General features: G+C 44.9%; 83 protein-coding genes and 3 tRNA genes (2 of these 86 cut by a window edge). 53 read left to right on the top strand and 33 right to left on the bottom strand.

Features of this window, described 5'->3' with window-relative positions; all coding sequences use genetic code 11:
• The 4 genes from ABIO93_RS25175 to ABIO93_RS25160 all read left to right on the top strand — a co-directional run.
• Window positions 1-964, top strand: the 3' portion of a protein-coding gene (locus ABIO93_RS25175; RefSeq protein WP_348072763.1) for a hypothetical protein. 377 nt of this gene lie to the left of the window's left edge; 964 of the gene's 1,341 nt are visible here — the last part of the coding sequence; its start codon lies beyond the left edge, outside the window; the stop codon is at window positions 962-964.
• Window positions 965-1,073: 109 nt separating this feature from the next.
• The gene (locus tag ABIO93_RS25170; protein WP_348072762.1) at window positions 1,074-1,493 is read left to right on the top strand and encodes an XRE family transcriptional regulator; all 420 of its coding nucleotides are present in this window, start codon (window positions 1,074-1,076) and stop codon (window positions 1,491-1,493) included.
• A 227-nt stretch (window positions 1,494-1,720) separates the two neighbouring features.
• Complete coding sequence (locus tag ABIO93_RS25165) at window positions 1,721-1,879, top strand: hypothetical protein (protein WP_348072761.1); 159 nt, start codon at window positions 1,721-1,723, stop codon at window positions 1,877-1,879.
• A 116-nt stretch (window positions 1,880-1,995) separates the two neighbouring features.
• Window positions 1,996-3,105 (top strand): OmpA family protein, encoded by a 1,110-nt coding sequence (locus ABIO93_RS25160; protein ID WP_348072760.1) that lies wholly within the window; start codon window positions 1,996-1,998, stop codon window positions 3,103-3,105.
• Between the two features lie 43 nt (window positions 3,106-3,148).
• On the opposite strand, the gene ABIO93_RS25155 is transcribed toward ABIO93_RS25160, so the two are convergent.
• From ABIO93_RS25155 to ABIO93_RS25130, 6 genes are read right to left on the bottom strand one after another with little or no spacing between them, the layout of a single operon-like run.
• Window positions 3,149-3,391, bottom strand: coding sequence for a hypothetical protein (locus tag ABIO93_RS25155; RefSeq protein WP_348072759.1), 243 nt, complete (start codon window positions 3,389-3,391; stop codon window positions 3,149-3,151).
• Window position 3,392: 1 nt separating this feature from the next.
• Entirely contained in the window at window positions 3,393-3,830 is a 438-nt protein-coding gene (locus ABIO93_RS25150; RefSeq protein ID WP_348072758.1) for a hypothetical protein, read from the bottom strand.
• A 10-nt stretch (window positions 3,831-3,840) separates the two neighbouring features.
• The gene (locus ABIO93_RS25145; RefSeq protein WP_348072757.1) at window positions 3,841-6,435 is read right to left on the bottom strand and encodes a fibronectin type III domain-containing protein; all 2,595 of its coding nucleotides are present in this window, start codon (window positions 6,433-6,435) and stop codon (window positions 3,841-3,843) included.
• 28 nt (window positions 6,436-6,463) lie between these two features.
• Window positions 6,464-8,473, bottom strand: coding sequence for a hypothetical protein (locus ABIO93_RS25140; RefSeq protein ID WP_348072756.1), 2,010 nt, complete (start codon window positions 8,471-8,473; stop codon window positions 6,464-6,466).
• Window positions 8,474-8,487: 14 nt separating this feature from the next.
• On the bottom strand, window positions 8,488-16,269 hold the full coding sequence (locus ABIO93_RS25135) for a hypothetical protein (RefSeq protein WP_348072755.1): 7,782 nt from the start codon (window positions 16,267-16,269) through the stop codon (window positions 8,488-8,490).
• Window positions 16,253-17,944, bottom strand: coding sequence for a hypothetical protein (locus ABIO93_RS25130; protein WP_348072754.1), 1,692 nt, complete (start codon window positions 17,942-17,944; stop codon window positions 16,253-16,255). Before ABIO93_RS25130 ends, ABIO93_RS25135 begins: the two co-directional genes overlap by 17 nt.
• A 294-nt stretch (window positions 17,945-18,238) precedes the next feature.
• On the opposite strand from ABIO93_RS25130, the gene ABIO93_RS25125 reads away from it, so the two are divergent.
• Window positions 18,239-18,634, top strand: a complete 396-nt coding sequence (locus tag ABIO93_RS25125; protein WP_348072753.1) for a hypothetical protein — start codon at window positions 18,239-18,241, stop codon at window positions 18,632-18,634.
• 62 nt (window positions 18,635-18,696) lie between these two features.
• On the opposite strand, the gene ABIO93_RS25120 is transcribed toward ABIO93_RS25125, so the two are convergent.
• Complete coding sequence (locus ABIO93_RS25120; RefSeq protein WP_348072752.1) at window positions 18,697-19,086, bottom strand: helix-turn-helix domain-containing protein; 390 nt, start codon at window positions 19,084-19,086, stop codon at window positions 18,697-18,699.
• Window positions 19,087-19,214: 128 nt separating this feature from the next.
• Here ABIO93_RS25120 and ABIO93_RS25115 point away from each other — a divergent pair, with 128 nt between their 5' ends.
• The 6 genes from ABIO93_RS25115 to ABIO93_RS25090 all read left to right on the top strand — a co-directional run bounded on the left by ABIO93_RS25115 (window position 19,215) and on the right by ABIO93_RS25090 (window position 23,871).
• Complete coding sequence (locus ABIO93_RS25115; protein WP_348072751.1) at window positions 19,215-20,003, top strand: SDR family oxidoreductase; 789 nt, start codon at window positions 19,215-19,217, stop codon at window positions 20,001-20,003.
• Between the two features lie 66 nt (window positions 20,004-20,069).
• Complete coding sequence (locus ABIO93_RS25110) at window positions 20,070-20,393, top strand: nuclear transport factor 2 family protein (RefSeq protein ID WP_348072750.1); 324 nt, start codon at window positions 20,070-20,072, stop codon at window positions 20,391-20,393.
• A 33-nt stretch (window positions 20,394-20,426) separates the two neighbouring features.
• On the top strand, window positions 20,427-21,356 hold the full coding sequence (locus ABIO93_RS25105) for a hypothetical protein (protein ID WP_348072749.1): 930 nt from the start codon (window positions 20,427-20,429) through the stop codon (window positions 21,354-21,356).
• A 148-nt stretch (window positions 21,357-21,504) separates the two neighbouring features.
• Window positions 21,505-22,410, top strand: a complete 906-nt coding sequence (locus tag ABIO93_RS25100; protein WP_348072748.1) for an alpha/beta hydrolase — start codon at window positions 21,505-21,507, stop codon at window positions 22,408-22,410.
• Between the two features lie 94 nt (window positions 22,411-22,504).
• Window positions 22,505-23,353 carry a helix-turn-helix domain-containing protein gene (locus ABIO93_RS25095; RefSeq protein WP_348072747.1) on the top strand — a complete coding sequence of 283 codons (849 nt, stop codon included), beginning with the start codon at window positions 22,505-22,507 and terminating at the stop codon, window positions 23,351-23,353.
• A 95-nt stretch (window positions 23,354-23,448) separates the two neighbouring features.
• Window positions 23,449-23,871: a helix-turn-helix transcriptional regulator gene (locus ABIO93_RS25090; RefSeq protein ID WP_348072746.1), complete on the top strand. Its 423-nt coding sequence runs from the start codon at window positions 23,449-23,451 to the stop codon at window positions 23,869-23,871.
• Between the two features lie 71 nt (window positions 23,872-23,942).
• On the opposite strand, the gene ABIO93_RS25085 is transcribed toward ABIO93_RS25090, so the two are convergent.
• The 5 genes from ABIO93_RS25085 to ABIO93_RS25065 form a co-directional block, all read right to left on the bottom strand.
• Complete coding sequence (locus ABIO93_RS25085; RefSeq protein ID WP_348072745.1) at window positions 23,943-26,105, bottom strand: M48 family metalloprotease; 2,163 nt, start codon at window positions 26,103-26,105, stop codon at window positions 23,943-23,945.
• 348 nt (window positions 26,106-26,453) lie between these two features.
• Window positions 26,454-27,560 (bottom strand): site-specific integrase, encoded by a 1,107-nt coding sequence (locus tag ABIO93_RS25080; protein WP_348072744.1) that lies wholly within the window; start codon window positions 27,558-27,560, stop codon window positions 26,454-26,456.
• Window positions 27,561-27,834: 274 nt separating this feature from the next.
• Window positions 27,835-27,908, bottom strand: a tRNA-Arg gene (locus ABIO93_RS25075).
• A gap of 106 nt (window positions 27,909-28,014) precedes the next feature.
• Window positions 28,015-28,794, bottom strand: coding sequence for an enoyl-CoA hydratase (locus ABIO93_RS25070; RefSeq protein ID WP_348072743.1), 780 nt, complete (start codon window positions 28,792-28,794; stop codon window positions 28,015-28,017).
• A gap of 18 nt (window positions 28,795-28,812) precedes the next feature.
• Window positions 28,813-29,451: a hypothetical protein gene (locus tag ABIO93_RS25065; protein ID WP_348072742.1), complete on the bottom strand. Its 639-nt coding sequence runs from the start codon at window positions 29,449-29,451 to the stop codon at window positions 28,813-28,815.
• Window positions 29,452-29,646: 195 nt separating this feature from the next.
• Between ABIO93_RS25065 and asnS the strand changes: the two genes are divergently transcribed.
• Window positions 29,647-31,083, top strand: coding sequence for an asparagine--tRNA ligase (gene asnS / locus ABIO93_RS25060; RefSeq protein ID WP_348072741.1), 1,437 nt, complete (start codon window positions 29,647-29,649; stop codon window positions 31,081-31,083).
• Between the two features lie 129 nt (window positions 31,084-31,212).
• On the opposite strand, the gene ABIO93_RS25055 is transcribed toward asnS, so the two are convergent.
• Window positions 31,213-32,190: a class I SAM-dependent methyltransferase gene (locus ABIO93_RS25055; protein WP_348072740.1), complete on the bottom strand. Its 978-nt coding sequence runs from the start codon at window positions 32,188-32,190 to the stop codon at window positions 31,213-31,215.
• A gap of 1,558 nt (window positions 32,191-33,748) precedes the next feature.
• On the opposite strand from ABIO93_RS25055, the gene ABIO93_RS25050 reads away from it, so the two are divergent.
• The 5 genes from ABIO93_RS25050 to ABIO93_RS25030 all read left to right on the top strand — a co-directional run bounded on the left by ABIO93_RS25050 (window position 33,749) and on the right by ABIO93_RS25030 (window position 41,185).
• Window positions 33,749-34,414 (top strand): hypothetical protein, encoded by a 666-nt coding sequence (locus ABIO93_RS25050; protein ID WP_348072739.1) that lies wholly within the window; start codon window positions 33,749-33,751, stop codon window positions 34,412-34,414.
• A 601-nt stretch (window positions 34,415-35,015) separates the two neighbouring features.
• Window positions 35,016-36,152, top strand: a complete 1,137-nt coding sequence (locus tag ABIO93_RS25045) for a T9SS type A sorting domain-containing protein (RefSeq protein ID WP_348072738.1) — start codon at window positions 35,016-35,018, stop codon at window positions 36,150-36,152.
• A gap of 98 nt (window positions 36,153-36,250) precedes the next feature.
• Window positions 36,251-37,462, top strand: coding sequence for a serine hydrolase domain-containing protein (locus tag ABIO93_RS25040; protein WP_348072737.1), 1,212 nt, complete (start codon window positions 36,251-36,253; stop codon window positions 37,460-37,462).
• A 62-nt stretch (window positions 37,463-37,524) separates the two neighbouring features.
• A complete protein-coding gene (gene nuoL / locus ABIO93_RS25035) occupies window positions 37,525-39,480 on the top strand; it encodes an NADH-quinone oxidoreductase subunit L (protein WP_348072736.1) in 1,956 nt (651 codons plus the stop codon).
• A 37-nt stretch (window positions 39,481-39,517) separates the two neighbouring features.
• Window positions 39,518-41,185, top strand: a complete 1,668-nt coding sequence (locus ABIO93_RS25030; RefSeq protein WP_348072735.1) for an NADH-quinone oxidoreductase subunit M — start codon at window positions 39,518-39,520, stop codon at window positions 41,183-41,185.
• A 6-nt stretch (window positions 41,186-41,191) separates the two neighbouring features.
• Here ABIO93_RS25030 and ABIO93_RS25025 read toward each other — a convergent pair whose 3' ends face one another.
• Complete coding sequence (locus ABIO93_RS25025; protein ID WP_348072734.1) at window positions 41,192-42,319, bottom strand: ATP-binding protein; 1,128 nt, start codon at window positions 42,317-42,319, stop codon at window positions 41,192-41,194.
• Window positions 42,320-42,429: 110 nt separating this feature from the next.
• A complete protein-coding gene (locus ABIO93_RS25020) occupies window positions 42,430-42,840 on the bottom strand; it encodes a hypothetical protein (protein ID WP_348072733.1) in 411 nt (136 codons plus the stop codon).
• A 229-nt stretch (window positions 42,841-43,069) separates the two neighbouring features.
• Between ABIO93_RS25020 and ABIO93_RS25015 the strand changes: the two genes are divergently transcribed.
• From ABIO93_RS25015 to ABIO93_RS24980, 8 genes are all read left to right on the top strand, one after another.
• Window positions 43,070-44,185 carry a DUF5009 domain-containing protein gene (locus ABIO93_RS25015; protein WP_348072732.1) on the top strand — a complete coding sequence of 372 codons (1,116 nt, stop codon included), beginning with the start codon at window positions 43,070-43,072 and terminating at the stop codon, window positions 44,183-44,185.
• 87 nt (window positions 44,186-44,272) lie between these two features.
• Complete coding sequence (locus ABIO93_RS25010; protein ID WP_348072731.1) at window positions 44,273-44,980, top strand: ATP-binding cassette domain-containing protein; 708 nt, start codon at window positions 44,273-44,275, stop codon at window positions 44,978-44,980.
• A gap of 188 nt (window positions 44,981-45,168) precedes the next feature.
• Window positions 45,169-48,228, top strand: coding sequence for a glycoside hydrolase family 3 N-terminal domain-containing protein (locus ABIO93_RS25005; protein ID WP_348072730.1), 3,060 nt, complete (start codon window positions 45,169-45,171; stop codon window positions 48,226-48,228).
• Window positions 48,229-48,307: 79 nt separating this feature from the next.
• On the top strand, window positions 48,308-53,149 hold the full coding sequence (locus ABIO93_RS25000; protein ID WP_348072729.1) for a T9SS type A sorting domain-containing protein: 4,842 nt from the start codon (window positions 48,308-48,310) through the stop codon (window positions 53,147-53,149).
• Between the two features lie 81 nt (window positions 53,150-53,230).
• Window positions 53,231-53,683: a nucleoside deaminase gene (locus ABIO93_RS24995; RefSeq protein WP_348072728.1), complete on the top strand. Its 453-nt coding sequence runs from the start codon at window positions 53,231-53,233 to the stop codon at window positions 53,681-53,683.
• 64 nt (window positions 53,684-53,747) lie between these two features.
• Entirely contained in the window at window positions 53,748-54,356 is a 609-nt protein-coding gene (locus ABIO93_RS24990) for a superoxide dismutase (protein WP_348072727.1), read from the top strand.
• Between the two features lie 95 nt (window positions 54,357-54,451).
• Window positions 54,452-54,527 (top strand) — tRNA-His (locus tag ABIO93_RS24985).
• Window positions 54,528-54,574: 47 nt separating this feature from the next.
• Window positions 54,575-54,656: transfer RNA gene (locus ABIO93_RS24980), tRNA-His, on the top strand.
• Between the two features lie 109 nt (window positions 54,657-54,765).
• Here the strand turns inward: ABIO93_RS24980 and ABIO93_RS24975 are convergent.
• Complete coding sequence (locus tag ABIO93_RS24975) at window positions 54,766-55,005, bottom strand: hypothetical protein (RefSeq protein ID WP_348072726.1); 240 nt, start codon at window positions 55,003-55,005, stop codon at window positions 54,766-54,768.
• Window positions 55,006-55,230: 225 nt separating this feature from the next.
• On the opposite strand from ABIO93_RS24975, the gene ABIO93_RS24970 reads away from it, so the two are divergent.
• From ABIO93_RS24970 to ABIO93_RS24925, 10 genes are all read left to right on the top strand, one after another.
• Window positions 55,231-55,800 carry a restriction endonuclease subunit S gene (locus ABIO93_RS24970; protein ID WP_348072725.1) on the top strand — a complete coding sequence of 190 codons (570 nt, stop codon included), beginning with the start codon at window positions 55,231-55,233 and terminating at the stop codon, window positions 55,798-55,800.
• A gap of 3 nt (window positions 55,801-55,803) precedes the next feature.
• Window positions 55,804-57,387, top strand: a complete 1,584-nt coding sequence (locus ABIO93_RS24965) for a type I restriction-modification system subunit M (RefSeq protein ID WP_348072724.1) — start codon at window positions 55,804-55,806, stop codon at window positions 57,385-57,387.
• A 328-nt stretch (window positions 57,388-57,715) separates the two neighbouring features.
• Complete coding sequence (locus ABIO93_RS24960) at window positions 57,716-58,984, top strand: restriction endonuclease subunit S (protein ID WP_348072723.1); 1,269 nt, start codon at window positions 57,716-57,718, stop codon at window positions 58,982-58,984.
• Between the two features lie 3 nt (window positions 58,985-58,987).
• Window positions 58,988-59,761 (top strand): DUF1883 domain-containing protein, encoded by a 774-nt coding sequence (locus ABIO93_RS24955; protein WP_348072722.1) that lies wholly within the window; start codon window positions 58,988-58,990, stop codon window positions 59,759-59,761.
• Between the two features lie 14 nt (window positions 59,762-59,775).
• Window positions 59,776-60,471, top strand: a complete 696-nt coding sequence (locus tag ABIO93_RS24950; protein ID WP_348072721.1) for a DUF3800 domain-containing protein — start codon at window positions 59,776-59,778, stop codon at window positions 60,469-60,471.
• Between the two features lies 1 nt (window position 60,472).
• Window positions 60,473-60,952, top strand: a complete 480-nt coding sequence (locus ABIO93_RS24945; RefSeq protein ID WP_348072720.1) for a hypothetical protein — start codon at window positions 60,473-60,475, stop codon at window positions 60,950-60,952.
• Between the two features lie 147 nt (window positions 60,953-61,099).
• On the top strand, window positions 61,100-64,327 hold the full coding sequence (locus ABIO93_RS24940; protein ID WP_348072719.1) for an HsdR family type I site-specific deoxyribonuclease: 3,228 nt from the start codon (window positions 61,100-61,102) through the stop codon (window positions 64,325-64,327).
• Window positions 64,324-65,019, top strand: coding sequence for a SprT family zinc-dependent metalloprotease (locus ABIO93_RS24935; protein WP_348072718.1), 696 nt, complete (start codon window positions 64,324-64,326; stop codon window positions 65,017-65,019). The genes ABIO93_RS24940 and ABIO93_RS24935 overlap by 4 nt, the downstream gene beginning before the upstream one ends.
• 224 nt (window positions 65,020-65,243) lie before the next feature.
• Complete coding sequence (locus tag ABIO93_RS24930; protein WP_348072717.1) at window positions 65,244-66,002, top strand: hypothetical protein; 759 nt, start codon at window positions 65,244-65,246, stop codon at window positions 66,000-66,002.
• 352 nt (window positions 66,003-66,354) lie between these two features.
• Complete coding sequence (locus ABIO93_RS24925) at window positions 66,355-66,972, top strand: class I SAM-dependent methyltransferase (protein ID WP_348072716.1); 618 nt, start codon at window positions 66,355-66,357, stop codon at window positions 66,970-66,972.
• Between the two features lie 169 nt (window positions 66,973-67,141).
• On the opposite strand, the gene ABIO93_RS24920 is transcribed toward ABIO93_RS24925, so the two are convergent.
• From ABIO93_RS24920 to ABIO93_RS24910, 3 genes are read right to left on the bottom strand one after another with little or no spacing between them, the layout of a single operon-like run.
• Entirely contained in the window at window positions 67,142-67,900 is a 759-nt protein-coding gene (locus ABIO93_RS24920) for a glucose 1-dehydrogenase (protein WP_348072715.1), read from the bottom strand.
• A gap of 23 nt (window positions 67,901-67,923) precedes the next feature.
• Window positions 67,924-68,547: an NADPH-dependent F420 reductase gene (locus ABIO93_RS24915; RefSeq protein WP_348072714.1), complete on the bottom strand. Its 624-nt coding sequence runs from the start codon at window positions 68,545-68,547 to the stop codon at window positions 67,924-67,926.
• Window positions 68,548-68,598: 51 nt separating this feature from the next.
• Window positions 68,599-69,363 carry an SDR family oxidoreductase gene (locus tag ABIO93_RS24910; protein WP_348072713.1) on the bottom strand — a complete coding sequence of 255 codons (765 nt, stop codon included), beginning with the start codon at window positions 69,361-69,363 and terminating at the stop codon, window positions 68,599-68,601.
• A gap of 108 nt (window positions 69,364-69,471) precedes the next feature.
• On the opposite strand from ABIO93_RS24910, the gene ABIO93_RS24905 reads away from it, so the two are divergent.
• Window positions 69,472-69,831: a helix-turn-helix domain-containing protein gene (locus ABIO93_RS24905; RefSeq protein WP_348072712.1), complete on the top strand. Its 360-nt coding sequence runs from the start codon at window positions 69,472-69,474 to the stop codon at window positions 69,829-69,831.
• Between the two features lie 262 nt (window positions 69,832-70,093).
• Here the strand turns inward: ABIO93_RS24905 and ABIO93_RS24900 are convergent, their stop codons facing one another.
• Window positions 70,094-70,381: a hypothetical protein gene (locus ABIO93_RS24900; RefSeq protein WP_348072711.1), complete on the bottom strand. Its 288-nt coding sequence runs from the start codon at window positions 70,379-70,381 to the stop codon at window positions 70,094-70,096.
• Between the two features lie 356 nt (window positions 70,382-70,737).
• Here ABIO93_RS24900 and ABIO93_RS24895 point away from each other — a divergent pair, with 356 nt between their 5' ends.
• A complete protein-coding gene (locus ABIO93_RS24895; RefSeq protein WP_348072710.1) occupies window positions 70,738-72,012 on the top strand; it encodes a hypothetical protein in 1,275 nt (424 codons plus the stop codon).
• 339 nt (window positions 72,013-72,351) lie between these two features.
• Here ABIO93_RS24895 and ABIO93_RS24890 read toward each other — a convergent pair whose 3' ends face one another.
• The gene (locus tag ABIO93_RS24890; RefSeq protein ID WP_348072709.1) at window positions 72,352-73,122 is read right to left on the bottom strand and encodes a hypothetical protein; all 771 of its coding nucleotides are present in this window, start codon (window positions 73,120-73,122) and stop codon (window positions 72,352-72,354) included.
• 131 nt (window positions 73,123-73,253) lie between these two features.
• Here ABIO93_RS24890 and ABIO93_RS24885 point away from each other — a divergent pair, with 131 nt between their 5' ends.
• On the top strand, window positions 73,254-73,811 hold the full coding sequence (locus tag ABIO93_RS24885) for a hypothetical protein (RefSeq protein WP_348072708.1): 558 nt from the start codon (window positions 73,254-73,256) through the stop codon (window positions 73,809-73,811).
• Window positions 73,812-73,916: 105 nt separating this feature from the next.
• Here the strand turns inward: ABIO93_RS24885 and ABIO93_RS24880 are convergent, their stop codons facing one another.
• On the bottom strand, window positions 73,917-74,417 hold the full coding sequence (locus ABIO93_RS24880; protein ID WP_348072707.1) for a hypothetical protein: 501 nt from the start codon (window positions 74,415-74,417) through the stop codon (window positions 73,917-73,919).
• 216 nt (window positions 74,418-74,633) lie between these two features.
• Entirely contained in the window at window positions 74,634-76,271 is a 1,638-nt protein-coding gene (locus ABIO93_RS24875) for an ABC-F family ATP-binding cassette domain-containing protein (RefSeq protein WP_348072706.1), read from the bottom strand.
• 145 nt (window positions 76,272-76,416) lie between these two features.
• Here ABIO93_RS24875 and ABIO93_RS24870 point away from each other — a divergent pair, with 145 nt between their 5' ends.
• Window positions 76,417-76,665 (top strand): hypothetical protein, encoded by a 249-nt coding sequence (locus tag ABIO93_RS24870; protein WP_348072705.1) that lies wholly within the window; start codon window positions 76,417-76,419, stop codon window positions 76,663-76,665.
• A 142-nt stretch (window positions 76,666-76,807) separates the two neighbouring features.
• Here ABIO93_RS24870 and ABIO93_RS24865 read toward each other — a convergent pair whose 3' ends face one another.
• The gene (locus ABIO93_RS24865) at window positions 76,808-77,245 is read right to left on the bottom strand and encodes a hypothetical protein (protein WP_348072704.1); all 438 of its coding nucleotides are present in this window, start codon (window positions 77,243-77,245) and stop codon (window positions 76,808-76,810) included.
• 98 nt (window positions 77,246-77,343) lie between these two features.
• Here ABIO93_RS24865 and ABIO93_RS24860 point away from each other — a divergent pair, with 98 nt between their 5' ends.
• Window positions 77,344-78,798, top strand: a complete 1,455-nt coding sequence (locus ABIO93_RS24860) for an RtcB family protein (protein WP_348072703.1) — start codon at window positions 77,344-77,346, stop codon at window positions 78,796-78,798.
• A gap of 99 nt (window positions 78,799-78,897) precedes the next feature.
• Here the strand turns inward: ABIO93_RS24860 and ABIO93_RS24855 are convergent, their stop codons facing one another.
• Window positions 78,898-79,392 (bottom strand): SRPBCC domain-containing protein, encoded by a 495-nt coding sequence (locus ABIO93_RS24855; RefSeq protein WP_348072702.1) that lies wholly within the window; start codon window positions 79,390-79,392, stop codon window positions 78,898-78,900.
• Between the two features lie 11 nt (window positions 79,393-79,403).
• Window positions 79,404-79,709 carry a metalloregulator ArsR/SmtB family transcription factor gene (locus ABIO93_RS24850; RefSeq protein ID WP_348072701.1) on the bottom strand — a complete coding sequence of 102 codons (306 nt, stop codon included), beginning with the start codon at window positions 79,707-79,709 and terminating at the stop codon, window positions 79,404-79,406.
• A gap of 351 nt (window positions 79,710-80,060) precedes the next feature.
• On the opposite strand from ABIO93_RS24850, the gene ABIO93_RS24845 reads away from it, so the two are divergent.
• Window positions 80,061-82,433: a BspA family leucine-rich repeat surface protein gene (locus ABIO93_RS24845; protein WP_348072700.1), complete on the top strand. Its 2,373-nt coding sequence runs from the start codon at window positions 80,061-80,063 to the stop codon at window positions 82,431-82,433.
• A 51-nt stretch (window positions 82,434-82,484) separates the two neighbouring features.
• Here the strand turns inward: ABIO93_RS24845 and ABIO93_RS24840 are convergent, their stop codons facing one another.
• On the bottom strand, window positions 82,485-84,137 hold the full coding sequence (locus ABIO93_RS24840; protein ID WP_348072699.1) for a hypothetical protein: 1,653 nt from the start codon (window positions 84,135-84,137) through the stop codon (window positions 82,485-82,487).
• A 177-nt stretch (window positions 84,138-84,314) separates the two neighbouring features.
• Here ABIO93_RS24840 and ABIO93_RS24835 point away from each other — a divergent pair, with 177 nt between their 5' ends.
• Together ABIO93_RS24835 and ABIO93_RS24830 are read left to right on the top strand one after the other, a co-directional pair.
• Complete coding sequence (locus tag ABIO93_RS24835; protein ID WP_348072698.1) at window positions 84,315-88,544, top strand: T9SS type A sorting domain-containing protein; 4,230 nt, start codon at window positions 84,315-84,317, stop codon at window positions 88,542-88,544.
• Window positions 88,545-88,729: 185 nt separating this feature from the next.
• Complete coding sequence (locus tag ABIO93_RS24830; RefSeq protein ID WP_348072697.1) at window positions 88,730-89,137, top strand: Dabb family protein; 408 nt, start codon at window positions 88,730-88,732, stop codon at window positions 89,135-89,137.
• 75 nt (window positions 89,138-89,212) lie between these two features.
• Here ABIO93_RS24830 and dgoD read toward each other — a convergent pair whose 3' ends face one another.
• The 3 genes from dgoD to ABIO93_RS24815 all read right to left on the bottom strand — a co-directional run bounded on the left by dgoD (window position 89,213) and on the right by ABIO93_RS24815 (window position 95,374).
• Window positions 89,213-90,361, bottom strand: a complete 1,149-nt coding sequence (gene dgoD / locus ABIO93_RS24825) for a galactonate dehydratase (protein ID WP_348072696.1) — start codon at window positions 90,359-90,361, stop codon at window positions 89,213-89,215.
• Window positions 90,362-90,423: 62 nt separating this feature from the next.
• Complete coding sequence (locus tag ABIO93_RS24820; RefSeq protein ID WP_348072695.1) at window positions 90,424-92,907, bottom strand: DUF4965 domain-containing protein; 2,484 nt, start codon at window positions 92,905-92,907, stop codon at window positions 90,424-90,426.
• A 364-nt stretch (window positions 92,908-93,271) separates the two neighbouring features.
• Entirely contained in the window at window positions 93,272-95,374 is a 2,103-nt protein-coding gene (locus ABIO93_RS24815; protein ID WP_348072694.1) for a cytochrome c biogenesis protein CcdA, read from the bottom strand.
• Between the two features lie 202 nt (window positions 95,375-95,576).
• Between ABIO93_RS24815 and argB the strand changes: the two genes are divergently transcribed.
• The 7 genes from argB (at window position 95,577) to ABIO93_RS24780 (ending at window position 108,970) form a co-directional block, all read left to right on the top strand.
• Window positions 95,577-96,362 (top strand): acetylglutamate kinase, encoded by a 786-nt coding sequence (argB, locus tag ABIO93_RS24810; RefSeq protein ID WP_348072693.1) that lies wholly within the window; start codon window positions 95,577-95,579, stop codon window positions 96,360-96,362.
• A gap of 77 nt (window positions 96,363-96,439) precedes the next feature.
• Window positions 96,440-97,591, top strand: coding sequence for an ATP-binding protein (locus tag ABIO93_RS24805; RefSeq protein WP_348072692.1), 1,152 nt, complete (start codon window positions 96,440-96,442; stop codon window positions 97,589-97,591).
• Window positions 97,592-97,668: 77 nt separating this feature from the next.
• Window positions 97,669-98,997 carry a cytochrome c gene (locus ABIO93_RS24800; protein WP_348072691.1) on the top strand — a complete coding sequence of 443 codons (1,329 nt, stop codon included), beginning with the start codon at window positions 97,669-97,671 and terminating at the stop codon, window positions 98,995-98,997.
• A gap of 27 nt (window positions 98,998-99,024) precedes the next feature.
• Complete coding sequence (locus ABIO93_RS24795) at window positions 99,025-102,372, top strand: VCBS repeat-containing protein (protein ID WP_348072690.1); 3,348 nt, start codon at window positions 99,025-99,027, stop codon at window positions 102,370-102,372.
• Window positions 102,369-103,682, top strand: coding sequence for a vanadium-dependent haloperoxidase (locus tag ABIO93_RS24790; protein ID WP_348072689.1), 1,314 nt, complete (start codon window positions 102,369-102,371; stop codon window positions 103,680-103,682). The genes ABIO93_RS24795 and ABIO93_RS24790 overlap by 4 nt, the downstream gene beginning before the upstream one ends.
• 217 nt (window positions 103,683-103,899) lie before the next feature.
• A complete protein-coding gene (locus ABIO93_RS24785; protein WP_348072688.1) occupies window positions 103,900-107,238 on the top strand; it encodes a SusC/RagA family TonB-linked outer membrane protein in 3,339 nt (1,112 codons plus the stop codon).
• Window positions 107,239-107,275: 37 nt separating this feature from the next.
• Window positions 107,276-108,970, top strand: a complete 1,695-nt coding sequence (locus ABIO93_RS24780) for a SusD/RagB family nutrient-binding outer membrane lipoprotein (RefSeq protein WP_348072687.1) — start codon at window positions 107,276-107,278, stop codon at window positions 108,968-108,970.
• Between the two features lie 323 nt (window positions 108,971-109,293).
• Here ABIO93_RS24780 and ABIO93_RS24775 read toward each other — a convergent pair whose 3' ends face one another.
• The 3 genes from ABIO93_RS24775 to ABIO93_RS24765 form a co-directional block, all read right to left on the bottom strand.
• Window positions 109,294-109,815 carry a redoxin family protein gene (locus ABIO93_RS24775; protein WP_348072686.1) on the bottom strand — a complete coding sequence of 174 codons (522 nt, stop codon included), beginning with the start codon at window positions 109,813-109,815 and terminating at the stop codon, window positions 109,294-109,296.
• 5 nt (window positions 109,816-109,820) lie between these two features.
• Complete coding sequence (gene argH / locus ABIO93_RS24770) at window positions 109,821-111,158, bottom strand: argininosuccinate lyase (protein ID WP_348072685.1); 1,338 nt, start codon at window positions 111,156-111,158, stop codon at window positions 109,821-109,823.
• Window positions 111,159-111,290: 132 nt separating this feature from the next.
• Entirely contained in the window at window positions 111,291-111,794 is a 504-nt protein-coding gene (locus ABIO93_RS24765) for a C40 family peptidase (RefSeq protein ID WP_348072684.1), read from the bottom strand.
• Between the two features lie 258 nt (window positions 111,795-112,052).
• On the opposite strand from ABIO93_RS24765, the gene ABIO93_RS24760 reads away from it, so the two are divergent.
• From ABIO93_RS24760 to ABIO93_RS24750, 3 genes are all read left to right on the top strand, one after another.
• Window positions 112,053-113,222, top strand: a complete 1,170-nt coding sequence (locus tag ABIO93_RS24760; RefSeq protein WP_348072683.1) for an AIR synthase-related protein — start codon at window positions 112,053-112,055, stop codon at window positions 113,220-113,222.
• Between the two features lie 165 nt (window positions 113,223-113,387).
• Complete coding sequence (locus tag ABIO93_RS24755; protein WP_348072682.1) at window positions 113,388-115,094, top strand: PQQ-dependent sugar dehydrogenase; 1,707 nt, start codon at window positions 113,388-113,390, stop codon at window positions 115,092-115,094.
• Window positions 115,095-115,177: 83 nt separating this feature from the next.
• On the top strand, window positions 115,178-115,343 hold the beginning of the coding sequence (locus ABIO93_RS24750) for a T9SS type A sorting domain-containing protein (RefSeq protein WP_348072681.1). Its footprint extends 1,505 nt past the window's final position; 166 of the gene's 1,671 nt are visible here — the first part of the coding sequence; it begins with the start codon at window positions 115,178-115,180; its stop codon lies off the right edge, out of view.

Here is a 115,343-nt window from a genome sequence, read left to right as displayed (position 1 = left end):
AGCGCAATATGAGGTAACCATTACGCGCGATACTCGTGTCCAGATACCTATGGAGAATATTGGTAGTGTTCCCTTTGTAGACGAGCTGGGCAATTTCCACTATTTCCCGACTGTGAGCATGAAAAGCAAGCGTTCAGGTGAAGTGTTTGAAATAGTGTCTGCTATGTTCACGAGCGATGGATCAGCAAGTGACAAGATTTGGATCGACATTCCCAAAACAACTCCTGCGGATGTTTTTGATGTAACAATCAAATGGGCAGGTAAGGTACTGGATCGGCCCGGACTAATTAAAGTCAAGCATGGAAAACCTGAAATTGACCAGGTTGGCGGACTTTTCGTGGCCGGGAGTCCTTTGTATACGATATCAGGATTTAATCTGGACCCGGACCATACGTATGAGTTGCAACTTGAAAATGACTTCGTAAGTGCCGTTAAAATAGCACTGGTCAGAAAGGATTTCAATACCCTGGTTTTAAACATGCCTGACAACATTAAACCCGGTAACTATAACGCGAAGATTTTTATAGATTCGAAAGAATACCAGCCGCTATCCTATCCGTATCCGCCCTACGCGAATTTCAATTTCATGACAGCTGAAAAGCAACCGTTTCTGAGGATCCTATCCCGGCCGTCGCTGCTGAAAACAGGTGTGTGTTATTTTTATGAATCGACCAATGTGCTTCACAAAAGCGAGAATATCGTTGCTGATATTCCTTATGGATATGCTAATGAAACTACCACGGTATCACTCCGCATCAGGAACTTGGGGACAGGGCAGGAATACATTTTGCCAAGTACCGGTTCGCGGGAGACCGTACTTTGTTGGGGACCCACATTCAGCCAATTCCCAATTCCGGCATCAGTTCCCAAGGGTAGCTACGAAGTCTACGCGATTGTCGGTAATGATCTCAAAGATCCAAAGCAAACCAGCGAGAAGTTAGGCCAGATCGTCACCATCCAATAAAGGCAGATACGGACAAATGCCCGGTAACTTACCTAGCAACGCCTGTAAATTATCCGAAAACTTCCCGACGGATTTACATAAATTGCCTTTTCAAAAAATCGCAATCTGTATGGCACATACTACCTCCAATCCGAAGATCCACGAAGGCCGTAATCTTAAAAGATTCAGGGACATGCTCGGAATTAAACAAGATTTCTTGGCCTTCGAGCTCGGCGAAGACTGGAACCAACAAAAAATCTCCCTACTCGAACAAAAAGAAAAGATTGACGCTGACCTTTTGGAACAGGTTTCGGCTATACTTAAAATCCCGGCTGATGCAATTCGGAATTTTGATGAGGAACAGGCGATTAACAACATATCCTGTAACTTTTCAGGCAATGCTGTCAACAATAATGGGATAAACATTCAGCACATCAATCCAATTGACAAACTCATTCAGCTTCACGAGGAGAAGATTGCATTGTATGAGCGGATGCTGAAGGAGAAGGATGAGATGTTGGGTCGGTTGGAGCGGTTGATTGGGGGGTAGGTTGTCGACAAAGAAATGTTAGAAAACTTGGAACACCAGATTCATGATAAGAATGGTGAGCCGGACAAAGATCAATTCAGAAATTCCTTGGGAACAGGTAGTTAAGGGGAAATAGCAGGTTGCCTGCTTTTGCTATCTATAACCCTAATATGTTATTGTACTGCATGCCTGGTTAAGGGAAATTTGTAAAGTAATAGCAATTACAATACTCTTAACTAAAGATCCATATGAAACCCCGAATCAGTCAAATTGTGATTGTCCTTACGGTAGTTCCGTCGTTTATCAATCGCAAAAGCAAGAATGACGACGTTGTGAATCCTGCCGACGATTACGGTTCCATTTCAGTAATTACAGATAGAATTGCGTGTAATGTTGCTGATTACTAAGTCATTGCATGGAGCAACACTTCACCGGCAATGATGATGATCAATGGAAATCCGTTTGAATATCATGAAAACGCCAGTCATTTCCTTTCTCTAAAACCTCAATCAAATACTATAAAATGACCTCTAAAATATGCTTACTACTGATGATCGTTGTCAGTATATGCAATGCACAACCCAACGCAGATATAGCCCGGAATTTTGATTTCGTACAAGGTGAAAAAGTGTTGATACTAGAACATTTCGGCAACGATAATGTTGGTGATTTTCCAGCAAAATGGAGCACCAACAGTGGCGGTGAAATTGTAACAATTGCCGGTAAAAACTGGCTCCACCTTGGTAAGAGTGGTGTATTCATGCCTCAATATATCAGCAACCTGCCCGATAATTTTACTTTTGAATTTGACGCAACTTGCAGTGAAAAATTTAGTAATTACAGCAATGCACTCAGTTTTTCAATTGCCGAGCTGGCCAATCCCGCCAAAGACTATGACAAATGGAAACAGTTTAACCGCCTTGGCCGAAACGGAATTGAAATAAGTATTCATCCTAAAAGGGTATCGACCTCAAATTCTGACGGCACTACCAGCTATCAAAGTTACATCAACGGCAATTATGGCGACAAAAATAAGGCCAATCAAAGCCAATTTATCAGTGATGCAAAGCCAACAGTGCATGTGAGTATATGGCGACAAGAGCGCCGTTTACGGGTTTACCTGAATCAGGAAAAAGTTTGGGACTTGCCAAATGCGTTTGCAGTCGGTTCAAAGTACAACAGCATTTTGTTCCAAACCGGGAATTTTAAGAAGGAGGAAGATAAATATTACATCAGCCATTTGCGCCTGGCAGTTGGAAATCCGGATGTTCGCAACAAACTTATCAACGAAGGCAAGTTTGTATCATCGGGTATTTTGTTTGATGTAAATTCGACACACATCAAACCAGAATCGCTTGGGCTGATCAAATCTATTGCTGCCATTTTACAAGAAAACGAAACGGTAAACATCAAAATAATTGGCCATTCCGACAGCGATGGTGATGAGGCTGAAAATCTGAGACTATCAAAACAGCGTGCAGAAGCAGTGAAACAGATGCTCAGCAACGATTTTGGTATTAGCAGCAACAAATTAGAAACTGATGGCAAAGGCGAAAGCCAGCCAGCAATGCCCAATTCATCTTCGGAAAACAAAGCAAACAACAGAAGGGTGGAGTTTATAAAAATTAAATAGCCCTACAATATCCGACAGTCAGTTAATTTAGCGCATTGCTAATTCAGTCAAGGTATATTTGCCTGACTATCACATCGTTCCCGGCTTCAACCCGAATGGTGTATTGCCCCGGTTCGAATCCATTGATCGATAATTCGTTTGTTCCCTGTGTGAGCGGGAATGTTCTCAGTTGCTCCCCCGACTTGCCCAGCAGTGTCGCCCGCGAACCATTTTTAAGGATTTTGGCCAGAAGCTTCACGTTAATAATGTGCCGGGCTGGTTGAGGATAGATTAGGACTTTTAGCATCTCATTCGGGTATCAAAATGTACTCATTGACCGTATTACCCGTTTTTCTACTTTCATTCGTACGTTTCAGGTCAAGCTTGCTGTCGGTGGGCGTAGTGTTGATATAAAACTCAATATTACCGTTTGACTGACTAGGCGGAGGCGACAATTCATTCAAGATCAATCGATTGTTATCCGTTGAAAGCGCCCACTTTCCAATCAATTTACGACCATCCAAATCCATGAACGTAACCTGGGCAGCCAATGTCAGATCGAGCCTGAATTTGGAATATCCTGGCCTCGTGTTGTTCCCATTTCCCTCGGTGTAAACCAGGGTACCATTTTCCTTCACCGTTTGGGCTTTCCAGACCTTCCCCACATTGGCAGGCTCTACTTTTTTAGGTTCACACGCAATGCTTGTAAATGCAACCAGGGCCCAGATTAGTAATTTCGTTTTCATATTTCAATGATTAATAAACCAGTATCTTTTGTTTAATGAGCTGTTTTTCCGTTTCAATGACTACGATGTAAATCCCAGGAGTGAGATTTTCAAGACTGGTCTCCGAAAATTGGCTAGTCTCAAACTGTTTGTATTTCCTGCCACTTTTTTCATAAAGCGTGAGCAACGCATTCGTGGGTTTAGCGAGCTTGACGTACAATGTTCTTCCATTTGAATAAACCTGATTTTCAGAAACGACTGGTTCCGTACCGGTAATAATGTCAGACGCCAGAACTTTGGCAACATTACTGTAACCCGAACTACCCGCCGAATTTTTGGCCTTGATCCGATAGTAATAGTCATTGACATCCAGTATCTCCCGGTCGGCAAATTCGAGTATGGAGGCAGCCTGAATTCCAATTTGAACAAAGTTGGTATCCGGTTGCCGGGAACGCTCAATCACTACGTCGGTTGCATTGGCAGAAAGTGCCGGCCAGTTCAGTCTGATCAAATCAAAATCCACGGGCGTAGCAACCAGATCCCGCGGCGCATCGGGAATCGGCGCTTTGGGTGTACTGGCTTCCGCGACATTACTGTAAGGCGACGAGCCAATTGGGTTGATCGCTTTGACGCGAAAATAATACTTGGTAAGCTGCTTCAGTCCGGTTGCCTTATACGTCGTGATATTGGTTGCAACCTCTCCTATTTTCGCAAAAGTTTTGCCGTCAATAGAGCGCTCTATCTCAAAACTGGATTCATTTTTTGATCCGTCCGTCCAGGAAAGGTTGATTTGCTGATAATTGACCGCGGAAGCAATCAGGTTTTCCGGTGCAAGAGGTGCAATGTCAATTGTGGTTGCACTTGCAACATTAGAAAATTCGGAAGGGTTGGCCGTATTCACTGCCCTTACCCTATACCAATATTTCGTTGCCGGGGTTAGTCCGGTGTTTTGGTAGGCAGTGATATTGGAACCAAGATCTGCGATTTTATTGAAATTGGTACCATCCGTTGACCGTTCCAGTTGAAATCCGGTTTCATTCGTAGAACGATCGTTCCAGGTTAGGTTGATCTGGCTGCTTGAAATCGTCGTAGCAGTTAATGACTCGGGTTTTGCGGGCGGAACGTCAAATGTAGTTGCTTCGGCAACATTGGAATATTCTGAATTTCCGATACTATTCTTTGCCCGGACCCGGTACCAGTATTTGGTAAGCGTTGTCAATCCGGTGTTTTGATACGTCGCGGCATTGGCCGGCAAGTCGGCGAGTTTAGTGAAATTGGTACCGTTTGTTGACCGTTCCAGTTCAAACCCGGTCTCATTCCCGGAATTATCGACCCAATTGAGGTCAATCTGCGTATTAGAAATGGGCGATGCATTCAGATTCTGAGGAGTATTTGGCGCAATGTCCGGTGTAGTAGCCTCAGCCACATTGGAATAACCCGAATAACCACCTGAGTTTTTTGCCCGGACCCGGTACCAGTATTTTGTCCGTGGATTTAGTCCTGTGTTTTCAAATGTGCTAGTATTGGACCCAATATCAGCCACTTTCGAGAAATTAGTGCCGTCTGTCGATCTTTCTAATTCAAAATTTTCTTCATTGTCTGATACGTCTCTCCAAGTCAGGTTGATTTGACCTGCATTGACTACGCTCGCCGTAAGCGCTTGCGGCGTTGATGGCGGGCTCTGGTTTGTAATGTCATTAGCGACATTAGTATAACCCGAAACACCTGCTGCATTAATGGCCCTCACACGGTAGTAGTAACGGGTTCCCTGGGTTAGCGGGCCGTCGAGAAACTGCGTTACATTGGCCCCGACGGTGGCTATTTTGGAAAAGCTGTTATTATCATTACTTCTTTCAATTTCAAAACCGGTTTCATTGTCAGAACCGTCGATCCAGTTCAGCTGGATTTGAAAAACCTGATTGGCTTTGGCAATCAGCGCGGATGGCGCATTGGGAGCACCGGCATTTGTGACACCGCAAACTGCATTGGAATAGCCGGAATCGACGTTTTGCCAGCGCGCTTTTACACGGTAGCAATAGTTGGTACCCGGCTTTAATCCGCCATTGGTATACTTAAAATTATTTTCAAGATAACCGGAAGTGTAAACCGCGGAGTAAGATCCGCCACCATCGTCGGAACGCTCGACGACAAAAATAGCTGCTGCATCCTTCCCACCATTCCACGACCAGCTCAATGCTATGTCCGTTGTCGATTTACCGGAAATAGTCAGGTTCGTAGGAGCAGGCGGCGGAGCGACCGGCGTAGTAACGGTGACTTCGTCAGAGTACCGGACCACCGGAACTGTGTTATTGGGAGGTGCTACATAATATTTCAGACGATATGCAATCTGCACGCCGCCGCTAACTGATTTATCTTGATAAGTCTGAATGCCCGAAGCACTTTCTGTGAATGTCGCCAACGCATTGAATGAGCTGTGTATTCCGACCCATTTGTATTCAATTTCAACGAGATTATTGGTATGAGCGAATTTTTGCCACGATAGATTTACCTGTTGATAGGAAACCACCGTTGCATTCAGCGTCTGTGCCTGACTGTTTTTTGATAACATCAACCCAATCAAAAGGATCAGTGTAGTCAGAATACCTCTGTTTTTAATATTTTTCATGAGATAAATAAGTCCATGTTTTGATAACTCAGCGCCACTCTACACGTACCGGGTCAGTCGGCGCACTCTCCCTTTTATCGGCTTCAACTGTTACCAGGCTGTAATAATATCCAATGCCCGGAGTAGCGTATTTGTCAATGAATTCAGCAGTTTGGCCGGTGACACTACCGATCACTTTGGAGGCTACTGTTTTCTCAGTATACCGATATATAACCACTTTTTCAGGAATTTTAAGTGGAGCATCCCATGCGATTCTTACACCTTTATTTGTCGCTATAACGTTCAGGCCCCTTGCCGGCAGCACTGGTGGAAGTTCTTTATAGTAGGTGGTTTCGGGACTAAAAGCGCTTGCTTTTCCATCCATTCCGAATGCTTTTATGCGGTAGCTGTATGTCTCACCGTCCTTTACCAAAAAGTCCTCGAAACCATTGCGCGATTTGTCGTCAATGGTTTGCTTGTAAATTTCTTTGAATGCCTTTTCGTCGCCTGTCCTGCGCTCCACTGTATATCCAATGATGTACGGATCAATGTCCTTCATATTTTCCCAAACAAGGAAAGCGTGGCCTTCATGGTACAGCATTTCAGGGTTTAAAGGCGTTGCAAGGCGGTCGGGGTAGCGGGGTTGGGAATAAACCGGGTCGCTAGTAGGGCCGATATTGTAGCTGGTGTTAATAGCAGCGACTGCCCAACGATAACCCGTTCCCATGGCTAGTTTATTGAGCGGAACCTGAAAGCTCAATGAAGAACCCGATGCCAAAATGACGTCCGAATATTGTTGAAGTGAATCCGATTCGCTGCTGGCATTATAGATATAGTAGCCGTGTGTATCGTAGTCAGCTGGTTGCCAACGGAAGTATAGCGTATCATTTATTTCTGTTAAAGTAAGATTGGAAGGTTTCAACAATGCCTGGCGGTTGGCTTTCAACATTCCCGAAACACGGACCGATTCGAACGACCTGTCGTATACGCCATTGAGTTTAATTTGATAATAATACCCTTTCACCGGCTCCACCGATTGATCGTAATAAACGCTATCGGTCGCAGCGGCAGTAGCAATCAGTTTATAACCGGAATCGTAATCTTCACTTCGCCAGATTTCAACAGCCCTGAGGTTATTGGTTGAAGCCAATTTCCAGGAAACGCCGATTGCATCATAGTTTTCTTCTGACTTTGTGTGGATATCTGTGACAGTAGGAAGCTCTTCCTGAGGGCTAAGGTTGGCGAGCGTAACCGTATCCGACGCAGCGCTTTCATTACCCAAAAAATCCTTTAAAAATACCACATAACTGTACAGCATTTTCCGACGGGCATTATTGTCAGTTATTTCTAAAAACAATGAATCCTTGCTCCCCTTTCTGAAACTCCATTCAGCAGGACAGTCGGAAAAGTCCGTCTGCGCGTATACTGAACGCATTACCCGTACCCCTGAAATGTCGGGTCTGGCTTTTTTGATATGATATTTGATCCTGACCACTTTCCCATTGGCTGTGTGGCTCACCGACTTTAACGTAGTGGCCATCGTGGAGCCAGGCACACTCACCGTTGCCGGGTTATGATACACTGCATTGCCGCCTGCCGTTTTCAATTGGCGGATGCGATAGTCGTAACGCTTTCCCTGTTGTACATCGGTATCCAGATATCCAAGGCCGAGTGCTTCCAGATATTGTGGATTAGAGCCGTAAGTTCCCAGCGAGTCCACGGAGGACAATATACGATAGCTTGCATATAGCAATGTCGTCAACGAATCGTTGGGGATTTCGTACAATGGATTTTTACGCGATAAAATGGTCAGACGTGCTATCAAATCCGCGGCACTCCGTGGAGGTTTTTCTGTCGTGCATACCGGTTTCCAATCTGGCGTTCCGGCGTTGTTTGTGCCGATAAGGAGCCGTTCAATTACGTATTGAGGACCGTGCAACAACTTTTCAAACTGGATAAAAACGCCGTAGGGACCGGCCGTGGCCTGCGCTTGCTGTGCCTTTGCCTGAGCGGTGAGCAGGATGAAAAAGGCTGCGATGATATAGGTCGATATTTTCATTTCTATCAAGAATTTTATTCGTTGGTACTACATCCTGGTTGAGGGCATACAGAAAAGCTAGGTGAGAAACTCGGTGAAATGTCCAAGCTACCACCAATGGTATAAGAGCCTGCGGCTCCGACCCCTATGCAAAAATCGGCGCTCCCAGAATGCTTTATGCCAGTTATATTTTCTTCCAAGGTTACTGAAACTCCTGCGCCAACGTGTGCGCCCAAACTGAGCCCAATTGTTTTTGTACTCAGATTGACATCCAAAGCAGTATCTATTCCTCCGTTGACATGCACCTCACCACCCGCTGAGAAGGATAAGATTGTTCCATACGCATAGGCATGTGCACCAATGCCCATGCCAGTACCAAAGCCGAAAGCGCCATTTCCTTTATAGGTAGCGTATGCATAGGCGTCAATATATGCGTCCAGACCTATGTTATAGCCGCCTATTCCCGGGATTGACAGCTCGCTTTTGAACTCAGCAAATGGAACCGGGATCTCTCCGGTAGCATACACACCCTTGAAGCCGGTATTGAATGAACATGGCAAGCTTTTTCTATGGCTGCTGCCGAATAATACGCTTGTTGCATCAGCAAGATCATTGCTATTGTAATATCCCAGCATCAATCCTGCCTTCATGGTAACGGGCACAAGAAGCGGTACATATTTCAATGTTCCGGATGCTACGATGTAAAATCCATTACCATCAACCCTGACCTGAGCCATCCCATTTTCAAAAATCATACAGGGGGGAACAGGGAGTGCCGTCAATTGAACGGAACCTGTAAACCGGCTATTCTTCATGTCATATACCAGACTCAACCCTCCCAAAGGCGTGTCTATTCCGTCCAAACCTATTTTTTGCTTGTCCGCTATGATTTCACCGTGGGCAGTAAAGGCAAGCCTATTTTCCAATACTTTGCCTGTTTCTTTCCCATTGATATCTTTTTCCTTAAATGTTTCATCCAACATCTTAAAACCACCGGGCAAACCGGAAAACGTCATCAAACCCCATTGATTACCATTCACTTTTTGGTGGCAAAACAGTTGTGTCAATTTGGAGTTACCTTCCAGAGCCATGCTCAGTTTGTTCTTGGTGTAATCTGTGTTATTGCTGACGTCGTCATCGGTCCTGTAAATGCTCAACCTTTTGTTTTTCAAATCCGACAGACTTGCCGACGTGGTGATATCAAGGTCGCGATTGTGTGTGATATACGTTGTTTCTTTGGTGTGAACCAGCAACACGTTATTAATCAAAAGCTTGTCCGGTTCTTCCACCTTTCCACGCATCGCGATGATTCCATCTCCAAAGTATATGGCCTTGTTCTGACTCTTGTCGGCTGCAACATCATTCAATACTTCAAAATTGAGATAGCCACTGGTTTCAAGTTTGTAGGTTCCCGGAACCATGGTTTTGAGTTTTACCTCATTTGTCCCTTTGGGTTTTGAATAGATAAACCGCATTGAAACGTCCTTGGGAGCATTGGGGATTTTGGTCGATAATCCCGAGTCGAAGGCAAACCAGTCAGGGCCCGTTTCAATGGTGGTAGGGCGAATGTCGACGATATTGAAAAACCTGAACGACTTATTCCCTGAGCCAAAAGTTACAACATCCTCGCCGTTGTCCAGTAGCGACACGGTTTGAAATTCCAGCGCGTCGGTTAAACCCGGCAGTGAGCCAGCGGGAAGCGTAGCGGCAGCAGAATTCCCATCCGGCACTACCACATAGGACCAATGTCCTGCCATATCCGAACCCGTTTGGGCATTATATCCAAAGTATGATTTTCCTCCCAATTGCATTTTGGCTACCCCTGCCAGCTCCAATGGCAAATTTTTCTTGTCGGGTTCGAGTTTAAAAAAGTCATTTCTCAGGTTGAATTCACCAATAGGAATATCTACTTTTCCCGTTTTTACTATGCCGGAAGTAGCATAAAACCCACCCTTTTTATAATCCAGTTCCCAGTTGCGAATTTCAACACCCCATTTTCCTGCTAGTGGGAAAGTGAGCGGTGTTTCGCCTGATTTTTTGTCAATGGTATTATTCTTGATAACCAGATCACCAATGCTCACTTCCAGTTTCGAAGGGTTGGCATTCTTTACATCACAGATCACGACCGGATTGAGGTGAATCTCATCGCCCGATAAACGTGACCCTTCCAATTTACTGGTCGCATCAAACGCCAGCAATTTTATTTTCACGGGTTTTCCGTCGCTTTGTGAAATACCAAAATCAGTCCATTTGATATTGCTTTTTTCGGAGTCAAAAGCCACCACTGCTGTTTTGCCTTGCAGCACTTTGGGGTCACTTAGGAAAAGTTGGTTTTTGTCATAATATTTAAACAGATTGGCCGAGAAATTGAATGAATTGTCAATTACCTGGGCTTGTGCTATGATCTTGCCTTTGGTGGTGCCGGAAGTTCTTGTGATTTTTAATTTTCCTGCTTTATTCGGGTCGTCCAACGATGTGAGTTTAATATTATACCTGATATTTTTAACGTCCATATTGGGCGTGGTATGGTAAACCAGGTTGTTCATAATACCCTGTTCCAATTCCACTGTTTCACTTGCCGGAATGCCTTCCTGTGGCTTATCCGGGCTAGCTTTGAACACTACGTTTTCGAAACGTGCTTTTAGTTGCTTGCTATCCAGGGAACCGAAAGGCCCAAATCCTGGGTCCGACAGGTCCACAACACCTGTTACTTTCATCGTTTTGGGATCCATCTTTTCAATCGTGACCGGAAAGCCCCATATCGACGTGATGCTGAATTTATCAAAGGTGGATATAGTCAGTTTGAGTGACTGGCCTTTTGCCTGCGGCATGATCTGGTCGCTTTTTGTTCCGACATAAGTTGTCGCCGATGATTGGCCGGATGTTTGGGATTCGCTTGGGTTATAAGTTGCTTCAATGGTGCAATTGGAGAGATGCTTGTCAACATCGAGAGAAAACGAACCGTCTTTTCGGGATACCGTGCTGTATTTGACGACGGCGTTTGTGCCAGAGGAAACAAATACCTTGGCGCCCTCAACCGGTACGTCTGTGCCCTGTGGCGATTTCATCACGACCATTCCATTGACAGTTGCAGCGGGTTCGAGCAAGACAATTTTTGGCTTTGGTGTTTTGCTTTCTTCGTTCATTACTGACAATGTCTGGGTAATAAAGCCAGGTGCTGTTATGTCAACATAAAGGTTCTCAACCGATATATTTTTGAACTTGGCGTCGACTATACCATTTAAATCGCTGGGGCCAAAAATAAAACCGGCCTCACTTTTCCCAAAGAGTTTGACATGTGCACCCGGTACCGGTTTTCCTGACAGACCTTTTTCAAAAATCTTGAATGTAATCCGGTGATCGCGCTGGTATATACTGATATCGTCGGCATCGATATTAAACCTGCCGTTCGGCGCGGAGATTGGCTTTGGCAACTCTGTTTTTATATTCCTTTCTTCGTTGAAATAACTAATATTCACAGGCATTACTTTCAACATTTTGGCAGTCGAAGGCGCATCGATGTCAAATCTCCACATACCGTTATTGAACAACGTTTTGAAGATATATCCGTCGTCGGCCTGTACATAGGCCTCCATCGTTTGGCCCGCACCCAGCTCTGGTGCCGCCTCAGTCTGGTTTGCATTGCTTGGATCAATAGTTGTCAGGTCGGTCAATGGTTTTGTTGTCTTGCCGCTGTTTATTTTACCATTTACCAAACCAGCAGGTTTTATTGCACTTTGAGCTGAAACAGTTTTTGGCTTCAAGTCTTTTTCCAATTTCTCGTCATAGTCAATCGCCCTGCCCGTAATATGTGTATTGGGCTCCATCAGAACGGCGGGGTAATAACTGTTTTGGCCAAGCATAAGCTCTCCTATGCATATACAATTCTCACATCCCGAGCAGCTCGGCGGTGTGTCATTTTTGTTGCGAATAGTGAGTTTGGGCGTATCATCCACATAGAAGTTATAGCCGCCTTTAACGATTTTCACTTTGGCATTTTTGCCAGGTTTTAATACAAAAGGCGTGGTGATCCAGCCGTTTTCGTCGGTCATCTTATTGCTGTTGCTGGTCGAGCCATCGCCGGGTTCATAGGTAAGGGATACCAGGGCGTTTTTAATCCCTTTTGTTGGGTCCGATTTGTCAACGACCCGTATGTTGACAGTTGGCTGGCCTGGTTGCAAATAGCGTTGGACCACATCTGACTTGAACCATTCGTATTGATCCGCAAAGATGATATTAGTTGCATTTTCGGAAGCAGTACCTATGGAAATGCCGGTTCCATTGTTAGCACCTGATAGCAAATCCGTGTTCAACAACACAATCTTGTTGATAGGTGAATCTTGTATTTCATCTCTGATCCAATACTTGTCGGCTTTTTGACAGTCTTGTCCTGCGATTCGGAACCAATCCTTGTACTTGGAATATTCTGCAATCTTAATGGCATCTTCCGGCACGTCCAGATAGAGTAATTTGGTTAGATCTGTTCCTCCGCCGTCTGCCGGGAATCTAAATTGATAGGTCGTCCGGCAATTAATGGCTGCGCCCCCTGTAATGGTTTTCTTTTTCCCATCAGGGCCAATTTTGTCTGAGGTCTTGATCTGATCATCACTTAGTTTGCTCACATCAGTTTCATATTTTCCCAACCACGACTCATTGGTAGTAATCCTTTTCAGGGAAACCAATTTGTAATTATTCAGTCCGTCAACTGCCTGCTCGGTTGCAATAAAATATAAGTCGTTCGCCACTTTGGCCATGACCATTCTCGGAAAACTAATCATCCCATTTACATCTGATTTGCCCGAAGCAATCTCTCTGAATGATTGACCATTCATATTCTTAATCGTTTGAACCCCGGAACCTTCGTCCGCAGGTGGACGCATATTTGCTCCTGGTGCAGGAATTTTCTGGTTTAGAGATCGTAACACGGAAATCCTTATTCCGAACAAATTCTGTTTGTACCCAGCCTTTTGAATGGCTGTTGTGTCCGACTTCATTTGTACCAACAGGCTGTAACTCTTCACTTTGGCTATAACGGTTAGAAAGTCAAAAGAGCCCTGAGGCGTCATTTCACCGTCGAAATCCGCTACCGGGCTGGCATAATATTCATTTTCTACCACTACCCGGATGGTGCGTTTGAACACGGTCGGTTTAAAACCAAACTCTCCTGGTGTTCCTATGGATTTGGTAAGTTGCCCCATTTCCATTGGTTTTGTCATCTTCACCTTGAATTCAAATGAACCGTCCGAACCCGTCGTTTTTGTATCGAGAATCGCATCATATCCTTCGTGAAATTTACTTATCTCGTTGCTCAGGCTATGATTGAAAGTACTCACCTCTCCCGTTTCTTCATTGCGATAAACCACCTGTAATGTAACCTTGGTATTGGCAAGTGGCCTCGCTGTCGCCCCATCTTTGCCCAAATCTGCAAATTGATATGCCAACTTACCCTTAAAAGTCATCGTCGGCGGCTCGGTGGTTTCTATATTGAAAGTGGCTTTTTCAATTTTAGCGGGAGTGGGCAGTAATGTTTCTTTCTTATTTAAAAAGATAATAGCCTGACCGTCATCAGGTGTTTGCCCACAGCCCGGACAGTAAACGCGGTAGTTATCGTATGATTTATCAGCATATACCAGTCTTTCAAAAGTGGCGGAGTAAGCATCCGCATTGGCTTTTAACTGGGCCATGCCAATGAAATCATAGCCAGCAGATTTGAGCTCGCTTTTGATTTTGTCAATGGGATTAGTGCTGGCGTTTTCTCCGGTATTGGAAGGATTTGAAGCCAAAGAATTGGCTTGAATTTTACCATCCCATACAGCGGTTAGCGATGTCTTCTTCTTTTCCACCTGTCCTTCGACCGGAAGCCTGAATTTTTCATAATCACCGCCCTTTTTACGATATATCACTACATGTTGGCCGCTCAGTTTTGCATCTGGCGCACCAGGCCAGTTTTTATAAGTTTGTTTGGCTGTCAAGTCCAGCGTATAGCCGGAGGCGAGCCAGGTGATACCTTCTACTTTATAAGTTCCCTGCTCATTGCGGGATAATTGAAAAGTATTTTCAGTGCTGCTCTGATAGGTTACCGAGCTCGCGATGGGTTGAATAAACGGGTTGACCGGATCTATCACGCAACGTGTAAACGTTTGCAAAGCGTCGGAATTGAACAGTGCCGATTTTAGTACCTTAATGGTATATCGTCCCATTCCATCCGACACTCCGTACTCCACAATAGAAGTCGAAAATGTAGTTTTTTGCGCATTTGCTGATTTAGAAAGGGATTTGGACTGATCGGAGGTGTTACCCATATTTCCGGGCAGTGTAAAAGCCGCAGCTTCTACCACTTTTGATAACTGTACTTTTGTATTTGGCAAAATATGAGCCTCTCCGGCCTCGCCTGGGTATTTGAATGCTAAAATACCAGTGATCGTTAATGTGTCTTTCGCGCTGCCCAAGTCCTTTGCAAATAATGAAAATGCAACTGACTTTGAAGCAAAAGCCTCATCAGGCAACTGTGCTTGTTTACGTATCAGGTCCGATACGCCCAGTAGTTCAACGGACACTTCATATTTTTTGTCCATCGTCATACTGGCGGGCAGGTCTTCCTTCTCGATTTGGAAGTATGGCGTTCTAACCTGGCGTTCAAGAATGGGTTGATCCGTGGCCTTGGCGGATATTGTTTTGATTTTGATTTTATAATTAAGCGCATTTACATAATCCAGAATAGATTTTTGATTACGAGGAACCGAATTATAAGCTTTGCGTAGCTTTGCCTCAAACTCCTTATCCAGCTCCCAGGTAAATGTCAGAGGATTGTTGTTCCCTACCTGCATACTTTTTGTTCGCAAAGCACCACTTTGATTTGGGGAAGTCATGGCGATATATTCAAGCCCCGGAAGCACTTGTGTTGTGCCATAAGTAAATGCCTGCACAGGGCTTTTACCGTCATTCAGGAAGTTCAGTTTCTGACCGGTAGGTTTCGCCTGGACGCGCCATGCGTAACGTTTGCCTTGTTGCAGCGGAGGATATTGAGGCCCGTAAAGTAATGTCGTTGTTTTCAGGTTATTAACTTCAACGCCCGATCTTGGCAAAACCATAGCATCAATGTAAACATTCGGGTCTGTATTGGTTTCGGGCAGCTCAACGATGCGGATGCTATATTCTACCTGATTAGGCAAAACCCCGACGGGCGCTGACCATGTAAATAACTGCGTTTGCGGTGTCCGCATGGCTATTTCTTCATTGCTGAAAGGTGAAATCAGGATGGGTGGTTCTATAATGCGGACAGGGATCAGGCCGCTGCATCCCATTGGAAATTCTGCCGACAACGGACGCAAGGTAGCGTTTTCAAAAGCCTGTACACAAAGCTGGTAATTGCCTTCCGGCAAAGGAAGTCCTCTGTAAAGCAGATCTTTACTCATACCCTGAACTTCAATCTGATTCAAATCAAACAATTGTTCCAGTTCAGATCTTGTGATCAGCCTGTTAACATCTGTGGCGCGCAATGTCAGGGGCATTAACGGACGATAATTCGGCGAAGTTTGTATGATCACACCATTATCGCCTTCCAGTTTGCCCAGTAGCCTGATATTCAACTCTTTGCCAGAAAGATTAGAAATAAAAACCTGAACACGGTTGCCCGTTCCAGGATAATCCTGAATGTAGGGACTATATGGCGGCAAAACGTTCGTCGTTATACGTACGGACAAATTTTGGGCAGCCGCATTAAACGTTACCATTAAAACCAGCAATATTGATCCTAAAACGAACGGACGAAATAGCCTGTTGATAATGGCGCTGTATATGTTAGAAAGAAATTCCATATCCTATATTTCCTCTGAGTTCGTTGAATTTTTCTGTTTGAATGCCCGTGTTGGAATTCAGGTAACCGAGCGACAGGCTCAATGATTGCTTCTTGGCGATCTGGTACCCGGCATTGGCTGAAACGGTCATTACTTTTCCCGTCACACCAAATTGCTGGTTGACGAGATAGGATACATTGGCCGAAGTGTTCATTTTCTTTTTAAAGAATGTATAGTTCGTACCGAGCGTCGGGCCGTAGAATTTTACTTTGGAATTTTCCAATGGTGGAACGGCTGCCGGCAGACTGGTCTGGGTGTATGATAGCATTAAATTGAGCCCGAAACCGCTCTGGTTTTGCTGCAAGAAATAACCGAAATTGAAATTTTGGTTGTTGTTTTCAGTTTGGGAAGCTGTCCTTTCATTCAGGTCGGACAGCTGCTGATGTGTGGCAGTGAGTGTAAATATGTGCGACAGGCTGGTGTTAAAAATAGAATAGCGGGTATTGACGGTAGCAGACAAATTGTTTTGCGCAATCCGCAATGTGTCGATCAGCGGCCTTATTCCTGCTTTTTGGCTTAAACCGTAGTTGGAAAGCGAAATATCAAAACCAAAAACCGGATCAGGGTTGACCGATATCATCAGTGAACCAATGGACCGACCTGTCCCCGCATTTTTATTGTTGGCCAAATTGTCAAACTGTCGCCCATAACTTCCTGACATCCGGGCTTTTCCTTTTAAGAAATTCAATGACGTGGCAACGGTATAACTTTCAATGTCGCTCTGGAAATAATAAGCGCCCATTGTCTGAAAATTCGGATCAATGCGTTTGTACTGCACTTTCACCGAGCCCCATTTGGCCTGATACCCCACTGCGGCCTGCGTTGCCTGGGTAAGCTGTGTTGAAAGGCGCGGCGTGATCAGATTTCCGAACAATTTAACTAAAGGATTTTTGCCCTGCGCACTTACCTCTGACGCCTGCAAGTCGCGCGTGTAAGAACTGGCGGCGGCGTCCAGCTCCACCAAAAAATGCTTCACCAAAAGCAATCGCGAAGTAACGCCCACAACCAGATTTTCAGCGGCAGTAACACTTTGCTCGGGTGTAGAAGGTATTCCAGCAATGGAACTCGTGTCATCTTTTGCGCGCAGCATGACCATATCCACATAGTTATTCGGTTTGCCATAACCCAGTTTTACGGCATAGCCCGTGCGCTTGAATGACGGGATAATATTGGGATCGGCGATGGTGGAAGAGCTGGCGCGATTGAACCTTCCATACACCGCACCAATGCGAAGCAACCCCGGATTGAGCTCCATTCCGCCGCCTAAAAATGTATGTCCGGCGAGCGTGAACGGTGAGAATGATACGTTACGATATCCCGCATGGACGGTGGCCCATTTATACGACGGACTAACACCGAATTGATTAAACGGCTGACGAAAACCCGATCCTTGATTCCCCAGAACAGCAGAAAACGGCAAACTGATGCCGCCAGGGAGATTAAGTGTGACCGCTCCGCTAAGTCCAAACGGTGTCCGTTGATTGCGCGGCGCAATGCCATTTGATGTATAAAACCCCGCGTAAGCATTAAGTCCTCCCGAAACCGTCAAAATCTTGGTCGATTGTTTCTCCTGAGCCCGTGCAATCGGAATGGCTAGAAGAAAGGCGAACAAAATCAAAAAGTAAAGATTGCGCATAACGTGATCTGTTAACTGACAATGCAAGGTAATTAGCGCAAAAATTCTTTTTTCAAGGTGTGAGTAGCCGGTAGGGTAATCTTAGAATCTGGTGTGGTTTTGTAGATAAGTGGTCATAGAGATGAGTTTACTCATTCCATTAAAATCGGCATTTAGAAAGATGATCATTGAAAAGGCTAAGTCACCGCTTTTAACTGAGGCCGGACATTAGACTGTTTCTGCTGCAAAAAAGGAAGTAATCAGTTCAAAGTTAAATATCAAAGCAGGAAGCACACCATAGATAACGAAACGTGCATGACTGCTCGACTTTTGTCCTATTTATCGTCTTTCAGGGACATTGTCTTTGGTCATAATGATATGCAACTGATGATTGATGCATTGAAACAAGCATTCAACCATCATATTATGGTTACTAATCTGGGCAAAGTCACATATAAAACCGATTTTGGAATATTAAAACTAGGATCGCTGTATGGGCCAATGGTTCGATCAGGGAAAGAAATGGAACAGACGATCGGCGCATTGACGACCAATGGTTCGCTTGGATTAACCAACACCAGTGATAATCCGATTCCCGGTCTGGTTGTGGAAATGAAGAAAATCCTGATGGAAGCTTGTCAGGGATGTGCTGATTCCAGCAATATCCCCGATGTCGAAGGCCGAACTGCCCAATCGTGCTTTCTTGCTTAACTTAATAAATCTGAAACTGTCGTGGGGAAACTCACGGCAGTTTTTGTTTATATCAAAAATTACTACTCGTCAATGATAATATTCGAGTCAGCTTGCCTGGCAAATGTTCTTTCAATGAGCGTCCGCAAACGCTGGTCATGCTGGTCGCCCCATTCGCCGATTGCGCCGATCACGGGAATCAATGATTTTCCAAAATCGGTGAGATAGTATTCGACTTTTGGCGGAACAACCGGGTAGATCACTTTGCCAATCAGCTCGTGGTTTTCCAATTCTTTCAATTGCACATTCAGCACACGTCGGGAGGCACCGGGGATTTTTCTTTGCAGCTCGCTGGGTCGTTGGAAGCCTTGGTTGATGAACCACAAAAGCCTCATTTTCCATTTGCCGTAAAGCACTTCTCCGACCAGGTCGAGCCCGCAGTTGAGGTCGGGCAATGTCTTTCTTTCATACATGATGCAAATATAACCATATGCGTTTAGCAGTTCAATAGGGATAAATTTATCCCTATCTGAATCGTAAATCCCTACTTGTCAGGAAGTAGCATAGTGCTGAAATTTGTCCTAAACAAATCAAAAAGGTCATGGATTTTAATTTTGAAAACGAAATAGCAGGTAAAGTTGCACTGGTAACCGGGGGCACTAAGGGAGCTGGCAAGGCCATCACAGACCGCCTTTTGAAAGCCGGCGCAACAGTGATCATTACAGCCAGAAACAAGCCGGAAGAAGAAAATAACGGCACTCATTTCATAGCGGCAGATTTAAGCAAACCTGACGGAACACAGAAAGTGGTTGAAGAAATCACAAACAAATTCGGCCGTCTGGACATTCTGATCAATAATATGGGTGGCTCGGAAACGCCCGGCGGCGGTTTTGCGGTGCTGTCGGACGATGATTGGGAATCCTCATTTCAGACCAATCTGCTCGCACCCGTGAGACTCGATCGTGGTTTCCTGCCGGGAATGATCGAGCGACACGAAGGCGTTATTATTCATATCGGATCTATCCAGGCAAAGTTGCCTTTGTATGACTCCACCCTCCCCTACGCGGCGGCTAAGGCAGCATTGGTTAATTACAGCAAAAGTCTATCCAATGAAGTTGCACCGAAAGGCGTGCGCGTGCTCACCGTTTCACCCGGCTGGATCATGACCTCCGCATCTGGCAGAATGATGGATCGCATTGCAGAAAGCTCAGGCGGCACAAAAGAAGAAGCTGAGAACAGCGTCATGAATGCGCTGGGGGGGATTCCGTTCGGCAGAGCGGCCTGGCCGGAAGAAGTGGCCGAGCTGGTTGGCTTCCTGGTTTCACCCAGAGCTGCTTACCTTACGGGCACCGAATTCGTGATCGACGGCGGTACAATTCCGACGATATAAGCAGGCATTAACCAAAACAATTATTGAAACAAAAACCATTTTAATCAACATAAAACTTACATTATCATGAAACTTCCAAACACCATCGAAGGCCTCATTCAGGCGCAAAACAACCAAGACAGCACAACATTTGCTGAATATTTCACTGCTGACGCAACCGTGGCCGACGAAGGCTCGTCCTATTCTGGAAGAGACGAAATTAAGGCTTGGAATCAGCAGACGACTGAAAAGTATCAAATGCAATTAAAACCAATTGATTTCAATCAAACAGGCTCAAAGGGCGAGCTCACCGTCGAAGTAACTGGCACATTTCCCGGCAGTCCTTCCGTGATGCAGTATCACCTGGAATTGGAGGACACATTGATCAGTTCCTTAAAGATTACCGGGTGAAAAGTGAGTTGTAATTTAATATCCAAAGTAAATATGATCATAAAATCAGGGCTGACATTCACACTCTTAATAGTATTAATGTGGTCTTTCCCAACATTAATCTTCGCACAAAAGCAGAACTTAAATAGCAATTCTGACCCGTCTAAACGGATCAGAATTGCACCTGAAAGTGTTTTCAAAAGTTTTCGCGAAGCGGGCATGAAGCCCGTTAATCATAAATTGACGCCAGCTGAAAATAAAAAAGTAAGCAATGCTTTTGCCCTTTTGCCACCATTACATCAGCGAATTTTAAAACAGCATTTGCAGAGCATCAGCTTCATGGATAACATGCCGAACACGGCATTGACTTCACCGGTTGATACGGGCGGCGCGACAAAAATGTTCAACATTACTTTTCGGGCAAGCTTGCTGGACGAAAACATTTCCCAATGGGCGACCTGGAAAGAAAAAACCTGTTACAAGCAAGAAGCTGATTCTAATTACAACGTGCGCGTGGAAGGCGGCGAGATGAATGCCATGATTTACGTGCTCATGCACGAGGCTACGCACATTGTCGACTTAGTGACAGAAATTACCCCGCATACCGCCGAAGCAAATGCGGTCGTGGGACCGACGACATTTACAAAAGACATTTGGCGCCTAAGCAATATACCTGCCGACCCATACATTGACTCGCTGCTCGAACAAACCCGCTTTCGAAGTGGGAAGCAGGTACCGATCAGCCTGGCGCCGGAAATTTATGCAAAGCTCGCGAAGACACCTTTTCCATCTTTATATGGAATGGCAGCCTGGTCTGAGGATATCGCCGAGCTTGCAACGATCTATCATCTTACTTCCAAATTAAGCCAGCCGTTTTATATTGTTGTCACCAAAGACCATGTTGAGCTGGCCAGGTTCGAGCCGATGAAAAATGTGCTGGTTAAACCGAGATTGGAGCAACTTTCGACCTTCTACGCGAAATAAATTCTCAGGTCGGGAAAAATGTACAAGCCGCATTGACTTTTATCCATTCTTCCGCGCTGCTTTCCGGGCCAACTTTGCAATGTCAAAACACAACGACAATCAGCTAACGGTTAGTTGATTAACTCAAAAATCCAAACTTACTACTCTAATGAAAACCATTGCATTGACCATCGGATTGATCTTCACACTTATCCAAAGCCAACTCCTATTTGCGCAAACCCGCAAGCCAGCATCCGCAGGAAGAGAAGAATACATTGAAGTTGAAAAAAATGTTAAGCTGCACGTCATTGACCTTGGCGAAGGACAACCCGTGGTACTCATTCACGGATGGCCGTTGAACAATGAAATGTATGAATATCAATACCAGTATCTGGTTGAAAAAGGGTTCAGGGTAATCGGTATTTCCCTTCGCGGTTTTGGAAAATCAGACAGACCTTTCGGAAAATATGATTTCGACACATTCTCAGACGACATTAAAGTGGTTTTGGAAAAACTGAAAATTGAGAATGCGACGCTTGGTGGCTTTTCAATGGGCAGTGCCGTGGTGCTTCACTACGTGACTAAATACAATGGGGCGCATATCAGTAAACTGGCCGTCTTCGGTGCAACCGGCCCATCATGGAAACAACGCGAAGGCTATCCTTACGGCATCACCGACCAGGGCGCAGCCGATTTGATCAAACAGACTAAGACCAATCGGGAGCAACTGGTGGCAGGTTTCGGGAAAGCATTTCAGGGACAAGAAGGCGGACTTTCACCAGAATCTATGAAATGGCTGGAAAACATTAACCTGAATGCATCACCATACGCTACTACACAGGCCATTTCAGCATTGCGGGATCTGGATCTGCGTCCTGAGCTGGTGAAAATCAAAATGCCCGTCGCGATATTCCATGGTGTAAATGACAAGTTATGTGATTTCTCACAGGCTGAACAGTTGAACAAAGCGATCAAGGGTTCATATATCGTGAAATTTGAGAAAGGCGGACACGGGTTATTCATTGAAGAAATGGATAAATTTAACTCCGAACTCGAAAAATTTGCAAGGAAGTAATTACCCTAGGGTCCCTGTGCAGCTGCCGACGCTTCACAGGGACTTTCTCCGATTTTAAACCAAAAGACATTACCAACATTCAGCGTATATAGCCATGAGTACGACGGTTTTCAACAATAATTTAAAGACATTGGGATTACTGCATGTAAGTCAGGCGCAGACAGACGCCATCAACGGACCCGATTACAAACAATACATTAAGATCCTTTATTTACCGGCCGGCTACAAACTTAGGGTAGATTTTGCCTGCTACGACACGCAGCAGCCAACCCTTTTCTTTATCAGCCCTAATCAATATCTGGAACTGGAAGAAGCTGGCGAAGAAAGCGGCTATTTCATTTTCTATAATCGTGATTTTTACTGCATTCAAATTCATGATCAGGAAGTTGCTTGCGATGGGCTGCTTTTCAACAACATTCGAAACATGCCCAAAGTCGAGCTTTCGGAAAAAGAGATCGCTTTTTTGGGAGGCTTATTTAAAGAAATGATCCAGGAGTTTCAACTCAAAGATAGCTCGCTGGAAGAAATGGTACGGACCTATCTCAAACAACTACTAATCCGCGCAACCCGCTCCTGGAAAAGGCAGCATTTGGACAATGCAGTGACCGAACAGCAAAGCGATCTGGAATTTTTCCGCAAGTTTACCCGACTGGTGGAAGAGCATTATAAATCCAAGCACACCGTCGCCGATTATGCAGATTTCCTATGCATGGCGCCGAAAACGATCACTCACAAATTCAACCGTCTGCGGCTGCCACAGCCCAACGAGGTGATTAAAAACCGGATCATACTGGAAGCAAAACGGTTGCTGGTACATACTTCCCTCACTGCAAAGGAAATCGCCTACGACCTTGGTTATAACGACCCGGCTTATTTCAGCAGGCTGTTTCAAACTAAAACGGGTGAGTCACCGTCGGGCTTCCGAGCGAGCTTTTTGGGTTAGGGGATTTTGTAACTTACATCGCAATGCCTGTAAATTATCCGGAAACTTCCCGGCGGATTTATATAAATTGCCTTTTCAACGAAATAGCACTTTGTATGACACCCACTACCTCCAACCCCAAGATCCACGAAGGCCGTAATTTGAAACGTTTCCGCGAAATGCTCGGAATTAAGCAAGACCACCTTGCGTTTGAGCTCGGCGAAGACTGGAACCAGCAGAAGATATCTTTACTTGAACAGAGGGAGAAGATCGATTCTAACCTATTGGAGCAGGTTTCGGCTATTCTTAAAATCCCTGCGGAGGCGATTCGGAATTTTGATGAGGAAAAGGCTATGAACATTATCTCAAATACATTTCACAGCGGTTCATTTGTCGCAAATTCAGTCGAAACTTATCATAATAATCCCATTGATAAACTCATTCAGTTGCACGAGGAGAAAATTGCATTGTATGAGCGGATGTTGAAGGAGAAGGATGAGATGATGGGGCGGTTGGAGAGGTTGGTTGGGGATCGGTAGGTCGGTTTGCGACAGTGACGCAGAGAACGATTAATGCGATAGCTCTCATGGTCTAGAATGTAAATCCAATATTACTTTTTATCCGTTCGATTTAGGTTTTCGAGATATTCATAAACTTCCAAACAATCATCCTTATTTGGTGAAAGTATCTGTTTTACATCTCCACTTTCGATTAGTCCTTTTACTGACTTTAATAATTCAGTGTCACAAACCTGAAAACCTGCGGCTACCTCTATCATAAATCTGTTGAACTCTTTTTCAGTACAATAATTCAGGGCAAACATTATGTTTTTTTTGTTTGGCGCAACATTTCCTGCTTTAAAATCTGAAACGAAGCTCATAAATTGGACATTGTTTGCCTCATAAAGCTCGCCTAGGAGCGGTTTCAGCCCAGATACTTCACATTTTGATTTTGGAAGGATGTCCGTCAGTTTCAAATAAGGATTCACTTTAAAATCTTTGAAATTCAGTATAGCAACCTGTTTGGCTCTCACCTCAGCAGTGAGCTTTTTATGAGCAAGATTGTATGCCTTATTGAGATCAGCCAGGCGCTTATTTTCACGCATAATTTTTTCTTCCAGCAGCTTTTCAGCAAGCGCCATTTCTTGATTTGCAGTTTGTAAAACGTCCCGGAATTCTTTTTCTTTGGTTACAGACCTGGAAATAATGGCAGGATCAGAATAATATAGATTCAAGCTCCTGTTCTGGTTCTCAAAACGTTTGATATCGTCTGGATGGCTTTTTATTGATCCGTTGCGACCAACAGATTGTTTGTACAAATCCATTGTTTGCCTGTTAAATTTATTTTTGAAGAAATAGATACCAATGTCTGATGGAGTCGGGACTTTCCTGTACCGCGCAAAGGCATTTGAAAATGAGCTCACTTCGGAAGCAGCCTGACCGTTTGGATTGACTAATGCCGGGTTACCTTCTGAATCGTTGAAGCTGTTTTTCCAAACCTTCATGGCCTCTCTCGGATCGTATCCATTCTTTACCAATAAATAAAGCCCTACCCTGTCGCTCTGTGATTCATTTTCAATTGAATATTTGGATTCGTTACTTTTACTTTTGACATAAGTGTATGTTGCAAAACTCTTGGATAGCGAGTCAATGTTCATTTTCAACTTTCGTTTCGTAGCAGGTGCAAGCTTCATATTGGCAACTTTGGCATTGGGAACTGTAACCCAGTCAGCAAATAGTTTCGAAAGGTTAGCTGCTCCTTTGATCATTTGCGTGTTGGAACTCGTCCTGCTGGCAATCTTCTGCGTTTCCACTGTTTTGTTAGCGCTATGCTCGTAGATTGCATGTGTGATTTCGTGTCCAATGATCGCCGCGAGCTGAGCCTCGTTCTCCATTTTTTCCAATAGGCCGGTATAGACCACTACAAGCCCATCAGGTCTGGCGAAGGCGTTCCATTCTGGGTCAACCAGCACCATAAACATGAATTGAATTTTATCCTTGACAAAATCAGGTACCATTTTTGATCCCAGGTCCTGTATATAGGTCTGCAGACCGGTGCTGTTGGCAATTTTTCGTCCACCATATTCTCCTCCCAAAAAAGCCTTTCTTTTGACCGGATCTATCCAGTCGTTGTAGTTGACGTTGTGGTAAGAACGCTGCCCAATCTGTCGTTTTTCTTTATCAAGCTCAGTGTCCAGGTCCGGAGAAACCCGCACCTCAGTTGCTGATATGAATCCTTTGGGATCGTAGCTTCCATCTACATCCACAAAATCTCCTAACATCAGTTCTCTAAAACTGCCAAAAGACTTGCCTTTATAGAGTGTCTTTTTATCACCAATAATCTTGGCTCCTGCTTTCATTTTGACTTTATTTCCATCAATGACCGCATAATCGTCAGCAATGTCATCGATCCTGCCCTTTTCCACATTCAATTTTTTAGGTAGATCCTTGATCAAAATAACATTAGCAACAATTAGATTGCGTTTCGGCAGTTTATCGCCGATAATCTTAACTTCCATTCCCGAACGAAGAACGTTTACATTTGTAATGCCCTTACAAAGTGCGTTTGTCTTGGGATCCGTTAATAATACTGTTTCTTCAAAGATTCCCTGGGGTGTTGGAAAGTTTACAATCAACTCTTTCCGTTCATAATCAATGTCTTGTATAAATCCTGTCGATTCGAAATAATGACCGATTTCGTTCACCTGAGATTTACAAATAGTAGAAAGAGATAAAATACTTAAAGTCAGGAATAGGGAAAGGAAGTTTCTCATGATACAATAATGACTGGTCGCACGGGTTTTTGCGACCGCAGGAAAAAATTGAGATGAATAGGGTAATAATATGGTCAATAAAGGGATATAATTTAGAAAACACCTTATGTAGGCCCCGAAATTTTTGCTTGTGTAACAATTTTACTAAGCCACGGCCAGTGCCATATAAGGTAATGTGGCTAATTGCATCCCTTAATCGCTTTGATTCGAAGGAAATTCAATTCAGCTTGCGCAGTTATAAATTACCTTACTAACTGTATGAAACAATTTTCCTTGCATGTGCCCTTGCCTCTATTCTTCTATCACAAATTTCCTGCAAAAATTCTCGCTATATAACCGAACAGTATATCAAGAACAACATTGAAGAACATCAACCAGGAAACACATCTCGTTTGAGAGCGTAACCGTCGTGGCGAATGTATGTCTGGCAATGTGGAACGAAATATTTCGATCAATCCCACAAACGGCAGCAATCTCTTTCAAATAAGCATTCATTTTCTGATTGCTGGAAACCGGGAGGAGTTTGCCCGTAACCTCGCATTGCGGCTCGTGTTCGTATTTAGCGATTCTCTGCAAAGGCACGGGCAAGAGTAATACTCTGGATTGAGAATCAGTTTTCTGCCGGTTGATAATCAGCCATTGCTCGCCATCCTGGCCAATCGTAATTTCCGAACGGGTGAGTTTCTGCACATCTACATAGGATAGCCCGGTGTAGCAGCTGAAAAGGAAAATGTCCCGCACCTGAGACAGCCGGGCTGATGGAAATTTTTTATTGGCTATCACTTTAAGTTCCTTTTCTGTAAGCGCTGCGCGGTTCGTTTCTTTCTTGTGCACCTTGTATCCAAAGAATGGATCTCTGGGCAATAATCCCATTTTAATCAGACCGAGGACAATTTTCTTGCAGTAGCCCAAATAACGCATCGTGGTGTTATGCCCACACTTCTTTTGGGTTTTAAGCCAAAACTCAAAGTCAGTAATAAATTCGTAATTCAGTTTTTCAATATCAATGTCCTCTGATTTGAATTTCCATTTGATGAAGTCCTTCGCGTGCTGGTAAGAAGTATTATACCGCAAAATGGTGCCATGCGCATAGTCGGTTCCTTTCAATTCGATAAGCCGTGCATTGTGCTTGGCGAACTGTTCAAGAAACATGATCTTCTTCTCAGCAACTCCCGTCACCAAGGCTTTTAAGGCCTCAATGGTAATTTCGTTACCTGTGGCCATTAGTTGCCGGTGCGCCTCATACACTTTTGCTTGGAAGGTGTCAAGGTAAGCATTGAGCAATCGGGTGTCCTCACGCGTGCCGCTCTTCCTGCCCGAGCCTGCATTCCACTTTTCCGGCTCACACTCCCGCTTGGTAGCCAACTCAAACCTCTCACTTCCAATCGAAACCCGGATGTAAATCGGCAGCGGGCCGGATACGTAATTGCTTCTTTTCTTAAGATAAAAAAGCATCGAAAACCTGTTTGTCAACATAGCAATCTGTTTTAATGGTTGATGAAACTACGATTGCAACCGCCCAAAAATCAAGATGTTTACGCCGTAAACAGGTATAAGACAGCCATTTACAGCGATTCCGGTGAGCACTTTTTTTGCCCCTTTTGCATGCTCACCAAATGCTCACCAAAACACTGCGAAAACCTGTATTTTTTGGTGTTTTTTGACAAACAAAAAGGCCCGTAAATCATTGATTTACAGGCCTTTTAATACTTTTTAATATTGAACTAAGTGGTCACGTAGGGATTCGAACCCCAAACCTCCTGATCCGTAGTCAGGTGCTCTATCCAATTGAGCTACGCAACCTTTTATTTTCCCAATCCATTTCTGAATTGGACTGCAAAGATAGTGAATGAGGCTATTTAGAGCAAACTATGCGTTATAAAAATATCGGAAAAAGTTTCCCCAACGTTCATTTACCCTGAAAATCAGGCGTTTTCTTTTGAAGAAATGCTGAAATTCCTTCGCTGGCATCGTGGCTTTGGAAGAGTTTTTCCTGGTTTTGCAGTTCTAATTCCTGCATTTCTTCGAGATTACTATAAAAGGATTGGTTAAAAACCTGCTTCATTGCTCCAATCGCCATCGTCGGCGCGGAACGGTAATAGGCTACTACCTGATTCACTTCTCTGTCCAGCTCAATCGGTGGAACTGCTTTGCTGATCAGTCCTATTCTCGCGGCTTCTAATGCGTACACTTTGCGACCTGTCGACGACAGCTCAAATGCTTTGGCCATACCGATCAGTCTGGGTAGAAAAAATGTGGCGCCAGCATCGGGCATTAAGCCGATTTGAACGAATAGTAAACTTAAATAAGCATCTTCACTGGCAATGACCATATCACAAGCCAGCACCAGCGAGCATCCCGCACCTACCGCCAACCCATTCAAACGGCAAATCACCGGTTTGGGAATATTGCGGATAGCCTGTATCATGGGATTATAATATTCTCTCAAAATCTCTCCGGCCGTTTTGCCTGACGCAGCCACATCTTTGAGGTCGGCACCGGAACAAAACGCCTTGGCACCTTCGCCCGTGATCACAACTACCCGCACAGCATCGTCATTTGCAGCTTCCTGAACAGCCAGGGTTATCTCCAGGATCAGCGCAGGGTTCAATGCGTGATACACCTGAGGGCGATTTAATGTAATGGTTGCCACGCCGTCGGTCACCCCGAAAATGATATGCTGATACATGATTATGAAGCGTTTGTATCAAAAGAAAAAATAAACCGTCATACTACTCACCAGTATCCCGCAAACAAATCCGCCCAAAATCTGCGGTGGCGTATGTGCATTCAGTTGTAGCCGCGCACTCAGCAGCCAGCCGCCCAGCAGAATCGTAATAACCAGCGGAATGAACAAAACGGCTTCATCAAACCGCATCATTAGCCCAGAAAGCATTCCGATCGTACCGCCAATAGAAGTTGCATGGGCACTTATTTTCCAAAAAAGGCTGATACCCATCACCAGGATCAGGGAAACTGTGACACTTCCGAGGATGATTGAAATTTGCGGAGCAAGCTCACCAATGGGCTTTAACTGCCAGCCAAATAAATAGGTTGCCAATGCATAAATGATCACACAAGCCAGGTACGGCAGCTTCCGCTCCGCCAAATCGTCTACATGCAAGGAACTGATCACACCCATTTTTTGAAAATAATAAATGATCAGAGTAGGCGCAATAAATGTGTTCAGGAACAGTAAAAGCAATAAACTTCCTAACGCCGGCAACTCAAATGCACTGACGCCAACCAAATCGGGAGAGAGCAAAAACAAGAGGGCAAAAAGATAAGTAGTAATGATCAGTGGATGAAAAACTACAGATAAAGCGATTGCGAGTCTATTGTTCAAAACGGAAAGTCGTTGATCAGGATTAGAATGCAAAATTAAGCTGAAAACCAGACTGTACAACCTGTATGCCGCACAGAAAAGTAAGTTCCGCTTTCAGAATAGGTTTTCGTAGGGTAATTTGTAATTTTGCGCCTCATTCGTAAAACCGGATCGGAGAAGCTTTCAGAAAAATTTAAAGATTGAATTGACAAGAAAATGGGACCGTTGCAAATCAAAGAAATACTACAAACCGCTCCTGAGCAACAATCTGTTGTCATCAAAGGCTGGGTGAGGACGAAAAGAGAAAGCAAAAACGCAATTTTTATCGCGTTGAATGACGGTTCCACCATCCATAATATACAGGCAGTTGCTGAGCCAGGTCAGTTTTCTGCGGAGCTGCTGCAAACTGTTACTACCGGATCATGTCTCAAAATCACTGGAAAGCTTGTTGAATCATTGGGTTCCGGGCAGTCAGTGGAGGTCAAAATAGAGGATATTCTGGTTTACGGTACCGCTGATCCCGATGCGTATCCGTTGCAGCCTAAAAAGCATTCACTGGAATTTCTTCGTGAAATCGCACATTTGCGTCCGCGTACCAACACTTTCAGTGCGATTCTGCGCATTCGTCACACACTGGCTTTTGCGGTTCATCAATATTTTAACGATAAGGGTTTTTTCTACCTGCATACGCCGATCATTACCGCTTCGGATGCGGAGGGTGCGGGTGAAATGTTCCGGGTTACGACATTGGATCTCAATAAATTACCGAGAACTGATGAAGGAGCGATCAATTTTAAAGAAGACTTTTTTGGACGTGAGGCTAATCTAACGGTTTCAGGACAGCTGGAAGGTGAACTGGGTGCCATGGCCCTTTCCAAGATATATACATTCGGCCCGACTTTCCGTGCCGAGAATTCCAATACGACCCGTCACCTTGCAGAGTTCTGGATGATAGAGCCGGAAATGGCTTTTTTCGAGCTGGAAGACAATATGGACCTGGCTGAGGATTTTGTAAAAACAGTGATCGGCTATGCGCTGGAAAACTGCAAGGATGACTTAAATTTCCTCCAAAACAGGCTGGCCGAAGAAGACAAAAACAAACCTCAAAATGAGCGTTCGATTCCATTATTGGAAAAACTGAGTTTTGTGGTAGACAATCCTTTCGAACGTCTGACTTATACAGAGGCCATTGATATTTTATTGAAATCAAAACCACATAAGGAGAAGAAATTCCAGTATCCTGTTGGCTGGGGAATCGACCTTTCCAGCGAGCATGAGCGTTATTTGGTAGAAAAACATTTCAAAAAACCGGTTATCCTGACCAACTATCCGAGAGAGATCAAGTCATTCTACATGAAATTGGACGAAGACGGAAAAACGGTTCGCGCCATGGATGTACTTTTCCCCGGCATCGGCGAGATCATCGGAGGAAGCCAGCGTGAAGATAACTACGACAAATTGCTTGAAAGGGTCCACGAAGTAGGCATTGATCCTCAGACGATCTGGTGGTACCTCGAAACCCGCAAGTTCGGTACATCGCCCCATTCCGGCTTTGGTCTTGGTTTTGAACGTTTGGTGTTATTCGTCACAGGCATGGGTAACATTAGGGACGTGATTCCATTCCCGAGATATCCGAAGAGTGCAGAGTTTTAAAAAACAATAATGGCTCATAAAAATACCCCCAGAAAGTCAGTTGCTTACTGGGGGTATTTTTATGGATGCGAATTGAAAACTGTCCTTCGTGCGTGCATTGCTATAAATTGACGCTTTGTGTCAATGTGTTCAATTGATCTTTTCTATATAGAAAGACCCTGGTTCCGAATCTTTCGTCAGTCGCGGGCACTTGGCTTTTAGCTTGTCGTAATGATTATGCCGGAGAAAATTTACTGACCCTATGATTTTCCAATCACTATTGGAAGTCAGGAATGCCTCTAGTAAATATTGCTCATTCCAAAGCCTTATCTCGCCGGTAACCCAGCTTTCGAGGTAATCCCTCGGTGAGAATATGTCATGGATATGCACAATTACGCCTTTTTTCAAAGTTGGAAGTAATTCCAGAAATTCATAAAGGACATCTCCTTGCGGCCTGATCATGTGGCTGGAGTCAATAAAAAGCAGGTCTCCGGCTTCGAGCTTATCGAATATGTGTTGATTATTATCTTCTACCTTCTTTCTAATAATCTCAATGCCCAGCTTTTCAAGCCATTGCATTTCATATGGTTCTATACACAAATGCTCGCAATGGTATAATGCAGATTCTCTTTTATTTGCAAGAACGGCAAGTCTCGCAATTTTGGTGGAGTTACCGCTGCCTATCTCGACAATCCGTTTCGGTTTTCTGAGCCGGATGATATTATATAAATACTCGGCATCACCCGCTATAAAGGACCCATTGTCGAAGTTAAAGATCAGATCATCCTGATACTCATCCGGTATGGGCGTGAATTCATCAGCATAGTTGAATGAGTCCAGTATCTGTAACTGCTCTTCGGTATTCCACACGATTCCTGGCAAATCGCGCTCATCTGACAACGGTTTGCTTAAATTTTTAGCATCGAAAAGCGGCTCATAGTAATGGTTCCTGATCGGAATAACCCCAACTTTCAACAATACACGCTTGGTCATCTTCAAATGCTTGAAACCAATTCTTCGGACCATCCAAAACAAGAGCGCCGCGATAAATACAAAAGGAGTCAAGAAAAGATCAAACAGTGTAGAACTATAAATAAACTTAATAACCTTTTTTAGAATTTTCTTCATGGACGCAAAATTTGGATGATTTGTTCTAGTACTATGAAAAAAGAGTCGCTAACCCTCGCTGAATTAATTGGCAAGAGATAAAAAATCACTATTTGTAAAGATATACAGGAACTGTTCCCCAAAACAATGCTTGATACCAACGGTAATATCTTTTTATCAAAAGGTATTTTCAAATAAACCTACCCCGTTGTTACCTTTTTCAGAAGCTATGTCTAAATGGAAACAAATGGGGAGATATTCTGTAACATCCTCTGACAGGGCTTGAACTAGCCTTCATTTCAACACACATCAAACGGCCATTACCTTCAAAAACCGCTAGCGCGATCCATATAGCGGTTAGCTGTATGAATCGCGCCAGCGGTTAAAACACATAGACTAGTTCAATGTATCCGAAGCAGCTATCTCTTGTGCTGCGCATTGCTCTTGGGATTTGGGCGACCATGAAAAAACTGCACAATCGCAAAGATTTCAACCATAACCCCAAGTACCATCAAAATTTTCCCGAAAGCTGGGCTCAGATTATTGATTAATATGTAACAACCAGTAACTACGAGCAGTATGCCAGCCAATATGACTATGAATGTTGATCTCATAATTCAAATGTCTATTGGTGAATCATTTGTTTGGATTAGGCATTAGCTGAACCACACTCCGTGCATGCGGCCACGGCTGATGCCATATAAGCCAAGGCGCAAGGATTGAAAGAACAAGCGAAATCACATTGCGCATTGGATACACATTCGTTTTTGTAGTAAGAATAAGTCGCATTGAATTGCGCTTCGGTACATGCCCAGCCACAAGGCGTTAGAAGGTAGCAGCCAACCAAAAGACAGGCAATCGCAAAAAAATAGATCAGTTCGTAAAATAAGTGTTATGTGATGAAAATTGGACAACTTACCCCCCGGAAAGTCCCAAGGGAGTTTTCAAATATGCACCTATTCTGAAACATTTTGTAAATAATATTATGTTTTTTATTGACTAATTTAAACTTTATTTTTCAAAGAGGTCTTTATCAATACTTTACAAAATAACTTATTTGAAACAATGAAATCGAAAAGTTTTTGTGTCTAGTGATTTGCTATTTTGATCGTATGTCTTTCACTATGTTGCTGATTTTACACATTGTTCAACATGGAAAGATCTGTTACTTTAACCGTTAAATAATTGATATCCACCGAATAATAAAAGCGTGGTAACCTTTTTCAAAAGCTACGTCTAAATGAGTGTTAGAAATATTTTTTCATTTAGCTTTTTCTATGAGGTTATTTTATGGAGAAAAAAACTGCATTTACCCCTTCCTTGACCAGTTGGTCTTCGTATAGTTTCAGTTGGAGTAATGTAATAAGTGTTGCGATGATCGCGAAAACATGATCGGCACACCCGCCTCAGTTTGCAATTTGACCGGTATCCCCGTCAATAATACATCATAATTGGAGTTGGCCTCAGGTTCGGAGTCAACTCTAGTACTCTTTTTTTTCCTGGATTTTTATCAGCAAAGTTGCCTAAGGCAGGGAGTGAAGCTAAGGTCCGATATCACTTAAAAAACCACGTGCTAGATATGAAACTTTATTTAATATTCTTCCTTTCAGTCCTTCTGGCAGCCTGCAAAAACAAGGACATAATTTCAGCATCAAAATTTCCAGCAGAGCTCAACATTGTTAAAGTAAATAAGATTTCTATCCGTCTATTTATTAATAAAATGGAAGTTAAGGACAAGGATGTTATAGATAGTTTTATTGCGGGAGATAAAGAATTTGGAGTAAGTCCACATGCTGTTTCAGGCAGCGATAAGCTTCGTTTTTTCTCAGCTGATACCGCCTCGATTAATGACGGAAACGAAAAAGTTGCAGTGACAAGAACCCAACACCAATTTCTTTTTACTTCTGTCAAACCAAGTTACCAATCGTTAGAATACTTTCGTTTGATTGGTAATATGAATAAGTACCGTAGTGAATTGGGAGGGCCCCGTTATGACGGTAAATATGCAGTTCAAAATATGATGGTTGGATATGGAAATTATTCAGAAATCGAAATACGTGTTTTCAATTATAAGTTGGTGAAGGCCCATAAGGGTTTTGACTATTATTTTGGAATTGAGCGTCTATACCGATCAGTTAATGCGGGTAAAGTGTTCAATGAATTTGATGAAAAATATGTCAATTCTCTCACCCAAACAGACACATTGGCGATCGAGGAATATTCGTATACGTTCCGAGCGAAGTAACCCAAAAAACAGGGAAGCTTCCCAAATCCAGGAAGCTTCTTCGACAACCCCACTACACTAAAATATCAATGTGGACAACTAGTGTGCCGCGGAGGAGGAATTGCAGAAAAATGGGTTTGACGTTAATTACGACCTGACATATGAAGGTAAAATATTGCAGGACTTAGTAGATGCACTATATGAAGAGTAGTAAAGCCATAATCGAGTAGGAATTAGATCGTAAGTATCCCAAAATATTCTTCCAGTAACCATTGATCTCCGCGAACATCTTGGATACAAATAGAAACGGCTCCGGAGCGGAGCCATTTCTATTATACCCTATATCGGTGTTTGGCCCCAAAATCCCTTATAAAGGCATTCAGAAGGCCAAAACGATTTTTGCAATTCCATCGTTGTTCAATATTTGCAGCCATTGAGCAATCTCACTTGTTTGTATCACAGCATCGACTAGTCGACGTTCCGATTTCCACCGTCACCAATAGTTCGAATAGCAATCCGGGTGTTAAGAATGGCACAACCATCAAACATCCGCCCCATCCCCCGTTACCTTTTCAACACATTACCGTATTACATAAAGTAAATACTGTAAACCACTATTCGTATGAAAAGGAACCCCATCTACCCCCAGAAAAGCATCACAATGACTATCATCATGCTGCTGTTTTTTGTTTCCCAGGCTACCGCCCAGGAAGATTTCCAAATTAAATGGAGCATGGATAATACACAAGCCGGTGTATCCAGTCACATTAATTTTTCACCGTACGACGCGACATTGGCGGGTGGTATAAATTCAAATGCTTTGAATGGAGGCTACGGTTTTACCAACGCCATTATCGCAGCATACGTTGTCCGACCTTGGCCAATACCCTTTTCAAATGCAAGATATATGGAGTTCAAATTTTCTGCTAATTCATTTAAATACAACATAAGCTCCCTGTCTTTTAGACTAAAACGTTCGCCCACAGGTTCCAAAAACTTCAAGGTTCGTAGTAGTGTGGATAATTTCATTTCTGATCTGACTTCGTCAACTTTGCCAGCTATAAATACTTTTTACTCTTTTTCATTGCCGGTTGGCTATAACAATCTTTCGGACGGGACATTTTCGTTCAGGATTTATGGATACAACACGAGTGACAATTCTGGTACTACATGGTTCGACGAGATCATCATCAACGGCCAGGTCCTAGCCATCGTCCTGCCCATTGACCTCACCTATTTCAAAGCTGAAAAATCCGAAGAGAATGTAATGCTTTCCTGGGAAACCGCCTGGGAGAAGAATAGTAAGGAATTCATTGTGGAGCGCAGTGCGGATCTCAAAGAATTTGAGGCAATTGGAACATTAAAAGCAGCAGGTGAAGCAACAGGAAGAATGCAGTATGAATTCATTGATGATAATCCGCTGACCGGGGCGAACTACTACCGGCTGCGCATGAAGGATCGGGATGATAGCTTTTCGTTTTCTAAGACTTTGGATGTAATCACTGATGCCCCGGAGAGTCCGATACTGGTAGTTCCCAATCCCGCTTCTCCTGAAAAAATTACAATTTCCGGACAAAATATTGACCCGAATTTACTCTCGCTCACCAACCTATCCGGTAACACCATTTCCTTCCGTTTTGAGCCAATTCAGGGAAATTCAATCGATTTATATCCGGAAAATCCGCTTGTTTCCGGTCTATATTTCTTAACTTATCAAAAAAATGGCCGGAAAGAACATGTTAAAATACTAGTTCCGTAAATCATTCTGGGTTTAATTTGTAGAGAGTAAGTATAAAAAGTGGCGACTTTCCGTCGTTAATATAGCAACGTTCTGAAAAAATTAATGGCCAAAAGCCTATGTTGAAAAAAGTGCAGCCGAAAGTGTGGTGGGCGGCATTAGCTGTCCTGGTAGTCCTTGTTGTGTCGTGGGGATTGGTAAGAAAAAGTAAGTCTAACCCCGAGGAGGTAATCGTTGGCGGAAGGGTCATGGCGAAGCTTGATCCAGTCCCGGTGAAAGATCCCGACGCGGAAACTGCCCTCAAAATCTCTAAGATCGAGGATATTTTCAGGAGGAAGAAAAAGGCGGGCTTCAATGGTAATGTGCTGATCGTTCAAAAAGGTCAGGTGCTTTATCAGAACTCCTTCGGTTTTGCCCATATCAAACAAAAAGATACGCTTACCAGCGATTCCAGGTTTCAGTTGGCATCGTTGTCCAAGCCATTTACCGCCATTGCTGTGCTGAAATTGATTCAGGAAGGAAGGGTTAATCTCGACGATTCTGTTCAGCGGTTTTTTCCCGAATTTCCTTATCATGGTGTCAAAATCGATATGCTTCTGAGCCATCGTAGCGGCCTTCCCAATTACATTTACTCATTCACCGATAGCATTCGTCACGGCAAAAAGTACCCTGATAACATGGATATTATGGATTGGTATGCCAAAGTGGTGCCTACTCCTACCCCCTACAATCGCCCGGGCCGTTCGTTCAACTATTGTAATACCAATTACTGCGTGCTCGCTGCAATCGTTGAAAAAGTATCCGGCACAGGCTTCGGGCAATATTTATCCGACCAGATTTTCGCGCCGCTGGGCATGCTGAATACATTTTTAGTCACCGATACGTCCAGCGCGGCAGTCAAATACAGGACCGACGGACATCAATTCGGTCGCAGGCTCGAAAAGGATTATTATGACGACGTCGTCGGGGACAAGGGCGTATACTCTACAACAGGCGACATTTACCGTTTTTATAATGGGCTGACCAAAGGCTTATTACTAGACAAAAAGTTGCTGGATGAGGCATTCAAACCGCGCAGCTTTGAAAGAAACGGTATCAGAAATTACGGCTACGGCTTCCGTATGCACATTAAGGAAGACAATACGCCACGTTTTATCTACCACGGAGGATGGTGGAAAGGCTACAATACCATGCTTTGGGTCTGCCCCGAGGATGAAGCCGTCATCATTGTTCTTGGAAATTCCTACAACCGGTCTACTTACGACCTCCGCGAACTGCTCGAGGTGATTCACGGCGGGGCCAAAATTGAGGATATTGAGAAAGACATCTAGCATTGTTTGAATTCGGCCACGAATTCAGGATATTTGCCGAAACAAACGAATTCCCGCACCTTATGCCCGATTCTGCATTCCTGTTACCTGCTTATCTGCTGCTGGGATTGCCGTTTTTAGGGTTTTTATTACTTTGGCTTGGTGGGAAAAGTCTGAACAAAATCGCAGGCTGGGCCGGAGCGCTTGTTACTGCCGCAGGACTGGTTATCTCTCTTCTTTACTCAGATCCAGGTGTTTTACATACGGTTAGCTTTCATTGGCTAACGATCGGCGACACATCCATTGACATTTCATTTCGTTTCGATACCCTTACTTGCGTCATGCTGGCGGTTGTGCATTTTGTCGCGCTGCTGGTTCAGCTGTATTCGACGGCCTACATGCACGATGACAAAAATCTGTATCGTTACTTCTCATTTATCCAGCTCTTTCTGTTCTCAATGATCGGCATTGTAATCTCCGGGAGCCTGCTGGTGATGTATATTTTCTGGGAACTGGTGGGTCTTTCCTCCTATTTACTCATCGGTTTCTGGTATTTCAAACCGCGAGCTGTATGGGCTGCGCAAAAGGCATTTGTACTGAACCGCATTGGTGATGCCGCCTTCCTGACGGGCATTCTTATGCTGTTTTACTATATTGGTTCTACCGACTTTGAGGTACTTACTCTTAAAACAGATACCATCAATCCGGGTGCGCTTACGGCTATCGGGCTTTGCCTGTTTGGCGGCTGTATGGGTAAATCGGCGCAATTTCCCCTTTCTGGCTGGCTACCCGATGCTATGGAAGGCCCTACCCCTGTTTCAGCATTAATCCACGCGGCGACAATGGTGGCGGCCGGTATATTTTTATTGGCGAGAATATCCTTCCTGCTCACATTCGACGCCAGACTGGTCATTACTATTATAGGTACCATCACCATGCTGATCGGTGCATTCAAAGCGATGAAAGTCTGGGATATCAAGCGGGTCCTGGCCTATTCCACCATGTCACAACTCGGCCTGATGGTCATTGCGGTTGGATTTGGCAGCTGGCAAACGGCCCTTTTTCATTTAGCGACACATGCATTTTTCAAGGCAGGTTTGTTTCTTTCCGCAGGCTCGGTAATCCATGCTGTATCACCAGCAGATTCTGATCAATCATTTGATCCTCAGGATATGCGGACAATGGGCGGCTTACGGAAAGCGTTGCCGGTCACATTCATTTGTTTCTCGGTTTGTGCCGCTGCATTGGCGGGCTTACCGTTTTTTTCAGGCTTTTTATCCAAAGACGCTATCATCACAGAAGGATTTCTATGGGCGGCTGAGTATGGACCGGCCGCATATATCTTCCCGGTTATCGTTCTTTTCTCAGCTGGTTTGACAGCTTATTATATGTTCCGGCAGATATGGCTGGTATTTTTTGGCGAAATCAGGTTTTATGTTAACTCATCAGTCCACCCGCATGAATCCCCGGTAGCAATGTGGCTGCCAATGGCTCTTTTAGCAGTGTTATCCTTGTTTTTCTGGTTTTCATGGAACCCCTTTGACGCGGCGGGCTGGTTCCTGACATTCATTGGGTCTCACGAAGGCACGCACCTGGCGTGGGTTCCGGGAGTAGCAAGCGTCGTTACTTTTATAGCGATTGGTCTGGCATATAGAGAAATGAGAACTGAAAATCCATTTAATGTAAAAACGCCCGCAATTCAAACAGCGACATCGACCCAGTTATCATGGCTGCGGGACTTTTCAAATGACCATTACTTCATTATACCTTTTAGTTGGATCACCAGGTATCTGAAAATATTTGAAAAACATGTTATTGACGCATTCATTGATCTTATTGCAAAAGGAAGCGTCGTACTCGGGCATCTCATCGGCTGGTTCGATAAGGTCTTTGTAGATGGCGGTGTGAATCTGACTGTTTTTTCAATACGTTCCGCCGGACAGGCTGTCCGCAGTTTGCAAAACGGGAAAATACAGTCGTATTACATTGTGACTGCGATGGGTGTGTTTTTATTGATATTATGGCTCGTCGTGATGTGAGATTTCACGTGTTCGACCTCCTTTTAAATAATTTTAGATGATTGATCATATACTTTCTTTACTCATTGCAATTCCTCTGCTCGGTGCCGCGGCAGTAGCCATCTGGCCTGCGCATCGTCCCGAAAATTTCAGGCTCATTGCGCTCATTGCCCTTGTTTTGGAATTGTTGACTTGTGTTCTGCTGTACTTTTCGTTTGATAACGCGACACCCGGGCATCAACTCAGCGAAGTAGTAGACTGGATCACACTCCCCATCGGCACATTGGGCATTGTCTCCATTGATTATGCCGTAGCTGTCGACGGTATCAGCTTTCCATTAGTCTTACTGGCGGTTATCGTGCTGTTTGCCGGCGTGATCAGTTCGTGGAACATTACACAAAAAGCCCGCGCCTATTTTGCATTGTACCTGCTTCTGACGGGGAGTGTCATTGGCTGTTTTCTAGCGCAGGACTTCTTCCTATTCTACCTTTTCTTCGAATTCATGCTGCTTCCCATGTATTTCCTGATTGGTTTGTGGGGTGGCCCGAGGCGGGAGTATGCAGCATTGAAATTCTTCATTTACACTTTTTTAGGCTCTCTTCTGATCCTGATCGTCATGATCGGCCTTTATTTGTCGGTGATCGATCCTTTGGAAACGGCCCGGATTGTGGGTATTCTGGGAATGGAGGACGCCGTTCATCCTGACCTTATCTCTCAGATTCAACAATGGCTGATTGACGGAAAAATCGCGCCCGAACAAATCGTCCATACCTTCCGTTTCGCATACCTGGCCGATCCCGGCAACTACATTCCCGGATCACTTTTGAATACAACTTCTGAATATTTCGTAGCCAATACGCATTTACGCTTGCTTGCTTTTTGGTTCCTGTTCATCGGGTTTGCCGTTAAACTTCCGGTCGCGCCGTTCCATACCTGGCTGCCGGATGCTCACGTGGAAGCCCCTACGCCCATTTCTGTTGTTTTGGCCGGTATTCTTTTAAAAATAGGAGGTTATGGTTTTATCAGGATTGTGGATGGTTTTTTCCCTGCGGAAGCGCTGTATAGCGCAATGCCGCTGGCTGTCCTGGGAATGATCTCAATCATTTATGGCGGTTTCAATGCATTGGGTCAAAGCGACTTAAAGAAAATGATAGCCTACTCGTCCGTCTCCCACATGGGCTTCGTGCTCCTGGGCATCGCGGCATTCACAGCAGAAGGTATTAATGGCGCTATTTACCAAATGGTAAGCCACGGCATACTTTCGGCAATGCTGTTTTTACTCACCGGCGTCATTTACGACCGTACCCACGACCGCCGCATCGATCATTACCGTGGCCTCATCGGCGCGATGCCAAAGTACACGATCCTGACGGGAATCGCCTTTTTCGCTTCATTAGGCTTGCCCGGTTTCTCAGGTTTCATTGGAGAACTTTTCACATTAATGGGCGCATTTCAGTCCGAAGCATTACCTGTCTGGATTCCCGCATTATCAACGCTGGGGATTGTTCTGGCTGCCGCCTATTTCCTTTGGACCTACCAGCGTATGTTTTTCGGAACATTTTGGTATAAAAACGGCGACTCCCACGTTCTCACCGACCTCACGAAACGTGAAGTTGCTATGCTCATTCCCCTGGCTTTTTTGGCTGTGTTGTTGGGTATCCTTCCGGGTATTTTGTTCAATATGACCGGGCCGACTGTGGAGGCTTGGCTGGAAGGTTTGAAATGAGGAAGATTACTTTGCTAGAAAGTCATCTATATTTTCAGGAGAAATCATCGCTGTGCTTGCATTGGGGTATGCACTGATAAAAGTGGAGGGAAATTTCTTTCGTGCAGTATTACTCCATTTGAACTCAAAGGCGTCCATTTTATCCCCTCTTATTTCTAAATAATCAATCTCCTGCTGTTGTGTGGTGCGCCAAAAATATATCTTCGCCTCGATCTCATTTTCATTCAAAAATTTCTTACGCTCACTAATCACATAGTTTTCCCACAAAGCGCCGACATCATTTCTGTTTCCCAGCAAATTGAAGTTATTGGTGACAGCATTGACAATCCCATTGTCATAAAAATATATCTTCCTGCCTTTCTTTATTTCATTCCTGAGATTCCCCGAAAGTGCTGTAACGCTGAATACAACAAAAGCCTTTTCCAGCAGATCAATGTACTTTTCTACCGTTTTGTTATCAGCTTGAACCAACCTGCCGATCTCTGTAATGTTAACCTCACTACCGATCTGCATGGCGATGGCCTTCACTATTTTTTCAAGAAGTACAGGCTTTTTGATTTGCTCCAAAATCAACAGGTCTTTGTAGAGATAGCTGTTTGCAATGAGTTTTAAATGCTTTTCCGCATTGTTAGGATCAACAATGATTTCAGGGTAAGAACCATAGATCAGGCGTTGTTCTAAGAGCCTTTTCTCAGTCAAAAAATCAGTGTACTTCACTAATTCCTGATATGACAGTGGTAACAGCTGCATTTCGTAACGCCTACCGGTCAGTGGTTCGTTAATGCTGCCCGCCAGTTCAAATGAGGATGAACCGGTTGCTATCACCTGAACTTGCTTAAATTGATCAACAATGATTTTGAGCACAATGCCTATCTCCGCAATGCGTTGAGCTTCATCAATGAAAATGACCTCATTGTCTCCGATTAGCCTTCCAAGTAATGTAGAATTAGGCTTGCCCAGTAGCTCACGTATATCTGCATCATCTCCGTTGAAGCGGAGTGTTTTTTTGGAAATGATGCTTAGTAACTGTTCAGAAAAAGTGGTTTTCCCGGCTTGCCTTGGTCCGTATATGATAAATGCCTTTCCTTTAAACAAATGATCTAAAGCATACTGTAACTGATTTCTAGCTATCATAGTTTTGGGCATTATTTACCAAAACTATGATATTTTGGGATTCAAATCCAAAATAACCATAATAATTATGGATTTGAATCCCAAATGACTATGTCTTTGATGCCATAAACTTATTTCCCGAAGATCTGGTCCCAGCTGAATCTTCCCTTTTTCGCCAATGCCTGCAAGGTTTGTTCCTGCTCAGCGGTTAGGACGTCGATAATTTCAAGTCGTTTTTCTTCTGACAGTCTCTTCTTATCACTGCGTTTGGTATCGTCACGTTTAGACAGTTTTCTTTCCAACCTCGCATATCGTTTGTCAATCTTTTTCAATTGCTTTTGCTGGCGCTTGCTCAGGTCTAGCTCCTTTGCGAAGCGATCCATGTTCTTTTCCAGGCGACGATTATTGAGCTTGCTGTTGGCTAGCTGCTCTTCGGTACGGTAGGTTTCATTATCATCGCGAGAATTCGCTGTATTAGAAGTCGCACATCCGAAAAACCACAAGCCAGCGACCACAAAACACAACATTAACAATTTTTTCATGGGGTGAAATTTTACGGGTTAAAAGTTGATGCTTATAACGCAAACCAATGGTTTTGAAATATATATTCTTTCATTATCCTGCCTACTAATATGTTTATTCAAATAAATGTCCTCTTGCCGGAAAGTATAAATAGTATTTTTTGCAATCTTTACAGTAAACACATTAGGCTTTTATTTTAATGTATTGCCTTTTTCCCAAATTATATTTCCCTTCACCCTTATTTATCAGATGAAAGATAGTCCTCCTTCGCAAAGGTTATTGTCGCTGGATACGCTTCGTGGTTTTGACATGTTTTGGATTTCAGGAGGCGAAGAAATTTTCGCAGTACTGGCAAAAGTTACTGGTTGGTCGTGGGCTATCTTTATGGCGCACCAGTTTACGCACCCCGATTGGAACGGTTTCCGCGCCTACGATCTCATTTTCCCAACCTTTCTTTTTATGGCCGGAGTTTCCACGCCATTTTCACTGGGAAGCCGATTGGAGAAGGGAGTACCCGCCTCGGAACTGATCAAAAAAGTGATTCAGCGAGGCCTCATTCTCGTCTTCCTGGGCATCATTTACAACAATGGTATATTTCAAACCGAGTGGCACAACATGCGCTATCCAAGTGTGCTCGCGCGCATTGGTTTGGCCGGTATGTTCGCGCAGATCATTTATTTATACACAGGAAAAAAAGCACGCTGGATCTGGTTTGCTGGCTTGCTGATCGGGTACTATCTGTTTATGACGTTTTATCCGGTACCGGGTTGCGGCGCAGGATTACTGACGATGGAATGTAATCCTGCCAGCTATATTGATAAAATGATCATCCCTGGCCGTCTGCACCTTACCATTCATGATCCTGAGGGTTTGGTTTCGACCCTTCCTGCTATTGCTACCGGGTTAATGGGCATTTTTGCGGGGGAACTTTTGAGAACCAGCGAAGAAGTGATTTCAAAAAATAACAAAGTTGTGTACTTGCTTTTTGCAGGCATTGTCAGCCTTTTGGTATGCCTGGTTTGGGATTACTTTTTCCCGATCAACAAGAATTTATGGACCAGCTCGTTTGTGCTTTGTGCGGGCGGTTTCAGCACATTGTTGCTAGCATTGTTCTATTGGATCGTGGACGTGCTCAATTACCGCAAATGGACATTGTTCTTCGTAGTAATCGGCATGAATTCCATTGTAATATATATGATAGGACGTTTCATCGACTTCCCTTACACAGCCGACGCACTGTTTGGCGGGATACTAAGCTACCTCCCACATCCGGTCGAAGCGATGGGAGAAGTAATCGCATTCATCATGGTCCAATGGGCATTTATGTATCTGCTATTCAGAAATAAGCTGTTTTTGAAAGTGTAGTAAATAGTTATTGAGCTGTTAGCTATTAGCTTTTAGCTGTTAGGCTGACAGGAATCGGTCACATTCAGTCATTCAGTCATTGAAAATATGTCCATCGAAGTTACCAATCTTACCAAAGTTTACGGCGCGCAGCGGGCGATAGATGGAATTTCTTTTGCATTGAAAAAAGGGGAAATTGTCGGTTTTCTCGGACCTAATGGCGCAGGAAAATCCACAACCATGAAGATCCTGACGGGTTACCTGAAACCAAGTGAAGGCGTCGCAAAAGTGTCAGATTTCGATGTGGTAAACCAACCTATGCCGGCCAGACGATCCATTGGATATTTGCCCGAGCACAATCCTTTGTACTTAGATATGTACGTCACAGAGTTCCTGCAATTTTCAGGAAAGCTGTACGGAATGAGCGGATCGTCACTCCATGCGCGAGTGGATGAAGTGATTGTAATGTGTGGGCTGGAAGCGGAAAAGCGGAAAAAAATCGCCCAGCTTTCGAAAGGGTACCGCCAGCGCGTAGGCCTTGCCCAATCGTTTTTACACAACCCTGATGTACTGATCCTCGACGAACCCACCACGGGACTCGATCCTAACCAGATTCAGGAGATCAGGGAAGTGATCAGGACGGCAGGCAAGGACAAGACGGTGCTCTTCTCAACCCACATTATGCAGGAGGTGGAAGCACTTTGCGATCGCGTCATTATCATCAACAAAGGTAAAGTGGTGAGCGATAGCAGCTTGGAGGCATTGAGAGAAACAGGTAACTCGCTGGAAGAGATATTCAGGGAGCTGACAAACTAGTTTTGGTACATACTTTAATTGTTTAAACCACAATCGTTGAAGCAATTATTAGAATTGCCTTAAAACTGAAATTTAATAGATTTAAAGCGATCGTAATTTGTTATAATTGTAAGTTTTGATAACACTGTATTAGCATTGTTGAACTCAGAAAACCTAACATTTCCTCGTTAAAGTCAGTGATTCCAGGTATGAAAATTTGGTTCTTTAGCCGGTTTCGTGTTGTTGTAAGTGTGGTCGTGCTGGTCATTCTAAGCTCAATGGTTTCCGTTGCCTGGAAGCTCATTACCGTTAAAATCCCTCCCGTAAAAACTGAAACTGCCATTGCTACTAAAAAGGCAGTTCATGCTCCGAAAAAGCGCAGAGATCCCGTGCTGGTATTGCCCGAAAATGAGTGGGTTGACAGTACATTAAAATCCATTTCTATCGAACAAAAGATCGGTCAGCTTTTCATGGTCGCCACTTTCTCCAACCGCGACGATGCACATTATAGATACATCGATCGACTGATCAGCGACTTCCATATTGGTGGCCTGATATTTTTTCAGGGTGGGCCGGTAGGACAGGCATTACTTACCAACCGGTACCAATCACATTCCAATATTCCTCTTTTTGTGGGCATCGATGGCGAATGGGGACTGGGCATGCGGCTCGATAGTACCATGTCATTTCCCAAACAAATGGTACTCGGTTCTATCCAGAATGATGAACTTGTTTACCGTATGGGCAGCGACATTGCCAGACAATGCAACCGACTGGGAATCCAAATTAATTTTGCGCCCGTTTCGGACATTAACAGCAATGCGGGCAATCCGGTGATCGGTATACGTTCGTTCGGGGAAGACAAAGAGAATGTCACCCGGAAGGCGGTCGCGTACATGAGAGGGTTGCAGCATCACAAAGTAATTGCCACCGCCAAGCATTTCCCCGGCCACGGCGACACAGATGCCGATTCGCATTTTACATTACCGGTACTCGGCCATTCCGCCGAGCAACTGAGTGAAACTGACCTGTATCCTTACCGTCAAATGATCGCCGACAGCCTCATGGGCGTGCTCAGCGGGCATTTATACATTCCAGCGCTCGACAACACACCTAACCAGGCCAGCTCACTTTCCGAAAAAGTAATTACCGGCCTCTTGCGCAAAGACCTGGGTTTCCGCGGATTGGTCTTCACGGACGCTATGAATATGAAAGGTGTCTTGAAAACAGGTAAGGCTGCCGAAGTGAATCTAAAAGCATTGATAGCCGGAAATGATGTACTGCTTTATCCTGAAAGCATTGCCGAAACAGTTGCCAAGATCAAAGATGCGATCAATCAAAAAATCATTAGTGAAAAGATCATTGATGACAAAGTAAAACGGATTCTTCAGGCCAAATACTGGGCCGGATTGAGCAAGTATCAGCCTATTGACATTACAAATCTTTACGCTGACCTTAACCCTGAAAAAAGTAAAGAACTCTATCGTGAGCTTTCCGAGGCGGCGGTTACCGTTGTCAAAAATGACAATAACCTGATCCCTATCGGTTCAGTCCTTGATAACAATATGGCTTCGGTGAGCCTGGGCGAGGGAAGTAGCGCTGCTTTTCAGAAAATGCTTTCGACTTATAAACCGATGCGTTCGTATACATTTTACGACGGTCCTTCGTCCCAGGAAGAGATTTCCGAAATGCTGACTTATTTGCAGCCTTATACTACGGTAATTGTTGACATTCATGGCATTGCGTCCAATCCGAAGAGAAATTACGGCGTAACCAGCGGTATGGTGGATTTTGTCAACCAATTGAAACAACAGAATAAAAAGGTGATCCTTTGCTTGTTTGGAACACCATACAGCATTCAATTTTTCCCGGAAACCGATGTATTAATTTGTGCCAGCCAGGATGGGAAAGATCAGCAGGAAATTGTACCGCAGATTATTTTCGGGGCAATGAGCGCGGAGGGGCGTCTTCCGATATCGGTTTCTTCTTATAAATCGGGAAGCGGAGTGAGCACTACCTCCATTAACAGGATCGCTTTTGGAACACCTGAAAGTGTGGGAATGGATGCAGGTTCATTGAAAAAAATCGATGAGATCGCTAATGCTGCTGTGAGTGACCATGTGTTCCCGGGCTGCGAGATATTAGTAGCCAGAAAAGGCAAGATCATTTATGAAAAACAGTTCGGCGGGCTTAATTACAAGACACCGGAGCGGGTAACATCCGAAACCATTTACGACCTGGCCTCTCTCACCAAAGTGTCGGCCACATTGCAGGCGATCATGCTTTTGTACGACCGCAAACAGATTACCCTGGACGACAAAGCCTCCGCATACCTGCCCGAATTGACGGGAACCAACAAAGCGAATTTCACGATACGCGACCTGCTAATGCACCGCTCGGGACTGGTCTCATTTTATCCTCCACTATGGGACAGGACCAAAACAAGTGCTGGTGGTTTGCTACCTGAATATTACAGTTCCAAAACAGATACAGCTTACTATCTGCAGGTGGCTCCAAAGCTTTTTGCAAAAGGTTCATTGAGGGATTCGGTATGGAAATGGGTGGTGGAATCGCCTATGAACAACAGAAAAGACCGGTCGGGAAGCTACGGTTATCTATATAGCGACCTTGGTTTTTTGACATTACAAAAAATCGTTGAGAAAGTAACCGGCCAGCCGCTGGACATTTTTGTTGCCTCCAATATTTACGAACCGCTGGGCCTTTCGTACCTCGGTTTTAACCCATTACGCCGTTTTCCAGAAAAACAAATTGCCCCTACTGAAAACGATTACCGTTTCAGAGGGCAGCTCCTCCAAGGCACCGTTCACGATCAAATGGCGGCCATTGTAGGCGGAATTGCTGGCCATGCCGGGCTGTTTGGAACAGCAAGAGACCTTGCGATTTTATTTCAAATGAATCTTTGGAAAGGGAATTATGCAGGCAAAAGATTCTACGAACAAACCACCGTTCCTACCTTCGCACGGGGCTACGACGAGTCGCATCACCGCGGGCTAGGCTGGGATAAAGCGCCTTCCGACGGCAACAGTTCCTATGTGTCATCACAGGCCTCATTGAATTCGTTCGGGCATACCGGGTTCACCGGAACCATGGTCTGGATGGACCCAGAGGAAGATCTTCTCTTCATTTTCCTCTCAAACCGGGTGAATCCCGACGCTGAAAATACCAGCATTACCACGCAGAGAACACGTCGAAAAATACAGGATGTGGTGTACAGTTCATTGCTCGAAAGGAAAAGCGAGCTTCCTTAATACATAGGAAAGTGTATTTCAAAAATATCTCTAACTTTACCAATCAAACAGGTTAGCGGAAAGATATTTAGACAGATACATGAAAAGAACATTTATTAAAAAGAGTTTATTAGCCATTCTAGCCACGGTTTTCAGCCTGGCATCTTCATTCGGACAAACAATTACAACGGGTGTTCTAAATCCCACAGAGGTCTGCGCTGGCGGAAGTGTTTCCGTTCCCTTTACGACAAAAGACTTTCTTATAGCTCCGACAAACTACACAGCTCAATTATCTGATGCATCAGGACTGTTTTCGGCACCAATAAATTTGGGTTCTGCCACTACTTCACCAATTTCTGCGGTAATTCCGACAGGCACAGCAGCTGGCTCGGGCTACAAAATACGTGTAGTCGGTTTTGTACTACTGGTGCCTGCCACGGCGGCTTCCGTTGACGCAGCGTTTAAAGTGAATGCAGTTCCTGCCGCGCCAACTGTTACGTCACCTGTTCCTTATGTTCAGGGAGCTGCTGCGGTAGCACTATCTGCAACGGGTACCGGCCTGTTATGGTACGCCGATCCGTCAGGTGGTACGGGGAATGCAGCCGCCCCTATTCCGACAACAACCACCGTAGGTACTACCAGCTACTACGTGAGCCAAACCGTCACTGGTTGCGAGGGGCCACGAGCCAAGATTGATGTGACTGTGTCGGCCTGTACACCACCAGCCGCGCCGACAGTAGCCAATAAAAATTATATAGTTGGAGATGCTGCCGTTCCATTGACAGCAACTCCCAATACAGGATTACTTTGGTACGATGCCGCATCGGGCGGCACTGGTTCTGCCACTGCTCCAACACCATCTACGGCCGCACCAGGTACGAAAAGTTACTTTGTGAGCCAAACAGTTAGTAATTGCGAAAGCCCCAGGGCTGAAATCGTAGTAACTGTCAGTGCCTGTACACCACCAGCTGCACCGACGGTAGCGAATAAAAATTATATAGTTGGAGATGCTGCCGTTCCATTGACAGCAACTCCCAATACAGGATTACTTTGGTACGATGCCGCATCGGGCGGCACTGGTTCTACCACTGCTCCAACACCATCTACGACCGCGCCAGGTACGAAAAGTTACTTTGTAAGCCAAACAGTTAGTAATTGCGAAAGCCCGAGGGCTGAAATGGTAGTAACTGTCAGTGCATGTACACCACCTGCTGCTCCAACGGTAGCCAATAAAAGTTATACAGTTGGGGACGTTGCTGTTGCATTGACTGCGACAGGAGCTAATTTGAAATGGTACGATGCCGCATCGGGCGGCACTGGTTCTGCCACTGCACCAACACCATCTACGGCCGCGCCAGGCACAAAAAGTTACTTTGTAAGCCAAACAGTTAGTAATTGTGAAAGCCCGAGGGCTGAAATCGTAGTAACTGTCAGTGCATGTACACCACCTGCTGCTCCAACGGTAGCCAATAAAAGTTATACAGTTGGGGACGCTGCGGTCGCATTAACTGCAACAGGAGCTAATTTGAAATGGTATGATGCCGCATCGGGCGGTACTGGTTCTGCCACTGCTCCAACACCATCTACGGCCGCACCAGGTACGAAAAGTTACTTTGTAAGCCAAACAGTTAGTAATTGTGAAAGCCCCAGGGCTGAGATAGTGGTTACCGTAAGCGCATGTACACCACCTGCTGCTCCAACGGTAGCCAATAAAAGTTATACAGTTGGTGACGCTGCGGTTGCATTGACTGCGGCAGGAGCTAATTTGAAATGGTATGATGCCCCATCGGGCGGTACTGGTTCAGGAACTGCTCCAACCCCTTCTACGGCTGCGCCAGGTACAAAAAGTTACTTTGTAAGCCAAACAGTAAGCAACTGCGAAAGCCCGAGGGCTGAGATTGTGGTAACTGTAAGTGCTTGTACACCACCAGCTGCGCCAACGGTTGCTAATAAAAGCTATACTGTTGGAGACGCCGCCACCCCATTAACTGCGACGGGAGCTAATTTGAAATGGTACGCTGCCGCAAGCGGAGGAGCTGGCTCAGGTACGGCTCCAACACCTTCCACAGCTTCGGCAGGAACGACCAGCTATTATGTATCACAAACTGTTGGAAGCTGCGAAAGTCCTCGTGCGAAAATAGACGTTACCGTTAGTAACTGCACACCTCCCGCAGCGCCAGGCGTAAGCAATGTTTCTTATTGTATCAATGGCCCCACCGCAACATTAACCGCCACTGGAACAGGCTTGAAATGGTACACTGCCTCATCAGGTGGAGCAGGATCGGGCACCGCTCCGAAACCTTCCAGCGCAGCAGAGGGCACAACCAGTTATTTTGTAAGCCAAACAGTAGGTGGTTGTGAAAGCGCCCGGGCGGAAATTAAAGTAACAATCAACAAAACGGATCCGCCTGCGGTTACCAATCTTGAATACTGCCTGAATGCCACGGCTTCCACATTAACGGCTACCGGAACAGCATTGAGCTGGTATGCCGCAGCAAGTGGCGGGACTGGATCAGCCTCTGCTCCTACGCCGACTACCAATGCTATTGGCACAAAAAGCTATTATGTAACCCAGACATTGAATGGTTGTGAAAGTGCAAGAGCGGAAATTAAGGTTTCTATTAAAAATCTTTCTGCTCTGCCTACCGTTGCCGCGATCATCAATATTTGCCAAAATGCACCTGCTACTGCGCTGACCGCAACGGGAACTGATTTGAGATGGTACACCGCAGCAACCGGCGGTAACGCATTAGGATCAGCCCCGGTACCAGCCACGGCGACATCCGGAACAACAAGTTATTATGTGAGCCAAACAGCCGCAGGACTATGTGAAGGCCCTCGTGCCAAGATAGATGTTGTTGTGAAGGACACCCCAGTTGCACCGACGGTGACACCTGTTAACTATTGCGTATCAGCAACAGCAGTTGCATTGACACCTGCCGGGGGGACTTATAAATGGTACACTGCACCAACAGGAGGTGCAGGTTCAGCAACCGGCCCAATTCCGACTACTACCACTCCGGGAACTACATCTTATTATCTGACGCAATCCAATACTTACGGTGCCCTTTCCTGCGAAAGCCCTCGTGCGAAACTGGACGTGATCGTGAATGCTACTCCGGCGCCATTGCCAACGGTTTCTGATATTTTCTGCCAGGAACGTGTTGACAAAGTCTATACTTTCCCAACCAAGGCATCAGACGGAAATACCATTAATTGGTATACCGTCGCGACAGGCGGAACAGCTACCACTACCACACCTTCCGTCAATTTGAAAACCGCCGGTGAAACCACTTTCTACGCCACACAGATTAGCGGAAAAGGTTGCGAAAGCATAGCCCGCATTGTTCAGAAAGTAAGAGTAAAACCACTTCCGGCAGTGCCTGGGATTGAAAAACCACTTATCGAGTACTGCCAGTTTGTGCCAGCCGTACCCTTGACCGCCATACCTATCGCAAACGGAATTTTGAATTGGTACAAAACCAACGACCAGGGTGAAGCTCCTAGCGGTGCTGCTCCTACACCTTCGACGGCGGAAGGTGGTACTACCTCTTATTTTGTAGGCCAAACATTGGAAGGCTGTATCGGTGACCGTGGAAAAATTGATGTAAAAATCAATACAACTCCAAAGCCGACCACAACTACGGCACTTGCCTATTGCCAGAACGAAGTAGCCCCGGTATTGTCTGCAACCGGAACCGTTTTGAAATGGTACCGCGAAGCCAATGGTACGGAATGGCAAGGAGTTCCATTTACACCTTTCACCGAAAAAGTACAGGATTATTCTTTCTATGTAACTCAAACAGGGACCGTCAATGGTTGCGAAAGCCCGAAAGAGGAAATTAAAATCCACATTAAGTCATTGCCATCGGCTACGATCTCCGGCAGCTCGACCATTGATTTGGGACAAACTGCGACGGTAACGATCAAATTCACAGGTGACGGCCCATGGATATACGCATTATCTAACGGCGTTACCGACACGACCGATCAGGTTAATCACCAGGTTCAGGTGAAACCAAGTACTACCACTTCATACCTGGTAACAGAGGTTTCCAATGCATGTGGAAAAGGATTACCGATCGGTACCGCGCTGATCACTGTCAAGGTACCGACAATCAGTTCAGGAAATCCCTCGGTGGCGGAAGCTTGTGCCGGTAAGACGTTCAATGTACCATTCCAGCAGTCGGGAGACTTTCCGGCCGGGAACACCTTTAAATTACAAATCGCAACTGTGAATGAGGATGCGAAGTTCTTTACTATTCCTTCGGTAGCGACTAGTAATTCCGTCACCGCCACTTTGCCGGATACGACCAAAGGTGGAACTTACTTTCTGAGGGTGATCAGTTCAGGTACCAATGCTGATTTCACTGTAAAAGGAAGCATAAGCGCCATCACGATTACGGCCAGCCCGCTACCAATAGCTACGTTATCAGGTGCGCAGACCATTCTGATCGGCGAAAGTGCTGACCTCAAAGTGGAAATCACCGGAAAATCACCATGGACATTCAGCCTGAACAACGGGGTGAAAGACTCGCTGGTCACCGCTGTTGCGACACCATTCACATTTAAAGTAACACCGAAAGTAACTACGACATATACCATTACGAAGTCAACCAATGGCTGCGGAACCGGTAAAGGCACAGGTTCGGCCAGAGTACAGGTAGATCCCATCCTGGGCGTAGAACCTCCCGCTCCTGCTGACTGGGTGAAGATTTATCCGACACTGATCGATTCAAAAGTTACGGTCGAGATTACAGGCGTCGTTTCTCCAAAAGAAGCAAGTGTTGAGGTGATAGATCTGAATGGTCGTTCAAGGGCAATGAAAGCGATCCGTCAGAAAACGACAGACGTCGATTTCGGAAATTATCCTTCGGGACTTTATCTGATCCGCATTCAAAACGGTAACCTTAACACAGTTCAGCGTGTTATGAAACCTTAATTTGTATTATAGAACATTGAATGGGACATTTGTTGCTTCGCGATAAATGTCCCATTTTTTATCACCCATCGGGAAAAAACATTGGATATCCAGACCGACATTCTTGATCATCACTTTATGGCAGAAGCGCTGCGTCTCGCGCAGGTTGCGTATGATGAAGGAGAAATACCCGTCGGGGCAGTGGTTGTGATCGGAGAACGCATTATCGGTAAGGGCTATAACCAGACCGAGAAGCTCAATGACGTCACCGCCCACGCCGAAATGATCGCCATTACGGCGGCCTCGGACCACCTGGGATCGAAATACCTGCAGGACTGTACATTATATGTGACGCTCGAACCTTGCGTGATGTGCGCGGGCGCGCTGTATTGGACGCAGATGAAGCGGGTGGTGATGGGTGCGACGGACGAAAAACGCGGTTTCTCCAAACTGGGAAAAGGCATTTTGCACCCCAAAACAAAGTTGTCAAGCGGAATTCTGGCGGCAGAATCGCAGGAGTTGTTAGTCAAATTTTTTAGGCAATTAAGAACATAAAGCGTTTTTCTGCTGTTAGCCAACTAATCAAGCATATTCATTTATCATTTAAACTACACTTAAAATGGCATTTACACTAGATCCCTTACCTTACGCAAACAATGCATTAGAGCCTCATATCGATGCATTGACCATGGAGATACATCATGACCGCCATCACCAGGCATATGTTACCAATCTGAACGCAGCGGTAGCAGGTACTGAATTGGAAGGCAAAACAATAGAAGAAATCATTGCAGGTATCAGCAAAGCACCGGCTCCGGTTCGTAACAACGGCGGAGGTCACTGGAACCATACTTTTTTCTGGAAATCACTTTCACCCAGTGGCGGCGGATCGCCAACAGGAGAACTTGGAGAGGCTATCACAGCGAAATTCGGTTCTTTTCAAGCATTTAAAGATGAGTTTAAAAAAGCATCAATCGGTCGTTTCGGATCAGGCTGGGCGTGGTTAATCGTGAAAGAAGGCGGCGAAATCGCTATCACTTCTTCTCCAAACCAGGATAACCCATTAATGGACATCGCGGAAGTGAAAGGCACGCCGGTAATCGGACTGGATGTGTGGGAGCACGCATACTACCTGAAATATCAAAACAAGCGTCCGGATTATATCGACGCATACTGGAATGTAGTGGACTGGAAAGCTGCTGACGCTCTTTACGTTGCAGCGAAGTAAGCTATATATTTGAGGAAATGGGTTTACAGCTTGCAAAAAAAGTTAAGAAAAATCTTGCAAGCTGTAAACCTTTTCATAGTTTTGTACCCTGAAATGGAGGTTGTAGCTCAGTCGGTTAGAGCGCTAGATTGTGGTTCTAGAGGTCGCGGGTTCGAGACCCGTCTCCCTCCCAGGTTTTTAAAAGGTCCCTTTTTGGGGCCTTTTTTTGTGCCCATATTATAGCTCAGCCGGTTTGAGCGCTAGATTGTGGTTCTAGAGGTCGCGGACGGTCGGCCGCTGCCGGTCGAGACCCGTCTCCCTCCCAAAAGTTTGAAAGGTCCCTAAAAGGGACCTTTTTTTGTTTCGAAACAGAGGTTATGGCTCATTACAGCGGTGTGCTTAATTTTATCCCGATCGCCTTCCGGGTCCGCTACTTTTCCATCTTCCCAACCTCCTGAAAGAAAAACACCAGCTCTTTGAAAGACACAAACCTGTCGTGACCTCTTGGGTCGTACCCCGCCTCTTGGCTGAATAAAGTGAAGCCCGTATACATGTCCCAGAGATCCTCGATCCAGATGTTGGCATCACTTTGAGAAAGTAACTCCTGAACTTTGCGTCCGTAGGCGCGGTGGAGAGAGTCTTCCGACTCGTCGTTTTGATTGGTGTGCATATTTGAAGGGCTAATGTATTCGATTCAATATTAACAATACATTTAAGCAATTCAAATTATTTTAGAACAGACCTGTACTTCAAAATTGCATTAATGTATTGAATATAAACACATTAACATCTCATCGCGTTTACAATCATTTTTTTGTACAAATTCTACTCAAATATTTAATTTGCATAGTTAGCGGTTTCTGCTAATCTTTGTTTAGTTAATCAAACGTAAGCAATGCTTATCCGGGACATCGCCAAAATTCAGACAGGTATACTTGCAAAGCCGGAAGCGGCGGGAGATGTTGTATACTTGCAAGCTAAACACTTTGATGAAAATGGCAAGCTGCAATCAGCTTTGAAGCCTGATCTGAAAGCGGGTTATTCATCGAAAAAACATCTGTTGAAGCATGGAGATGTGTTGTTTGCGGCGAAGGGTTCTAAAAACTTCGCAACCTGTTACGAAAATGAGAATGCCCCGGCTGTCGCGTCAACTTCGTTTTTTGTGATCAGGCTCGTAACGGATACCATTTTACCTAAGTTTCTTGTGTGGTATTTGAATTATTCCAAAACACAAAGGTTCTTGAAAGCCAATGCAGCGGGTACCTCAATGGTCTCCATATCCAAGTCAGTATTGGAAGATCTCGAAATACCGGGCCCGACGATTGAAGAGCAACAACTTATACTCCAGATAACCGACTTGCAAAACCAGGAAAAACAATTGAGGAAACAGATAAACTTGCTTCACGAAAAGAGAGTCCAACATTCAATAGAGAAATTAATCAGACAATCCGCATCAATATTTTAACCAATGTCTAAAAAAATTACCCAAAAAGATATCAATGATGCCGTTTGGAAGGCCTGTGACACTTTCCGCGGAAGCATAGATCCGGCCATTTATAAGGATTTCGTGCTGACAATGCTTTTCATTAAGTACCTCAGCGACGTGCATGATGATAAGTACGAGGCGTATCTCACCAAGTATAACAACGACAAAGAAAGGGCAGACCGCGCGATGCGTCACGAACGCTTTGTGATCCCCAAAAACAGCCATTTTAAGTATCTATTCGATCACCGCAATGAAAGCAACGTTGGCGAACTGATCGACATTGCGCTGGAAGACCTGGAAGAAGCGAACCGCGAAAAATTGTTCAGTCAGGATGGAAAGGGGATTTTTCAGAATATTAACTTTAATAGCAGCGTACTCGGCGATACCAAAGACAAGAATACCCGGCTGAAAAACCTGCTGCTTGATTTCAACAAAGATTCCCTCGATTTGCGTCCTTCCCACCTTGCAGGTATGGACATCATCGGTGGTGCATATATGTTCCTTATTGAACGGTTTGCAAGTGACGCGGGAAAAAAGGCAGGCGAGTTTTTTACCCCAAAGGAAGTTTCGATGCTGATCGCCAAACTTTCTAAATCCAAGCCCGGTTCACGGATTTCAGATCCTACTTGCGGTTCGGCTTCGTTGCTGATCAAAGCCGGAGAGGAAGTTGGTTCTGATAATTTCTCATTATACGGGCAGGAAGCCAATGGGAGTACATGGACGCTGGCCGTGATGAATATGTTTTTGCACGGGTTTGATAATGCGACGATCCGCTGGGGAGATACGATCCGCAATCCCAAGCTGAAAGAAGGCGATAAGCTTATGAAGTTTGACACAGTGGTCGCCAACCCACCTTTTTCACTCGACAAATGGGGGAAAACTGAGGATAAAGAGGAAAAGCCCGAAAACAAGGCAGTCGACAGCTATGATCCCGAGGCCGACCCATATAATCGCTTCTGGCGAGGAGTGCCTCCTAAGAGCAAAGGCGACTGGGCGTTTATCAGCCACATGATTGAGACTGCCTACGAAGGTCACGGGAAAGTGGTGGTGGTGGTGCCTCACGGTGTGTTGTTCCGTGGGAGCAGCGAAGGCCGGATCCGCCAGCGGACGATTGAAGATAATATTCTTGAAGTGGTGATCGGCCTGCCTGCTAACCTGTTCTTCGGCACAGGAATCCCGGCGGCGATCCTGATCTTCAACAAAGCGCGGACTGAAAATGGCCATGATCCAGTACTTTTCATCGACGCCAGCAAGCATTACGAATCCGTAAAAAACCAAAACAGACTCCGCGAGGCAGACATCAATCACATTGTAGACATTTACCGGCAGTTCAATGCAGGAACGCTGCAGCCTGGCATTGTTGAAGACAAGTTCAGCTACGTCGCTACTTATGAAGAGATCCTGGATAATGAATTTAACCTCAACATTCCGAGGTATGTAGATACTTTTGAAGAGGAAGAAGAAGTGGATATTGCGGCTGTGCAAGCTGAGATTGAGCGGCTTGAAGTGGAGTTGAAAGGTGTGCAGGAGGAGATTGACAGGTATTTAAAGGAATTGGTGGGTTAAGGGAATGTGAGTTGTTCGGGATTTCCGGACAACTGGATTTTGAAGGGAGGCGAGGCACATTTGACTTTTAAAAAGCCGCAAATCACCGACCATTTTCCTGACGTCAGGAAAATGGTTTGCATAGAAAACAGGAAGAATCTGGTTTCAGAAAAATACGCCGTTACAGGCGAGTAAGTATTTTGCGCAAGCGGTTAACACAGTAAAGGCGCAAGCGGAAAATAGCTGACAATGAAACACTTAAACCTAATACCGCTTGCGCGTTTGTACGAGGAACTTTATACTTATCAAATTCGCGCAAGCGGTACTTCGAAGTTACTATATAACCATCATGAGTAGAGAAAATACATATGTCTCGCAGGATCTAGTTGATGATACCGAATTGTCAGATGAGAATTATGCACCTGTCAGCAACAATAGGGGCGACTTTAAAACTTTTGGAAATGTAAGAATCCCGAAAGAATGGGATGTAAAACCTGTTGTGGAAGCATTCAAGATTTGCAACAATCTCAGAATGCCAATTAGTGAAATTGAGCGTGAGAAAATCCAGGGCGCATACCCATACTACGGCCCCACAAAAATTCAGGATTACATTAATGAGTTTCGAATAGATGGCAAATATGCATTAATTGGCGAGGACGGTGATCACTTTCTCAAATGGAAGGAACTGCCCATGACATTACTGGTGGAGGGGAAATTCAATGTCAATAATCATGCACATATTATCCAGGGTGTTGAAAATCTCACCGAATGGTTCTTTTATTATTTCAATCACAAAGAATTAACACCGCATCTTACAAGGCAAGGTGCAGGCAGATATAAGTTGACAAAAGATGCGCTTTCCAAAATCCTATGCCCATTACCTCCTATTAATGAACAACGCGCAATAGTTGAAGTTCTCAGCTCATTAGATTCCGCAATCAACCAAAACAACAAACTCATCGCCCAAAAAGAACTTCGCAAAAAATGGCTCATGCAAAATTTGTTGACGGGAAAAAAGAGGTTGAAGGAATTTCAAGGCGAATGGCAGGAGATACATATAAAAGATGTTTGTAAAGAAGTGAGCATTCGGAATAAATCTGACGAACAGTTGACCGTTTTATCTTGTACTAAATATAATGGGCTGGTCCCATCACTCGAATATTTTGGGAGAAAAATATTTTCAGATGATGTAAGCACATATAAAGTGGTACCTAGAAATCATTTCGCTTATGCCACTAACCATATTGAAGAGGGAAGCATTGGTTATCAAAATATTTTGGAAGAATCCTTGATAAGCCCGATGTATACTGTTTTTAAAACTGACTTATCGGTTGATGATGCTTTCTTTTATAAATTACTTAAGTCGCACAAACTTATTTACGAGTATCAAAACAGAATGGAAGGCTCCATTGACCGGCGCGGTGGATTGAGGTGGAACGGCTTCTCTCTGATTAAGATTTTACTACCAAAAATCGAGGAACAAACAGCAATCGCTCAAATACTTGACACCGCCGACAAAGAAATACAACTATTAAAAGCCAAAACAGAAAAGCTACGGGAGCAGAAAAAGGGAATGATGCAGGTTTTGCTGACGGGGAAGAAACGATTGAAGATATAAGATATGAAATTCCAATTCTATGACTTGGGGCAACTCAAAAGAGGGCAACAAGTGCAGGTTACACTTTCAGGCAACCAAGCCAATGTAAGGCTCATGGACAGCTCCAACTTCCAGAGTTACAAGGCCGGGAGAAGTCATAGATATGTTGGTGGGCTTATTAAAAAATCTCCGACAGTACTTGGTGTGCCGAGTTCTGGACATTATTATGTTACGGTTGACCTGGCTGGTCTTGGAGGAACCGTTAGATCTTCGACCCGAGTATTACCATCCGCATTACCAACTTACGAGGATCGCCCTTTGTCGTCAGTACCCTCGCTTGTACAGCACGATGACACGCCAAATGGCCCAGACGCATTCAGCAAGAGTTATGATGTTTTTATCTCGCACGCGTCAGAAGATAAAAATGATGTAGTTCGGCCTTTGGCAAATGCTTTGGTTGAGGAAGGACTGTCGGTTTGGTATGATGAATTTGAATTGAGAATTGGGGATAGCCTTCGCAGAAAGATTGATAAGGGCCTTGCGAATAGCCGGTTTGGAATTGTGGTTTTATCGAAAGATTTCATCAGCAAAGGATGGACTAACTATGAACTGGATGGAATAATCACAAGAGTTGTTTCTGGCGAACAGGTCGTACTTCCGATTTGGCACAATATCACGAAAAAGGAAGTGATTGATTTTTCACCATCATTGGCTGATAAGCTGGCGCGAAACACTTCTTCGTTCACGGTGGAAGAAATTGCGGCTGAGATTGCTGAGTTGATAAATGAATCGCGATAACGAAATAAGGAGATATGGACTTTGAAGTTTATTGCGATGAAAGTGGTTTAGAGGCTCTTACTCGCAAAGATGCACACCTTTACACGGGTATTGGGGGGATTTGGATCCCCTCTGACTGTCGTGATGCTTTGAAACATGGCATTGCGGAAATTAAAGAGAAGCATAAAGTGTATGGAGAGCTGAAATGGCAGAAATTCTCACCGGCTTATTATGAACTCTATAAGGATGTCATCGACTTCTTTTTTCAGTCAAATTTCATCCGATTCCGTGTTGTGCTGATTGAAGCCACGAAAGTGGACCACATTAAATTCAACAACCAAGATGCCGAGCTCGGGTTTTACAAATTTTACTATCAGCTTTTGCAGCATTGGATTTTTGACTTCAACAACTATGATATTTTCCTGGATTTAAAAGTCAACCGAAATAAAGGTCGACTTCGAGAATTGGAGAAAGTACTTGATAACGCTAACCTTACATCAGACATTAAACAAGTCCAAGGTCTACCGTCAGAGCAATCTGTTGGAATACAACTTGCCGATGTTCTTACGGGACTAGTTGTTGCCAAATTTAATGGAGAAATAACCAGTAAAGGGAAGTTGTCCTTAATAGAATATGTCGAGAAAGCACATTTGAGTAGATCAATTTCTCCCACCGGCAAATGGGAAGAGAAGCTCAATGTTTTCAAGATAAATCTGAAAGGAGGCTGGTAAAATGAGCTATAAAAAGATTAAAGCTCAAAAGATGACCGAAGCTGAATTTCGGCAACTCTGGAAAGATGAGTATTGTGATAAAGCCAATCCAATATTTACTTTCGACAAGATTCAAGTGAAGTTTTTTGAAGATATGTTTGATCACGCTTTTTACGAGAGTGATGACAGACAAGCAAGAGACAAATCTATTCTTTCTCTTAATCGGCTGGAAAAAATGCTATGGATAAAAGAAACACTATGTGATCCTGACGCAGTGCTGAAACAGGGATGGGATAGAGACCAAAAAACCTATCATAACAGCCGTCGAGTTGCATTGGTGAAAAACGGATATGTTGTCATTATCCGTTTTACGGGCGAACTAAGAGCGAAATTTGTAACCGCATATGAAATACAATCGACTGACAATGTGAATACTATCATGGACAGCCCTGATTGGATCAGAGATGAAGCATATGTTGGAAAGAAAAGGGATGAAAAATAAAAAAACGCTGATTGCGGGTTCAGCGTTTGAGACCTTTGTAGATTCCCCACCAAGGGTAAAGAACGCTGCAAAGATAAGTAAAAACACCGAAGAGTACAAACTCAGACAAAAGATATATCGAAAATCTGCATTCTTACCCGATAGCGCATGGAAGTTCCAAGTTTCAAAGAAAACCACATCAGTCTGATCCCCGCTTTGCAAATATTGCAGAAGCTAGGTTACACATATCTGAGTCCTGCGGAGGTGAGTCAGCTGCGTGGAGGGAAAACGACGAATGTGCTGCTGGACGATATTCTGCGGAAGCAGTTGAAGGAAATCAATGCCGAGAAGCGGATCAGTTCCACGAAGTTCACCTATGTGAGCGATGCCAACATTGAGAACGGGATAAGGGCATTGCGCGACTTGCCTATGCAGGATGGTTACATTGCCGCCTGTGAAGCAGCATATAACCTGATCACGCTCGGAAAAGCATTTGAACAAAGCTTCGACGGTGAGAAAAAGAGCATTTCCCTTCAATACATTGATTGGAAGAACATTGAAAACAATGTATTTCACGTTGTCGACGGCTACTCGGTCACCCGCACCACGAGCAAGGAACATTACATTCCTGACCTGGTATTGTTCGTCAACGGAATCCCGATGTGCATCATCGAATGCAAGCGGCCCGACAAAAAAGATTCGTTGGTGCAGGCGATCAGCCAGCATTTGCGAAGCCAGCAGGACGACGGTATCCGATCATTGTACGTATATGCGCAAGTGTTAATGAGCATTGCGACGCAGGATGCCGTGTACGCGACAAACGGGACGAAAGAGAAATTCTGGGCCAAATGGCAGGAGAAATTCCAGCACGAAGAACAGGAGGAGCAATATCGAAGCGAGTTACAAGCATTAAAGAACAGACCGGTCAGTGCGGAGCAAAAGGCAAAATTGTTTGCTGATCGGTTCAAATACATGCGCTCTTACTTTGAAGAACTGGAAAGTGAAGAGATAATGCCAACCATTCAAGACGAATATCTTTTCGGTTTGTGCAGGCCCGAACGATTGCTGGATATTGCATTCAATTTTGTACTGTTTGATAATGGGGAAAAGAAAATCGCCCGGTACCAGCAATTCTTTGCGATCAAAAAAACCATTGATCGGATCAAAAACATTGAAAACGGAAAGCGACAAGGCGGGGTGATCTGGCATACGCAGGGAAGCGGAAAATCGCTGACGATGGTGATGCTGGCCCAGGCCATCGCTATGGAGAAGTCAATCAGAAATCCCAAAATTGTACTGGTTACGGACAGAACTGACCTGGACGATCAGATTACGAAGACTTTCCGAAAATGCGGCAAATTTGTCGAAAATGCGGGAACAGGTCAGCGGCTGGTTGAGCTTCTGGAAAGCAAGAGCGACGCAGTTGTGACAACGATCATCAACAAGTTTTCGGCGGCAGTAAAGAAAATAAAAACGCCACTGGAAAGCCCGGACATTTTTGTACTGGTAGATGAAGGTCACCGTACCCAGCATGGCACATTCAATGTGGAAATGCAAAAGACTTTGCCTAATTCCTGCTTCATTGCAATGACTGGGACACCTCTTTTCAAAAAAGACAAAAGTACCGCTGCGAGGTTCGGAGGGATCATTGACACTTACACGGTAGATCAGGCGGTGAAAGACGAGGCCGTAGTGCCGCTTTTGTATGAAGGCCGGGTGGCAAGGCAGGAGGTCAATGCGGGGCCAATTGACAAATACTTTGGAATGGTTGCGGAGCCATTGAACGAATATCAGAAAGCCGATTTTAAAAGAAAGTTTAGCCAGGCGGATCAACTGAACAGGGCCGAACAAAAAATAGACGCTATTGCCTGGGATATCAGCAGGCATTTTCGGGACAACTGGAAAGGCACCGTTTTCAAAGCACAGCTGGTTTGCGACAAAAAAGTTACTGCAATCAAATACAAAGAGGCATTGGACGCCAAAGGGATCGTAACTAGTGAGGTTTTGATTTCGGCCCTTGATGAAAGGGAGGGTGAAGAAACTGCCTATGGAGAAACATCCGACATTGAAAAGCGTTTTTGGAAACGGATGATGGAGGAGCACGGCAATGCGAAAACTTATGAAAAGAATATCATTAACCGTTTCAAAAATCAATCGGATCCGGAAATTATCATTGTTGTCGATAAGCTACTGACGGGATTTGATGAGCCGAAAAATACAGTGCTCTATTTGACCAGAAACTTGCAGGAACATAAACTGCTGCAAGCGATTGCGAGGGTTAACCGAGTTTATGAAGAGAAAGATTTTGGCTATATCATCGATTACTATGGTGTTATCAAGAATCTGGATAATGCTTTAACCATGTACTCTTCATTCCAGGATTTTGATGCTGACGATCTGGAAGGGACTTTAACTAATATCAGTGAAGAAGTTAAGAAACTTCCACAGAAGCATTCGGAGCTTTGGGATATTTTTAAAACTGTAAGAAACAAGCGTGACGCGGAAGCCTACCAGGTTTTACTCAAAGATGAGGCTTTGCGGGTACTGTTTTATGATAAGCTTGCCAAATTTGCCAAAGCTCTAAAACTGGCTTTGTCTTCTATTGAGTTTCAAAGTCAGGCCAGTGAAGAACAAATCAATCGATACAAAGAAGATCTTACCATGTTTCTGCGGTTGAGGATTTCGGTAGTGGCGAGATATAGCGATGAAGTGAATTTCAAGCAGTACGAAGGACAAATTCAGAAGCTGATAGACACCCATATCACAACCGAAAACGTGGAAACGATTACGGAGCTCGTGAACATTTTCGATAAAGAGAAGTTTCAGTTGGAACTTGAAAAAACAACCGGACAAACTGCAAAAGCAGACAAAATAGCCAGTCGGACAGCGAAGCATATTTCCGAGAAGATGGACGAGGATCCAGCTTTTTACAAGAAATTCTCAGATATGCTTCGGCAAACGATCGCGGACCACGAGGCTCAGCGAATTGGAGAGGCGCAGTATTTACGCAAAGTTCAGGAAATCATGAACAATGTGTTGTCCTATACCGACAGCGGTATTCCAGGTGAGCTGCGGGATAAAGATATAGCGAAGGCTTTCTATGGAATAACTATTGAAGCGATAGGAACCAAGGTTGGCGATGAGGCAATCAAAAAAGAAATGGGCGTGCAGGCTGCGTTAAAAATTAGTGATTTGATTCAGGATGCAATATTAGATCATGGCAAGCCGGTTGTAGACTGGTTTTTCAAATCGAACATCATAGGAAAATTGCAGATCGACATTGGAGATTATCTAATTGATGAAATGAGGGACAGACATGAAATTGACCTATCATTTGAAGACATGGATGACATTGCAGCCAAGTGCATCAACATCGCTAAAACACGCTATAAGTGACAGATTACATCGTTTTCGGATCCAAACGGATCGATTTTGAACTGACATTTGCAAATCGAAAATCGCTGGGTATCACGGTAACTCCTGATTTGGACGTTCTGGTAAAAGCGCCTGACGGAACTCCGATTGTTGACATTAAGGAACGCTTGCGAAAGCGAGCACCCTGGATAATTAGACAGCAAAGTTTCTTTTTGTCTTTCCATCCCAAAAATCCGCCAAGAAAATTCGTCAGCGGTGAGACGCACCTATTTCTGGGAAGACCTTATCGGCTGAAAATCATAGCAAGCGATACTGAGGCAGTGAAAATCAGCGGCAAGTTCATTGAAGTTTTTACTGCCGACAAATCAAGGACGGAAACGCTCATCTCTGAATGGTACCTTGATAATGCCAGAAAGAAGTTTCATTCCATCGCTCAGCCCCTTATAAAACGATTCAAAAAGTATGAAGTAGAACCATCGTCGATAATTCTACGAAATATGCCCACTCGCTGGGGGAGCTGCACACCCCGGGGCAAGATTATCCTAAATCCGGAATTAATAAAAGCTCCGAAAGGATGTATAGAGTATGTGATTGTTCATGAGCTTTGCCATTTGGTCCATCATAACCACACGCAGAAGTTTGTTGATTTGCAGAACAGGGAGTTTAGGGATTGGGAGAAATGGAAGGGGAGGTTGGAGAGGTTGTTGGCTTAGGTATAGCTAGAGCGAACAAGCCAGCGATCGAAAAATCTCGAAGAGCATTCGAATAGGCCATGGTTATTTTTTATTACAAACAAAAGCACCCAAATCACATCTTAGTTTACATCGAAGAGGTAGATCTTTCTAAGGGCATTGTGATATTTGACTTCATTAACTTAGACGAATATGTCTCGTTTCAAAGTCTCATAGGTGGAGGAGCAGACTTTCAACATCCCTCCATGATTGAACTGAAAAATTATCGCGGCAAAAGAATCTTCGAGAATACTGTTTATGCAATGCTTCCTGAAACAATAGGAGCATGGATGATTCATGGACCGCTAACTCGCGATGAAAATGATTCATACCTTATCGGATACCGAGTCAGTTTGCAGGAAACGAATGACAAAGTTTTTGATAGCTCGGTCACTGTGTCTATTGGAGAAAAAATAGATCGCCCCACCAAATATTTTAACATACCACTGAATTGTGCCGGAAAAGTTACTGTCCAGGTACGAAATGTGAAGCAAGGAAGCTGGAACGAAGTGTGTTCCGAAGATCGGCCTGTGTTAATATTTGATTTAGGGACGTGCACCAATGCATCAAAATCTGAGATCGCACAACTAATCGAAAGTCGCACGGATATTTACGAGTCATCCAAGCCCGTTCTTATTCTTTCTCATTGGGATAAAGACCACTATCATTGCTTGTTAGGCATGAATGAATCTCAACTCGCAACTCATTTTCGATATTTCGTGTGCCGGGATGCACTTCCAAACTTAACTAGTCAAAATCTTTTCAATAAAATTGCTAATGCACTGGGCAGCACAAAGGTTTTTTCTATTCCAGCTTTCCACAAGAAAAGACTAAGAAAGGCTCTCCAAAATTCACTAGCATCACTGATACAAACTCCCAAGTGGTTTTATACAATGCCGAGCAAAGCAGGAACCGAAATATTTCCGGTCTTGCAGTGTCAATTAAGACTGCAAATAATACTATGATTTTATCAGGAGACGCACTGTATGAACAACTCTCTCGCGACATACTAGTTGATCTTAACTTTCAACATACTCATCATTTGCTTGTTCCACACCATGGCGGGAAAGCAGGCCGATTCAAGTATGCCAGGCCGTTTAAAACCTTATTTGGGAATGCAATCATCTCAGTTGGGAAAAATCCGTATGGGCATCCTATTGAGAACAATATAGAATCCTTGCGGGGAGTTGGCTTCCATGTGCGACAAACTAGGTTTGAAAAACAAGATATCGTAATATCATTGTGAGAGTTACAAGTGCCATTCGCGTCGCGATTGCCGAACTAATTTTCTTTTGAAAGAAACTTGCCTAAAACATAATGGACAAATCAAACGGATATGAGGACAACGCGGAGACATTCATTCGCTGTCGCTCGAAAGGCGTCGATGGAGTCGGCGCGGCATCAGTGCGGCGCTGGGCTAGGTCGCTATTTCCAAATGCGACGGTTCTGGATATAGGCTGTGGCACGGGCCTGCCCATTTCGAAAGCAATGGTAGATGAAGGTTTGACCGTTTATGGGATTGATGCGTCGCCTTCGATGGTTCAAATCTTCAGGCAGAACTTCCCAAATAGTCCCGTCGCCTGTGAAGCCGTGGAAGATTCCTCGTTTTTCAATCGGCAGTTCGATGCCATCATTGCCTGGGGGTTAATGTTCCTTTTGCCGGAAGAGACACAGGGAGTTGTGATTCAGAAAATGGCAAATGCGCTGTACGTTGGCGGAAAGCTGTTATTTACGGCTCCTTCTCAAAAATTGAAATGGGAAGATGCCATTACAGCAATAGAATCAATATCGCTTGGAGCGGAGAGGTACAATGAGTTGCTAGCTGCATCGGGACTTTCGCTTATCGAGGAATTCGAGGATGAGGGAGAGAATCATTACTATCATGCGGTCAAGCATAGCTACAATCAATCACTCTGCTTCGTTGAAGCTTGGTAGCGTTACTTTGTCTTTATTTATACGAAGGAGGCATAACAAGCGATTTGGTTTTCCTTACTCATTCAGGTTCATTTTGCGATCCGTTCAAATTTAGCTTTTTATATCGGTTAGTGAATTTTGGCGTCGGCTAAAAACAACTCCCGCCTCCACAGCGGAAGTCATTCCATTTTCAAAACCCAAACATACCCCCCGAAACGGAAATTTGCTCGCCCGTAATCCACGCGGCATCGTCGGAAGCAAGAAATACGGCTGCTTTCGCAATGTCTTCGGGTTGGCCTCTGCGACCAAGCGGAGTATTGGCGACGAACATTTTTTCATACTCGCTGCCAGGGGTGACGCCCGCACTAGTTGCGCCTTCTGTTTCCGTAGCGCCCGGCAAAATAGAGTTGATACGGACGTTTTTTGCACCCAGTTCTTTCGACAAAGAAATCGTGATGGCATCTAATGCTGCCTTGGTCGCAGAGTACAAAGAGATTCCCGCCATCGGCGATTTGCTTGCACCCGAACTGATATTGATGATATTGCCACCCTTATCGCTAAACAGTTTTAAAGCTGCCTGGATCGTAAGTACAGGACCCAAAACATTGACATTGAAATGCTGGTGAAAAGCTTCTGCCGATGCCTGTTCGATTGGTAAAAATTGCTGAAAGACCGCGTTGTTTACCAAAATATCCAATGGGCCGAAAGCCTTCTTGGTTTCTTCAAACAGCCTGGTTACATCGGCTACGTTCGAAACATCGGCCTGTATCGCAATGGCTGTGCCTCCATGATCTGTAATTTCCTTTACCACACGGTCTGCGCCTTCTTTGCTTGAGGCATAATTCACAACCACCTTGGCACCTTCGGCGGCAAAATGTTTTGCGATGGACGCACCTATTCCTTTGGAAGCACCGGTAACGACCGCTACTTTGTTTTCTAACTTATTCATGATGTTATTAATTAATATTATGATCAGTTGAACTTGACCAAGTCCTTAAAAATCAATTGGCCCCAGCTATTTCCCTGCGCCTGCACAAGTAATCCGCCTTCCGAAAGCCTGCCTAGCTTGACGGGTGAAAAACCGAGATTTTCTGCGAGCACACCTACCTCTGCTGCTGCGCCGTCATCGTCGCTCGCCAGGAACACGACTCTCCTTCCACCATGCACGGCCGGATCTTGCTCAATGACGGCAGCGACCAAATGGTTGAAGCCTTTAACGAGTCTGGCGCCGGTGAAGGCCCGGGAGACGACTATTGCAGAAGGCTGTCCTCCTAGCTTTTCAGGGGACACGCCGTAGGCATTGGTCACATCGACGATGATTTTTCCCTGCCAACCGGGCAGCGCCTTTGCCACATCCGGGTGCGATTCGAAGCGCACCGCCAAAAAGATCACATCCGCCTTTACGGCTTCCGACAGGGTTGTGGGAATGACTGTGGGTCCGATCGCTGCCGCGTCGGATGCAAAGCGCTCCGGGTCGCGCGTGGTTGCAACGGATACTTCAATGCCTTTGCGGGCAAACGCCTTAGCCAAGGCCTGGCCGATCTTTCCGAAGCCTACAATTGCGTAGCTAGCTTCTTTATTTTCTGATTGATTCATTTTGAAATTATTTTTTGACACAGGTTAATAAGCCTGCGTCAGTGTGGTCAATTATTTAGACAAATAGCTTAGTCCGCCATCAACAAGGAGTTCCGCGCCAAGCATGAACGATGAATCATCGGAAGCCAGGAAAACCGCTGTTTTGCCAATGTCAGAGGGTTGCCCGATCCTGCCTATCGGCATTACATCTGCCCAGTATTTTTTAACAGCTTCCAATTGTTCTACGGGGACAAACTTGTCAAATACGGGTGTATCTGTTGTACCGGGTGATATTACGTTTGCTCTGATTTTTCTATGCAAAAGGTCGTTTGAAAAGCCTTTTGCGAAATGAATCACAGCCGCTTTGGCAGCACCGTAAAGTGAAAATGAAGCATAAGCCCGGTGCGCTGCATTTGAACCGATCAGAATAATAGAACCACCATCATTCATATACGGCAATGCTTTATGGACCGTGAAATAGACACTTTTAAGGTTCAGGTCCATTGTTCTGTCATAGTCTGCTTCACTGGTATCTGCCACAGAACCAAATGCTGCTCCCGTAGCGGCACCACCTGCATTGGCTACAATCACGTCTATTTTACCGAATTTCTCTGATGTCTCTTTAAAGACCCTTTCCAGGTCGGCAAGGCTGGTTACATCGGCATTGATGCCAATGAAATTAGCACCTAATTGAGCCACAGAACTATCCAAAGTGCCCTGAGATCTGCCGACGATGGCTCCCACAGCACCTTCATTCTTGAATTCCTGGGCAATGCCAAACCCAATGCCGCTATTACCGCCTGTAATAACCGCTACTTTATTTTTTAATTTGTTCATTATCAGCTTTATTTAAATTTGTATTGCAAAGGAACCATCAATAGTTTATTTTTGAAACTATTATAGTCTATTCTGGTTACCAATGGGTAACTACAAATTTTTCCAGATATGAGAGACGACAGATTTTGCAGTTCAAATTGCCCGTTTACAAGAGCAATAGGCACGATTGGTAATAAATGGAAGCCCATCATTATCAATGTATTGGGCACCCGCACCATGCGTTTTGGTCAGTTAGGCGCCGTAGTGCCGCACATTTCAAGGAAAGTACTGACCGAACAGTTGAAAGAGCTGGAAGAAGATGGCTTATTGGAAAGGCTGGCTTACAAGGAATTACCGCCAAGGGTAGAATATCGGTTGTCCGAAAAGGGCTTGGCTTTTTTGCCGATTTTGGAAAACATTAAAGAGTGGAATTTGAAATATGAAGTTGCCACCATTCCCAAGGAGACTGATTACAAATATGCCGGATAGGACCAGTCCTTTAATCAGTTTTTTAAAAATACAGAATCGAAATCGCCCGGAGCGGAGAAATACAAGGAGTTACTAGCTGCATCGGGGCTTTCTGTTATTGGGGAATTTGAGAACGAGGGATAGAACCATTATTATCATGAGAAGAAGCTTTAAGCTACATGCTGGCTAAGTACGCGGACCACCTTTCTGATACATCAACTGCGGCCCATGGTTCAGAATAGCTGAAATAAAAAAAGGACTGTCGCCAACAGTCCTCCAATTCCTAAACTTTCGCCCCCATCTTCTCAAAACCCTCCCAAAGCACCTTCAAATCAAAAAGAGCAGTCTTTTCAACTGTATCAAACGGAACATCCGAATGATAAAGAGCCAGATCGTGGATCATTTTGAGCGAATGCGCCAGCTCCTTACAGCCCTGACATTCTACTAGATACCAAAACTCGGCTTGGGATTGCGTCAGCGGTGTGCTGACATTTGATGCTTGACGTGCATCATTCGTTGGGTTGACTGAATTTGCATTCGAGTCGACACCTTCGCCATTCGACGTTTGCATGGTGAAATGGATTTTGGTAAATGAATAAAGGAGAGGTCACTGCAAACGTCAGCGATGGAACACATCGACCAGGCTTCGGGACTTTCACCCGTATGCCTCTCCAAGACCATTTTGGCCTGGTTACTATTAATTGTTCCATAGATATTAATCAAACGTTTGCAGGGCAAATATAGGGGAAAATTTGGATGGGTGATGGAGACTAAAAGGCAAAAGTCCCAACTTTCAAAACATGGTAATGCGAGTCGAATAGATTTTTACAACGGCAGTCGAAATGTTGACCGATAAATAAATACTTCTTGCTACGGCAGACCGATTTAGTATTTTGAAGGAAAAATTTTGAACCTAACCTCTATTTTATGACCGCCGTAGTGGGAATACTTAATAAGACCGCAGTGGCTTTGGCTGCCGATAGCGCTGTGACTGTCACTGGCCCGAACCAAAACAAGATCTATAATACTGCTAATAAGATTTTTAAACTATCCAAATATCATCCTGTAGGAATTGCCATCTACGGCTCAGCGGAGCTTCTCACGACGCCTTGGGAAATCATTATTAAATCCTTCAGAGAATCACTGGGCAACGATAAGTTTAATACATTACTCGAATATCGTAACAAGTTTATCGAGCATGTCCAGACTAGTGACAAATATTTGACTCAAGTTGCGAAAGGACAAGCGATCAGGCGATTGCTGGATGAATTTATACGGAGGCACATTGGAAAAAAACGATTCAATCCAGCTGGATTTGATCATACAGCATTTGTTTCATACTTGGACCGGCAGTACACCAGGCTGTCCAATCAAGCAGAATCCGGCAGCTCGGGAATTAGCTCAGGCATTATTGATGATTTTATCAATTCTTACGATTTGCAGCAAATGATAAACCAGCACGGGATCAAAGCAGACAACGGCATTTTTGAGGCTGTACGTCGTACAATCGCTGCTTATTTTCAGTCAGGGGAGTTTTTTGACAATCTCTCTTCTGGCTTAGTTTTTGCGGGATACGGAGACAATGAAATTTTTCCATCTCTACAAAGTGTGACCTTTGGGGAACTAATCGGAAATGAAGCAAGATGGGTGGAGGGCAAATCCGATATTATAGACGATTCAAATAGCGGTTCTATCGTGCCATTTGCTCAAACAGATGTTATGGAAATGATGATTACGGGAATACATCCATATTTGACAAGGGTATATCATAATGGCATAGAGCAAGTTATCACAGATCTACTGAGCACAATATCTGGATTTCCTTTGGGGCAGCCCGCAGTAGATCAGCTTAAAGATCATCTTTCAAGAATAAATGTGGGAGATTTAGTAAAAAGATTCAACGATAACATTCAAGGCGCGTCCTTTAGATACTATATTGAACCAACTGTGAGTACCGTCGCGTTTTTATCAAAAGAAGATTTGAGCGACTTAGCCGAAAATCTAATTTACATGACATATATGAAGCGCAGGATTATGTCCGCCGAAGAAAGTGTGGGCGGGCCAATAGATGTAGCAATAATTTCTAAAACAGATGGGTTTATATGGATGAAGAGAAAGTATTATTTCAAGCAAGATTTAAACCCACACTTCTTCCACATATATTATAAGGAAAAAAATAACGCTAATTTTGAACAATCATAACCAATTCCCATATGACTTATCCGAGAGAAAAATCGAAAAAAGAAACAGGCCCGTTTTCGTTACGAGGACACCGTCCCGTAAATTCTGATGTTCTTGGTCAAATTCGAATTGACACTCCCCCGGAAAAAACTGCTTCGATAATTTCGGACAATGTTCGAGACTTGGTTCGTAAGCAGCTATTTAATGGCAACAGTCACTGATTACAATACACCTTGCAGGCCGGTTCAACCGGCCTTTTTTTATATCATCTTCGCGACTAAATTACTGGCACTTCTCAGATTAGACAGACAAACAATAATCTAAGCAAGTCGCTCATCCAGTGACGTTCATAACTATGACTCAATACAACAGACCAAACATCCAAAGCGGCACCTTCTCGCCGTACCCAACCTCAATTCCATCCGCCGCCACATAGGCATCTTCCACACCCGCAAGCTGTTGTCGTGATTTATTGGCTCCGCCTACTTCAATTGTGATTTGGCGGTCGAGCCTGAAATCCCCCTTATCGGTATACTCCACTTTATGCAAAGGCTGGACCTGGCTTAGAAAAAAGCTTTCCCGCAAAGTACCGGTATCGGGCCTGCTCTGGTGTAGCGCGTATTGAAGATTGGGATGACTCAGATATACCTTTTCCGGTTTTTGCAGCCGGGTAATGCCGAAACTGTCCCGGTGCAACAGCATCAAAACGCCTAGCTCTGCCAAGTAATGCATGTACTCCACTACCAAAGCCCGACTGGTATTAAGCGTCTCGCTTAACTTGCTGATATTCGGTTTCAATGGAACACTCTCGGCCAATACCACCAGCAATTGTTTCAGTTTATCAACCGATGCATAGCTGATGCCATAAACAGCAGGCAAATCAAGTTCCAAACTCAACAGGATTGTCTCGGTGAGTTTCTGCGCGTACGCCTCTTTGTTTTCCAGGAAATAGGGATAATATCCTTGTTTCAGGTAGTCATTAAAGTGTTCCAGAGGTTTGATTGTCTTCGTAAGGTCAAGTGCAAGTTGGGTATGTCCGCTCAGAAGATCCGCTAGCGATATGGCTGGCCAGGAAACGATCTCCTGAATCCGAAGAAACTCCCGAAACGCGAGTCCATGCAAATGGTACATCAATGCGCGCCGGCTCAAATCGATAATACAGTTCCCGCCGGTTGCTTACAATCACAACCGTTAGAAAAATATATTCTTGTCTTGTCGAAAAGATTGGCTGTTTTTGTGTGAATAATTCAAACGATACTAAGATGATAAGAAACGAATTGACAAATCTCGTAGGTTGGAATGATATTGGGGTGGGGACTTGCCGACTTTATATGAAGTTATTCGACGAAGAAGTCTTATTTACCTTTTTCTCATCAGATGTAAAGCACCCAAAAATATCGGAAAAGATGTTTAAAGCGGTAGAGGATGTTTTATGCATTGATGTTGATGCCCTTGGTCTCATTAAAGATCTTATATGGGAAGAATGCATTTTTGCATTTCAGGTAGCAGATTATGGGTGCGTCTCAAACGAAGGCGAGACACATTTGCAGGCACACCTGAGAGAGTTTGAGTTATTGGATAGAGAGGATGCCTATCGACAGAGTGAGCTAATAGGAGTTAAGCTAAATGACGAAAATGACAACCTTTTGGGCAGGTATGCGCAAATAAACATTAATTCTGCATCCAATAATTTGATCAGTATCATCATCAAAAATGGAGTAATTATTGATTTTGACGACAATGGCACGGATATAGCAAAGTTTGAAGACAAGTCTACATTCGCCAGGGTACAACGTAATCTGGTTTTGAGCAAGATGTAAAGTAACGAACTGTTTTTATAGACATCGGATTTCCACTAATTGCTTTTCTACCAGCATAGCACTAGTTGAGGATCAAATGCTCAATACTTTTTGACACAGGTACATTCATTCTCCCCAAAGGTGATAAACTGAAAACTGCGAACTATCTGCACTAATCACAATGTAGCCATTTATCTCTGTCTGAATTGCGTTACCGGGTTGAATTGCTAGGAAACCAGTTCTATGCCTAAAGACTATGAGATCTGAATCTATCCATCTCGGGAACGTAGGTTCGAGATTATCTGGCTTAGAAAAGTTGGTGTATGAAAAAGGAAAATAAGGTTTTCCGCTAACATGGTATTTCGTTACTGCATCCGATGAGACTAGAACAGTGTCTGCAAATTGCCAGCCATGATCTTTGGCAAATTTCAAAATGTCTTTTTTTGAGAAGTTACAGCTCTCAGATGCACGCCAATGCATTGCCGAAAAACCTCCGTAAGGTCCGAACTCGGAGATATTTTCCTTCAAAAACGGTTCTTGGTAACTTACCCAGAAACCTGCTGGTTTTAGCTTTTGGCAGCCTGAAACGATAACAAATAATACCAACAATATCTTTACATATCTCATTTGCACGCAGTATTAAGTTGGACGAGAAGGGTGAGATTAAAATATTTCTAGTATTTCCTTGAAAGTTTTTTCTCCCGAGGCATCAATCTAAGCAACTTCATAAAAAGGCAGTGTCATCAACATCGACTATGGTAAAGATGACATTAATTATTTGCTAGTTTTAAACACGGCCTGCAAATAATCGCCAGCCTTACAGTTTCCATGGAGAATAAACCCCTACTTCGCCAACTGCAAATCCGCTATACTCTTTATCCTATTCCGCTCCAAAAAAGCGTCAATAGTCTCAAAATGCTCAATCACACGTTTATCCTTAAACTCGAAAACCTTCTGTGACAAACCTTGTAAAAAATCCCGATCATGGGAGACCAGTACCAACGTGCCGTCAAAGTTTCTGAGTGCTTCTTTCAAAACATCCTTTGACTTTAAATCCAGGTGGTTCGTAGGCTCATCGAGAATTAACAGGTTTACAGGTTCCAGAAGCAGCTTCACCATGGCAAGCCGCGTTTTTTCTCCACCCGACAATACACTTACTTTCTTGTCGATATCTTCACCCTGAAACATAAAAGCGCCCAGAATGTTTTTGATCTGGGTTCTTACATCTCCTTCTGCGACCTCGTCTACCGTCTGAAAAATGGTCAGATTGGGATCCAATAACGATGCCTGGTTTTGGGCAAAATAGCCAACCTTGACATTATGCCCAAGCTGGCAGGTTCCTTCGACATCGATCTGGCCCATAATGGCCTTGATCATCGTAGATTTCCCTTCACCATTCCGGCCCACAAACGATACCTTTTCCCCTCTTGAAATGGACATGCTTGCATTGCGGAACACAACCTGATCACCGTAGGATTTTGAAACATCTTTCACGGTAACCGGATAATCCCCTGACCGTGGCGAAGGTGGAAAACGAAGTTTTAGGGCTGAATTATCAATTTCATCAATTTCAATAATTTCCAGTTTCTCCAACATGCGTTCGCGGGAGGAAACCTGATTGGTTTTGGAATATGTACCGCGAAAGCGTTCGATAAATTGCATATTATCAGCAATCATTTTCTGCTGCTCCTGATACGCCTTCACCTGGTGTGCTCTACGCTCCTCACGCAATACCAAATAATGGGAATAGTTGGCTTTATAGTCAAAGATCCGCCCCATGGTGACCTCAATCGTACGATTGGTGATATTGTCGATAAAGGCACGGTCGTGAGAAATAACCATTACGGCATTGGCCTTGTTCACCAAAAAATCTTCCAGCCACATGACGGATTCAATGTCTATATGGTTGGTAGGCTCATCCAGTAAAATAAGGTCTGGCTTTTGCAATAATATTTTGGCAAGCTCAATGCGCATCCGCCACCCGCCACTGAATTCCTTGGTTTGTCTCTGAAAATCTTCCGGCCTGAATCCCAATCCTTTCAAGGCTTTCTCAACTTCCGCGTCATAATTGACTTCTTCCAGCTGGTAATATTTTTCACCGAGTTCGGTAACCTGTTCGATGATGGCCATATATTCATCGCTCTCGTAATCGGTGCGGGTTTCGAGTGCAAGATTCAGTTTTTCCATTTCAGCACGCATTTCAAAAACCTGCTTGAATGCTTTGGCCGCTTCTTCGAAAACGGTACAATTATCTTCGGTCAATAAATGTTGCGGCAAATAAGCGATGACGGCGTCTTTGGGCGCGCGGACGTGGCCGCGATTGGCTTTTTGTTCACCAGCAATGATTTTCATCATGGTGGATTTCCCCGCTCCATTCTTACCCATCAGGGCAATTTTATCAGTAGGATTAATAGCAAAAGAAACCTCACTAAAAAGCGCAGAGCCGTTAAATTCAACGGCCAAATTTTCAACTGTAATCATCGTCTCATTTTTTGAAGCCGCAAAGGTACGATGATACGATTGAAAGAACGAAGAAATCCATTGAACCAATTGTTAATTAGCGGCGTATCCAAGTGAGGGACGACGTTCTACCAAATTACTTTACGAGCAGGTAACCAACTAAAATATGGACTTACGTACGACATTATCAGTAAATGAGACCTTTATGGAAATGCTGATAGATTGCAAAAACCGTGGAGCGAAAGCGGAAATGATTCTCGACATCAATGGACTGGAACGGGCTGAGGGAGTTATTAAGGAAATTCACCCTGACGAACCAAACCCCTACATTGAACTACAAGATGGGAGAAAGATTGTAGAAAAAACGATTGCCGCTTTGAATGGAATTTTCAGGCCTGAGTATGCCGGATGTTGATAGCCGTGATTGGTGCTTTTGCTGGCGTGCGGAGTGATAAATGATGCTCATCTCAAATCATTGATGCCATGCTGTACAGCTTGAAATGGGTCTTCACCGCCAAGCGGAATTGGTCAATGAATATTTTTTAAACGGGCTGATATTATTCTGCTCGTACAACCGGCGGGCTGTGCGTTTTCTGCGCATGGATTTTATCTTCGAGCTTACTGACCATTTCTGTCAGGTCCGAGAAATGGCTGAATCCCTTGAATTGTTTGAGCAACGCAGAAACTTCACCCAGCACCTTCAAATCCTGATTGCTCAATGGAATATTGATAATGCTGTAATTTTTATCTGAGTAGATATAATATTTTTTATCGACAACAAGAATAGGTGCCTCGTAACCCAGTTTATCGCTACGCATCATTTCAATATCTGCCTGCACAGAGCGACGGCTCACGCATTTATCAATTCCCTCAAACTCATAAAGTGCATTTGAGCAGGCCTCTATTAAGTCATCCAGCGTCCATTTACGAAAGCGGTTTTGCAGACAGTTGTCGATTGTTCGATAGCGGATCAGTGCATTACGGTTGACAGGCATAATGAGTCTTTTTCGAAAAAATATCAAAAGATTCTCAACTACGCAAAAAGACTGCGCAGTTAACTTTTTGCTTTGTAATGTCAAACAAGATAAATGTCATGGAAAAAGTAAAAATCAGTAATAGAGAAATAGGCGCACTAGGTATTAATGACCTTGACATGCTGGTTGCTTTCAGCCGGGTTGCAAACGGACTTCTGCAAAATGAGGTGATGGACAAAGAAACCATCATGGCTAATCTGGAAGCCTTGATTGAAGATCCGGCCCCCTATGCATTGAAGCGAAATGGTAAGTTCAAAAACATCGCAGACAAGGTGATTGAACTTCGGACAGCAGGAAAGTTCATCAAGCAAACAAGATCCATTCATCAATTGAAAAAGGAGCTGATGAGTTTTCCTGTATTTGGTCCGGAACATATAGAGGTAGGCGCTTTGGCACAAATGAAAACAGCCATTCAATTGCCCATTTCAATCGCCGGTGCTTTAATGCCCGACGCACACCAGGGATATGGCTTGCCGATCGGTGGCGTTTTGGCAACGAATGCAGATACGATTATTCCCTATGCGGTGGGTGCGGATATCGCCTGTCGCATGTGTCTGAGCATTTTTGATATGCCTGCGACATTGGTGGATACTGAAAGGGATAAATTAAGAACATTGCTGCTTGATCATACCCATTTCGGAATGGGAAGCAAAACCAAAGTGCATTTCGATACGAGTCTGTTCGACCGTCCTGAGTGGGATGCGGTCAAAACGGTTAAAACACTGAAAGACAAAGCCTATGCGCAATTGGGAACATCGGGAACGGGTAACCATTTTGTCGAGTGGGGTGAGCTGACTATTTCTGAAAATGCATTGGAGGGAATACCGGCCGGAAATTACCTGGCACTTCTATCTCATTCAGGGTCAAGAGGATTTGGCGGAAACATTGCAAATACCTATTCTGAAATCGCCATGAAGAAAACGCAACTTCCAAAAGAAGCAAAACATTTGGCGTGGCTGGATATGAATACAGATGAAGGACAGGAATATTGGTTAGCCATGAACCTGGCTGGGGATTACGCCTCTGCAAATCACCATGAAATCCATAACAAAATTGCCCGTGCCCTGCACATTCAACCCGCAATGCGGATCGAAAACCACCACAATTTCGCGTGGAAGGAAAAGCTGTCTGATGGAACCGACGTGATGGTGCACCGCAAAGGCGCGACACCGGCCGGAAAAGGCGTTCTGGGGATTATTCCCGGATCAATGAGCACACCCGGCTTTGTGGTGAAGGGAAAAGGAGATGAATCATCGATCAATTCTGCCTCGCATGGTGCAGGAAGGTTAATGAGCCGGAGCGCAGCCTTTAAAACGATTAATAAAGCAGATGTTTTACAAAACCTGATTCACAAAAAGATTACGCTGATTGGCTCAGGCCTGGACGAAGCGCCGATGGTTTACAAGGATATCAATGCGGTGATGGCGGCACAAACGGATTTGGTAGAAGTAGTTGCGAAGTTCCAGCCAAGAATTGTAAGGATGGCGGATCCAAAAGAGAAGGCGGAGGATTAAAAAATACATGAAAAAGATTTCGTTCGGCGCAGGAACGGTCACAGCTTCTCATTTTTTACGTATCCTGAAAAACATTCATCTGGTCCGACAAGGCACAGCCTATTCCAAAACCAACAACTCATCCAGCTGATTGAGAGTCACGGCAGTTCCGTTTTTAAAGCCTCCTTCGACGAACATTTGAATGGTCGCTTCATCAGTAAAGGTAATCACCGTTTCGACCTTCGATCTGTCACTGCCAATGGACAAGAATGTAACATTCCGGTATGTTTTCGGCGCACCAGCACCCGTATTGCCGTCCTCATCAGCAAACATACCTGTTGTTGAATAAGCGATGCAATTTTCTATCGCAGTAAATTCATATTGCGTCCAGTGTTTCTGCCCTTCCGGGCTCACCATGGCATACAGCCATACGCCACCGACGGTAAAATCCATGCGCTTGGTTTCCACCTTCCATGGTTTCGGCGCGAACCATTTTTCAAGCAGGTCAGGATCTGTAAAGGCTTTCCATACTTTCTCAACTGGCGCATTAAATTCGCGTACGATGCGGATCGTTCTAGCTGCAAGGTCTGATTCGAATACAAAATTGTTTGTCATGATTATTTAAGTTAAAGGTCATTTAATACGTCATCTAGCTGATTATAACTGTCCTCCCACATCTTGCGGAAGCGTTCCAGCCAGATATCGATCTCTTTCATTTTCTTAGGGTTAAAGTGATAATATATTTCTCTGCCGGTCTTCTTCTGGACCAGTACCTCGCATTCGGTCAGGATCTGAATATGCTTTGATATGGTCTGTCTGGCACTTCCAAAATGCTCAGCAATCGCATTAGGCGTCATAGCCCCCACTACCACCAAACTTAAAATGGCCCTGCGGGTAGGATCGGCAATGGCCTGAAAAACATCTCGTCTCATATTTATTCGCAGTTGATTGACTGCAAATATAAGCGCAGTTATTCGACTGCGCAAATTTTTTTAACCTAAAGTTGCTAAAAAATCAAAACTCCCAAAATCATTCATATCCCTGCCGGGTCTCCGCTTCCTTGTGAGGCTTATGAAAATCTGCTTTGCCAGGACTCAAAAGGAGTTGGCTTACTTTGCTGATAATGACCGCTGAATAAATCGCACAGACCACCTATTCGGCGGTTTTGCATATCGGTGATCTTCCGGGTAACTATGTCTCAACAAAGGGGTGCCTATGTGCGGCTATACCTTCAGTTGAGAACATTTAAGTTAATAATTACCCCTTTTTGACACTGCCAGACCATGAAAACATTTTACATCCTTTTGCTGACGCTGATGAGCCAGCTTACCATTGCACAGAACTTCATTACGCGATGGAACCTGGCCACTGCCGGCTCAGGAAACACTCAACTAACATTTGGTGTGGCCACTACCGGAACGGTCAACTATACCTGGCAGGAGGTGTCGCCGGGCGCAGCTTCGGGTTCTGGGACCTTTACAGGAAGTACGGCTACCATCACCGGCCTGCCTGCCGGATCAATCACTGAGCTCAGCATCACCCCAACCAATTTCAGTGAATTTAATATTAATGGCGGCCCTGATATCAACCGGTTGATCGATGTCAGCCAATGGGGAACCACAGCTTGGACGTCAATGAATACTGCCTTCAGGGGCTGCCACAAACTGCAAATCAGCGCCAACGATCTGCCTAATCTGGGCAGTGTCACCAGCATGATAGGTATGTTTATAGGTTGTACTTCCCTGAATGGACCTGCCAATATTGGCGAGTGGAACATGAGTAACGTAACTGATATGAAGGAAATGTTTTACGGCGCTAATGCCTTTAACCAGCCTATCGGCAACTGGAACACGGGTAACGTAACTTCTATGAGGCGTATGTTTTATAATGCATATGCCTTTAACCAACCTATAGGTAACTGGAACACGGGCAACGTAACGGATTTAAGTTATATGTTTTTCCATGCAGATGCCTTTAACCAACCTATAGGCAACTGGAACACGGGCAACGTAACTGATATGAGTTATTTGTTCTTTGGTGCGACTGCCTTCAATCAACCGATCGGCATCTGGGACACGGGTAAAGTAACTGATATGAGTTATATGTTTTTGGGGGCCAATGACTTTAACCAGTCCATCGGCAACTGGAACACGGGTAAAGTATTTGATATGTACGAAATGTTTTACGGTGCAACTGCCTTTAACCAACCTATAGGCAACTGGAACACGGGCAACGTAATTGATATGAGTGGTATGTTTTACAAGGCAGCTGCCTTTAACCAGCCTACAGGCATCTGGGACACGGGTAAAGTAACTAATATGGCTAGTATGTTTGAAGGTGCAACTGCCTTTAACCAACCAATAGGCAACTGGAACACTGCCAAAGTAACTGATATGAATGGTATGTTTGACGGCGCAACTGCCTTTAACCAACCAATAGGCAATTGGAACACGGCCAACGTAACCGATATGGTTTTTATGTTTGACGTTGCAACTGCCTTTAACCAACCCATCGGCAACTGGAACACGAGTAAAGTAAGGTATATGAGAATGATGTTTCACGGTGCAACTGCCTTTAATCAACCTGTCGGTAACTGGAACACAGCGAAGGTAGAGTCAATGTATGGTATGTTTTTCGGTGCAACTGCCTTTAACCAACCAATAGGCAACTGGAACACGGGGAACGTAACTTATATGACTGGAATGTTTGAAAGTGCAACTGCCTTTAACCAACCAATAGGCAACTGGAATACAGCTAATGTCACCGATATGTCTTACATGTTTAATTCCGCCAGTATGTTTAACAAGTCGCTTGGAACCTGGATTCTAAATGCCAAGGTGGATTTAAGTCAAGTGTTTACTGGCAGTGGCCTGGATTGCGATCACTATAGCGCAACGTTGATCGGCTGGAGTGCTAATCCTGCCACACCAGGTGGCCGTTTGCTAGGCGCCAATGGGAGATCCTATGGCACCAATGCTGTGGCGGCCCGCAACAATCTGATTACAGCAAAAGGGTGGACCATCGTCGGGGATGCGGCATCGAACACAGATTGCTCCGCTGCATTACCGGTCACACTTGTTTTCTTTTCCGGTAAAAAAACAGCTGAAAACCAAAATGCCCTCAAATGGATCACAGCCGATGAAAAGAATTTTGACCGGTTTGAAATACAGCGATCTTCGGATGCGAGGAGCTTTGAAACGATTGGAATTGTTTTGGGTCAAACGGGGAATGGTGAAGCGGTTCACGGAGGAACCCTCAATGCTTACAATTTCACGGATCCAACGCCGGGGCCTTCCAACTACTATCGCCTGAAAATGGTGGATCGCTCGACCGGTACACCGGAGCAGGACCATCGGGATGCTCCCTTTGCATATTCCCGCATTATATCCATGGAGAATTCATCGGAAAACGCCGTTGTGGGCAATTTTTATCCAAACCCTTCAAACGAAAAAGTATTTGTCGACGTGTATGCAGTGGAAAGCGGCAGCTGGACTTTAACAATCATCAATGCCGGCGGGAAAACCATTGGCACACAGGTACATGATCTACAAAAGGGAATGAACAAAGTGAGCCTCAACCAAGTGCCGCCCGGGATAACTTTGGTGCGTTTTGAGCAGGGATTATTCTCCGAAGTCAGAAAGCTGATCAGGGAATGACCCCGGTCACTTTTTACTTCAAGTAGCGCGGACGAGGTTCTCTGCGCGTGATCACTGACCAGTAACCAATTTCACATCCTTAAACATAAAAGCATTATCACTGACCCGCATCGGTTTCCCGCTGGCAGTTGTTACGTTCCTCATGATAACCTCTTTGGTTTTGACGTAGGGATATTTTTCCTGGTAGGAATCGCCGGTCATTTCGGGATTGAAATTGGTAAAAATGGCAGGTCCCTGGTAATTTCCCGGATGCTGGGAGTCGTCGATACTGAGATTTTCGATGGTAATTTTTTCGGGCATATAGCAGGTGTAGCCGAAGTCATGCTGGCCTGAATAGGAACCGCTTATCAAGGCGGAACTGAACGGTTTGCCGTCTGCCGGCACGAACACACAATTGCGGATCACCAACTCTCCCTGCCAGGTACTACCGTAGTCGGAGCGCAGGTTGACAATGCTCCTGCCGCGTATGGTGGAGTTTTCCACTAATAAAAGTCCGGTTCCTATAGCATTGATCCCCATATGTCCAAGCGTAGAGTTGCGGATAGTAGCATTGGCAACGCCCTGATGGGCGTCGAACCGGGAGAGGGTACAATGGTCATAAAGCAGATTTTTACAGAAATTAGAACCTAATATACCCCAGTACTTGCTATCGTTGATGTCATTCGTCTGACTGCAATTCACGAAGGATACATTCAGCGCGCGGTTGGCAGAAAGATCGTAAGTACCCATCGAAACAGGCTTATCTGCCGCGCCAATGGTGCTGTATGTTTTATGCCCCGTCAGGATCGTGCTCTTGACCGTTACATAGGAGCAGTCACTAATGTTAATAAACCCACCGTAGGGCGCCCCCTGGTCTCCCTCCCCCGTTATGCGATGTTCCAGTCCCTCGACAAGCACATTAGATCGCCTGATTCCAATGTTCCGGTTGTAGTAAGTATACTTCGATTCGGCTTTATTCGCAATGGTAGTGAAGCGTCCTCCGGTGATTTTCAACGGTTTTTCGTCAATAGGCAGCGCGGTAATTTCCGTGATCTGATCGAAATCCCAGATGATCGGAGCATTCTTATCTACATTGCCGCTTTTATCAACCACAAAAATATCAGTCTGTGAAGAGCCATTATTTTGATTAAGCCCAAACCGGATGTATTGCTTTACTTTAGCATTCGTAACCGTAATGAGACAAGGACCAGGCAAGGAAGCTTCGATTTTGCCCTGGTTTCTTTTAAGTGACGTTATATTTTCCAGTTTAAAACTTTTAAGACCGGAAGTAACCGAGAAAACAGAAGCATTGCGATTTTGGACTTCTGTATCGTCAATGATAAAGGCCGCTTTACCGAAATCAGTGTCGGTCTGGATTATTACCTGGCGCACCTTGCCACCAATGTAATAGGTAGCACCATCGTCCGCTTTCACCGAGAGTCTGTGCATGTTGGCAAATGCGTGAGCCCCTGCGATGATGTCGATGTCATCCGTTTTGCCGTCACCTTTTGCGCCAAATTCACTGTAATGAACCACTCCGGCAGCTTTGTATTTGGCCACATCCGCCGGGGATACATTAACCTGCAATTCCCCTTTCTCATTGGCGTATACCGCAGTTTTTCCTTTTTCAGAGGTGATCACTATATTGTCAAGCGGGCTTTTATTCTGGGAGTATGTTAAAAATGCACAGAAAAGAAGCAATGTCAGGAATGTGTACTTTGCCATAAGGGTCAGGTTTGCTGTCATGATTTTTAAAGAAGTTAGTTTGATAACCTTACCGTTGTTGTATTTAAAAAATTCATAACGTAGAAGTCGCTAAATCTTCATTGCAGCGGAGATCAATGTATGTCGCAGTTCGGTTACATTTGTTATTTTTGAATAATTTCTTATCCTCTACTCAGAATGCAAAGAATTTTACCTCTTGTCTTTTTATGTTTTTTGCTTCTTGCAAATGCCTTCGGACAAACTCCGTCGATCCTCATGAATGGCTCTGAAATGCCGCGACAGGCTTGTGTGGATGCACTTTTCCGACTTCCTGTAATTATTTCCGGGCGTTTTGAGCCTGGTAACCAGTTTAAAATACAGGTTCGCTATCCATACCATACAGAGATCGTTGCAGAGCTTCCCGCAACACTGGTCGGTGATTTTCTTGAATTTACATTTAAAAATGCGCAGCTATACGAGAGACCCGTCATCGAAATGCGCATCGTGGCTTCTGCTCCAAAAACGGAAGGTTTCTGGTTTGATCAGACGTTTAATGTATATAGTAAAGGCAGCATCGGCCTCACTCAGGTGGAATACTCTGATACGCTAAATTTGTACGACGATTACAAGTTCAGAATAGCCGGCTACAACACCAGCATCGCGTGGGCAACATTGAACGACAGTTCGCGGATCGAACTTCCATCCAACGGGCATTTCAGTATTTTACATCAGATCGTCATCTCAAAAGAAGGGCCGCTCGCTATCGCCCATGCAAAAAACGAATGCGGCGCAATGACTATTTCAGGGAGCCTGAGGCCGGTCGTGAACAAAACATCTATCAAAACGTTGTCGGTAGATCCCCAAGCGGTCTGCGAAGGAGCGGAGGTCAAGATTGGTTTCTCAGTGGCCGGGCCGGCATTGCCTGCGCAAACCAGGTACAGGATCCGTTTTTCAGATACCAATCCAGATGATGCCAAACCCAATTCCTTGGAAGTACCGGCGCAATTGCAGGAAGGCTATCTGGTAGCCCGTGTTCCCGATAATTTGTCAGTAACATTCCGCGGCGGCGTTGTAGCACAGGTGGTTACGGATCATATCGTAGCTTCCAAATCAAATAAATTCTGGGTGGCTCCGAAGGCCAGCGCTACTTTTGGCTCTCAGAACCAGACGATTAACTTTGGAGAGAGCCGGTTTCTGTATCTGGACGTTAAAGGCTTGCCGCCCCTGAGCGTAACCCTCAGCGATGGCACGACGACTAATCTTGGTGAACAGGGGCAGCTGCTAGCTACAGTGAGGCCTGATCAAACCACTTCCTACTCGATCAAATCCATCTCCTCGGGTTGTAGCAATGCAGCCTCTCTGAATAATGATGTTTTGCAAATCAAGGTCAATCCCGGCATCAGGTTCGCCAACGAAAAAGACCGGCAGATCTTCTGCGGCGGTAGTAAAGCGTCTGTTAAATTTGTTTCAAATGCTGCATTGACCAGCAGTACCCAGTTCTGGATAGAGGCTAAGCATATTTATAACAACGCCGACAAAATCCGTATACCGGCTACGCGCTCCGGAGACCAGCTTACATTCGACGCCCCTAATCGTGAACAGGGATTTTCTGAATTTGCCTATCAGATCATTACTGCCAATCCGGCATTGGAATCTATTCAAACGCAGCTGATCGAGATCCATACCATGCCAGGAATGGAGTATCATAACACCAACATTTATGATTATCAGATACCTTCCAATGTCCGGGTCAGCTACATGATACATGGCGGGTGGCCCTATGTGGTGGAAACAATGGAAGGCGAAAAATTCACTGATTCGGATGTTGGTCAATATGATTTCTACCTCAAACAAAATCGTGAATTTAGGTTCAAGTCTATTTCCAATGGTTGTTTCAAAAACGAAAATCTGCCCGCTAAAACTTTTCGCATACTGGGCAACGGAAACAACCCGGCGATCGCATTCGAACCGGTCATCAAACTGGTATGTGCGAACGATAGTCTGGAAGTGACATTTCAGCAATCGGGAAATTTCAATGCGGGAAACCAGTTTCAGGTTCAGGGAATGACAGATTGTTGCGAATTCAGAACGCTGGCAACGGTATCGAAAGACGGAAAACATAAGGTCAAATTCCCTGCCGACCGGTTCGCGCCTGCTGCCCAAATTCGCATTGTGTCCACTTCGCCAGTGGTGTACAGCCAGATCCAGGAATTTTTCGTCCAACTGCCACCGGAACAATTCCGGTTATCCCGGGAAGGCACGCCGGAAAACCCGATTGAATCATTGCCGTTTGAATCTTATCCTTCCCTCGAGATCCTGGCAGAGAAAGGTTTGCCCGCACGCATCGATTATTCACAAAATGGAAAGGATACCACATTTGTTAACACAAGCAGCCAAAGTACCACCCTACCGATTTCCCTGGTGCCTGGCAAAGTGAACGAATTTGTGGTCAAGTCGGCAACCAATGTTTGCGGAACCGTGCCGGTTAACCTGAAAGCCTACATTTACCCTATTCTTTACCGCATCGAACCGTCGGTCGGGGGACAATACTGCCTGGGCGGCCCAATATCCGTACCTTTCTGGGCTGTGGAACCGATGAGCAAGCCCGCGACCTTCTCACTGCAGATTGCGAAAGAAGGTACTACGGATTTCACCACCATTGCCACGACGGAAACCGGCAGGGTTCTTACTGGAAAGATTCCGGCAAACGCATCACCCGGAAATTATAAAACACGGATAATGTCATCTGATGGGATGCTTTCCAGGGAAGGAACCATCTTAATAGGAACGACGCCAACCGCGACAATCGGCAGCGGCTCCAACTCCGAGCCTCTCGTGATCGAACCGGGTGTGGACACACCCCTAAAAGTTACATTGACCGGCGGTCCCGATTGGACGGTCGTTTATGAAGACAATTCGAAAAAAAATTATTTGGACCCCGTTCAAACGCGTACTATCAGTCCCGTTCGCGGCGGCGAGTTTTTTGTAAAATCAGTTTCCAATTATTGCGGTTACGGCACAGTTTCGGGTTCGCAGATCGTGAAGGTTAATCCCAGTTTGCAGTTGAACACGACACCTTACAATGCGTGCGAAGGATCTGCATTTCCTGTGAATTATTCCCTCCTGGGAGACGTGGATCTGTCTGACGACTACATTCGTTTTGAACTGGTAAACCTGGAAACGAATGCGATCACCGTGCTCGATTCTACCAAAACAGTCACAGGAATACGTTCCTTAAACATTCCAAATCCTTTACCTTCTGCGAAATTGGAGATTAGGGTTGCTGTCAGGAAATATAATCTCCGGGCGACATTGAATACCCTTATTGCGCAAAAACCCGGCACCGTACTAAGCGGAAACACCGTCATTAACAGCGGAGAAACTACTTACATTGTTGCAAGAAATACCAAAGACCTTCCCGATGGCGCAGATGTAACGCTTTCAGACGGCACAGTAGCCCGTATTTTTGGCATGACAGGAGAACTTTCCTACATTCAGGTCAGCCCGAAGCAGACTACTACCTATACCATTAAGACCATTCAAAATAATTGTGGAACAGGGGTCGCCAGCGGATCGGCGACAGTGGAAGTGAATCCGGCATCGGAGCGAAGCATCACCACCGGAGTATACATTTCCCCGGATGCAGGAAGTTGTGCGGGCGATGAAATATTAGTCTCTTATAATACAAAAGGCACATTCTCCGCAGGCAATAAGATGACTGTTCAGATCTCCGATTCAACCGGGCGGAATTTTACCAATATCCCAACCACAGGTACGCAGAGCCCATTGAAAGCGGTCATTCCACTGAACCTGCCCAACGGCCGCCTTTACCGGATCAGGGTTGCAGCATCGGACCCGGGAGTCAGCAGCAGTGCGGCTAAGGAAGTGTCTACGATTACGCAAAAATCGAAGGCGCGCTTTTCAGTAGCATCGGTGACGCTAGACGGAGCTAATGCGCCTCGTGTTCAGATTTTGCTCGAAGGCATAGCGCCCTGGACATTATTCTATGGTTCTGAGTCTTCCGCGCGGTCGGTGACAACAAGTAACCCAACCTATGAGGTGGAACTTCTCCATGCAGCTCCCAATGAGCTCTACAGGATTTTCAGCGTGAGGAGTGCCTGTGGCGTTGGGGACGTGGGCACTCCCGGAACCGTACGCGTAGAAGTGATTACAGGCACGAACGAACCTTTTTCCCAAGAAGGTGTAAGCATTTATCCCAACCCCACTGCCGATCTGCTTATCCTTGACTTCCTTCATGCGGCGCCCCGCAGTATTGAGCTGTTCGATATTTCGGGTCACCGCATCGGAAAAATGTCAGCGGATAGCCGTGAAGATCATTTGGATATTAGCAAGCTTCCCGCGGGTACGTATGTGGTCAAGGTCATTCACGGTTCCAAAACCTCCTCCTACCGTATTATCAAGCACTAAAACTGTCATGGATGAATTCAGCCACTAGCCCTAAACTGTGAAACTACCGCAGGAAACATCAATGCAAGTGCACAAAAAACAGGTACCAATCAAACAAAAATTAAGAAAGAAGGTGAACGCGAGTATTGGGAAACCTTCTTGTTAACCGCTATTTTTGGTCAGGAACAATATACAAACGCAAAGGCATGAACAACTCCCGACGTAAATTTATCGCCAGCTCGGTTGCGCTGGCAGCTGGAACCGCTACCGCAGTGGCTTCCTCTACCAACTCCCAGAAAGGCAAATACCCGCTGGTTCACCACGTTTTTTTCTGGCTCAAAAATCCAGGTTCTGTCGCAGATCGTGACAAGATTGTGGAAGGGTTGAAAACGTTAAGAAAAATTGATGCGATCAAAGAACTTCGTATCGGCGTGGTCGCCAGCACGGAAAAGCGTGATGTTGTTGACAACTCCTGGGGCGTGTCTGAACTGATGTTTTTCGAAGATGTTGCCGGCCAGGCCAGCTATCAAACCCATCCTATTCACCAGAAATTTATCAAAGATTGCAGTCATCTATGGGATAAAGTGATCGTCTACGACGCAATAGACGTGTAGTATAAAAGCAAACAGAGGCGACAGCTTTCACTATCGCCTCTGTTTGCTTTTAATAAGGAATCACAGTCTATCTGATCACCATTCTGCTGCACTACCGTCTGCATGCGACCACAAAGGATTTTTCCAGTTGTGCCCTACTTCGGCCATTTTCCTTACCTGTGCCTCATCCACCTGAATCCCTAGTCCGGGTCCGGATGGGATATTGACAAAACCACCTTCGTAACTGAAAACTGATTTGTCTTCGAGGTAATCCATCAGATCATTTCCCTGATTGTAATGGATGCCCAGACTTTGCTCCTGAATAAATGCATTATGACACGTAGCATCCACCTGCAAGCAAGCCGCCAGCGCAATAGGCCCTAGTGGACAATGTGGAGCCGCCGCTACATCGAATGCTTCCGCCATCGACAGGATTTTTTTACATTCCGTGATACCTCCTGCGTGTGACAGATCAGGCTGAATAATGTCTGCGTATCCGTCAGTTAGCAGGTTTTTGAACTGCCAGCGGCTGAACATTCTTTCGCCCGTAGCAATCGGAATGCAAGTATGGTTGGCAATTTCGCGCAGCGCCTCATTGTTTTCAGGCAAAACAGGTTCCTCAATAAACATGGGCCTGAATTGTTCTAATTCTTTGGCAAGTACCTTCGCCATAGGCTTATGCAATCGTCCGTGAAAATCCACTCCAATATCCAATCCGTAACCCACCGCGTCACGTATCGAACCTACCCTGGCCAGCACCAGATCAATTTTTTCATACGAATCAATGTACTGCATTTCATCCGTCGCATTCATTTTGATGGCTTTGAAACCACTTTCAAATGCCAGCCTGGCAGCATCGGCCACCTCCGCGGGACGGTCCCCTCCTATCCAGGAATACACCTTGATCTTGTCCCTGCATTTACCTCCAAGAAGCTGATAAACAGGTGCATTATAAAACTTTCCTTTGATATCCCACAAAGCCTGATCGATACCTGCGATCGCACTCATCAGGATCGGGCCGCCGCGATAAAATCCGCCGCGGTACATGGTGTTCCAATGGCCTTCAATGTCCATTGGATCTTTACCGATCAAAGCTTCCATTAGTTCAATCACAGCAGCTTTCACTGTGGCAGCTTTGCCCTCGATCACCGGCTCTCCCCAGCCAATAATGCCCTCATCCGTTTCTATTTTCAGAAATAACCATCGTGGCGGCACCTGGAACAGCTCGTAACTTTTAATTTTCATTTTTCACCCGTTTATAAATTCAAATAACTCTGGAAGAAACAGCAAAGGCTTCCTCTATATTATTATTTCCACCGCTCCCCCAAAACCTTCATCCAATACCCGCCAACTACCGACCGCGCCCTAAACCCAACCGACTTTCCATTAACCGTTTCATGCCAGTCCGAAAGTGGAATGCGATCCGGGGTTTCTGTTGCGTATTTGTAAACGGGCCTGATTAGTGCGTCGAAATCTTTTGGATCGGTGGCTAATGTCGCCGTCCAGACGATCCAGTCGGATTTGCTGTATGTTTTGCGGCTGTCGAGCGGAAGACCGAACGGTTTTTGTTTGGTGAGGTAATATTTGATTTCCTTTTCAGCTACCGCTTTGGGGAATACGTCCAGTTTCAGCAGGCTATCCCACACCAAATTGTATTTCTGGCTCCATGTGTTTTTGTCGTCGAATGTGAGGGCATAGTGGTCGCCGCTGTCGGCTAGTTCCATCCACTTTTTGGCGAAATCTTTTACCAATCCATTCACTTCGGTCGCTTCTTTGGTGTCGCCCAGTTGCTCGGCCATTTTTGCGTAGCAGGCCAATCCCATAATGGCTTTGATAGACAAGTTTGCATTACGTGCCAGGTGACCGGCAAAATCGTCGGTACAAAGCTGGTTAGCAGGATCAAAGCCTTCTTTTTTTAGGTAATTAGCCCAAATACTGAGCACTTTCCAATGCTTTTTGGCAAAATCAATGTTGTTCTCCGCTTTGCAGATTGCGTACGTCAAAGTCAGCATATTACCCGATTCTTCTACCGGCATATCTTCTCCGTACGTTTGTCCGTTGGCCAGCGGATATGTGCCTACATCGTGCGCAGCGAAAGGTTTTGCCCATTTACCACTTTCGGAATAGTAGAAAATCGGTTCCATCATTCCTTTCAGCAATACGGGGTTGTAAAGGAGAAAAAGCGGCGCGGAAGGATAGGTAATATCCACCGTTCCGATCGATCCGTTACTGAAATTTTCTTTTGAGAAAAACAATGGTGTGCCACTTGGACCGGCTACCAGTTTGTGCGCCGCAATGGCCTGCCGATAGGATAGCACGCAAAGTTCGGCATACTGTTTACCACCAGCTTTCACGGCATCGTCATATATCATTTTGTCGGTCTCTTCGCAGGCTTGAAGGATTTTTTCAAAATCGGTTTCCGACTTTTTCAATTCACCCTGGAAAGTTCTGTTTCCGTCCTTATTCCACCATGGCCGCAGGTTTTGACCAAAATATTGAACAGAAAAACCATCGTCATAGCCCAACATCGCATGCAGGGATTTGCTGGCGGTTCCTACCTTGCCCGCTGTCAACACCAATGCCATCGATTTGGCGTCAGCAGGTGCGGCGCCGGCTTGATCGGTACTCAGCGTGCCTTTTTGAGTAAATTCTTTTACGATATCCGAAGGTGAACCAATCGCGGAGCCTTTAACAACACCTGCGGGAGCTGAAAGATAGGCTTGTCCCCAATCTATACGAACATCATCACCTTTACGGACGAGCACGTTTTGAGTCTGATTGGCGAGCGAAAGTGTAGTTAATCCGTCTTGATTAGCCTCTTTTCCTGTCACCGACTGGCTGTTATCATTGGTTACCCAAAGACCGGAAATCGAATTTAACACACTTACATCATGCGTTTTCCCATCATTGGATTTTACATCATAAACAATGTAATTGATGGGTCTGGCAAGTAAATCCAGATCTTTCATGATCAGCGGCGCCACAAACCGAACTGTCAGGTGTACTGGCCCGGCGTCAAACTCGTAAACGGATTGTGTGGCTCTCATTTCAAAACCGGTTTGTTTGGCAGCCAAGATCACATCGGCTCCTTTCGGTGCGATTTCGTCGGCGAGGCCAATATCAATGTAGCCCGGTCCCGCACCGTTTTTGCAGTAAGCAGCCAAAATATTCTTGCCTTTTTTGAGCGCTTTTCTAGCTGATGCACTGATCGGTTTGAATTCGTAGTCGCCTGTGAAGCAAGGTGCACAATCGAATGCGGGAACGCCATTGATGTAAACCTGCACATCATCATCATGGAAAATATTGAGTGTAGGCTTTTCAAAATCCACGGCAGAAAGTGTGAATTCACGACGGTACCATATCTCTTTCGCGAATTCGGTGCCGCCTCGCAGCATATTATCATTGCGCTCGTGGGTACCGAATGGTGCCGGGCCCTGTTTCCAGGTACTGATGTTGTAGCCTTCCTTATACCACCACTCGGGATCCGGTTTCTCGGTAGTGAATTTTGCGGTATAGGCAGCTTGCTTGGCAGTTGGCAAAATCGTTTTCATCACCGGCGTAGCTGCGCCGAGAAACCGGTAAGTCGTGCCATCAACACGGATGAGCCCGTCCATGGGGTATGGTCTGCCAGTCCAGTGTTTAGTAATTGAACCACCGAGCTGATCGCCAAAAGACCAGGCGCTGGTGTAAGGATCGATGGTTACCAGCGGAACTGCGGGCGGGCGGAGGGTTTGGGCAAATGAGGTTGGTGTGCTAAGCAAAAAAATACAAAAGAGCCAAAGTTCGCGCATTGGAGCAGTCAGGTTTTAGGAACTGAATAGTTGAGAAAAATCCTGCAATGATAGGAATACTTCCTCAAACAACCCTCCCTCAACCCAAGACTTCAGTCTTGGGATTACCACGGAGAACCTGAGACTCTGGCTTTAGCCAGATCCGGCTGGATGGTGACGTGTAGGCTGATGCCTATGGTGATGGATACTGGGATCCGGACCAGGGCTGGCAGCTAGGGACAGAGATTGAGGGCCCGGACGAGGACTACGATCTAGGACTACGAGCCTGGGGCTAACCCCAAGACTAAAGTCCTGGGTTAAGCAGGGATATAGTATATCTCAGTCCCTATCAGTGCGCGGGTCAGACAGATGGCTATCATCACCCTCACTTCCCAAACGCCGCCTTCCCGCTATCCAAAAACGCTGCAAAATTCGCTGGATTTAAATCGTAATTTTTAGGGGCTACCAACAGCTTTCCGTCATGGCCAACCAGGCAGTAATGCGGCTGCGCATTGTTGTTATATGCTACGATCTGCAAGTCAGCATTTTGCGCGCCGATGGTTTTTTTGACCTTGTCGTCATATTTGGAAGTATACCATTGCGATTCAGGAAGTTCTGTTTTGTCATCGACATACAATGCTACGATCACATAATCATTCCTTAACCGCTGCTGTACAGCTGGATCCACCCACACACGGGCTTCCATTTCCCGGCAATTCACGCATCCATGACCCGTGAAATCGATGAAAACGGGTTTGTTTACCTTTTTGGCATAGGCTAATGCATCTTTATAATCGAAGAAACCTTCCAATTCGTGAGGTAAATGAAATAGATCGGCATACTTCCGGGTTTCGCCGGGAGCAATGGTTGAGGCAACTCCTGCGCTTCGTTTGCTTAAATCAAAATCCAATGTGGATTGCGGGGGAAGATAACCTGCTAATGCTTTCAAAGGCGCGCCCCACATGCCTGGGATCATATAAACCACAAATGTGAAAGTCACGATGGATAACAGCAATTTTGGAACGCTCACTTTCTCAACCACAGAATCGTGCGGTGTCCTGATTTTACCCAAAAGATAAAACCCTAGTAAGCTGAATATCACGATCCAGAAGGCCAGGTAAACTTCCCGATCGAGCAGTCGCCAGTGATACACCTGATCGGCAATGCTAAAAAATTTCAATGCAAGTGCCAGTTCTAGAAACCCTAAAACAACTTTAACGGTGTTCAGCCAGCCGCCGGATTTGGGCAACGATTTGAGCCATTGTGGAAAAAGGGCAAACAGTGTAAACGGTATCGCAAATGCAGCCGAAAACGAAGCCATTCCTATAATAGGCTTCACAACTTCTCCACCCGCAGAAGCTACCAGTAGGCTACCCACAATGGGGCCCGTGCAGGAAAATGAAACCAGTACCAATGTAAATGCCATGAAGAAAACGCCCGCATACCCGCCCTGATCTGCTTTCTGGTCCATTTTATTAACAAACCCACTAGGCAGGACAATTTCAAAAAGGCCTAAAAAAGATAGCCCGAATACAAAGAAAATAGCGAAGAAAAGCAGATTGGGAATCCAATGCGTACTCAGAAAGTTGGCGAATGCCGGGCCGTTTAATCTGGAAACAACGGTACCTATCAAAGTATAGATCAAAACAATGGAAATACCGTAAATGAATGCTTTCAGCTTCCCTTTTTCCTGGTTTGTGAAGTAGCTTACCGTCATCGGGATGATCGGAAAAACGCAGGGAGTGAGCAATGCGACTAGTCCGGATAAGAATGCTGCCAATGCAAACCCCCAGAGCGATTTGTCAGTCGTAGCATCTTCTTCGCTCAACGGATCGGTGGTATCGGCACTAATTACATCGGTTTTTGAAGCAGAATCGGATACAACATTGGCGGCTTGTGCAGTGGTATCGGTTTCCGGGGCGGTGGAAATTACTGTTTCGGCTGATGTTTTTTCGATGGGCGCTGGTGTTGCGCCTACATTAGGCTGCTCAGCTGATTCAGCTCCGGCGGCTACTACTTTTAGTCCTTTAAATTCAAAATCCTCACTCCCGGGAATGCAAAGTCCTGTGACGTGGCTGCAAGTCTGATATTCGGAAGCTCCTTTGATAACAGGATTGTCCGCCAGTACCTTGATGGTTTGTTTGAAAACAGCTTTCCCTTCAAAATAACGCACATTTCCGCCCCACACCTCTTCAAATTTCGTTTTGGGATTCTGTGGTTTTAGTTTACCAATAACCTCAAATGCATTATTCTTTTCATAAGTAAAAGTCGTCAGCATTGGCCCAAGATCCGGATCGAAATCCGACGAATACATGTACCAGTCCTTGTCTATCACTGCCGTAAATATCAGGTCAACAGTTTCTCCCTTTTTTACCTCCGGCTTTGAGAACGTGTAGGTCCAATGTGCTTTGGCCTTTTGTATCTGGGAAAATGCAGAACAGGCGAAAAAGAGACAAATACCCAGAGAAAGGAAAATACTACGTTTCATGTTGCAGTTGGTGGATTAGCTGAATGCCTGAGCCTTCGGTTTATCGGCAAGATTATCTATTAAATTGATAGAGTTTTATACGGCTTTGCATAGTCAACGTAATTTTGCTAAAAAAATTCATCAATTAAAATTCCCTTTTCTGGCAAAAGTTGTTTCTGCTACCTTTGTCGCCTCAATTTCAGAATAGTAAAATACCGTTTCCATGTCCCAGGCACTTTATGTAGTTAAAATCGGCGGTAATGTCATTGACAATCCCGATGCATGTTCCAAATTTCTGAATGACTTTGCCAAATTGAAAGGGCAGAAGATCCTTGTGCACGGAGGAGGAAAGATAGCCACGCAGATCGCAGCCAAATTGCAGATCGAAACGCAAATGGTGGACGGACGTCGCATTACCGATAAGCCAATGCTGGACGTGGTAACTATGGTTTATGGCGGGTTGGTCAACAAAAACCTTGTCGCACAATTGCAGGCAACCGGAAGCAACGCGATCGGCCTTACCGGCGCTGACGGCGGGATCATACGTTCGGTCAAACGTCCGGTGAAAAATATTGATTATGGATTTGTGGGGGATATTGAAGAAGTAAATGGTCAGCAGATCAATGCATTGCTACAAAGCATTCTGGTTCCGGTCATCGCCCCGCTGACTTACAGCTCAGAAGGATTGTTACTAAACACCAATGCAGATACAATGGCATCAGCCACGGCCGTCGCGATGTCCGCATTTTATGCTGTGAACCTTATTTATTGCTTTGAGAAAAAAGGCGTTCTCTCCGATCCTGACGACGATAATGCAGTGATTTCTTCCCTCACCCCGGATTCTTACGAAGCATACAAAGCGTCTGGTGTCATCAACAAAGGCATGATCCCAAAGCTCGATAATGCATTTGCAGCATTAAATGCTGGCGTAACGCAGGTAACGATTTGCCATGCGGATGATCTGGAATTGGCTGTGGCATCAGCTGCCGGGACGAGGATTAGCATTTAATTGTCTTTGGGAAGACTGATAGTTAATTAGTTAGCAAGATTTTGTAAATTTAGGAATTGAATTCCTAAATTTACAAAATGATAGACAGAGATCTCGTTACCAAGCTGAGCGAAATGCTGGATAAGTATCCGATCATTAGTCTCACAGGGCCAAGGCAATCCGGGAAAACAACGTTAGCACGAATGGTGCGGCCAGATTATCAATACGTTAATCTGGAAAATTTGAGCGCCAGGGCATTTGCCAAAGATGACCCAGTCGGATTTTTGGAAACCTACCAAAACGGCGTTGTCATTGATGAAGCACAATATGTACCTGAACTGTTCTCTTACCTGCAGGTTTTCACAGACGAAAGGAAGAGAAAAGGGGAGTATATTCTGACCGGGTCTCAGAACTTCCTCACGATGGAACAAATCACCCAGTCCCTGGCTGGAAGGGTGGCCATCTTTTATCTTTTACCATTTTCACTCAACGAGCTAAATGGGACAACTTACCAACCTGAAAGCTGGGAAGACTACGTCATTTCCGGATCATATCCGCGCCGACTTGTAGAGGACATTGATTCAAGCACATTTTATGATAATTACCTCCGCACTTATATCGAACGGGATGTGCGGCAAGTAAAGAATATTCTTGACCTCGGACTTTTTCAGCGCTTTATCCAGCTTCTGGCCGGGAGGATCGGGCAATTGTTCAATCAGCAAAGTCTCGGCGTTGAGCTGGGTTTGGATAACAAAACCATTAACGCATGGTTGTCGGTTTTGGAAACTTCATTTATCGCATTCCGATTGCAACCATACTATCAAAATTTCAGCAAGCGAGTTATCAGTACGCCTAAGGTCTACTTTTATGATATTGGACTCGCGGCCCATCTGTTAGGAATAAACAGTGTGCAAGAGCTGAACCTGCATTTTTCCAAAGGTGCTTTGTTTGAGAATTTGATTATCAATGAATTACAAAAAAATGTTTTGAATCAGGGTAAACAGCCACGCTTTTATTTCTGGCGGGATTATAGCCAAAATGAGGTGGATTTGTTGATTCAGGATGGTGTGAATCTAAAAGCTGTTGAGATCAAATCCGGAAAAACCATTCAGAATGATTTTTTCAATGGCCTTCAATATTTCAAAAAAATGGCTGCCAATGCCAATCTGAATCTGGTTTACGGAGGAAAGGAATTTCAGAAACGCAGTGAGGTCACCGTTTATTCAATCGGTGATTTAGACAAACTATAAAAAGAACAGCATTTATTAAATTTTTTTAAAATCAATTTTCTATTACTAAATTGCATGAGTCAAACCCACTCATTACCATGCTGTTTCGTAAAGGCCTTTTTCTGGCGCTGCTGTTGTTTTGCAACTGGTGCACCGGGCAGGTACCGGAATTTTATAAGGATGTGCAGCCTATCATTCACGCTAATTGCGTGCCTTGCCACCGTACCGGAGAAGCAGCGCCATTTCCACTGATCACTTTCGAAGACGTTACGAAGCGTTCCAAGTTCATCAAACAGGTAGTGAGCTCGCGCTATATGCCGCCCTGGAAAGCCGATAATCATTTCAATTCTTTTGCCAATGATCGTTCTCTGAGCGACAAGGATATCAAAACCATTACTGCCTGGATCGATGGCGGTACCCCGAAAGGCAAGCAAAACCTGAAAGCGGAGCAAGAGTTGCAAGCGAGAGTGAATGCGGGTACTTCCTACAAAAGGAAACCTGATCTCAGTCTGAAAATCAAGGAAGCATTTTTGGTCAAAGGTGATGCGGCCGAGCGATTTGTGATGTTCAAAATTCCTTTTGAACTGGCGCAGGAGGCTAATGTTGAGGCTATTGAATTTACTTCAAACAATAAAAAACTCATTCACCACGCCAATTTCGCGATCCACCCGGTCCCCGATCCTGCTGTTGATCTGCATAATTCGGTTGACTTTGTGGATCTGAGTGGTCCGTCGGCTGACAAGTATTACGAGTGGGTCAAGTACAAAAAGGAGATGACTTACTACGGTGGCTGGATTCCCGGTACTACCGTGGAAACTTACCCGGAAGACATGGGTTGGGTGATGCCAAAACGTGGTGTCGTGCTGGTAACGGTACATTTTGGTCCGTCTTCGATTGATGCCGAGAGCATTGATGGCGTTAATATTTTCTTCAAAACAACGCCGATTAAAAGAAAAGTGAAGGTGATCAGTCTGGGTTCCGGCGGTATCGGTGAAAAGGATATCAGCCCGCCCTTTATGATTTTTGCCGATGAAGTGAAAAGCTTCCGGCTGAGAATCGCGAACAACCAGCCTGACGTTTCCTTACTCTATGCCTGGCCACACATGCATTATCTGGGTAAGGAATTCAAGGCTTACGCGGTTGTTTCTCCTGGCGATACCGTCAAACTGGTACATATACCAGACTGGGATTTTCGCTGGCAGGAGATTTATAAATACAAAAAACCATTGCTACTGCCCAAAGGCGCGGTTGTGCACGTAGAAGGAACATATGACAATACTGCGTCCAATCCGGCTAACCCGCATAATCCACCGCAACTGGTGATGTCCACGGGCAATATGCGGAGCGATCAGGAAATGTTGACATTGATTTTAATGTATGTAGAGCGCGAGGCCGGAGATGATAATCTGGTTTTTAAATGGAATTGAAATTTCACCGGATTTTGACCGTACGGCATGGGTAGACTCTACTTTTTATTCTTTCTTCTTCTTGCGTCTCAGGGTTTTTCACAAACCGTTTTTACCAAAATTTCTCCCAAGGATACCAGGGTCGGTTTTGTGAATAAAATTGAGGAGAACGATTCCCTGCACATTTTCCGGTACGAATATCTGTACAACGGAAATGGCATTGGTATCGGTGATTTTAATAATGATGGTACGCCGGATTTGTTTATTTCAGGAAATACGGTTGCCAATAAGTTGTATATCAACAGGTCGGTTAAGACAAAGATCGAGTTTGAGGATATTAGTAAAAAAGCCAAAATCGAAGGAAACGGGACCTGGGCGACGGGCGTCAGCGTGGCTGATGTCAATGGCGACGGCTTGCTCGATATTTACGTTTGTCATTCCGGGTTTTTCAGGAAGCTTTCGGACAAGAATAACGAACTTTTCATCAATCAGGGCATTAAAAACGGGATCCCGGTATTCAAGGAAGTAGCTGTGGAGAGTGGCTTGAATGCAATCGGGTCACAGTCTACCCAGGCTGCTTTTTTTGATTACGACCGCGACGGCGACCTGGATATGTTTTTGTTGAACCACTCCAATCATAGCGTCAATCCATTTCTCAATACGCGCGAAATGCGTGCGACACCAAATCCCTACTTTGGAAACAGACTTTTTGAAAACATCAGTGAGAATGGGAAACTGAAATTCAAAGACGTTACCCAAAAGGCTGGCATCATTAACAATGCATTGAATTTCGGGCTGAGTGTCATCGTGGCGGACATTAATCAGGACGGCTGGCCGGATCTTTACACCACGAGCGACTACACGGAAGTGGATTGCTACTATGTCAATAACCGTAACGGCACATTCACCGAATCCTTAAAAAAGTCATTTACGCATGTTTCCAAGTTTTCAATGGGTGCAGATGTGAGTGACTTTAACAATGATGGAAAGCCCGATGTACTGACGCTTGACATGTTACCCGAGGATAATCACCGTCAGAAATTACTGAAAGGTCCGGACGTTTACGATCAATATCATTTGTTGCTCGACAGCGGCTACTACCACCAGAATATGCGGAATATGCTGCATTTGAACCGGGGTACCGATGCAACAGGCAATGTGAAATTCAGTGAAATCGGGCAGCTGGCTGGCATATCGAATACCGATTGGAGCTGGGCAGGGCTGATGGCGGATCTCGATAATGATGGCTGGAAAGATATGCTGATTACCAATGGTTATCTGCGGGACTTTACCAATATGGATTTTCTCAAATACACGGTTGCCGACGAGCAAATGAAGGAAGTAGGCAAGGGAAATCTGAATTTCAAGACCTATAACCTGGTTCAAAAGATGCCTTCCAACAAGTTGAGGAATTACCTATTCAGAAATCAGGCACTGACCGCCGCGTATGCTTTTGAGGACGTATCTAAAAAATGGGGCTTTACAGATGAGGCTGTTTCCAATGCAGCGGCTTATGCAGATTTTGACGGTGACGGCGACCTGGACCTGGTGATTTCAAACATGAACGAACCGGTTTCCATTTATCAAAATAATACGAACCAAGGCGGCTTAACTGTAAGATTGGCAGGTTCCGGCAAAAATTCACAGGCTCTCGGAAGCAAGGTCTGGGTGTATGCCAATGGTACCACGCAATACACTGAGCTCTATCCGGTAAGAGGCTACCAGTCAACGGTGACTACGGATCTTCATTTTGGTTTGGGAAAAAATGGCAATGTCGACTCCGTTAAGGTACTTTGGCCGTCGGGAAAAGTTACATTGCTGGCAAAGCCAGGGCAATCTTTGCTGACATTAAAAGAAGCCGATTCGAATGTTGTCACGTTGAAAAATGACATTCAGATTGCCAAAAACTGGGTTCGCAAAATCTCTGCCGACAGCATAGGGATTGATTTTGTGCACCAGGAAAATGATTTTGTGGATTTCAAAGTGGAAGTGCTGCTACCTTACCAATTGTCCAAACTCGGGCCGGCTATGGCGAAAGGCGATGTGAATGGGGATGGTCTGGAAGATCTATTTTTGGGCGGCGCCTCACATCAATTCGGGGTACTTTATTTGCAAAAAAAGGATGGGACATTCACAGGTGCGGCTGCACAGCCCTGGCGGCAGAATGCGGTCTGTGAAGAAGTGAGTGCACTGTTTTTTGATGCGGACAAAGACGGCGACCTGGATTTGTACGTGGTAAGCGGCGGAAATGAATTTGAAGAACAAGCACCCGAGTACCGCGACCATTTGTATATCAATGATGGAAAAGGGGCCCTGCATGAAGAGGTACTTGCGCTGCCATCAATGAAAAACCCGAAGCAATGTGCGGCTACTGCCGATATTGATGGTGACGGTGATCTGGATCTTTTTATTGGGGGTAGAGCGATTCCAGGCTCGTTTCCCATGGCGGCGAGAAGCTATATTTTAAGAAATGACAGTAATGGCAGCAACATTAAATTCACCGACATTACCCAGGAATGGAGCAAGGATTTGCTAAATCCCGGCATGATCACAGCAGCTGTTTTTACGGATTTGGACCAGGACAAAAAACCTGACCTGATACTGGTAGGCGACTGGATGCCCATTAAAGTTTTCAAAAATACGGGCAGTGCTTTTGAAGAGAAGCAAGACCCTGAGCTAAAAAACTCCGACGGGATGTGGGCAGCTTTGATGCCCATTGACCTGGACAATGACGGCGATCTGGATTTTGTGGTAGGAAATGCGGGATTGAATAATCAGTATAAAGCGTCTGTGGAAAAACCGGTCGCGATCTACTTTGATGATTTTGACAAGAATGGCGTGGTCGACCCGGTCTGTACTTACTATATAGGAGAAAAAAGCTACCCGATGTTCTCGCGGGACGAAATGCTGGATCAGATGACATTCCTGAAAAGGAAATATACCAGCTACGAATCCTATGCCGACGCTACTGTGGAGGATGTATTCGGAAAAGAGACCATTGCGAAAAGCAATAAGGTTTATTGCCGGCAGCTTTCCAGCATAGTTTTGGAGAACAAAGGGAATTTTCAGTTTCAGGTACACGAGCTGCCGCAAGAAGCGCAAGTGTCGCGAGTGAGTGGGATTGCCTTCTACGATTTTGATCAGGATAAAAAACCTGAACTGATACTGGCCGGAAATTTCTCTCCTTACCGTGTCCAGCTTGGCCCGTGCGACGCGTCGGTGGGAGCGATATTAAAACAAATTACGCCATTCCAGTTTGAAATGATACCTGCCAACCAGACCGGCTTTTGGGCAACCGGCGACATCCGGGGCATGGAGATAATAGATAATAAGCGTATAGTATACTCCGTTAATAGTGAACAGCCAGTATTTTTTCAAATCGTTGAATCAAGATGAAACAACTGGCACTCCGTATCAGAACTGTATCGGTCATGCTGCTCGCAGTAGGCAGCTTGACTGTTTTCGCGGCTGGGCCTTCCACTCAGATATTGCATAGAGCCGAGAAAAACCTCACACGGGCGATTGTGCACGACATATTTTCTCCCCCGGTGGCCAGCCGGATTTATTTGTATGCCAATGCGGCTGCTTATGAGGTACTTGCATTGAATAACAAGCAGTATAACAGCCTGCAAGGCCAGACAAAGGACTTCCCGAACGTTTCAGCGATTCCAAACGCAGGTAAGGTAAACTATGAACTGGCGGCAGTATATGCCTTTTTCAAAACCGGCGGCAAACTCATTTTTTCAGAACATCTGTTGAAGGATAGCATGGACGTGATCCTCGCCGATTTTCGGGAAAAAGACATCGCTGTTTACGATAATTCATTGAAACTCGGGCAGATGGTCAGCGACAGCATCATAGCCTGGTCCACAACAGATAACTATGCATTGACCAGAAAGAAGCGCCGGTACACATATAGCAAACAAAAAGGAAAATGGACGCCTACGCCACCTGGTTACATTGATGCTGTGGAACCGTATTGGAGTCAGATTAGGCCGGTATCACTGGATTCGGCAGGTCAGTTCAAGCCGGTACCGCCGCCTGCTTACAGTACCGACACGAGTAGCCGGTTTATGAAAGAGGTATTGGAAGTGTACCGATCCACCCAAAAGCTGAGTAAGGAAGAAATTGCGATCGCAAGTTTCTGGGACTGTAACCCCTTTTACCTCAACACACAAGGGCACCTCAATTTCGCCACAAAAAAACTTTCACCGGGCGGCCACTGGATTTCCATCGTTGGTCAGGCAACAGAAATTGCAGGAAAGAGCTGGATTGAGACATCCGCCACCTATTTACTGACATCAATCGCATTATTCGACGGCTTCATCAGCTGCTGGGACGAGAAGTACCGGAGCCAGCTGATCAGGCCGGAGACGATAATTAATGCATATATGGATGAAAAGTGGCGTCCCTTTCTGCAAACGCCACCTTTCCCGGAGTACACCAGCGGGCACAGCGTAATCTCCACGGCAGCTGCGGAGGTACTTACGGCGGTTTTGGGCGACAACTTCGGATACGACGATTACACCGAAACCGACTACGGTCTTCCCATGCGTCACTTTTCTTCTTTCAAAAACGCATGTAACGAAGCCGCTATCAGCAGGTTATATGGTGGGATACATTACCGATCGGCTATTGAAAACGGCCAGTTACAAGGTACGGGCATTGGCAGGCAGGTACTTCATAAAATAAAGCTCAAACGATAAAATAACCAAATAGTCTACTCCAATTGTATGCTAATTATTAATATTTTTTAATAAATGTTATATTTTTGTTAATAAAAATATTTATTTTTGAGCTTCAATGATTATGATGTGAAAAAGTTGGAAATCAACAGACGTTGTGAGTTCCGATCTCTGAATCAGAGTACGTTGTGCGAGTAAAACTTAAAACCAACCCAAAATTCATTTTATCAAGTTTACCATGAGACAAAAGTTTACAGCTTTAACCCGTCTGGTAACATTGCTCCTTCTTCTTACAGGAAGTACATGGAGTATGGCCCAGGACAGAAAGACCGTTAACGGAACGGTGCTTGACAAGGACCAAAATCCTTTACCCGGCGTTTCCTACCTTATTAAAGGAAGTAACACTGGTGGTGCGTCTGACGCAAATGGAAAGTTTAGTGTGAGTGTTCCTTCCAACACATCGGTTTTGGTTTTCTCTTCTATTGGATTCATAACCAAAGAAGTGGAAGTAGGTAACGCAAGCCAGTTGACAGTCAATCTGGTAGAAGACAACAAGACGCTGAATGAAGTGGTTATTACGGGTTTTGGTATGTCAACCGAAGCCAGAAAACTTGCTTATTCAGTTCAGTCTGTTCAGGGAAATGACATTACCAGAACTGCAAACGCTAACATGGTAAACGCACTTCAGGGCAAAGTGGCAGGGGTAATGATCAACCAGGGAACTGGTGGACCCATGTCATCTTCCCGTATCCGTATTCGTGGTAACGCCTCTCTAAGCCCCAACACGCAGCCACTTTTCGTAGTGGATGGTGTGTTGATCCGCCCTGGAACAACCGGTGCTGACTCATGGGGAGCTGCGCAGGATTTTGGTAACATCATGAAAAACATCAACCCGGACAACATCGAGTCTATGACCGTGTTGAAAGGCTCTGCCGCAAGTTCTTTGTATGGATCTGAGGCTTTGAATGGCGTGGTTGTGGTTCAAACTAAAAAAGGACGCCAGGATAAAGGTTTGGGTGTGACTTACAATCAAACTTCCACATTTGAAACGGCTTATAAATTTCTTGACCTTCAGAACGAATACGGTGCAGGTTTAAGCCCGACCTTCACGAAAGGTGCGGACGGAGTTGACGAAGTAGATCGTCCAAACTTCCCATTTTCTTACGGTCCTAAATTTGAAGGCCAGACAGTACGTGACCTGGACGGAAGAATGGTTGAATGGAAAGCCAACGATCCATTGAAATTTTTCCAGACTGGTAAGTACATCAACCACAACGTTGCCATAGAAGGTGGAAACGATCGCAGTTCATTCCGCGCGTCTTTCTCTACATTGAAAAATACTTCTATTATGCCTGCGGGTACTGAATTGAAGAGAAACAACTTCAACATTCGTGGAACGCAGAAAATCGGAAAGATTCTGAATCTTGACGTAAGTGCAGATTATACTGACAATGATATGGTGAACCCGATCCGTCAGGGTGGTAATTACAATCCGGTTTTCCGTTTTGCATACAACCGTCCCCGCAGCATGGATATCGAATATTGGTCGAAAAATTATATAGATCCAGTTGCAGGCGGTCGCCGCAGAGGAACTGCTGACCCATACAACATTACCGAGTTTATGTTTCAGACATTTGAATACAAACAATTCCGTAATGAAAAAGTGTTCAGGGGAAATATCGATTTGACTGGAAAGATCACAGATTGGTTGAGCTTTTTGGTACGTGGAAACGTTCAGAACGAGTTGTATACCGGAAATAATAAAAACAGAGGAGACAATGTTAACTTCTCCGGCGGTGAATATCGCGAGTATTCTGAGAATAAAAGCCAGACTCGTTTTCAAGGTTTGATTACCGCTACCAAGCAAATTGGAGCAGATTTCAATTTCAGTTTGTCAGCTGGTGGAGAAACCAACAGATTGATCGGTGGACGTAAATTTGATATGAGAACGGATGGCGGACTTCGTGTTGCTGACGTGTATTCTCTGTCAAACAGCATTAATGTTTTGAGGACAGAAAGCATTGCGCTTACTCCGTCAAAGAGAATTGACGCACTTTATGCCTATGGAGATTTGACTTACAAGGACGCGTTAACATTGAGCGCCAGCTTTCGTACTGACTGGTCGTCGACATTAACTTATGCAAACGGAAGTGGTGACTACATTTATTCTTATCCTTCTGTTGGTCTTTCATGGATCGCAACTGAGTCATTGAAAAACCTTCCGTCATGGCTTTCTTTCGGAAAAGTTAGGGCCAGCCTTGGATACACAGGTGGTGATACAGAAGCATGGTCTACAAACCAGACTGGTATTTACGAACCAAAAGGAACCTATACTCAGGCAGACGGAAGTGTTGTAAACTGGTCAGGTTTCCGTGATAATATCCTTCCTAACTATGGCTTGAAAAACCGTTTGGCAAGAGAAGTTGAATTTGGAGCGGATATCCGTTTCTTCAACAACCGTTTGGGAATTGATGCGACAGTTTACAACAAGATCACAAAAAACGAGATTCTTAACCTTAGTACAACATCTGAGTCTGGCGTAAGCAGCAGAGTTGTGAATGCGGGTAGAATCCAGAACAAAGGAGTTGAGATCTTGCTGACTGCAACACCAATCAAAAAGGGGGATTTCGAATGGAATACGAGCATTAACTTCTCCCGTAACCGTAACAAAGTATTGGAACTGGTTGAAGGAACCAACACTTACGAATTGAACCTGGGTTTTGGAGCTGATATTAAGTCAGTAGCAAGAGTAGGAAAAGATTACGGAACGATCATCACAGGCTACGGTTTTGCAACTTACGAGTCGGCTGATGCTAACAATCCTGCAAACGGACAAAAAGTAATCGGAACAATTTCGGGAGAAGGCGGTATCGGTTATGTGCGCAATGGCTCATATGGATCGAAAGCTGACAAAGAGCTTGGAACGGTTATGGAGAAATTCCTTGCCAGCAACGTGAACAGCATTCGTTACAAAAACTTCACTGCGACAGTTCAGGCTGATGCTAAAATCGGAGGTTTGATGTCATCTGCAACTCACCAATATGGTTCATCAACAGGTGCATTTGCATTTACACTTCCAGGAAGAAACACAGAACTGGGCGGTGTGACTTATACAGATGCTGATGGCAATACAAAAACTGACGGTATCGTTCCTCAGGGAGTTCTTGCTGACGGATTCCAAGTTGTGGTTGACGGAGCACCAAAAGACTTGGGTGGAATGGCTTATGCAGATGCAGTAGCGGCTGGTTATGTAAAACCAATTCCTGCTTATGCTTACTACCTGAACCTTACACAATGGTCATCTGGTATCCGTGAATATTCAACTTTCGAGAACTCATGGGTTTCACTTCGCGAAGTTTCAATTGGATACAACGTTCCTGCTTCATTGTTGAACAAGGCGAAAATTCAGTCATTGCGTGTAAGCCTTGTAGGACGTAACCTTGGCTACCTGTACAAAACTGCTAAGGATGGTATCAACCCGGAAGGTTTGTACAGCAACAAAGCGGGTGAATTTATGGAATATGGTGGTCTGCCTTTCTCACGTAACCTTGGATTTTCAGTGAGCGTAGGATTGTGATCCTGAATTGTTACAGCCCATTCAAAATAAAATTGATATGAAATTTATAAAAAGCAAAATATACCTACTTGCTGCCGTCGGATTTCTGTTTTCCTGCGAAAAGGAAGCATTTGTAGACGTCAACAAAAATCCCGATGCATTATCGGCAGTTCCGCCGCAAAACCAGTTTTTGCAGGCAACGCAGCAAATCCACGGCCAGGACTTTGAAGCGTTCTACGACCTTTACCGCCGTATCATGCCATGGATGCAATACAATACGTTGCAGAATGGTAATCAGGGATCGTTCACATTGAACTTTGATAACTTCTCAAATCGTTACGGACGCCTGTATAACGGTATAGGTGATAGGTTATATGACCTTGAACAATTGGTATCAAAGCTTGATGCTGCCGAACAGCCACGCTACGATCAGATGATCCAGATAGCCCGTATTTTGAAAGCATATTATGCTTTCTACGTTTCTGATATCTATGGAAGCATCCCATACACTGAGGCCTTCCAGGGGCGCTATGGTGGAACGCTTCAACCGAAGTATGATACCCAACAAGAGCTTTTTGCCAAATTGGATGGTGAAATTAAAGCAGCAGTGGCTGCATTGAAAGTAGCTCCGTCTGCTCCTCAGTATTCACTTGGTGCTTACGATCAGTATTACAAAGGTGATGCGCAAAAGTGGATCAAAGCAGCCAATGCGCTACGTTTGAGAATGGCATTGCGCGTTCAGAAAGCAGATGCGGCAGCGGGAACTGCAATCATCACTGAGGTATTGGCTATGCCAGCGACAGATTTGATGAGTAGCAACGCAGATGCATGGATATTTATCGGCAATGCTACTTTCACTGGTGATGCTGGTGGTGGTAACTGGAATACGGACGAATTGAGAGCGCCTAAGCCTATGGTTGACTTTATGTTCACAAAAGGTGACCCGCGTTTGGATGCTTTCTTCACGCCTAACCAGTACACTCAGGCGAATATCAATCTCTTGATTGCTGAGAAACAACTTCCAGCAGGAACGAAAGAAGGAAGACGTTATGTCGGAAGCTTCACGAGTCCTGACGATTCCAGACAGACCGCTAATATCCAACGTTATTACACTCCCAAGGCCATTAAGTCAAATAGCCAGACTGTTGATACGTTGTCATTCATTCAGCCTCGTTTGTTTAATACAGGAAAAGCGGATGCAGCTGGAAATGCTGGAACAGGACAGTCGTATCTGCCTGTGATCACCTATGCTGAGTATTGCTTTATGCGTGCCGAGATTGCGTTGAAATCAACTGGTGCAGCATCAGCTAAGACCTGGTATGAGGATGGCGTGAAGAGTTCGTTGGATCTATACAATGAGATCGGTTTGAAATCTCAGTTGACTAACTATGTAGCAACAACTCCTGCGGAAATTACAGCATACATGGCCCAGCCAGGAATTGCATTCGACGCTACCAAAGCATTGGATCAAATTGCAAGCCAAAGCTATCTGAACTTTATGAAGCAGCCACAGGAAGGCTGGGCACTTTACAAACGCACAGGATTCCCTAACGAAACTTCTGTTGTACCGTTGCCAAAAGTAACCTATCTGAACGTTGCCCTGGTAGTTCCACGTCGTGCGCCAATCTCTTTGCCAACACAAACAGATCCTAATTTTGCCAACAAAAAGGCAGCTTACGATGCAATGGCAGCATTACCTGGATTCGGTGACCTAACCAGCGCAGCAGGCCGCGTATGGTGGGATAAGCCTTGATTTTATATTTTAGATTTAGTTAAAGTGAAAAAGGTAAGCCGCTTGGCTTACCTTTTTTTGTGATACAATGGCGGCTACCTCATCATGTCGGTGCATGTTTTGTTTCATCCCTGACGGGATTTTACATCCAACCATATATCCGTATTGCTACCGAGGTTTCGTCGCTACGCGACTTTTTGCACCGTGATTGCCAGCAGCAAAGCTCTGTGTGATGGCCAAATTTTATAGTTGTACGCACATCAGTGCCGTAGGCACGCAACCTCGGTAGGGAAATGTTGATGTAGGAATTCAAAATGCCGTCAGGCATGTAACGATTAACCCAATCACATATTAATCAAGCACCCATAAGCCTCCGTCCGGCTTTTCAGTACAGGATTACCATCCAATGTCGCGTCGATCGCATTGCGCAGGTAAAACTCAGTCGCTTTTGCGCGGCTTTTGCCGAGGCCGTAGTACCAGTCGTCAATCGCGCCTTTGTAAACGATCATACCAGCAGAATTAACGAGAACTACCTCTGGCATCACAGTCGCCTGGTATCGTTTTGCTCTTTGCAGATTAGCATCGGAATGACCGGGAATAGTGGTATTGTACTTTTTCAAAAATGCCCTGATCGCCTGATCAGTAATGGTTGACATTGGAAAAACCGCTTCGAAGGTGACGCCTTTAGCCGCATAGTCGGCATAAATGCTTTTAATCTCCTTCATATAAGCATTGGAGATCGGGCATTCCGGGTCCAGGAAAAAGATCACTTTTAATTTCTCTGATTTTGCCTGGGTTGCAAATGTATTTCCCGAAAGAATCATTAACCCCAGCAAAACCACCCAGATCAACCGAAATCCGCTCATTTCATCTATTTGTTTAGCAGGCTTTCCAATGCCGCAGTAACCTTATCATACCCAAAAGCAGCCAGTTCCTGCTGCATTCTTTCCCGGATTTCGGCGGTTTGTAAATTACCAATGCTCCCTTCATGCGTATGCTTCAATTCACGTGGCGCCGCGTAGCTTCCGTCACCAATTTCCGCTCCAACTTGCCGGTAAGCATCTCGGAACGGTACACCGTTGATCACCAGCTCATTCACACGTTCTACACTGAAAAGCAGATCGTATTTGGCATCGTCCAGCAGGTTTTGTTTCACTTTCATATTTTCCAGCATGAATGCGGCGATGTCCAGGCAGTCGAGTATTTCATCGAATGCAGGCATCAGGATTTCTTTCAGCAGCTGCATATCGCGATGGTATCCCGACGGCAGGTTGCTTAGTACCATCGTTACCTCCATCGGCAATGCTTTCATGCGATTGGTTTTCGCACGCAGCAATTCCGCCACATCCGGGTTTTTCTTGTGCGGCATAATGCTGCTGCCGGTCGTCAGGTCGTCGGGCAGTACGATGAAGCTGAAATTTTGGCTGTTATATAAGCAAACGTCCATGGCCAGGCGCGAAACCGTTGCTGCCAGCGATGAGATCGCGGTAAGCGCGGCCTGTTCCGTACGTCCGCGGCTCATTTGGGCATAAACTACATTATGATGCATTCCTTCAAAACCCAGTAAATCTGTCGTTAATTGGCGGTTCAAAGGGAATGAGGAGCCATAGCCTGCGCCGGAGCCCAGCGGATTACGGTTAGCAAGGCGATATGCTGCATTGAGTTGGATAATGTCGTCGATCAGCGCTTCCGCATAGGCGCCAAACCAGAGGCCAAAAGACGATGGCATAGCGATCTGCAAATGCGTGTATCCCGGCAAAAGATCGTTTTGATGTTCCTCCGAGCGGCGGGCCAGCACATCGAAAAGTTTTTCGGTGGCTTGTACTACTTCAAACAGCCGGGCGCGGGTGTAAAGCTTCATGTCCACCAGCACCTGGTCGTTGCGGGAGCGGCCGCTATGGATTTTCTTACCAGTATCACCTAGTTTACGCGTCAAAAGCAATTCCACCTGTGAATGCACGTCTTCAACACCATCCTCAATCACAAATTCACCTTTGGCTATTTGAGAATGGATCGCTTTCAGCTCGGTTTTTAATGCTTCAAGATCCTCGGAAGTGAGCAGACCAATGGTTTCCAGCATGGTAGCATGCGCGAGATTTCCCAGCACATCGTATTCAGCCAGGTGCAGGTCCATTTCGCGGTCGCGTCCTACCGTGAATTTTTCTATTTTTTCAGAAGTAACCGTATTTTCTTTTTGCCAGAGTTTCAAAATGCGATGCAGTTTGTAAAGTAATGATCAGATCGATCCGGCAAATTTACGAGCAATAAAATGAAACCGTTACCAAATGGTTTCGGAAATTGAATTTTTTGGTGTGATCAGAAAGAAGCAGTCCAAATGGTTTCAGTCAATCATTCGCTTGATCGCAACAAACCTCTTGTGATAATAAGAAGCATTGAGCATATCGTAGCGGATGCCGCCTTTCCAGGCCGAATGAATGAACCGCACATAACCGGGAGCCACTTCAGTAATAATCCCAACATGGCCAATGCGGCTGCTTTTTGTACTATTTCCTTTGAAGAAGATCAGGTCCCCCGGTTTGGCATGGTCCAGTTCGACCGTTTCGCCATGTTGTGCCTGCGCTGCGCTCGAATGCGGCAATGCAATGTCCCATTTATCGAAGCAATACCTGACAAATCCGGAACAATCAAAACCTCTTTTCGAAGATCCACCCGAGCGATAAGGGATATGTAAATGTTTGGTAGCGAAAGAAACCAGCGATTGCATGGTAGTAACCGTGTCTGCTGCTGCCTGCGAAGACTTTACGGTCTGTGCCTGGGATACACGAAAAGAAGTTCCAATGAGCAGAAGGGCAAATAATGTAACAGAACGAAACAAAAAAGGCATGCAGGTCAGGTTTGGGTAAGGCATCAAAACTCTTAAACAAGAGATTCTATGGTTTTTTTTATGATAACCGTAGAATTATAAAGCTAAGAAGAAATTTGTATTTATCTAATTCTAACATTGAGTTATTTTTTGCAATATTTCATAACTTCTTGATTTACCCGTTTCAGCACTAGTTTCATTAAAGTAAAGGTTTAAGCCCCCTTTTTGCCTACTTTTGTGGCTCAGATAGGATAGCTATATTTACTAAAAAAAGCTCAGATGAATACTACCGACCGTTATCTCCAGCGCGGCGTATCGGCATCCAAGGAAGATGTACATAAGGCAATTGAAAAGATCGATAAGGGGCTTTATCCCAAAGCTTTTTGCAAAATTGTCCCCGATACATTAGCTGGCGACCCCGATTATTGCACCATTATGCATGCTGACGGGGCCGGTACCAAAACTTCCCTGGCTTATTTATATTGGAAAGAAACCGGTGATATATCTGTTTGGAAAGGCATTGCACAAGATGCGATCGTGATGAATACCGACGATCTTTTGTGTGTGGGTGCCACCGGACCTATGCTTTATTCATCGACCATTGACCGAAACAAAAACCGCATTCCCGGCGAAGTCATTGCAGAGGTGATCAACGGTGCGGAAGAAGTACTCGACATGCTGCGCAGCTACGGCGTTGAGATTTATAGTACCGGCGGCGAAACGGCGGATGTAGGCGATCTGGTGAGGACTGTGACGGTCAACAGCACGGTCATTGCCCGTATGAAAAGGTCGGAAGTAGTGGATAATGCGAATATCAAGGCAGGCGATGTGATCGTGGGGCTCGCTTCTTATGGGCAGGCCAACTATGAAGACAGCTATAACGGCGGCATGGGAAGCAATGGCCTTACCTCTGCCAGACATGATATTTTGGGTAAATATCTTTCCAAATATTCGGAGAGTTTTGACCCGGAAGTGAGCGAAGATCTCATTTACAGCGGCAGTAAAAAACTGACCGATCCCGTGGCAGGTACACCCCTTAATGTAGGCCAGCTGATCCTATCTCCCACGCGTACCTATGCTCCTGTTGCGAAGGCACTCCTCGACGAAATGAGACCGGAGATTCATGGCATGGTACATTGCAGTGGCGGGGCACAGACAAAAATTCTACATTTTGTTGATAACCTTCACATTATCAAAGACAACCTGTTACCTGTCCCTCCTCTTTTTGCAATGATCCAAGAAGAAAGTGGTACGAGCTGGCAAGAAATGTACAAGGTATTTAACATGGGCCACCGGCTCGAAATATACCTCGCTCCCGAACATGCGGAACGGGTCATTGAAATTTCCAAATCATTTGGAATCGATGCCCAGATCATTGGAAGGGTGGAAGCGTCTCCAACAAAGAAACTGACGATCAGCAGCGAGTTCGGAGAATACTTTTACGAATAAGAAAATATACCGTTTTGAAAGCCTTTTGGTCACCACACCGGAAGGCTTTTTGCTTTCTAAGTGTCCGATGAACATGACTCAGGCACAGCTATTGTAGTAAAAATTCTCAATTTAATATAGAATAAATATTATGTAATTTTCATCTACAATCTAAATGTGTGTGTTATGAAAAAACTTGACCACCGCTTTGTATTAACTTTTCTCCCGTTAATATGTTTCCTGATCATTTCTGATCCAGCCATTTCACAAGAACCCAATGTTACGATCAAAGAAACGCCGGTCATCACCGGATTGACGGCGCCGATGCAACTCGTGCACGCAGGCGACGGTTCCAACCGGATTTTCATTGCTGAACGTGCCGGGATTATCAAATTTTTTGCGCCTGGCGCATTGGGTACACCCGTCACTTTTTTGAATATGAACAGTATTGCGCCCACCGTGGGTACCGCTGGTGAAGGTGGGTTGCTAAGCATTGCTTTTCACCCGGATTTTGAAACAAACGGCTATTTCTATACCTATTACACGGATGTCCCTGGGGATTTGGTCGTAGCGAGATATACTGCTACCGGTAATTCCGCGAATGCCAGTTCACGACTCGAAATCCTTAAAATCCCACATCCTACCAACAGCAACCATAATGGCGGCGTACTTAGGTTTGGCTACGATGACGGGTTTCTCTATTTATCAACGGGTGATGGCGGAGGAGGAAACGATGTACCCGGAAATGCACAGAACACCAGTAGTTTGCTGGGGAAAATGCTGAGAATCAATGTGAACGCTACCAGCCCAGGGAAAAATTATGCGATACCTGCTACCAATCCTTACACCAATGAAGTGTATGCCATTGGCTTGCGTAATCCGTTTCGGTGGAGTTTCGACCGCCTTAGTCATGATATGTGGATAGGCGATGTGGGTCAGGGTGCACGAGAGGAGATCAATCACATTACCACTGCGGCCGCCCTGGGGGCTAATTTTGGCTGGCGGTGTTATGAAGGTGATATCGCCACGCCGGGTATCGCGGACCGGACTGGTTGCGATGCGCCGGGTGTCACTTACACTCCCCCCGTTTACACTTATGTGACCGGATCTGTTAGAGGAAGATCGGTGGTGGGAGGCGTGGTTTACCGCGGTACGGGCTGGCCACTGATGTATGGCTACTATATAGGAACGGACGTTTATTCGGGAGATATCCACAAGATTTTGGCAGATAACTCTTTCAAAACTTTCCAGACCTCGGCACTCGTCAATATCCTCAATATTGGAGAGGACGAAGCGGGCGAGATCTATGCGGTGGCGGGAAGCTCCGTTTACAGCATTGTGGCTGAGGATGCATTGCCTGTTACACTCATCAATTTTTCGGGAAAACTTGGCAATGAAGGTGTTAACCTGACCTGGGAAACTTCTTCTGAGGAAAATTTCAAAGCATTTGATGTGGAATTTAGCCTGAACGCCAACAGTTTTGAAAAAGTAGGAACGATTACCGGCGAGAATGCCGCCACCGGTTTCAAATACAGCTTTTCACATTTGGTGGCTGATAAAGGTAATCTATACTACCGCCTGAAGATGATCGATACCGACGACAGCTTTGAATATTCGAGGATCATTACTGTGAAAACAGGCGAGGAGGACATCAGCGGAAACTTCGTAAGACCGTCTTTGATCAACAATAGTACATTGACGGTGATGATTGATCAACCTTTTGAATCCGTAGAACTGATCAGTACGAGCGGGGTTGTTTTCCTGAAAGAAGAAATTTCGGGCAGGAGCGGGCCGCTCAGCCTTCCCATTCAGTCGGCCGCGTCGGGGATTTACATTGTCCGCATGCGCAACCATGAAAAGGTGGTACAACAGAAAGTATTGGTCTTAAATTAGTTAGAAGTAAGTATTTCAGAAAAAGAGCCGTATAGAGAGATTTGCAGACGTAGTTCTTGCATTTCACTCTACACGGTTTTTTTATGAAAACAACTTCTATTTTCTACCGGCTTGTTCAGTTTACTCTTATTAGCTTTCTAAGTCTTCAGGTCGCTTCTGCGCAATGGTCTACTGTCGGTACTGCCGGTTTTTCTGCCGGCATTGCGTTTCAGAATACCATTTCTTTTGATAAAAACGGGGATTTGTACG

Origin of the sequence: Dyadobacter sp. (genome assembly GCF_039919315.1) — a bacterium.
In the GTDB taxonomy this organism is placed as follows: domain Bacteria; phylum Bacteroidota; class Bacteroidia; order Cytophagales; family Spirosomataceae; genus Dyadobacter.
The sequence above is the reverse complement of the archived record's forward strand: the minus strand, read 5'-3'. Positions and strand labels throughout refer to the sequence as shown.

What these genes read in the sequence shown, in the direction of transcription:
- ABIO93_RS24950 (WP_348072721.1), top strand. Translation starts at nt 59,776, where the DNA reads ATGGACTTTGAAGTTTATTGCGATGAAAGTGGTTTAGAGGCTCTTACT.
- ABIO93_RS25070 (WP_348072743.1), bottom strand. Translation starts at nt 28,794, where the DNA reads ATGTATCAGCATATCATTTTCGGGGTGACCGACGGCGTGGCAACCATT.
- ABIO93_RS25165 (WP_348072761.1), top strand. Translation starts at nt 1,721, where the DNA reads ATGAAACCCCGAATCAGTCAAATTGTGATTGTCCTTACGGTAGTTCCG.
- ABIO93_RS24885 (WP_348072708.1), top strand. Translation starts at nt 73,254, where the DNA reads ATGATAAGAAACGAATTGACAAATCTCGTAGGTTGGAATGATATTGGG.
- ABIO93_RS24880 (WP_348072707.1), bottom strand. Translation starts at nt 74,417, where the DNA reads ATGAGATATGTAAAGATATTGTTGGTATTATTTGTTATCGTTTCAGGC.
- ABIO93_RS24975 (WP_348072726.1), bottom strand. Translation starts at nt 55,005, where the DNA reads ATGCACACCAATCAAAACGACGAGTCGGAAGACTCTCTCCACCGCGCC.
- ABIO93_RS24865 (WP_348072704.1), bottom strand. Translation starts at nt 77,245, where the DNA reads ATGCCTGTCAACCGTAATGCACTGATCCGCTATCGAACAATCGACAAC.
- ABIO93_RS24970 (WP_348072725.1), top strand. Translation starts at nt 55,231, where the DNA reads ATGCTTATCCGGGACATCGCCAAAATTCAGACAGGTATACTTGCAAAG.
- dgoD (WP_348072696.1), bottom strand. Translation starts at nt 90,361, where the DNA reads ATGAAAATTAAAAGTTACGAGCTGTTCCAGGTGCCGCCACGATGGTTA.
- ABIO93_RS24855 (WP_348072702.1), bottom strand. Translation starts at nt 79,392, where the DNA reads ATGACAAACAATTTTGTATTCGAATCAGACCTTGCAGCTAGAACGATC.
- ABIO93_RS25150 (WP_348072758.1), bottom strand. Translation starts at nt 3,830, where the DNA reads ATGAAAACGAAATTACTAATCTGGGCCCTGGTTGCATTTACAAGCATT.
- ABIO93_RS25120 (WP_348072752.1), bottom strand. Translation starts at nt 19,086, where the DNA reads ATGTATGAAAGAAAGACATTGCCCGACCTCAACTGCGGGCTCGACCTG.
- ABIO93_RS24930 (WP_348072717.1), top strand. Translation starts at nt 65,244, where the DNA reads ATGATTGAACTGAAAAATTATCGCGGCAAAAGAATCTTCGAGAATACT.
- ABIO93_RS25010 (WP_348072731.1), top strand. Translation starts at nt 44,273, where the DNA reads ATGTCCATCGAAGTTACCAATCTTACCAAAGTTTACGGCGCGCAGCGG.
- ABIO93_RS25090 (WP_348072746.1), top strand. Translation starts at nt 23,449, where the DNA reads ATGACACCCACTACCTCCAACCCCAAGATCCACGAAGGCCGTAATTTG.
- ABIO93_RS24765 (WP_348072684.1), bottom strand. Translation starts at nt 111,794, where the DNA reads ATGCCTTTTTTGTTTCGTTCTGTTACATTATTTGCCCTTCTGCTCATT.
- ABIO93_RS24940 (WP_348072719.1), top strand. Translation starts at nt 61,100, where the DNA reads ATGGAAGTTCCAAGTTTCAAAGAAAACCACATCAGTCTGATCCCCGCT.
- ABIO93_RS25015 (WP_348072732.1), top strand. Translation starts at nt 43,070, where the DNA reads ATGAAAGATAGTCCTCCTTCGCAAAGGTTATTGTCGCTGGATACGCTT.
- nuoL (WP_348072736.1), top strand. Translation starts at nt 37,525, where the DNA reads ATGCCCGATTCTGCATTCCTGTTACCTGCTTATCTGCTGCTGGGATTG.
- ABIO93_RS24830 (WP_348072697.1), top strand. Translation starts at nt 88,730, where the DNA reads ATGAACAACTCCCGACGTAAATTTATCGCCAGCTCGGTTGCGCTGGCA.
- ABIO93_RS24820 (WP_348072695.1), bottom strand. Translation starts at nt 92,907, where the DNA reads ATGCGCGAACTTTGGCTCTTTTGTATTTTTTTGCTTAGCACACCAACC.
- ABIO93_RS25145 (WP_348072757.1), bottom strand. Translation starts at nt 6,435, where the DNA reads ATGAAAAATATTAAAAACAGAGGTATTCTGACTACACTGATCCTTTTG.
- ABIO93_RS25155 (WP_348072759.1), bottom strand. Translation starts at nt 3,391, where the DNA reads ATGCTAAAAGTCCTAATCTATCCTCAACCAGCCCGGCACATTATTAAC.
- ABIO93_RS25110 (WP_348072750.1), top strand. Translation starts at nt 20,070, where the DNA reads ATGAAACTTCCAAACACCATCGAAGGCCTCATTCAGGCGCAAAACAAC.
- ABIO93_RS25025 (WP_348072734.1), bottom strand. Translation starts at nt 42,319, where the DNA reads ATGATAGCTAGAAATCAGTTACAGTATGCTTTAGATCATTTGTTTAAA.
- ABIO93_RS25140 (WP_348072756.1), bottom strand. Translation starts at nt 8,473, where the DNA reads ATGAAAATATCGACCTATATCATCGCAGCCTTTTTCATCCTGCTCACC.
- ABIO93_RS25085 (WP_348072745.1), bottom strand. Translation starts at nt 26,105, where the DNA reads ATGAGAAACTTCCTTTCCCTATTCCTGACTTTAAGTATTTTATCTCTT.
- ABIO93_RS25005 (WP_348072730.1), top strand. Translation starts at nt 45,169, where the DNA reads ATGAAAATTTGGTTCTTTAGCCGGTTTCGTGTTGTTGTAAGTGTGGTC.
- ABIO93_RS24965 (WP_348072724.1), top strand. Translation starts at nt 55,804, where the DNA reads ATGTCTAAAAAAATTACCCAAAAAGATATCAATGATGCCGTTTGGAAG.
- ABIO93_RS24915 (WP_348072714.1), bottom strand. Translation starts at nt 68,547, where the DNA reads ATGAATCAATCAGAAAATAAAGAAGCTAGCTACGCAATTGTAGGCTTC.
- ABIO93_RS24845 (WP_348072700.1), top strand. Translation starts at nt 80,061, where the DNA reads ATGAAAACATTTTACATCCTTTTGCTGACGCTGATGAGCCAGCTTACC.
- ABIO93_RS24850 (WP_348072701.1), bottom strand. Translation starts at nt 79,709, where the DNA reads ATGAGACGAGATGTTTTTCAGGCCATTGCCGATCCTACCCGCAGGGCC.
- ABIO93_RS25080 (WP_348072744.1), bottom strand. Translation starts at nt 27,560, where the DNA reads ATGCTTTTTTATCTTAAGAAAAGAAGCAATTACGTATCCGGCCCGCTG.
- ABIO93_RS25105 (WP_348072749.1), top strand. Translation starts at nt 20,427, where the DNA reads ATGATCATAAAATCAGGGCTGACATTCACACTCTTAATAGTATTAATG.
- ABIO93_RS25115 (WP_348072751.1), top strand. Translation starts at nt 19,215, where the DNA reads ATGGATTTTAATTTTGAAAACGAAATAGCAGGTAAAGTTGCACTGGTA.
- ABIO93_RS24785 (WP_348072688.1), top strand. Translation starts at nt 103,900, where the DNA reads ATGAGACAAAAGTTTACAGCTTTAACCCGTCTGGTAACATTGCTCCTT.
- ABIO93_RS24895 (WP_348072710.1), top strand. Translation starts at nt 70,738, where the DNA reads ATGACCGCCGTAGTGGGAATACTTAATAAGACCGCAGTGGCTTTGGCT.
- ABIO93_RS24905 (WP_348072712.1), top strand. Translation starts at nt 69,472, where the DNA reads ATGAGAGACGACAGATTTTGCAGTTCAAATTGCCCGTTTACAAGAGCA.
- ABIO93_RS24775 (WP_348072686.1), bottom strand. Translation starts at nt 109,815, where the DNA reads ATGAGCGGATTTCGGTTGATCTGGGTGGTTTTGCTGGGGTTAATGATT.
- ABIO93_RS24755 (WP_348072682.1), top strand. Translation starts at nt 113,388, where the DNA reads ATGAAAAAACTTGACCACCGCTTTGTATTAACTTTTCTCCCGTTAATA.
- ABIO93_RS24805 (WP_348072692.1), top strand. Translation starts at nt 96,440, where the DNA reads ATGATAGACAGAGATCTCGTTACCAAGCTGAGCGAAATGCTGGATAAG.
- ABIO93_RS24800 (WP_348072691.1), top strand. Translation starts at nt 97,669, where the DNA reads ATGCTGTTTCGTAAAGGCCTTTTTCTGGCGCTGCTGTTGTTTTGCAAC.
- ABIO93_RS25055 (WP_348072740.1), bottom strand. Translation starts at nt 32,190, where the DNA reads ATGAAGAAAATTCTAAAAAAGGTTATTAAGTTTATTTATAGTTCTACA.
- ABIO93_RS24870 (WP_348072705.1), top strand. Translation starts at nt 76,417, where the DNA reads ATGGACTTACGTACGACATTATCAGTAAATGAGACCTTTATGGAAATG.
- ABIO93_RS24960 (WP_348072723.1), top strand. Translation starts at nt 57,716, where the DNA reads ATGAGTAGAGAAAATACATATGTCTCGCAGGATCTAGTTGATGATACC.
- asnS (WP_348072741.1), top strand. Translation starts at nt 29,647, where the DNA reads ATGGGACCGTTGCAAATCAAAGAAATACTACAAACCGCTCCTGAGCAA.
- ABIO93_RS25050 (WP_348072739.1), top strand. Translation starts at nt 33,749, where the DNA reads ATGAAACTTTATTTAATATTCTTCCTTTCAGTCCTTCTGGCAGCCTGC.
- ABIO93_RS25095 (WP_348072747.1), top strand. Translation starts at nt 22,505, where the DNA reads ATGAGTACGACGGTTTTCAACAATAATTTAAAGACATTGGGATTACTG.
- ABIO93_RS25100 (WP_348072748.1), top strand. Translation starts at nt 21,505, where the DNA reads ATGAAAACCATTGCATTGACCATCGGATTGATCTTCACACTTATCCAA.
- ABIO93_RS24790 (WP_348072689.1), top strand. Translation starts at nt 102,369, where the DNA reads ATGAAACAACTGGCACTCCGTATCAGAACTGTATCGGTCATGCTGCTC.
- ABIO93_RS24840 (WP_348072699.1), bottom strand. Translation starts at nt 84,137, where the DNA reads ATGGCAAAGTACACATTCCTGACATTGCTTCTTTTCTGTGCATTTTTA.
- ABIO93_RS24760 (WP_348072683.1), top strand. Translation starts at nt 112,053, where the DNA reads ATGAATACTACCGACCGTTATCTCCAGCGCGGCGTATCGGCATCCAAG.
- ABIO93_RS24900 (WP_348072711.1), bottom strand. Translation starts at nt 70,381, where the DNA reads ATGCAAACGTCGAATGGCGAAGGTGTCGACTCGAATGCAAATTCAGTC.
- ABIO93_RS24925 (WP_348072716.1), top strand. Translation starts at nt 66,355, where the DNA reads ATGGACAAATCAAACGGATATGAGGACAACGCGGAGACATTCATTCGC.
- ABIO93_RS25030 (WP_348072735.1), top strand. Translation starts at nt 39,518, where the DNA reads ATGATTGATCATATACTTTCTTTACTCATTGCAATTCCTCTGCTCGGT.
- ABIO93_RS24910 (WP_348072713.1), bottom strand. Translation starts at nt 69,363, where the DNA reads ATGAACAAATTAAAAAATAAAGTAGCGGTTATTACAGGCGGTAATAGC.
- ABIO93_RS24780 (WP_348072687.1), top strand. Translation starts at nt 107,276, where the DNA reads ATGAAATTTATAAAAAGCAAAATATACCTACTTGCTGCCGTCGGATTT.
- ABIO93_RS24875 (WP_348072706.1), bottom strand. Translation starts at nt 76,271, where the DNA reads ATGATTACAGTTGAAAATTTGGCCGTTGAATTTAACGGCTCTGCGCTT.
- argB (WP_348072693.1), top strand. Translation starts at nt 95,577, where the DNA reads ATGTCCCAGGCACTTTATGTAGTTAAAATCGGCGGTAATGTCATTGAC.
- ABIO93_RS24835 (WP_348072698.1), top strand. Translation starts at nt 84,315, where the DNA reads ATGCAAAGAATTTTACCTCTTGTCTTTTTATGTTTTTTGCTTCTTGCA.
- ABIO93_RS25130 (WP_348072754.1), bottom strand. Translation starts at nt 17,944, where the DNA reads ATGCGCAATCTTTACTTTTTGATTTTGTTCGCCTTTCTTCTAGCCATT.
- ABIO93_RS24795 (WP_348072690.1), top strand. Translation starts at nt 99,025, where the DNA reads ATGGGTAGACTCTACTTTTTATTCTTTCTTCTTCTTGCGTCTCAGGGT.
- ABIO93_RS25135 (WP_348072755.1), bottom strand. Translation starts at nt 16,269, where the DNA reads ATGGAATTTCTTTCTAACATATACAGCGCCATTATCAACAGGCTATTT.
- ABIO93_RS24920 (WP_348072715.1), bottom strand. Translation starts at nt 67,900, where the DNA reads ATGAATAAGTTAGAAAACAAAGTAGCGGTCGTTACCGGTGCTTCCAAA.
- ABIO93_RS25020 (WP_348072733.1), bottom strand. Translation starts at nt 42,840, where the DNA reads ATGAAAAAATTGTTAATGTTGTGTTTTGTGGTCGCTGGCTTGTGGTTT.
- ABIO93_RS25170 (WP_348072762.1), top strand. Translation starts at nt 1,074, where the DNA reads ATGGCACATACTACCTCCAATCCGAAGATCCACGAAGGCCGTAATCTT.
- ABIO93_RS24990 (WP_348072727.1), top strand. Translation starts at nt 53,748, where the DNA reads ATGGCATTTACACTAGATCCCTTACCTTACGCAAACAATGCATTAGAG.
- ABIO93_RS25045 (WP_348072738.1), top strand. Translation starts at nt 35,016, where the DNA reads ATGAAAAGGAACCCCATCTACCCCCAGAAAAGCATCACAATGACTATC.
- ABIO93_RS24860 (WP_348072703.1), top strand. Translation starts at nt 77,344, where the DNA reads ATGGAAAAAGTAAAAATCAGTAATAGAGAAATAGGCGCACTAGGTATT.
- ABIO93_RS25125 (WP_348072753.1), top strand. Translation starts at nt 18,239, where the DNA reads ATGACTGCTCGACTTTTGTCCTATTTATCGTCTTTCAGGGACATTGTC.
- ABIO93_RS24890 (WP_348072709.1), bottom strand. Translation starts at nt 73,122, where the DNA reads ATGTACCATTTGCATGGACTCGCGTTTCGGGAGTTTCTTCGGATTCAG.
- ABIO93_RS24945 (WP_348072720.1), top strand. Translation starts at nt 60,473, where the DNA reads ATGAGCTATAAAAAGATTAAAGCTCAAAAGATGACCGAAGCTGAATTT.
- ABIO93_RS25160 (WP_348072760.1), top strand. Translation starts at nt 1,996, where the DNA reads ATGACCTCTAAAATATGCTTACTACTGATGATCGTTGTCAGTATATGC.
- ABIO93_RS25040 (WP_348072737.1), top strand. Translation starts at nt 36,251, where the DNA reads ATGTTGAAAAAAGTGCAGCCGAAAGTGTGGTGGGCGGCATTAGCTGTC.
- ABIO93_RS25000 (WP_348072729.1), top strand. Translation starts at nt 48,308, where the DNA reads ATGAAAAGAACATTTATTAAAAAGAGTTTATTAGCCATTCTAGCCACG.
- ABIO93_RS24955 (WP_348072722.1), top strand. Translation starts at nt 58,988, where the DNA reads ATGAAATTCCAATTCTATGACTTGGGGCAACTCAAAAGAGGGCAACAA.
- ABIO93_RS24815 (WP_348072694.1), bottom strand. Translation starts at nt 95,374, where the DNA reads ATGAAACGTAGTATTTTCCTTTCTCTGGGTATTTGTCTCTTTTTCGCC.